The 113,093-nt window shown below is 62.9% G+C and carries 110 protein-coding genes, 1 tRNA gene and 1 other RNA gene (2 of these 112 cut by a window edge); 52 read left to right on the plus strand and 60 right to left on the minus strand.

Translation table 11 applies throughout. The features are described from left to right. Positions 1-733: the 5' portion of a histidine utilization repressor gene (hutC, locus tag IB263_RS18990; protein ID WP_034806500.1), read on the minus strand. 11 nt of this gene lie to the left of the window's left edge; only the first 733 of its 744 coding nucleotides appear in the window; the start codon lies at positions 731-733; the stop codon falls past the left edge of the window. Between the two features lie 136 nt (positions 734-869). Here hutC and hutF point away from each other — a divergent pair, with 136 nt between their 5' ends. The 6 genes from hutF (at position 870) to IB263_RS19020 (ending at position 7,190) form a co-directional block, all read left to right on the plus strand. Next, positions 870-2,246 (plus strand): formimidoylglutamate deiminase, encoded by a 1,377-nt coding sequence (hutF, locus tag IB263_RS18995; RefSeq protein WP_192438859.1) that lies wholly within the window; start codon positions 870-872, stop codon positions 2,244-2,246. Between the two features lie 36 nt (positions 2,247-2,282). Further along, positions 2,283-3,317 carry an ABC transporter substrate-binding protein gene (locus IB263_RS19000; RefSeq protein ID WP_192438860.1) on the plus strand — a complete coding sequence of 345 codons (1,035 nt, stop codon included), beginning with the start codon at positions 2,283-2,285 and terminating at the stop codon, positions 3,315-3,317. Between the two features lie 143 nt (positions 3,318-3,460). Next, a complete protein-coding gene (locus IB263_RS19005; protein WP_034806492.1) occupies positions 3,461-4,318 on the plus strand; it encodes a proline/glycine betaine ABC transporter permease in 858 nt (285 codons plus the stop codon). Beyond that, positions 4,311-5,138 (plus strand): glycine betaine/L-proline ABC transporter ATP-binding protein, encoded by an 828-nt coding sequence (locus IB263_RS19010; protein WP_192438861.1) that lies wholly within the window; start codon positions 4,311-4,313, stop codon positions 5,136-5,138. Before IB263_RS19005 ends, IB263_RS19010 begins: the two co-directional genes overlap by 8 nt. Continuing rightward, positions 5,131-6,612 carry a histidine ammonia-lyase gene (gene hutH / locus IB263_RS19015; protein ID WP_192438862.1) on the plus strand — a complete coding sequence of 494 codons (1,482 nt, stop codon included), beginning with the start codon at positions 5,131-5,133 and terminating at the stop codon, positions 6,610-6,612. The genes IB263_RS19010 and hutH overlap by 8 nt, the downstream gene beginning before the upstream one ends. Next, a complete protein-coding gene (locus IB263_RS19020; protein WP_089044505.1) occupies positions 6,609-7,190 on the plus strand; it encodes a HutD family protein in 582 nt (193 codons plus the stop codon). The genes hutH and IB263_RS19020 overlap by 4 nt, the downstream gene beginning before the upstream one ends. 21 nt (positions 7,191-7,211) lie before the next feature. Here IB263_RS19020 and IB263_RS19025 read toward each other — a convergent pair whose 3' ends face one another. After that, the gene (locus tag IB263_RS19025) at positions 7,212-7,652 is read right to left on the minus strand and encodes an acetyltransferase (protein WP_034806719.1); all 441 of its coding nucleotides are present in this window, start codon (positions 7,650-7,652) and stop codon (positions 7,212-7,214) included. Positions 7,653-7,963: 311 nt separating this feature from the next. Between IB263_RS19025 and IB263_RS19030 the strand changes: the two genes are divergently transcribed. From IB263_RS19030 to IB263_RS19040, 3 genes are all read left to right on the plus strand, one after another. Then, positions 7,964-8,122 carry a hypothetical protein gene (locus IB263_RS19030; protein WP_156133954.1) on the plus strand — a complete coding sequence of 53 codons (159 nt, stop codon included), beginning with the start codon at positions 7,964-7,966 and terminating at the stop codon, positions 8,120-8,122. Between the two features lie 216 nt (positions 8,123-8,338). Then, on the plus strand, positions 8,339-8,704 hold the full coding sequence (locus tag IB263_RS19035; protein ID WP_060605861.1) for a hypothetical protein: 366 nt from the start codon (positions 8,339-8,341) through the stop codon (positions 8,702-8,704). Positions 8,705-8,878: 174 nt separating this feature from the next. Beyond that, entirely contained in the window at positions 8,879-9,607 is a 729-nt protein-coding gene (locus tag IB263_RS19040; protein ID WP_192438863.1) for a hypothetical protein, read from the plus strand. 138 nt (positions 9,608-9,745) lie between these two features. Here the strand turns inward: IB263_RS19040 and IB263_RS19045 are convergent. The 3 genes from IB263_RS19045 to IB263_RS19055 all read right to left on the minus strand — a co-directional run bounded on the left by IB263_RS19045 (position 9,746) and on the right by IB263_RS19055 (position 12,128). Then, positions 9,746-9,822: transfer RNA gene (locus tag IB263_RS19045), tRNA-Met, on the minus strand. A gap of 135 nt (positions 9,823-9,957) precedes the next feature. Beyond that, positions 9,958-11,211 (minus strand): tRNA 2-thiouridine(34) synthase MnmA, encoded by a 1,254-nt coding sequence (mnmA, locus tag IB263_RS19050; RefSeq protein WP_051659745.1) that lies wholly within the window; start codon positions 11,209-11,211, stop codon positions 9,958-9,960. A gap of 167 nt (positions 11,212-11,378) precedes the next feature. Further along, complete coding sequence (locus IB263_RS19055; protein ID WP_034806462.1) at positions 11,379-12,128, minus strand: LuxR C-terminal-related transcriptional regulator; 750 nt, start codon at positions 12,126-12,128, stop codon at positions 11,379-11,381. Positions 12,129-12,606: 478 nt separating this feature from the next. On the opposite strand from IB263_RS19055, the gene IB263_RS19060 reads away from it, so the two are divergent. Together IB263_RS19060 and IB263_RS19065 are read left to right on the plus strand one after the other, a co-directional pair. Continuing rightward, positions 12,607-12,882 (plus strand): DUF1153 domain-containing protein, encoded by a 276-nt coding sequence (locus tag IB263_RS19060; RefSeq protein ID WP_003527546.1) that lies wholly within the window; start codon positions 12,607-12,609, stop codon positions 12,880-12,882. Positions 12,883-13,088: 206 nt separating this feature from the next. Continuing rightward, positions 13,089-13,370: a GNAT family N-acetyltransferase gene (locus IB263_RS19065; RefSeq protein ID WP_060581188.1), complete on the plus strand. Its 282-nt coding sequence runs from the start codon at positions 13,089-13,091 to the stop codon at positions 13,368-13,370. A 326-nt stretch (positions 13,371-13,696) separates the two neighbouring features. Here IB263_RS19065 and IB263_RS19070 read toward each other — a convergent pair whose 3' ends face one another. Continuing rightward, a complete protein-coding gene (locus tag IB263_RS19070) occupies positions 13,697-14,047 on the minus strand; it encodes a flagellar export protein FliJ (protein ID WP_034806460.1) in 351 nt (116 codons plus the stop codon). Between the two features lie 441 nt (positions 14,048-14,488). Between IB263_RS19070 and ctrA the strand changes: the two genes are divergently transcribed. After that, on the plus strand, positions 14,489-15,190 hold the full coding sequence (gene ctrA, locus IB263_RS19075) for a response regulator transcription factor CtrA (protein ID WP_025424706.1): 702 nt from the start codon (positions 14,489-14,491) through the stop codon (positions 15,188-15,190). Positions 15,191-15,464: 274 nt separating this feature from the next. Here ctrA and IB263_RS19080 read toward each other — a convergent pair whose 3' ends face one another. Both IB263_RS19080 and chpT read right to left on the minus strand, forming a co-directional pair. Next, the gene (locus IB263_RS19080; RefSeq protein WP_034806707.1) at positions 15,465-15,827 is read right to left on the minus strand and encodes a PleD family two-component system response regulator; all 363 of its coding nucleotides are present in this window, start codon (positions 15,825-15,827) and stop codon (positions 15,465-15,467) included. A 253-nt stretch (positions 15,828-16,080) separates the two neighbouring features. Beyond that, on the minus strand, positions 16,081-16,731 hold the full coding sequence (gene chpT, locus IB263_RS19085) for a histidine phosphotransferase ChpT (RefSeq protein WP_034806457.1): 651 nt from the start codon (positions 16,729-16,731) through the stop codon (positions 16,081-16,083). A gap of 274 nt (positions 16,732-17,005) precedes the next feature. On the opposite strand from chpT, the gene IB263_RS19090 reads away from it, so the two are divergent. Continuing rightward, positions 17,006-17,599 (plus strand): DUF1134 domain-containing protein, encoded by a 594-nt coding sequence (locus tag IB263_RS19090; RefSeq protein WP_082572792.1) that lies wholly within the window; start codon positions 17,006-17,008, stop codon positions 17,597-17,599. Between the two features lie 161 nt (positions 17,600-17,760). Further along, positions 17,761-18,924, plus strand: coding sequence for a hypothetical protein (locus tag IB263_RS19095; protein ID WP_192438934.1), 1,164 nt, complete (start codon positions 17,761-17,763; stop codon positions 18,922-18,924). 46 nt (positions 18,925-18,970) lie between these two features. Here the strand turns inward: IB263_RS19095 and IB263_RS19100 are convergent, their stop codons facing one another. Both IB263_RS19100 and IB263_RS19105 read right to left on the minus strand, forming a co-directional pair. After that, the gene (locus IB263_RS19100; RefSeq protein WP_034806450.1) at positions 18,971-19,807 is read right to left on the minus strand and encodes an RNA methyltransferase; all 837 of its coding nucleotides are present in this window, start codon (positions 19,805-19,807) and stop codon (positions 18,971-18,973) included. 4 nt (positions 19,808-19,811) lie between these two features. Further along, the gene (locus IB263_RS19105) at positions 19,812-20,195 is read right to left on the minus strand and encodes a hypothetical protein (protein WP_034806447.1); all 384 of its coding nucleotides are present in this window, start codon (positions 20,193-20,195) and stop codon (positions 19,812-19,814) included. A gap of 29 nt (positions 20,196-20,224) precedes the next feature. On the opposite strand from IB263_RS19105, the gene IB263_RS19110 reads away from it, so the two are divergent. After that, a complete protein-coding gene (locus IB263_RS19110) occupies positions 20,225-21,253 on the plus strand; it encodes an RluA family pseudouridine synthase (protein ID WP_113295077.1) in 1,029 nt (342 codons plus the stop codon). A 210-nt stretch (positions 21,254-21,463) separates the two neighbouring features. Beyond that, the gene (rpoH, locus tag IB263_RS19115) at positions 21,464-22,369 is read left to right on the plus strand and encodes an RNA polymerase sigma factor RpoH (protein ID WP_034806441.1); all 906 of its coding nucleotides are present in this window, start codon (positions 21,464-21,466) and stop codon (positions 22,367-22,369) included. Positions 22,370-22,462: 93 nt separating this feature from the next. Here rpoH and IB263_RS19120 read toward each other — a convergent pair whose 3' ends face one another. Together IB263_RS19120 and IB263_RS19125 are read right to left on the minus strand one after the other, a co-directional pair. Continuing rightward, positions 22,463-24,802, minus strand: coding sequence for a hypothetical protein (locus tag IB263_RS19120; RefSeq protein WP_192438864.1), 2,340 nt, complete (start codon positions 24,800-24,802; stop codon positions 22,463-22,465). Positions 24,803-24,865: 63 nt separating this feature from the next. After that, positions 24,866-26,164, minus strand: a complete 1,299-nt coding sequence (locus tag IB263_RS19125; protein ID WP_034806437.1) for an adenylosuccinate synthase — start codon at positions 26,162-26,164, stop codon at positions 24,866-24,868. A 204-nt stretch (positions 26,165-26,368) separates the two neighbouring features. Here IB263_RS19125 and IB263_RS19130 point away from each other — a divergent pair, with 204 nt between their 5' ends. Both IB263_RS19130 and IB263_RS19135 read left to right on the plus strand, forming a co-directional pair. Beyond that, positions 26,369-27,250 (plus strand): DMT family transporter, encoded by an 882-nt coding sequence (locus IB263_RS19130; RefSeq protein WP_034806435.1) that lies wholly within the window; start codon positions 26,369-26,371, stop codon positions 27,248-27,250. Positions 27,251-27,375: 125 nt separating this feature from the next. Then, positions 27,376-29,190: a methyl-accepting chemotaxis protein gene (locus IB263_RS19135; RefSeq protein WP_192438865.1), complete on the plus strand. Its 1,815-nt coding sequence runs from the start codon at positions 27,376-27,378 to the stop codon at positions 29,188-29,190. Positions 29,191-29,233: 43 nt separating this feature from the next. Here the strand turns inward: IB263_RS19135 and IB263_RS19140 are convergent, their stop codons facing one another. The 14 genes from IB263_RS19140 to tolQ all read right to left on the minus strand — a co-directional run bounded on the left by IB263_RS19140 (position 29,234) and on the right by tolQ (position 46,094). Then, the gene (locus IB263_RS19140) at positions 29,234-29,740 is read right to left on the minus strand and encodes an N-acetyltransferase (RefSeq protein WP_060518566.1); all 507 of its coding nucleotides are present in this window, start codon (positions 29,738-29,740) and stop codon (positions 29,234-29,236) included. Positions 29,741-29,860: 120 nt separating this feature from the next. Continuing rightward, positions 29,861-31,456 carry a phosphoglycerate dehydrogenase gene (gene serA, locus IB263_RS19145; protein WP_034806426.1) on the minus strand — a complete coding sequence of 532 codons (1,596 nt, stop codon included), beginning with the start codon at positions 31,454-31,456 and terminating at the stop codon, positions 29,861-29,863. A 132-nt stretch (positions 31,457-31,588) separates the two neighbouring features. After that, positions 31,589-32,767, minus strand: coding sequence for a phosphoserine transaminase (locus IB263_RS19150; RefSeq protein ID WP_192438866.1), 1,179 nt, complete (start codon positions 32,765-32,767; stop codon positions 31,589-31,591). 252 nt (positions 32,768-33,019) lie between these two features. After that, a complete protein-coding gene (locus tag IB263_RS19155) occupies positions 33,020-33,853 on the minus strand; it encodes an outer membrane protein (RefSeq protein ID WP_192438867.1) in 834 nt (277 codons plus the stop codon). Positions 33,854-34,041: 188 nt separating this feature from the next. Then, a complete protein-coding gene (locus IB263_RS19160) occupies positions 34,042-34,866 on the minus strand; it encodes an outer membrane protein (RefSeq protein ID WP_192438868.1) in 825 nt (274 codons plus the stop codon). 380 nt (positions 34,867-35,246) lie between these two features. Next, positions 35,247-36,599, minus strand: coding sequence for a phosphoglucosamine mutase (gene glmM, locus IB263_RS19165; protein ID WP_060518576.1), 1,353 nt, complete (start codon positions 36,597-36,599; stop codon positions 35,247-35,249). A gap of 316 nt (positions 36,600-36,915) precedes the next feature. Then, positions 36,916-38,856: an ATP-dependent zinc metalloprotease FtsH gene (ftsH, locus tag IB263_RS19170; RefSeq protein ID WP_034806263.1), complete on the minus strand. Its 1,941-nt coding sequence runs from the start codon at positions 38,854-38,856 to the stop codon at positions 36,916-36,918. Positions 38,857-38,956: 100 nt separating this feature from the next. Next, a complete protein-coding gene (gene tilS, locus IB263_RS19175) occupies positions 38,957-40,222 on the minus strand; it encodes a tRNA lysidine(34) synthetase TilS (protein WP_192438935.1) in 1,266 nt (421 codons plus the stop codon). A gap of 64 nt (positions 40,223-40,286) precedes the next feature. After that, positions 40,287-41,315, minus strand: a complete 1,029-nt coding sequence (gene ybgF / locus IB263_RS19180) for a tol-pal system protein YbgF (RefSeq protein ID WP_112771807.1) — start codon at positions 41,313-41,315, stop codon at positions 40,287-40,289. Between the two features lie 263 nt (positions 41,316-41,578). Then, positions 41,579-42,112 carry a peptidoglycan-associated lipoprotein Pal gene (pal, locus tag IB263_RS19185; RefSeq protein WP_034806256.1) on the minus strand — a complete coding sequence of 178 codons (534 nt, stop codon included), beginning with the start codon at positions 42,110-42,112 and terminating at the stop codon, positions 41,579-41,581. A 297-nt stretch (positions 42,113-42,409) separates the two neighbouring features. Then, positions 42,410-43,723, minus strand: a complete 1,314-nt coding sequence (gene tolB, locus IB263_RS19190) for a Tol-Pal system beta propeller repeat protein TolB (RefSeq protein ID WP_034806253.1) — start codon at positions 43,721-43,723, stop codon at positions 42,410-42,412. Between the two features lie 79 nt (positions 43,724-43,802). Beyond that, positions 43,803-44,882 (minus strand): hypothetical protein, encoded by a 1,080-nt coding sequence (locus IB263_RS19195; protein ID WP_034806249.1) that lies wholly within the window; start codon positions 44,880-44,882, stop codon positions 43,803-43,805. A 9-nt stretch (positions 44,883-44,891) separates the two neighbouring features. After that, on the minus strand, positions 44,892-45,344 hold the full coding sequence (tolR, locus tag IB263_RS19200) for a protein TolR (protein WP_034806246.1): 453 nt from the start codon (positions 45,342-45,344) through the stop codon (positions 44,892-44,894). A gap of 27 nt (positions 45,345-45,371) precedes the next feature. Further along, positions 45,372-46,094 (minus strand): protein TolQ, encoded by a 723-nt coding sequence (tolQ, locus tag IB263_RS19205; protein WP_034806243.1) that lies wholly within the window; start codon positions 46,092-46,094, stop codon positions 45,372-45,374. A gap of 294 nt (positions 46,095-46,388) precedes the next feature. Here tolQ and IB263_RS19210 point away from each other — a divergent pair, with 294 nt between their 5' ends. Together IB263_RS19210 and ligD are read left to right on the plus strand one after the other, a co-directional pair. Next, positions 46,389-46,700 carry a hypothetical protein gene (locus IB263_RS19210; protein ID WP_089044560.1) on the plus strand — a complete coding sequence of 104 codons (312 nt, stop codon included), beginning with the start codon at positions 46,389-46,391 and terminating at the stop codon, positions 46,698-46,700. Beyond that, on the plus strand, positions 46,700-48,325 hold the full coding sequence (gene ligD, locus IB263_RS19215) for a non-homologous end-joining DNA ligase (protein ID WP_192438869.1): 1,626 nt from the start codon (positions 46,700-46,702) through the stop codon (positions 48,323-48,325). The genes IB263_RS19210 and ligD overlap by 1 nt, the downstream gene beginning before the upstream one ends. Here ligD and IB263_RS19220 read toward each other — a convergent pair. From IB263_RS19220 to ybgC, 3 genes are all read right to left on the minus strand, one after another. After that, a complete protein-coding gene (locus tag IB263_RS19220) occupies positions 48,322-49,215 on the minus strand; it encodes a haloalkane dehalogenase (protein ID WP_192438870.1) in 894 nt (297 codons plus the stop codon). The two genes, ligD and IB263_RS19220, sit on opposite strands and share 4 nt — an antisense overlap. Beyond that, positions 49,208-49,804, minus strand: a complete 597-nt coding sequence (locus IB263_RS19225) for a TetR/AcrR family transcriptional regulator (RefSeq protein WP_192438871.1) — start codon at positions 49,802-49,804, stop codon at positions 49,208-49,210. The genes IB263_RS19220 and IB263_RS19225 overlap by 8 nt, the downstream gene beginning before the upstream one ends. Positions 49,805-49,930: 126 nt before the next feature. Further along, positions 49,931-50,386 (minus strand): tol-pal system-associated acyl-CoA thioesterase, encoded by a 456-nt coding sequence (ybgC, locus tag IB263_RS19230; protein ID WP_034806232.1) that lies wholly within the window; start codon positions 50,384-50,386, stop codon positions 49,931-49,933. Between the two features lie 124 nt (positions 50,387-50,510). Here ybgC and IB263_RS19235 point away from each other — a divergent pair, with 124 nt between their 5' ends. From IB263_RS19235 to IB263_RS19250, 4 genes are all read left to right on the plus strand, one after another. Further along, positions 50,511-51,731 carry an NAD-dependent epimerase/dehydratase family protein gene (locus IB263_RS19235; protein ID WP_034806229.1) on the plus strand — a complete coding sequence of 407 codons (1,221 nt, stop codon included), beginning with the start codon at positions 50,511-50,513 and terminating at the stop codon, positions 51,729-51,731. Further along, a complete protein-coding gene (locus tag IB263_RS19240; RefSeq protein ID WP_192438872.1) occupies positions 51,728-52,588 on the plus strand; it encodes a glycosyltransferase in 861 nt (286 codons plus the stop codon). Before IB263_RS19235 ends, IB263_RS19240 begins: the two co-directional genes overlap by 4 nt. Next, positions 52,585-53,475, plus strand: a complete 891-nt coding sequence (locus IB263_RS19245; RefSeq protein WP_192438873.1) for an NAD(P)-dependent oxidoreductase — start codon at positions 52,585-52,587, stop codon at positions 53,473-53,475. Before IB263_RS19240 ends, IB263_RS19245 begins: the two co-directional genes overlap by 4 nt. A 179-nt stretch (positions 53,476-53,654) precedes the next feature. After that, entirely contained in the window at positions 53,655-54,863 is a 1,209-nt protein-coding gene (locus tag IB263_RS19250; protein ID WP_034806219.1) for a hypothetical protein, read from the plus strand. A gap of 125 nt (positions 54,864-54,988) precedes the next feature. Here IB263_RS19250 and IB263_RS19255 read toward each other — a convergent pair whose 3' ends face one another. From IB263_RS19255 to ruvC, 4 genes are all read right to left on the minus strand, one after another. Further along, positions 54,989-55,891, minus strand: a complete 903-nt coding sequence (locus IB263_RS19255) for a metallophosphoesterase (protein ID WP_034806217.1) — start codon at positions 55,889-55,891, stop codon at positions 54,989-54,991. Beyond that, positions 55,892-56,935 (minus strand): Holliday junction branch migration DNA helicase RuvB, encoded by a 1,044-nt coding sequence (gene ruvB, locus IB263_RS19260; RefSeq protein ID WP_192438874.1) that lies wholly within the window; start codon positions 56,933-56,935, stop codon positions 55,892-55,894. Between the two features lie 96 nt (positions 56,936-57,031). Then, positions 57,032-57,649: a Holliday junction branch migration protein RuvA gene (gene ruvA, locus IB263_RS19265; protein WP_034806211.1), complete on the minus strand. Its 618-nt coding sequence runs from the start codon at positions 57,647-57,649 to the stop codon at positions 57,032-57,034. Between the two features lie 66 nt (positions 57,650-57,715). Then, positions 57,716-58,228, minus strand: coding sequence for a crossover junction endodeoxyribonuclease RuvC (gene ruvC, locus IB263_RS19270; protein ID WP_034806209.1), 513 nt, complete (start codon positions 58,226-58,228; stop codon positions 57,716-57,718). 170 nt (positions 58,229-58,398) lie between these two features. Between ruvC and IB263_RS19275 the strand changes: the two genes are divergently transcribed. Continuing rightward, complete coding sequence (locus tag IB263_RS19275) at positions 58,399-59,400, plus strand: LLM class flavin-dependent oxidoreductase (protein ID WP_060518594.1); 1,002 nt, start codon at positions 58,399-58,401, stop codon at positions 59,398-59,400. A gap of 10 nt (positions 59,401-59,410) precedes the next feature. Here IB263_RS19275 and IB263_RS19280 read toward each other — a convergent pair whose 3' ends face one another. From IB263_RS19280 to IB263_RS19315, 8 genes are all read right to left on the minus strand, one after another. Next, the gene (locus tag IB263_RS19280; RefSeq protein ID WP_034806206.1) at positions 59,411-60,040 is read right to left on the minus strand and encodes an HAD hydrolase-like protein; all 630 of its coding nucleotides are present in this window, start codon (positions 60,038-60,040) and stop codon (positions 59,411-59,413) included. 71 nt (positions 60,041-60,111) lie between these two features. Beyond that, positions 60,112-60,858, minus strand: a complete 747-nt coding sequence (locus IB263_RS19285) for a YebC/PmpR family DNA-binding transcriptional regulator (RefSeq protein WP_043625539.1) — start codon at positions 60,856-60,858, stop codon at positions 60,112-60,114. A gap of 85 nt (positions 60,859-60,943) precedes the next feature. Further along, positions 60,944-61,426: a hypothetical protein gene (locus IB263_RS19290; protein WP_090299744.1), complete on the minus strand. Its 483-nt coding sequence runs from the start codon at positions 61,424-61,426 to the stop codon at positions 60,944-60,946. An 18-nt stretch (positions 61,427-61,444) separates the two neighbouring features. Then, positions 61,445-62,281, minus strand: coding sequence for an MBL fold metallo-hydrolase (locus IB263_RS19295; RefSeq protein WP_192438936.1), 837 nt, complete (start codon positions 62,279-62,281; stop codon positions 61,445-61,447). Between the two features lie 283 nt (positions 62,282-62,564). Further along, positions 62,565-65,741, minus strand: coding sequence for an efflux RND transporter permease subunit (locus IB263_RS19300; protein ID WP_060581110.1), 3,177 nt, complete (start codon positions 65,739-65,741; stop codon positions 62,565-62,567). Next, a complete protein-coding gene (locus tag IB263_RS19305; protein ID WP_034806198.1) occupies positions 65,738-66,892 on the minus strand; it encodes an efflux RND transporter periplasmic adaptor subunit in 1,155 nt (384 codons plus the stop codon). Before IB263_RS19305 ends, IB263_RS19300 begins: the two co-directional genes overlap by 4 nt. 481 nt (positions 66,893-67,373) lie before the next feature. Beyond that, entirely contained in the window at positions 67,374-68,198 is an 825-nt protein-coding gene (locus tag IB263_RS19310; RefSeq protein ID WP_034806196.1) for a YmdB family metallophosphoesterase, read from the minus strand. 212 nt (positions 68,199-68,410) lie between these two features. Then, positions 68,411-68,983 carry a 5-formyltetrahydrofolate cyclo-ligase gene (locus tag IB263_RS19315; RefSeq protein WP_034806194.1) on the minus strand — a complete coding sequence of 191 codons (573 nt, stop codon included), beginning with the start codon at positions 68,981-68,983 and terminating at the stop codon, positions 68,411-68,413. Between the two features lie 350 nt (positions 68,984-69,333). On the opposite strand from IB263_RS19315, the gene IB263_RS19320 reads away from it, so the two are divergent. Then, the gene (locus tag IB263_RS19320) at positions 69,334-69,543 is read left to right on the plus strand and encodes a hypothetical protein (protein WP_034806648.1); all 210 of its coding nucleotides are present in this window, start codon (positions 69,334-69,336) and stop codon (positions 69,541-69,543) included. 19 nt (positions 69,544-69,562) lie between these two features. Here IB263_RS19320 and IB263_RS19325 read toward each other — a convergent pair whose 3' ends face one another. After that, positions 69,563-69,787: a hypothetical protein gene (locus tag IB263_RS19325; RefSeq protein WP_034806191.1), complete on the minus strand. Its 225-nt coding sequence runs from the start codon at positions 69,785-69,787 to the stop codon at positions 69,563-69,565. Positions 69,788-69,887: 100 nt separating this feature from the next. Here IB263_RS19325 and IB263_RS19330 point away from each other — a divergent pair, with 100 nt between their 5' ends. Further along, positions 69,888-70,769 (plus strand): LysR family transcriptional regulator, encoded by an 882-nt coding sequence (locus IB263_RS19330; protein WP_234798711.1) that lies wholly within the window; start codon positions 69,888-69,890, stop codon positions 70,767-70,769. Between the two features lie 23 nt (positions 70,770-70,792). Here the strand turns inward: IB263_RS19330 and ssrS are convergent. The 3 genes from ssrS to IB263_RS19345 form a co-directional block, all read right to left on the minus strand. Next, positions 70,793-70,950, minus strand: a non-coding RNA gene (gene ssrS / locus IB263_RS19335) — 6S RNA. A 56-nt stretch (positions 70,951-71,006) separates the two neighbouring features. Further along, entirely contained in the window at positions 71,007-71,384 is a 378-nt protein-coding gene (locus IB263_RS19340) for a cell division protein ZapA (RefSeq protein ID WP_034806187.1), read from the minus strand. 11 nt (positions 71,385-71,395) lie between these two features. Then, the gene (locus IB263_RS19345; protein ID WP_034806184.1) at positions 71,396-71,665 is read right to left on the minus strand and encodes a DUF4164 domain-containing protein; all 270 of its coding nucleotides are present in this window, start codon (positions 71,663-71,665) and stop codon (positions 71,396-71,398) included. Positions 71,666-72,015: 350 nt separating this feature from the next. Between IB263_RS19345 and tkt the strand changes: the two genes are divergently transcribed. The 6 genes from tkt (at position 72,016) to IB263_RS19375 (ending at position 79,293) form a co-directional block, all read left to right on the plus strand. Next, on the plus strand, positions 72,016-73,998 hold the full coding sequence (gene tkt / locus IB263_RS19350; protein WP_060605920.1) for a transketolase: 1,983 nt from the start codon (positions 72,016-72,018) through the stop codon (positions 73,996-73,998). A gap of 73 nt (positions 73,999-74,071) precedes the next feature. Next, positions 74,072-75,082, plus strand: a complete 1,011-nt coding sequence (gap, locus tag IB263_RS19355; RefSeq protein ID WP_192438875.1) for a type I glyceraldehyde-3-phosphate dehydrogenase — start codon at positions 74,072-74,074, stop codon at positions 75,080-75,082. Between the two features lie 5 nt (positions 75,083-75,087). Then, positions 75,088-75,678, plus strand: a complete 591-nt coding sequence (locus IB263_RS19360; protein WP_060605923.1) for a putative glycolipid-binding domain-containing protein — start codon at positions 75,088-75,090, stop codon at positions 75,676-75,678. Then, positions 75,678-76,874, plus strand: a complete 1,197-nt coding sequence (gene pgk, locus IB263_RS19365; RefSeq protein WP_192438876.1) for a phosphoglycerate kinase — start codon at positions 75,678-75,680, stop codon at positions 76,872-76,874. Before IB263_RS19360 ends, pgk begins: the two co-directional genes overlap by 1 nt. A 246-nt stretch (positions 76,875-77,120) precedes the next feature. Next, positions 77,121-78,146: a class I fructose-bisphosphate aldolase gene (locus tag IB263_RS19370; RefSeq protein ID WP_192438877.1), complete on the plus strand. Its 1,026-nt coding sequence runs from the start codon at positions 77,121-77,123 to the stop codon at positions 78,144-78,146. Positions 78,147-78,357: 211 nt separating this feature from the next. Further along, on the plus strand, positions 78,358-79,293 hold the full coding sequence (locus IB263_RS19375; RefSeq protein WP_192438878.1) for a PhzF family phenazine biosynthesis protein: 936 nt from the start codon (positions 78,358-78,360) through the stop codon (positions 79,291-79,293). 17 nt (positions 79,294-79,310) lie between these two features. On the opposite strand, the gene IB263_RS19380 is transcribed toward IB263_RS19375, so the two are convergent. Then, positions 79,311-79,862, minus strand: a complete 552-nt coding sequence (locus tag IB263_RS19380; RefSeq protein ID WP_192438879.1) for a TetR/AcrR family transcriptional regulator — start codon at positions 79,860-79,862, stop codon at positions 79,311-79,313. Positions 79,863-79,968: 106 nt separating this feature from the next. On the opposite strand from IB263_RS19380, the gene IB263_RS19385 reads away from it, so the two are divergent. After that, positions 79,969-81,483 (plus strand): MFS transporter, encoded by a 1,515-nt coding sequence (locus tag IB263_RS19385; protein ID WP_192438880.1) that lies wholly within the window; start codon positions 79,969-79,971, stop codon positions 81,481-81,483. 42 nt (positions 81,484-81,525) lie between these two features. On the opposite strand, the gene IB263_RS19390 is transcribed toward IB263_RS19385, so the two are convergent. Then, the gene (locus tag IB263_RS19390; RefSeq protein ID WP_034806145.1) at positions 81,526-83,406 is read right to left on the minus strand and encodes a tetratricopeptide repeat protein; all 1,881 of its coding nucleotides are present in this window, start codon (positions 83,404-83,406) and stop codon (positions 81,526-81,528) included. Between the two features lie 168 nt (positions 83,407-83,574). Then, positions 83,575-83,730, minus strand: a complete 156-nt coding sequence (locus IB263_RS19395; protein ID WP_180316428.1) for a hypothetical protein — start codon at positions 83,728-83,730, stop codon at positions 83,575-83,577. A gap of 293 nt (positions 83,731-84,023) precedes the next feature. Here IB263_RS19395 and IB263_RS19400 point away from each other — a divergent pair, with 293 nt between their 5' ends. From IB263_RS19400 to IB263_RS19410, 3 genes are all read left to right on the plus strand, one after another. Next, positions 84,024-85,325 carry an MFS transporter gene (locus IB263_RS19400; protein WP_192438881.1) on the plus strand — a complete coding sequence of 434 codons (1,302 nt, stop codon included), beginning with the start codon at positions 84,024-84,026 and terminating at the stop codon, positions 85,323-85,325. Further along, a complete protein-coding gene (locus tag IB263_RS19405; protein ID WP_034806142.1) occupies positions 85,312-85,500 on the plus strand; it encodes a DUF1192 domain-containing protein in 189 nt (62 codons plus the stop codon). Before IB263_RS19400 ends, IB263_RS19405 begins: the two co-directional genes overlap by 14 nt. 355 nt (positions 85,501-85,855) lie before the next feature. Beyond that, the gene (locus IB263_RS19410) at positions 85,856-86,374 is read left to right on the plus strand and encodes a DUF1465 family protein (RefSeq protein ID WP_034806141.1); all 519 of its coding nucleotides are present in this window, start codon (positions 85,856-85,858) and stop codon (positions 86,372-86,374) included. 420 nt (positions 86,375-86,794) lie between these two features. On the opposite strand, the gene rpmE is transcribed toward IB263_RS19410, so the two are convergent. Then, positions 86,795-87,016: a 50S ribosomal protein L31 gene (rpmE, locus tag IB263_RS19415; protein WP_034806140.1), complete on the minus strand. Its 222-nt coding sequence runs from the start codon at positions 87,014-87,016 to the stop codon at positions 86,795-86,797. A 206-nt stretch (positions 87,017-87,222) separates the two neighbouring features. Here rpmE and IB263_RS19420 point away from each other — a divergent pair, with 206 nt between their 5' ends. Both IB263_RS19420 and IB263_RS19425 read left to right on the plus strand, forming a co-directional pair. After that, positions 87,223-89,025: an ABC transporter transmembrane domain-containing protein gene (locus IB263_RS19420; protein ID WP_060605943.1), complete on the plus strand. Its 1,803-nt coding sequence runs from the start codon at positions 87,223-87,225 to the stop codon at positions 89,023-89,025. Between the two features lie 136 nt (positions 89,026-89,161). Continuing rightward, complete coding sequence (locus IB263_RS19425; RefSeq protein ID WP_034806138.1) at positions 89,162-90,154, plus strand: tripartite tricarboxylate transporter substrate binding protein; 993 nt, start codon at positions 89,162-89,164, stop codon at positions 90,152-90,154. Positions 90,155-90,404: 250 nt separating this feature from the next. Here IB263_RS19425 and IB263_RS19430 read toward each other — a convergent pair whose 3' ends face one another. The 6 genes from IB263_RS19430 to IB263_RS19455 form a co-directional block, all read right to left on the minus strand. Next, positions 90,405-92,051 (minus strand): FAD-binding dehydrogenase, encoded by a 1,647-nt coding sequence (locus IB263_RS19430; protein ID WP_192438882.1) that lies wholly within the window; start codon positions 92,049-92,051, stop codon positions 90,405-90,407. 160 nt (positions 92,052-92,211) lie between these two features. Then, positions 92,212-93,243 carry a peptidoglycan -binding protein gene (locus tag IB263_RS19435; RefSeq protein ID WP_034806136.1) on the minus strand — a complete coding sequence of 344 codons (1,032 nt, stop codon included), beginning with the start codon at positions 93,241-93,243 and terminating at the stop codon, positions 92,212-92,214. Positions 93,244-93,246: 3 nt separating this feature from the next. Then, the gene (locus IB263_RS19440) at positions 93,247-94,344 is read right to left on the minus strand and encodes a MotA/TolQ/ExbB proton channel family protein (RefSeq protein WP_192438883.1); all 1,098 of its coding nucleotides are present in this window, start codon (positions 94,342-94,344) and stop codon (positions 93,247-93,249) included. 253 nt (positions 94,345-94,597) lie between these two features. Further along, positions 94,598-95,398, minus strand: coding sequence for an inositol monophosphatase family protein (locus tag IB263_RS19445; protein ID WP_034806132.1), 801 nt, complete (start codon positions 95,396-95,398; stop codon positions 94,598-94,600). 271 nt (positions 95,399-95,669) lie between these two features. Continuing rightward, on the minus strand, positions 95,670-96,809 hold the full coding sequence (locus IB263_RS19450; protein WP_060518622.1) for a tetratricopeptide repeat protein: 1,140 nt from the start codon (positions 96,807-96,809) through the stop codon (positions 95,670-95,672). Between the two features lie 9 nt (positions 96,810-96,818). Continuing rightward, positions 96,819-97,466, minus strand: coding sequence for a thiamine phosphate synthase (locus tag IB263_RS19455; RefSeq protein ID WP_060518623.1), 648 nt, complete (start codon positions 97,464-97,466; stop codon positions 96,819-96,821). Positions 97,467-97,572: 106 nt separating this feature from the next. Here IB263_RS19455 and IB263_RS19460 point away from each other — a divergent pair, with 106 nt between their 5' ends. After that, entirely contained in the window at positions 97,573-98,352 is a 780-nt protein-coding gene (locus tag IB263_RS19460; RefSeq protein WP_034806126.1) for a sulfite exporter TauE/SafE family protein, read from the plus strand. Positions 98,353-98,452: 100 nt separating this feature from the next. Continuing rightward, positions 98,453-98,713, plus strand: coding sequence for a helix-turn-helix transcriptional regulator (locus IB263_RS19465; protein ID WP_034806124.1), 261 nt, complete (start codon positions 98,453-98,455; stop codon positions 98,711-98,713). A gap of 156 nt (positions 98,714-98,869) precedes the next feature. Here the strand turns inward: IB263_RS19465 and IB263_RS19470 are convergent, their stop codons facing one another. Further along, positions 98,870-99,043, minus strand: coding sequence for a YdcH family protein (locus tag IB263_RS19470; protein WP_034806123.1), 174 nt, complete (start codon positions 99,041-99,043; stop codon positions 98,870-98,872). A 213-nt stretch (positions 99,044-99,256) separates the two neighbouring features. Between IB263_RS19470 and IB263_RS19475 the strand changes: the two genes are divergently transcribed. The 7 genes from IB263_RS19475 (at position 99,257) to IB263_RS19505 (ending at position 103,591) form a co-directional block, all read left to right on the plus strand. After that, the gene (locus IB263_RS19475; protein WP_034806122.1) at positions 99,257-99,460 is read left to right on the plus strand and encodes a YdcH family protein; all 204 of its coding nucleotides are present in this window, start codon (positions 99,257-99,259) and stop codon (positions 99,458-99,460) included. Positions 99,461-99,514: 54 nt separating this feature from the next. Further along, positions 99,515-99,979 carry a 5-(carboxyamino)imidazole ribonucleotide mutase gene (gene purE / locus IB263_RS19480; protein WP_034806641.1) on the plus strand — a complete coding sequence of 155 codons (465 nt, stop codon included), beginning with the start codon at positions 99,515-99,517 and terminating at the stop codon, positions 99,977-99,979. Beyond that, the gene (locus tag IB263_RS19485; protein WP_192438884.1) at positions 99,976-101,031 is read left to right on the plus strand and encodes a 5-(carboxyamino)imidazole ribonucleotide synthase; all 1,056 of its coding nucleotides are present in this window, start codon (positions 99,976-99,978) and stop codon (positions 101,029-101,031) included. The genes purE and IB263_RS19485 overlap by 4 nt, the downstream gene beginning before the upstream one ends. A 171-nt stretch (positions 101,032-101,202) precedes the next feature. Further along, complete coding sequence (gene ykgO, locus IB263_RS19490) at positions 101,203-101,328, plus strand: type B 50S ribosomal protein L36 (RefSeq protein WP_034806120.1); 126 nt, start codon at positions 101,203-101,205, stop codon at positions 101,326-101,328. Positions 101,329-101,406: 78 nt separating this feature from the next. Next, entirely contained in the window at positions 101,407-102,021 is a 615-nt protein-coding gene (locus IB263_RS19495; RefSeq protein ID WP_034806119.1) for a tetratricopeptide repeat protein, read from the plus strand. Continuing rightward, positions 101,990-102,556, plus strand: coding sequence for a lasso peptide biosynthesis protein (locus IB263_RS19500; RefSeq protein WP_192438885.1), 567 nt, complete (start codon positions 101,990-101,992; stop codon positions 102,554-102,556). The genes IB263_RS19495 and IB263_RS19500 overlap by 32 nt, the downstream gene beginning before the upstream one ends. Positions 102,557-102,586: 30 nt before the next feature. Further along, positions 102,587-103,591, plus strand: a complete 1,005-nt coding sequence (locus IB263_RS19505; protein WP_192438886.1) for an alpha/beta fold hydrolase — start codon at positions 102,587-102,589, stop codon at positions 103,589-103,591. Positions 103,592-103,746: 155 nt separating this feature from the next. Here the strand turns inward: IB263_RS19505 and pyk are convergent, their stop codons facing one another. After that, the gene (gene pyk, locus IB263_RS19510) at positions 103,747-105,186 is read right to left on the minus strand and encodes a pyruvate kinase (protein WP_060518631.1); all 1,440 of its coding nucleotides are present in this window, start codon (positions 105,184-105,186) and stop codon (positions 103,747-103,749) included. Further along, a complete protein-coding gene (locus IB263_RS19515) occupies positions 105,186-105,662 on the minus strand; it encodes a DUF1036 domain-containing protein (protein WP_051659725.1) in 477 nt (158 codons plus the stop codon). Before IB263_RS19515 ends, pyk begins: the two co-directional genes overlap by 1 nt. A 192-nt stretch (positions 105,663-105,854) precedes the next feature. Here IB263_RS19515 and IB263_RS19520 point away from each other — a divergent pair, with 192 nt between their 5' ends. From IB263_RS19520 to IB263_RS19530, 3 genes are all read left to right on the plus strand, one after another. Continuing rightward, on the plus strand, positions 105,855-106,664 hold the full coding sequence (locus IB263_RS19520) for an N-formylglutamate amidohydrolase (protein ID WP_112985613.1): 810 nt from the start codon (positions 105,855-105,857) through the stop codon (positions 106,662-106,664). Next, positions 106,661-106,969 (plus strand): DUF1244 domain-containing protein, encoded by a 309-nt coding sequence (locus IB263_RS19525; RefSeq protein WP_034806113.1) that lies wholly within the window; start codon positions 106,661-106,663, stop codon positions 106,967-106,969. The genes IB263_RS19520 and IB263_RS19525 overlap by 4 nt, the downstream gene beginning before the upstream one ends. Before the next feature lie 231 nt (positions 106,970-107,200). Further along, positions 107,201-107,464, plus strand: a complete 264-nt coding sequence (locus IB263_RS19530; protein ID WP_034806111.1) for a DUF2312 domain-containing protein — start codon at positions 107,201-107,203, stop codon at positions 107,462-107,464. 179 nt (positions 107,465-107,643) lie between these two features. Here the strand turns inward: IB263_RS19530 and IB263_RS19535 are convergent, their stop codons facing one another. Together IB263_RS19535 and IB263_RS19540 are read right to left on the minus strand one after the other, a co-directional pair. Continuing rightward, positions 107,644-109,500, minus strand: a complete 1,857-nt coding sequence (locus tag IB263_RS19535; protein ID WP_034806108.1) for a DUF882 domain-containing protein — start codon at positions 109,498-109,500, stop codon at positions 107,644-107,646. Positions 109,501-109,680: 180 nt separating this feature from the next. Continuing rightward, the gene (locus IB263_RS19540; RefSeq protein ID WP_089044545.1) at positions 109,681-111,225 is read right to left on the minus strand and encodes a sigma-54 dependent transcriptional regulator; all 1,545 of its coding nucleotides are present in this window, start codon (positions 111,223-111,225) and stop codon (positions 109,681-109,683) included. A 187-nt stretch (positions 111,226-111,412) separates the two neighbouring features. Between IB263_RS19540 and IB263_RS19545 the strand changes: the two genes are divergently transcribed. Further along, on the plus strand, positions 111,413-113,093 hold the 5' portion of the coding sequence (locus tag IB263_RS19545; RefSeq protein WP_113504313.1) for a M3 family oligoendopeptidase. Its footprint extends 179 nt past the window's final position; 1,681 of the gene's 1,860 nt are visible here — the first part of the coding sequence; its start codon is at positions 111,413-111,415; its stop codon lies beyond the right edge, outside the window.

The raw sequence follows: 113,093 nt of genomic DNA on the forward strand, positions 1-113,093 counted from the left end.
TGCCTTCGAGCCGATAGCGCGTGCCGGGATAAAGCAGCCGCGCTGTCGTCACATTGCCTGCGTCCGACCACGTGCGGCGCCGGATCATCAGGCACGGTTCGTTGCGGTCGATGCCGAGCAACTTGCATTCCCAGAGTTGCGGTGCGACCGCTTCGACGATCTGCTCGGTGCGGGTGATCGGCGCCATCGCCGTCAGATAGGCGTTCGGCGTCATCGCCTGGAAATCCTGTTCCAGATAGCGCGGGCAGATCGCCGGATTGACGAAACGATCCTCGATCTGGATCGGCAGGCCGTTTTCCGAGTGCACCATGATCGAATGGAAGACGCGGGCGCCGGTGGCAAGCCCGAGTGCATAGCCGATGTCAGGCGTCGCGACCTCTTCCTTGAGCAGCGTCATCAACGACGTATGGGCGTGGCCACGTTCATGGATCTCGTCGGCAATGTTGCGGACTTCGAGCAGCGCGGTGCTGCCCTTGTGCGCGGCGACGAAAGAACCGACGCCCTGCACCCGCGTGATCGCGCCTTCGGTTGCCAGTTCCCTCAGCGCCCGGTTGGCGGTCATGCGGCTGACGCCGAGGTCGGCAACGATCTCGTTTTCCGAGGGGATCCGATGATGGGCGGGCCATTCACCGCTCTCGATACGGCTGCGGATGAACTGCTTGACCGCCTCGTAGCGCGGCATCGGGCCGTCTTCGAAAGCGATTGTCTCGTTCCGTTTTCCCAGTGCCGTCATCAACTCAAGCCCCGCCTTTCCGCGCCGCCGAACAAATCATGCGCATTCGCCCTCGAATCTTTTCGTTCATTTCACGCTTGCGCGCCAGCGTAAAATATCTATAGTTCCATATACAACTACGTACAGGAAAATGCACATGGCTAGTTTTCCCGTCAACCGGATCTTCGCAGAACGGGCTCTCCTGCCCGGCGGCTGGGCCGAAAACGTCGCGATTTCGCTCGACGCTTCCGGTCGCATCGCAGCGATCGAAACCGGCACCACCGCCGCTAGCAGCGACGAGCGCACGGCCGGGCCGCTGATCCCGGCGATCGCCAACCTTCACTCCCACGCCTTCCAGCGCGCCATGGCCGGCCTTGCCGAAGTGGCCGGCAGCGGCGACGACAGCTTCTGGACCTGGCGCGAGGAAATGTATCGCACCGTCGGGCTGGTAAACCCTGACGACGTCGAGGCGATCGCCGCCAAGCTCTATATGGAAATGCTGAAGGGCGGTTTCGGCCACGTCGCCGAGTTCCACTATCTGCACCACCAGGCCGACGGCACCCCCTATGCCGACCCGGCCGAGATGTCGCAGCGCATTCTCGCTGCTGCCCGCACGACCGGCATCGGCCTCACGCATTTGCCTGTCTTCTACGCCCACGCCAATTTCGGCGGCGTCGCGCCCAATCCCGGCCAGCGGCCGTTCCTGCACGATCCTGATCGTTTCCTCGCACTGCTTGAGCGGCTCGCGCCGCTCTGCCGCGACGCCGGCCATACGCTCGGCTACGCCATCCATTCGCTGCGCGCCGCAACGCCCGAGGAGATGCGCATCATCCTCGATGCCGCACCTGTTGCCGGTCCGATCCACATCCATGTGGCCGAGCAGACCAAGGAAGTCGACGACAGCCTCGCCTGGAGCGGCCGCCGCCCGGTCGAGTGGCTGCTCGATGAAATGCCGGTCGACGCACGCTGGTGCGCAATCCACGCAACGCATCTGACGGAAAGCGAACGGCAGCGTCTGGCGCGTTCGGGCGCCGTTGCCGGCCTCTGCCCGGCGACCGAGGCCAATCTCGGCGACGGCATTTTCCCGGCGGTCGATTTCATGGCCGAAGGCGGCGTCATCGGCGTCGGCACCGACAGCCACGTGGCGACCAGCGTCGCCGAGGAGTTGCGGCTGCTCGAATACGGCCAGCGCCTGCGCGACCGCCGCCGCAACCGGCTGGCCACCGGGCCGGGCGCCTCGATCGGCCGAACCATCTTCGACGCGGCGCTCAAGGGCGGCGCCCAGGCCGCCGGTCAGAAGGCGGCCGGCATCACCGTCGGCGCGCGCGCCGATTTCGTCGTGCTTGACGGCAGCAATCCCTACATCGCCGCCGCCACCGACAACCAGATCCTCGACCGCTGGCTCTTTGCACTCGGCGGCGAGACTGTCCGCGACGTCATGGTCGCGGGCGCGTGGAAGATCCGGAACGGACGCCACGACCGGGAGGACGATATCGACCGCGCCTTTGCGCGGGTGCTGATGAAACTGAAGTAATCGTCAAAGCCAAAAATCAAATCAGGGAACAGCTTAATGTCGATCAACAAATTGAAACTCACCCTGGCCGCAACCGGCCTCGTGCTCGCGGCCTCCACCGGCAGCGCCAGCGCTTCGTATTGCGGCGACGGCAAGACCGTCATGTTCGCCGGCATCGATTGGGAAAGCGGCGCTTTCATCACCGAAGTGATGAAGACCATTCTTGCCAAGGGCTACGACTGCCAGGTGGATTCGATCCCCGGCAACTCGGTGACGCTGGAACAGGCAACCGCCAATAACGACGTCCAGATCTTCGCCGAGGAATGGCTCGGCCGTTCGGACGTCTGGAACAAGGCGGTCGAGGAAAAGAAGGTCGTCGCCGTCGGCAAGACCTTCGTCGGCGCCAGCGAAGGCTGGTTCGTGCCGGAATACGTCATCAAGGGCGATGCGTCGCGCAGCCTTGAAGCCAAGGCGCCGGACCTGAAGAGCGTGTCGCAGCTCTCCGATCCGAAGATCATCGAGCTCTTTGCCGATCCGGAAGAGCCCAGCAAGGGCCGCTTCCTCAACTGCCCTTCGGGTTGGACCTGCGAGGGCGTCAGCTCCGCCAAGCTCGAAGCCTACAAGCTCGGCGAAACCTATGTGAACTTCCGCCCGGGCACCGGCACGGCGCTCGATTCCGCCATCACGTCCGCTTACCTCCAGGGCGAACCGATCCTCTTCTACTACTGGTCGCCGACGGCGATCATGGGCAAGTTCAAGCTCGTGCAACTCGAAGAGCCGGCCTATAGCGAAGAGTGCTGGAAGGAGCTTTCGAGCGCCAACGGCAAGCGCGAGCAGGGCTGCGCCTTCCCGTCGGTCGACGTCTCCTACGGCGTCAACAGCACCTTCGCGCAGGAAGCCCCTGAAATCATCGCCATCCTCGAAAAGGCGACTTTCCCGCTCGACGCCGTCAACGGCAGCCTCGCCTACATGGCCGACAACAAGGTCGACGCGACGGCAGCGGCCGCCGAGTTCCTGAAAACCAAGGCCGATGTCTGGGGCAAGTGGGTTTCGGACGAAGCCCGCGGCAAGATCGAAGCCAGCCTCAAGTAATCGCGACCAGCCGCTGACTTGGGCTTCATCGCCGCGTCTAGCGCGGCGATGAAGCCTGATCCGGCGGCCGGCCACATACCCGTGGCAAGTGCCGCCGGCGGCCGATCTGTGTCCGCTGGCAGCCCGAGCAAGGAACGCATCCGATGTTTCCGGATTCTCTCAATCTCTCCATTCGCGGGCCGGTGAACGATTTCATCCAGGCGCTGGTCAGCGGTTATGGCTGGGTCTTCAAGGCGATCAGCGCCGTCATTCTGAAAGCGGTTCTATTCATCGAATGGATCCTGCGCGGCCTGCCCTGGTGGGTCGTCATCCTGATCTTCATGGCGCTCGCCTGGCAAAGCTCGAAGCGCTGGACCCTGACGGTCGCCGTCGGCGTGCTGCTGTTCTTCGTCGGCGTGCTCGGCCTCTGGGACCTGACGATGCAGACGCTCGCCCTGATGCTGATGGCAACGATCGTCTCCGTCGTCATCGGTGTGCCGATGGGCATCTTCGTCGCCAAGAGCCGGACAGTGCGCAGCATCACCCTGCCGGTGCTCGACGTCATGCAGACCATGCCGAGCTTCGTCTACCTGATCCCGGCCTTGATGCTCTTCGGCCTCGGCAAGGTCCCGGCGATCCTCGCCACCATCATCTATGCCGTGCCGCCACTCATTCGCCTTACCGATCTTGGCATCCGCCAGGTCGACCATGAGGTGGTGGAAGCAGCGACCGCTTTCGGCGGCAGCCCCAACCAGATCCTCTTCGGTGTCGAGCTGCCACTCGCCACGCCGACAATCATGGCCGGCCTCAACCAGACGATCATGATGGCGCTGTCGATGGTGGTCGTCGCCTCGATGATCGGCGCCCGCGGCCTCGGCGAGCAGGTGCTGAACGGCATCCAGACGCTCGACGTCGGCAAGGGGCTGGAAGCCGGTATCGGCATCGTCATTCTCGCGATCGTTCTCGACCGCATCACGCAAGGCTTCGGCAAGAGCCGGACGGAGGATCCCCGCAATGGCTGATATCGAGATCCGCAACGTCTACAAGATCTTCGGGCAGGACGCGAAAGCCGCGCTCGCCATGGCCAAGGAAGGGCTCAACAAGTCCGAAATCCTCGCCCGCTCCGGTTGCAGCGTCGGCCTCAACAATGTCAGCCTGACGATCGGCGCCGGCAAGATCTTTGTAATCATGGGGCTTTCCGGCTCCGGCAAGTCGACGCTGGTGCGCCACATCAACCGGCTGATCGAGCCGACCAGCGGCGAAGTGGCCTTCGACGGCAGCAACATCCTGGACCTCGACGCCAAGGCGCTGCGCACCTTCCGCATGCACCGCGTCAGCATGGTGTTCCAGAGTTTTGCGCTGATGCCGCATCGCACTGTGCTGCAGAACGTCGTCTACGGCCAGCGCGTGCGCGGCCTGCCCAAGGCCGAGGCCCGCGACATCGGCATGAAATGGATCGAGACCGTCGGCCTTGCCGGCTACGACGCCAAGTACCCTCATCAGCTTTCCGGCGGCATGAAGCAGCGCGTCGGCTTGGCTAGGGCGCTGGCCGCCGATACCGATGTGATCCTGATGGACGAGGCCTTCTCGGCACTCGACCCCTTGATCCGCGCCGACATGCAGGACCAGTTGCTGCAGTTGCAGCAGAACCTTTCAAAGACCATCGTCTTCATCACCCATGATCTCGACGAGGCGCTGCGCATCGGTTCGGAAATCGCCATCCTCAAGGACGGCCAGGTGGTGCAGGTCGGCACGCCGGACGATATTCTGGGACGGCCGGCCAACGATTACGTTGCCCGCTTCGTGCAACGCCGACAGGGACGACCGGAAGCCCATGAGTGAGAATGTAGTCCTCGATGCACCACTGACCTGGAAGCAAATCGCAGCGGTCGCCAATGGCGCACCGCTCGCGCTTTCCGATGCAGCACGCCAGCGCATCGTCCACGCTCGCCGGGTCGTCGACGCTCTGGTCGAGCGCGGCATCCGCGGCTACGGCATCAACACCGGTGTCGGCGCGCTCTGCGACGTCGTCATCGACCGCGAGAACCAGCAGGCGCTATCGCGCAACATCATCCTCAGCCATTCCTGCGGCGTTGGCGAACCTCTCGCCCGGCCCGAAGCCCGGGCGGTGATCGCCGCCCAGATCGCCAACTTCGCCCACGGCTATTCCGGCGTGCGCATCGAGACGGTCGAGGCGCTGCTGGCACTGCTCAACGCCAACCTCATCCCCGACATCCCCTCGCGCGGCTCGGTCGGCTATCTCACCCATGCGGCCGCGATCGGCCTCGTGCTGATCGGCCACGGCACCGTCGATGACGGCAAGGGCAAGATCAGCGGCGTCGAGGCGCTCGCGCGGATCGGCCTCAAGCCGCTCAGGCTCGAAGCCAAGGAGGGCTTGAGCCTTGTCAACGGCACGCCCTGCGCCACCGGCCTTGCGGCATTGGCACTGTCGCGCGCTACGCACCTCTTCGACTGGGCGGATGCCGCCGCCGCGATGACCTATGAAAACCTCGGCAGCCAGGCGAATGCCTTTGCCGCCGGTCCATTGGCGCTTCGCCGCTCCAAGGGGCTGGATGAGGTCGGAGCATCCCTGCGCGATTTTCTTGCCGGCAGCCCGATGCTCGCCGAGACCGCGGGCACCCGCACGCAGGATCCTTTAAGCCTTCGTGCCGTGCCGCATGTCCATGGCGCTGCCCGCGATGCACTGGCCCACGTCGCCGAAGTCGTTGACCGCGAGCTTGCAAGCCTCACCGACAACCCGGCCGTGTCGGGCACGTCTGAGGCGCCGGAGGTGCATTCGCAGGCCCATGCGGTGGGCGCTGCTCTCGGCCTTGCCATGGACAGCCTGGCCGTCGCCGTTGCCGAAGTCGCTGCCATCTCCGAGCGCCGCATCGACCGGCTCGTCAATCCGCTGGTGAGCCGCCTGCCGGCCTTCCTCGCCGGCGATAGCGGTGTTGCCTCCGGCTTGATGATCGCCCAGTACACCGCCGCCTCACTTGCCGCTGAAAACCGACGCCTGGCCGCCCCCGCCAGCCTCGATGGCGGAATCACCTCGGCGCTGCAGGAGGACATCCTGACCCATGCGACGCCGGCCGCCTGGAAGGCACTTGCCATCGCCGACAACCTCGAAACGATCCTTTCGATCGAACTGCTTGCGGCGTCGCAGGCCTATGACCTGCAGCCGCGTGGCCGCGCCGCACGCACCGACGCGCTTTACCGGCGCATTCGCTCGGAAATCCCCACCTATGCCGACGACCGGCCGCTCAACGGCGACTTCGCCCGCATGCGCACACTGATCGAAGGAGGCACGCCATGAAGGTGCTGCGCGCGAAAGACTACAAGCGCATGCCCTGGAAGAACGGCGGCGGTGAGACGGTGGAGATCGCCATTTTCCCCGAGAAGGCGTCGCTTGCCGATTTCGACTGGCGCGTCAGCATGGCGACCGTCGCCACCGATGGCCCCTTCTCCAGCTTCCCCGGTATCGACCGCACGCTGTCGATCCTTCAGGGCAAGGGTATGCGGCTGATGATCGAGGGTCGCAAGCCCGCTTTGATGACCGGCGAGACGGCGCCGCTCCCCTTCCCGGCCGACGTCGCAACATCAGCGACCCTCGTCGACGGTCCGATCGTCGACCTCAACGTCATGACACGGCGCGGCAGGCTCACGCACTCGGTTCAGCGACTGGCACTCGATCATCCGCACAGGGCAGAAAGCCTGGGGGGCACGACCCTCGTGCTTTGCCACGGCGGCGCCGTGCGGTTGACCGCAAGTGACGCCACGGCCGAACTGGCAGCGGGCGACACGGCCGTGCTGACGGGTGCAGCCTCCTTAACCATCGAACCGGCGGCCTCTGCCGTCCTCTTCCTGATCACCATCGACAAGCCGGCCGCCTGATCGGGCGCCGTCTCGCGTCGTTCAGCCGCGCCTCAGATGCAGCAGGGGATAGGGCCGGCCTGCATCGTCGACAGGCGAACGCCCGACCACCTCAAAACCCATTCGCCGATAGAAACCGGCGCCGGACACATTCTGCTCGTTGACGTCAACCGTCAGCACCGGATGCAGGCTCATCGCATGCTCGACAAGCCGCCGACCGACGCCAGCGCCGCGCGCCTCGGCCTGGACGAAGAGCGAGTCGATCTGCGCCCCACTCATGCCCATTAAACCGAGCGCCAGGTCATTTTCATCCGCGGCGATCCAGAACTCGGCGGCCGGCAGATACTGGTCGCGCACCAGCACCTCGATCGCAGCAAAATCCTCCGGCGTCAGGAAATCATGGGTGGCGACAACGGCGCTGCGCCAGATCTCGAAGGTGCGCGGAAAATCGGATGGACGGGAGGGGCGGATGGAGATGGTCATGATGCAATCGCTTCTGAAAATGCGGCAGCGCGAGGCGTGCCGCGCGTCCGGCTGTGGCCAACGCGACTCTGCGAGGGCGTCAGCCTGTGAAGATGTCCGGTCCTGATCCGGTCCCGGACCGCGCACCTTATCCGCAGCCCCGACGATCGCAAGCGATCTCCGCACCTGCGGTTTTCAGGCCACGCCGGTTAAGAATTCAGCAACCATATTCCATGTTCCCCGGGGAACAGCACGATTGACGCCACACGATAGTCTCCATGTCACGGTTCTTAGCCACACATCAACGAACGCAGGGACTGGAGGACAAGGACATGATCAAAACCGCTTTCGGCGTCAACGTCACCGTACTGGTCTTCTCGATCACCGTGATCGCCATCATGCACTTCGCCCTGTCCCAATATCGCGCAGCCGAAATCGCCAACATCGACCTGCCGGACTACACGACGATCACTTCGTCGATTCATCGCTGAAGCGACCTACCCCGCGGCGGCAGCCGGGCAGCATGCCTGACTGGTTTCTACGCACACCCTCTCAAGCCGCATCTGCAGGCGCTGCCATCGACGATGGCGGCGCCTTTTTGCATCGATCATCAGCTCCATGTATGGCCAGAGGGATTATGATAGGGGACGCTGACTGAACGAATCGCCGCTCAAGACAGCGTAGCAACATATCCAGGAAGGCCCGAAATGACGGATCCGCAAAACGAACTGAAACTCAGCGCGTTCAAGTTCCACGAGCAGGCCGTCCGCGCCTCCGTCGGCGGAAAACCGCTCGCACTCGATGCGTTGGAACTCGGCGGCGAAATCCTGGTGGTACTGACCTGGCTCGGCAATTCCGAAAGAGGCCTGCGCAAGCCGGAATACGTCCTGCCCCTGAGCGCCGTGGCGCATCAGGCGCTGAGCAACGATCCCGACGCCAAATACAAATGGGCCATCGGCGCCCCGCTGCCGCAATCGCTCTTTGACGGCAGCGCATCAAGGCAGTTCCGCAGACAGTTCGGGGTCAAGAGCGGACCGGCGCTGACATTGCCCTTGAAGCCGCCGCACCATTGACGGCGATTGTGCGTGCCTCAGACGAGCGCTTTCGCGTCAGATCTACCTCATCAATCATTGCAATCTTAAAATCGTTAGAGATTGATGCCGTAACCGGCCAGCCACGAGCAGTCATCTCCAGATTGCGGAATGGAACCGTCCCCGCTTACCATGCGTAGGATGGGGGATATGCCTATGAACGACAGAGGCTTCTACATTCCGGTTCTAAGCGCGCTGACCTTGGCCGCCTTTGTACTGCTTATTCGCTTCTTTCCAGATGTGACGAACTGGGAGCTCTGCGAAGCGTCGAGATGCACCGTACAGGATTGGCTGGCAGCGACGGCCGGCTGGGTGGGATTTCTCGCAGCCGCAGTCGGCGCATACTTCGTTTATCACCAATTGGCGGAACAAAGGCGACAAACTGCATTCGCGCTCGGAGATGGCGATCCCGTCTTTCAGGTCCACGTCTACGCTTTCGACCACACACGTGCGGTTCTGCGCTTCATCAATTGGAACAGGCGTACCCTCGCCATTCACCGGATCAGGATCCGGTGCGCGGATGTCGCAATTCCCATGCCGATCAAGTTTCGCTGGTCTGAGGACCAATTCACGCCCGGCGGAGTCGTCAACGACTGCGGGATCAATGCGGCAGGATGGCTCTACACAGTGCCTGGCGTAGAAGGCTGGATAGACAGACAAGGTCGTCCAGATATCTTCGACTTCCAACTGCTCTTCCAGGAAGAAGTTGAAGACTTCATCGATCTCATTGGGGGTCTTAGCACTGCAACGATCGCTGAGATCATTGTAAACGCACAATATGAAGACGGTACGGAAAGACCAATTGATTTTAGGCTGAGGGTACCCGTCATCGATTTCCTGCCGAACACCGCAGCACGTGTACATTTGCACACAGCGGATGGCTAAGAGCATTCAAACAGAGTGCCCGCTTGGCGCCTTTTCAGCAACTTATTCAGCGCGCGTAATGAATCGACCACCTCATTCGCCACGAGGTGGTAACGCATGCCGCACAAGCAAACTATTATCGATTCACTCGGGAACAAATGGTAGCGGAGGAGGGATTCGAACCCCCGACACAAGGATTATGATTCCTCTGCTCTAACCTACTGAGCTACTCCGCCGGGTACCGCGTCAGGGCTTTGAAGTGGAAGCCGTCTTGACTGGACGGGCGGCTTATACGGCCCGCTTCCGTCCACTGTCAACCCAAGTCTCCGGGAAAATGTGAAGTTTTCACAACAGCCCGGAAATCAAGGGCTTCAGGCGGCTGCCTGCGCCGAAAGCAGCGCCTTCAGCGCGGCTTCTGCGCCGGCTTCGCGTTCCGATTTACGAATAAATCCACCGCCGTAGACGCGCGCGTCCTCGCCGACGCCGGAATAGAGCGCGCAGGCCTGGCCGGGTGCAATACCGGCTTCGCCTTCCGCAAGCTCCACATAGATGCCCTCTTCGTCCATCGCGAGCACGGCAGGCGCCGGCTGGCGGGTGGAGCGCACCTTGGCGAAACATTCAAAGCCCCGCGCAGCGGCCACTTCGACGTCCTCATCACCCAGCCAGTTGACGTCGCGCAGGTAGACGCGGCGCGTTTCCAGCGCCTCCTTGGGGCCGACGATGACGCGGCGCGAGCGGGCGTCGAGATAGACGACGTAGAGCGGCTCGCCGGTCGCAACGCCGATGCCGCGGCGCTGGCCGATCGTGTAGTGCAGGATGCCCTCATGCGTGCCGAGCACGCGGCCGTCGAGATGCACGATCTCGCCGGAAAGCGCTGCATTCGGCTTCAGCTTCGACACGATGTCACTGTACTTGCCCTGGGGCACGAAACAGATGTCCTGGCTGTCTGCCTTCTGGGCGACGACGAGGCCCATCTCCTCGGCGAGCTTGCGGGTCTCGGCCTTGGAGAGATGCCCCAAGGGGAAGCGCAGATAGTCGATCTGCTCCTGCGTCGTTGCAAAGAGGAAGTAGCTCTGGTCGCGATCGGCATCCGTCGGCCGGTAGAGCGCCCGCTGGCCGGCATAGCGCGGTTTTGGGCTCGGGCGCGAGCGGATGTAGTGGCCGGTCGCCAGCGCATCGGCGCCAAGCTCCTTGGCGGTCAAAAGCAGGTCGGCAAACTTGACCGTCTGGTTGCAGGCAACGCAAGGGATCGGCGTTTCGCCGGCGATATAGCTTTCGGCGAAGGGATTGATCACCGTTTCGCGGAAGCGCGCTTCGTAGTCGAGCACGTAGTGGGGAATGCCGAGGGTTTCGCAAACGCGGCGTGCATCGTCGATGTCCTGGCCGGCACAGCAGGAGCCGGCACGGTGCACGGCGGCGCCGTGATCGTAGAGCTGCAGCGTGATGCCGAGAACGTCGTAGCCCTCGCGTTTGAGCAGGCCGGCAACGACGGAACTATCGACGCCACCGGACATGGCAACGACGACACGCGTATCTTCGGGCTTGCGGTCAAAATCGAGACTGTTCACGGGATCCAATCCGGCCTTCGGGCGGCAACCTTGCGCCTGCCCTGTTTCACGCTTCATGCGATGCTTTGCCGAGGAACTCTCGGCCCACGGCATCTTCGGCTCCGCGGCGGCCGGCATCAATCGGATGCATAGAGCGCGCCGCAGTACTTTCAGTTCCGCGACATATAGAAACTTGTCCGTCCGGCGGCAAGGCCGGCCGCTGCCGCTGCCCGGCCTTAAAGGCGTCAGATCAGCTTCAATCGCATGGCGCGGGCAATCGCCTGCATGCGGTTGACGGCATCGAGCTTGCGGGTCGCGCTCTTGAAGTAGCTGCTGACCGTGTAGGTCGAGATCCCCAGGATGATGCCGATCTCGTCGCTGCTCTTGCCGGCAGCCGCCCAGCGCAGACATTCCAACTCGCGGCTCGAGAGTTTTTCACGTGCCGTATTGCCCGTGTCGAAGGTGCGCTCCAGGCATTCGAAAAGCTGGACCAGCGTGAGATACAGCGTCGCCCGCTCGACGCCGGCAGGTGCCTCGCGACGGCCCGAAAGCATGGCGATGAAGGGATCGCCGCCACTCGTGTGCAGCAGCACCGCGAAATGGCGCGCCATCTCCGGATGGGCCAGCAGGCGGTGCACCATGGCCTCGTCCGCGGGCTTGGCCGCAACATCGAGCAGCTCGGCCCCGCCGGTCACCGGCAGCTTGGTGAACCGCAACTTTTCGACCAGCCCGCTCGACTGGAAAGTCTCGCAGGCGTCGTACTGGCGCACCAGTTCGGACGGCCAGTTGCTGAGCACCAGCCGCTCGGAAAAGCGCTGCTGTTCGGCCAGCGGCATGCGCGCGATCATGAAATGGCCGAAGCCATAGCGCGCGATCAACCGCCGCATGAGATGCAGAAGTTCGTACTCGGTGCGGACGGTGGCCGTATCGATGTCCGAAAACATCTCCACCGTTTCAGCCTCGCGCAGCAAGGCCGGTTCATGCGATTCCTTCATCTGCGATCACCACATCCCCGGCGCCACCGCACCGGTCGAGAGAAATACAAACAACGCCCCACATCTTCAGGAGCATGAAATTCACCCGACAGGCGAAATAAAACTGCCGCTCCCGGCCTGCCCGCGAAAGAAACGCGCCCGGTTGTGAAAACTATGACGATGCACCAAGAATGAATGCGGGAGCGTACATACGACGCTCATCCTTATTTCGGGGCTTCGTTACCAAAAATTTTAGTTAAAGTGAAATGTGGTATTTGCATGGCTCCCATGTCAATTCCGCGAGAATCCGGATTGTTCTCAAGCGTTTCCACAAGTCGGGGAAATATTGCCCCAAGATCTAAGGGGCGCCACACGCGGATAAAAGCCCACCGGAAGTGTCTCAAATTATGAGCAAATTGTTACTTGACGCTTAGGCAAATGTTAAATGTGGCAGGCTAAGGTCACGGTCATATGGTCTTGAGTTTGTGTAGAGAGTCCCATGACCGAAATGATGCGACCACGCGTGAAATATGTCATCGGCCCCGATGGCAGCCCTCTGACGATTGCGGATCTTCCGCCGGCTAATACCCGGCGCTGGGTGATCCGCAGGAAGGCTGAGGTTGTTGCCGCCGTGCGCGGTGGCCTGTTGAGCCTGGAAGAGGCGTGCGAACGCTATACCCTTACCGTCGAGGAGTTCCTGTCCTGGCAGTCCTCGATCAACGATCACGGTCTCGCCGGCCTGCGCACCACTCGCATCCAGCAGTATCGCCACTAGTTCGCCCATCACAGGGCCATAGGTCGCGCGGCGGCTCCGGGTTTCCCGGGGCCGCCGCCGTCGTTTTTCCAGGTCCCGCGCGCACCGGCATTGGTTGCGTTTAACGAACGCTCTGTCCTCCGGCGATGGCGGGGCAGGCGATTCCGATTTGGGGAAAACTGCGCTAGCTTCCACGCAGACGAACCCGTTCATCAAGGAAGGCTGCCATGGAAATTATGCACGAGGAAACCGGATCGCACGGCCGCTATTCGACGTCAGTCGAAGGCCATACCGGTGAAATGACCTATTCGCGCACCTCGCCTCAACTGATCATCGTCGATCATACGCTCGTTCCGGATGCTCTGCGCGGCAAGGGTGTCGGCCAGGCGCTGGCCAAGCATGCGATCGAGGAAGCCCGCAAGGGCGGCTGGAAGATCATTCCGCTCTGCCCTTTCATGAAGGCCCAGGCGATGCGGCATCCCGAATGGCAGGATGTCATCCAGGGTTGAGACACCCGCGGCAGCCACGGCATAATCTTAATCGAATTCGCGACCTTGGCGCGTCTTTCAAGACGCGCGGCGCTGTCGGTCCCGAAATGAGAAGACCCGCCCGGATGCCGAGGCATCGGGCGGGTCTTTTTGTCTTGTCACGATCGTGCCGGATCGGATCATGCCAGCCGCATGATCCGTCAAGGATGGAACCATCTGCTCCGAAACGGGCTATCGGCCCGTCCAACGGACAAATCCCCCTTGCCAGATCGGGCTCGGGGTTCAAATCGCCCTTTGGAACAAGGCGTTACGGCCCGCTGCGCCGGATTATGGCGCAGGAGCCGCAGCTATGCCCGCAGGCGGGTCGACGTGTCCCGCTCTTCGAGGGCCGCCGCCTTCGCGTATTCGGCCTGCACTTCTTCGAGCGCGAGTTCGGCAGCATCCTGCTGCGTCTTCAGTTCGCGAATGGAAACCTGAAGATTGTCGGCTCTTTGACGTGCGGCCTTGGCAAAGGTGGGATAGGCGAAGTGCTGGGGATCGGAGATACCCGACTTCTTCTCCTCGAAAATAATCTGATTTTCCAGATCCTTGGTCATCCGTTCGAACTCAGCCATCATCATCTGAAGCTGGTTCAGCTGACGCTGCTTCTCCCGGACCTGAAATTCCTTCAGGCGGACAAGGCTCTCACGTGCTTTCATACGCAATACTCCCGTGGATAACGAGACCCCGGTTACTGATTTGCCCGCGAGCCGGCCCGAACAGGGCCGGAAACGAAAAATCTTCAGCGATATTAACAAAAGCCTACCGCTGGTAACCTTTCGTTTACGGGCATCGTTAATCATAGGCGTGATGATTTAAGGCTCCGTAAATGCTGAGGCACGAAATGTGACCGCCCCGGCATTAACGAGTCAGAAGAGTCAGATAACGGCATTTCCTCATGTTTCACATGAGATTAGCCGTTCTGGATTCACGTTTGAAATCAGGAGACTGCTAAAAATATTTAACAAACTCGATACACCTTGCCAGAGGGAATCAGAATTTGTTAACCATTTGGTGGCAGCCTCCAAATCAGGCAACGACTGGATCCGTATCGCGTAAGGGTGCCACGACAACCTTGGGCGGCGGAAAAGGGGAAGAATATGCGGGTTCTATTAATTGAAGACGACAGTGCAACGGCTCAGAGCATTGAGCTGATGCTCAAGTCCGAGAGTTTCAACGTCTACACCACCGATCTCGGTGAAGAAGGCGTCGATCTCGGCAAACTTTATGACTATGACATCATCCTTCTCGACCTCAATCTGCCGGACATGTCCGGCTACGAAGTCTTGAGAACGCTGCGTCTTTCCAAGGTGAAGACACCCATCCTGATTCTTTCGGGTATGGCCGGCATCGAAGACAAGGTTCGCGGCCTGGGCTTCGGCGCAGACGACTACATGACCAAGCCGTTCCACAAGGACGAACTGGTCGCTCGCATTCATGCGATCGTCCGCCGCTCCAAGGGCCACGCCCAGTCGGTCATCTCCACCGGCGAGCTCATCGTCAACCTGGATGCCAAGACGGTTGAAGTCGGCGGACAGCGCGTCCACCTGACCGGCAAGGAATACCAGATGCTCGAGCTGCTCTCGCTGCGCAAGGGCACGACGCTCACCAAGGAAATGTTCCTGAACCACCTCTACGGCGGCATGGACGAGCCGGAACTGAAGATCATCGACGTCTTCATCTGCAAGCTGCGCAAGAAGCTTGCAAACGCCGCCGGCGGCGCCAACTACATCGAAACCGTCTGGGGCCGCGGCTATGTGCTGCGCGAGCCGGATGGTGCCGAATACGCCGAAACTGCCTGATTCCCCGCCAGGGCTTGCACCGATCCCCGCATGATGCGGGCCCGACATTCAAGAGTTTCGCAAAACCCGCCTATGAGGCGGGTTTTGTTTTGCGCGCAAACGACCACGCTTGCCGGTCCTGCAATGCCCGGCGGATGCCAGGGTTGCGCGCGCCTGCACCCTCCCCTTCCCCGACGCTCGAAAATCTGATCCGCTCGCCCGCTCCGCACACAACAAAAAGCCGCGGCAAACGCCACGGCTTGATTTTGCTGCAAACAGATCAGGATAAGGCGGCTCAGGCCGCCATCGACTGGCTCGCGAAAACGCTGGTCAGGATCTTGCGGTCGAAAGGCTTCAGCAGGAAGTCGTCCGCGCCAGCGCGCTTGCCGGCCATCATCTTCTTCAGGTCTGCCTCGACGACGCAGTAATAGATCCGCACCGAAGGGCCGTTCGGCAACCGGCGAATATTGCCGATGAGCTCGAGCGCGCCTTCGAGGCCCGCGTCGATGATCAGGATGTTCGGGAGTTCCGCTTCGCAGCGCACAAGCGCCTCGAGGCTGTTCGACGCCTCGTAAACCATGAAGCCCATGCCGGAGAGGATACGTTTTCCAACTTTCCGCACGACATCCGAGCCGTCGGCAATCATCAAACGTCGCATGTCCAACTCCCTTCGCCACTTACCTATACGCGTATCGGCATTCCGGAAACAACTCTATACAAATTTGGGAAAGATTTCGTTACGGAGTTTGCTTAACGAAGCTTTTTCATGCGGGATCAACACTCTGAAAACATTAAATTTTCCAGAATGCGAGCGAGATCGAAACGCATATGGCAGATACGTTTCCGCCGGATGCGATGGCACCCGGCGGCTGTCGAGAAGTCAAGAAATCGGAATACCTGGCGCAGCCTAATTAAACCTCAGGCTGCATTTTGGCCGTAAAGATGATTTCCTCGCCGGTCGAGGTAACGGCGATTTCCATGCGCGCCTCCTCGCCGAGAAGCACGGTGTAATAGGGCTGGATCGAATGGGCATCGACCGCCTCTTCCGGCGTGCCGGACAGGAGTTCCACCAGCCTCGGCGGTACCCGCATCATCCGGCCCTTCGCAACGAGCGTGAACGCGGCGTCGAATTCCGGATTCTCGAGCGTCACGTCGATCGAGCCGCCGCGCGGAATGGCGCCGTAGGCAATCAGGAAGAGGTTCAGAAGCAGCTTGACCCGGTTCTTGGCGATGATCGCCCGCGGGCCGTGCCAATTGACCTCGGTCTTCTTCTCGGCAGCGGCAAAATCCTTGGCGGCCTTTTCCGCTTCGCCGGTGTCGATCGACGCGCCGACCGAACCCGAGGCACCGAAGGCAAGGCGCGCAAACTTCAGCCGGACAGAGGCGTTGAGCGCGCTCGTGCGGATGAGGTCCATCGCATCGGCATCGGCGCCGCCCTCGTCGAGCAGTTCCAGGCCGTTGTTGATGGCGCCGACCGGGGAAATGATGTCGTGGCAAACCCGGCTGCACAGAAGCGCGGCCAGATCGGGTCCCGTCAATGTCAGGTTCGGATTCGTTGCCATCTTAGTTCCTTGTTTGGTGCCATCGGCCGTCGCCTGGAGCACGCGCCGTGGTCACGCCGGTAAACCCTCACGCGTGAAGACGCAAGTCATGAGCTGCCCGGCGCAGCCGTTCATCAGTGGAACATAATGACACCACATTTGGTAAACCGATTGTTAAGACCATCAGTTCAAATTGCATGGCATTGGTCCAGACCCCAACTGGCCGAGCAGTGATCTGACTGTCGGCCACTGCAAACCCGCAAGCGAGCAATTTTCGCGCCTGACGGAGGATATGATGCATCAGATCATGAAGGCAGCCACATCGGCTGGCCGTGTTGTCCTGGCCACGATGTTTCTGGTCGCCGGCGCCCTGTCCGCTGCGCACGCCCAGTCGGCGAACAACAACAGCCAATACACAATGCAGGAAATCGTCGATGCCGGTCACGGCTTCTTCGGCGAAACCTCGGGCGGCCTTGCCAAGGTCGTCGAACGTGCCTTTGAACGCTACGGCCTGCCGAACGGCTACATTCTCGGGCAGGAAGGCTCAGGCGCGTTCATCGCCGGCCTCACCTATGGCGAAGGCGAGCTCAACACCAAGAATGCCGGACAGCACAGCGTCTTCTGGCAGGGTCCGTCGCTCGGCATCGACTGGGGTGGCCAGGGCAGCCGCGCGATGATGCTCGTCTACAATCTGCCGAGCGTGCCGGCGCTCTACAAGCGCTTCGGCGGCGTCTCCGGCTCGGCCTATGTGGTTGCCGGCGTCGGCATGACGGTGCTGACCGACGAGAACATCGTCGTGGTGCCGATCCGCACCGGCATCGGCGCGCGCCTCGGCGTCAATGTCGGCTACCTCAAGATGACCCAGACCCCCACCTGGAATCCCTTCTAAGACCGTTGCCGGACCTGCCTGTCGCAAAATCCGGCACCATAGACTTGCAGCGCACGAAACGTCATGTTTAGTGCAAGGAAGCGGAAGATGGAGCGCCTGCCGTGCCCTTTGTGGCCGGGCAGGCGGTTCGGTTTCCGGTCCAGTTTCGAAACGGCCAGCTCGTGATCCAATTCTCGCTTCTCTTTGCCCTGGGCTTTCTGACGGCGATCATCATCGGTCTCCTGGTCGCACCGGCGATCCACCGCCGGATCGTGCGTTTCGCCGAGGACCGGCTGAAAGCGACGATGCCGCTCAGCCCTCAGGAGGTGCGCGCGCAAAAGGATGCTGCCCGCGCCGCCTTTGCCGCCGAGAATGCCCGCACGCTTCAGGCCCTGAAGCGCGAACGGGACAAGGGCGTGTCACTGATGCTCACAAATGAGAAGAGCTTGCAGGAAGCCCGTCGCCTCAGTGGCGAAAACGCCGATCTGCACGCCCAGCTGGCCGACATGAACGTTGAGGCGGCAGACATGCGCTCGGCCATCCGCCAGTTCGAACAGCGGCTGGAACGCATGAAGGCGACCCTCGACAGCGTCGAGCGGGACAACGCCGGCAAGGCTGACGAGGTCAGAAAGCGCGACGCCCAGCTCGCCCAGGATGCGGCCCAGACCGACAATCTGCGGATCGATCTGGCTGCGCGCGAGACCGAGGTCGAGCATCTGAAGAGCCGGATTGCCACGCTGCGCGACGAACGCGAAGCCCTGCGCAGCGACTTGAAGACCGAGACCGCCCATGCAAAGGAAATGGAGCTCCGGCTGTCGCGCGACGGGACCCGCCTGCACCGGTTGGAAGACAAGCTTGCGCGCGAAATGGCGACCAGCGCTGATCGCGAGAGCGCGCTCGAAAGGCGCGCCGGGGAAATCGAGAGATTGAAAGCCAAGGTCAAGGACACCAACCAGGAAATGCGTGACGCCGCCAAGGCTCTCCGCGCCGCGGGCGTCGCCTTTCCCCTGCGCCGCGACCGCAAGCCGGCATCCGAACCGGCCGCCAACGGCGCCGCGGAACCGGCCCAATCCGCAGGAGGGGAGCCCGGCTCCATCGTCGCCGCCGACGACCTGCGCAATCGCGCCACCGCCCTTTCGGAGCGCCTGACCAACTCCAAGTCCGCAGCCCATGACGAGGCGCTTCGTGATGAAGTCGCAGCAATCGCCGCGGGCATGGTCGCACTGACGGCGACGAACGAAGGCGCCGCCTCCCCCATCCTCGGCCTGCTCTCGGGCGAGGATGAAGGCACCGGTAACAGGAAGAGCCTGGCAAAGCGCGTCAAGGACATCCTGCCGCGCGAGTAGTGCACGCAGCCGTCGGAATCATCTGCCCTTCCACCAGTGCGAACCGTCAGATCCGGCCGTTGATCAATGCCACCTGGTGCAATGCGATGCCCGCCGCGGTCGACACATTGAGGCTGTCGAGCCCAGGACGCTGGCGGATGCGCGCCGTCTGGATCGCCGTCATCACCGATTGCGGCAGCCCCTCGCCCTCGGTCCCCATCAGAAGCGCCGTGCGCTGCGCCGCCGGGATCGCCCCGATGTCGATCGTTCCCGCCGGCGACAGGCCCCAGATTGCAAAGCCCGCATCCTGCAGCTGCTGCAGCATGACGGCAACGGACCCTTCGCGGGCAAAAGGCACCGTCAGCACGGAACCGACGGAAACGCGGATCGCCTTGCGGTACATCGGATCGCAGCTCGTCTCGTCCATCAGCACCGCATCGACCCCGAAGGCCGCGGCGTTTCGGAAAAGCGCACCCATATTGTCGTGGTTGGAGATGCCGCAGGCCGCCAGCACCAGGCTCGACGCGGGTAGCGACGCGATCAGCGCGTCGCGATCCGGCTCGCCTTCGCGGCGCCCCAGTGCCAGCACGCCGCGATGCATGTTGAAGCCGGCGATCGCGTCGAACACCTGCGCATTCGCCACATAGACCGGCACGTCAGGCGGGAAACGCCGAAGAATGTCGCCAACGCCCTCCAGACGGTTTTCCAGAAGCAGGAGGGCCTCGGCCGCAAAGCCACGGCCGGTCTCGTGCGCGGCAGCCAGCATGCGCAGCACCACGGTGCCTTCGGCGATGAAGCGACCCTGCCGCCCCGTCAGATCGCGCTCCTTGATCGAGACGAAACCGGCGATCCGGGGATCGGCGGGATCGTCGATGCGCAAGACGGGCGGGAGGGCGCCTGGCATGCCGTCAGTTCGTCCGAACGGTAATATCCGCAACGATGCGGCCGGTGCCGATGTCGAAGACGATGGCGCGCGGCTCGGCGCCGGGCAGGTTGCCGTAGAACAGCACCTGCGAGCCCGAAAGCGCGACATTTGTCACGGTGAAGCCTGCGGGCAGCGCGGCAACGGCGTTGAGCGGTGCCTCGCTCGGGACGACGGCAGCGGACGTCTGGGCCGGCGCTTTCTCATCCGTGCGTGTCAGCTTGTAGACAATCGTTCCAAGGACAGCCATAAGCATGACCAACATGACGCCGGCCGAGACGAGCTGCAGCTTCACCATCTTGCGGCGGACATTTTCCATCGCCGGATCTAGCGGCTTGTCTTCCTGGTCGTCGGGCTCGATTGCGGTCATGGCTGGCCTTTTTTCGGATTTTTAGCGGAATGAACGACCCCTTTAAACAAGCAACGGCCAATAGGAAAGTCCTGACGGCGGGCGAGGATGCCGCAGGGCGGCTCGATTCCTTCCTGACGGACGCACTTTCGGGTGAATTCTCCCGCAACCGCATCAAGGCCCTGATCGAACAGGGTGCGGTGTCGGTCAACGGCAGGCCGGTGAGCGAACCGAAAAAGAAGGTACAACCGGGCGACGTTTTCGAGATCGACCTGCCCGAGCCGGAAGATCCCGAGCCGAAGGGCGAGAACATCCCCCTCGACGTGCTCTATGAGGACAGCGACCTGATCGTGCTGTGCAAGCCGGCCGGCCTTGTCGTGCATCCGGGCGCCGGCAACTGGACCGGCACGCTGGTCAACGCCCTGATCCACCATTGCGGCAGCAGCCTGTCGGGCATCGGCGGCGTCAAGCGCCCCGGCATCGTCCATCGCCTCGACAAGGAGACGAGCGGCGTCATGGTCGTCGCCAAGAACGATGCGGCCCATCGCCATCTCTCGGACCAGTTTGCCGACCACGGCCGCACCGGCCCGCTCGAGCGCGCCTACCGGGCGGTCGTCTGGGGGCGGCCACGGCAACTGAAGGGTACGATCGACGCGCCGCTCGGCCGCGCCGGCGACCGGACGAAGCGCGCGGTCAAGCGCGAGGACAGCGACGACGCCCGCGAGGCGATTACCCATTACGAGGTGGTCGAGCGCTATCTCGAAAAGCCCGACGGCACCTCGCTCGCCTCGACCATCGAATGCCACCTGGAAACGGGCCGGACCCACCAGATCCGCGTGCACATGGCTCATATCGGCCACCCGCTGATCGGCGATCCCGAATACGGCGCCGCCTTCAGAACCAAGGCGAACCTTCTGCCGGAGGCCGCCAAAACCGTCGTCAACCAGTTTCACCGCCAGGCGCTGCATGCCTTCATGCTGCAGTTCGAACACCCTTCGACCGGCGAGACCATGCATTTCGAAGCACCGATGCCGGCCGACATGGCAGCGCTGATCGACGCGCTGCGCAGCGGGGAGTGACCGCCCCTTGAAATCCGGCGAAAGAACTCCGATCTAAGGCGAGCCTCTATTCGTGACATTTCCGTCGCTCCGGCGTCACATGCTTGTGAACCGGACTCCTTGAATCATGCTTTCGCCGTACTTATTTTCTACGTTCGTGGGGTCTTGACGAAGACCCACATGCCCGGCTTGCCGACCGGAGGCCGGAGACTAAAAAGGGGGGTGCTTCATATGGCCCGAAACAATTTGCCGTCCATTGCCGCTGGAGAAGGCGGCCTCAATCGTTACCTCGACGAAATTCGCAAGTTCCCGATGCTGGAGCCGCAGGAAGAGTACATGCTCGCCAAGCGGTACCAGGAACATGACGACCGCAAAGCGGCACACAAGCTCGTCACAAGCCACCTTCGCCTCGTCGCCAAGATCGCGATGGGTTATCGCGGCTACGGCCTGCCGATCGGCGAAGTCGTGTCGGAGGGCAACGTCGGCCTGATGCAGGCCGTGAAGAAGTTCGAACCCGATCGCGGCTTCCGTCTCGCCACCTACGCAATGTGGTGGATCAAGGCGGCGATCCAGGAGTACATCCTGCGCTCGTGGTCGCTGGTCAAGATGGGCACGACCGCCAACCAGAAGCGGCTGTTCTTCAACCTGCGCCGCCTCAAGGGCAAGATCCAGGCACTCGATGAGGGTGACCTGAAGCCGGAGCAGGTCAAGGAAATCGCCACCACGCTCAAGGTGAGCGAGGACGAGGTCGTGTCGATGAACCGCCGCCTGTCCGGCGACGCCTCGCTCAATGCGCCGATCAAGGCGAGCGAGGGCGATTCCGGCCAATGGCAGGACTGGCTCGTCGACGATCACGACAACCAGGAAGAAATCCTGATCGAGCAGGACGAGCTCGAAAGCCGCAGGGCGCTGCTGGCAAACGCGATGAAGGTGCTCAACGACCGTGAGCGTCGCATCTTCGAAGCACGCCGTCTGACCGAAGATCCGCTGACGCTTGAGGATCTTTCGGCCGAGTTCGACATCAGCCGCGAGCGCGTCCGACAGATCGAAGTTCGCGCCTTCGAAAAGGTTCAGGATGCCGTGCGCAAGGCAGCGCTGGAGCGCGCCAATTCCTTGCGCGTCGTCGAAGGCGCCTGAGGCGACTGCAGCACTTCAACAGAGCGCGAAAACCAACAAAAAACCCGGCGGTTGCTTCCGCCGGGTTTTCTGTATCTACCGCTCTTATCGAGCTTACTGGCTGTTGCTTTCGGCAGCCGTTCCCGTCGTCGACCAGGCGCGCATCGCCTGGTTGAAGGCATCCGTACCGCTCTGCCCCTTTTCAAGCGTCAGCAGCGCGCGGCGGCCGTTGCGATAGGTGAGCGGAATATCGATCCAGCTGCGGCTGCGCAGCAGTTCGGTGTTGTTGCCGATGGCGTCCGTCGCATCGTTCAGCGCGATCATGTGGAAATCGTCGGTGATCTTGGCCGGAACCGCGATCAAGGCGTCTCCCCGGTCCTGCTCGGTCCGCTTCATCGATACGCGCTGGACGCTGTCGATAGCGCCGCCTTCGAAGTTCGACGGCAGCGAGAACACGAATTCGATGACGTGACTTGCCGGCAGCGACGGATCCGCATTCCGCTTGATCGTCATCAGCGCGGTGAGGCCACGGTCGGGAACGGTGATCTGGGCCTGGATTGCCGGTTCGGGCTTGGCATCGCCGCCAGGCGACTCCTCCTTCACCGTCCATGCCACGGTTCCCGGAACGGCCGTGGGCGAAGACTGGCCAAGGCGCTCCTCGTAGAGGAACATCTTCTCGCCGGTCGCAAGCGCGACTTCAGGCTGGTTCGGCTGGCCCGACGGCTGTCCTGTCGCCGGCGCTCCGGCCTGGCCGGCCGTGCCGCCCTGCCCGGCGGCCGCTTCGACAGGCTTGCCTGCCTCCGTCTGCGGCGCCACGGACTTGCCTTCCTGCGCCGCGCTCTCGCCGGTTGGGTTCGCCGGGCCGTCGTCGGTCTCCGATCCGTCCGCCATCAGGCGCTGCGTGAACTTGGTCGAGCTGTTGTCCGGAGCGACGGTATCGTCGTGCGCAGCCGGTTCCTGCGTGGCGGTTTCGCCAGCGGGCTGCGGCGGCGTGCTTTGTTCTGCCGGCGCTCCGCCGATGTTTGACACCACCGAGGTTATCGACGCCACCATGCCGGAGATCCAGGCATTGCCGGCCTCGCGGTTCTGCCAGTAGGCAAACCCGCCGCCGCCAAGCGCCAGCAGGGCGACACCCGCAATCGCGAGACGCTTAATGCTGAAGCGCGACGGCTTCGGCGTGGCCCGGTAAGATGTCGGCCTCGGCGCCACCGGGGTTGCTTCGCCAGCCCGTTCCGGCTCGCGTGCTGCGGCCGCAGCTCCGGCTCCCGCCGCAGCAGTATTGGCCGCGTCCTCGAAACCGAGCAGGTCATCGATATGATCCCAGGCGGTACCAGCGCGTTCCTGCTGGTTCTGTGCCGCCGGTGCGGCAGTAGCCTGAACTGGCTTTTCGACCGGCCATGACCAGTCGCTGATCTCCGGTTCGGAAGTCTTCTCGGCCCGCCGCTCTTCGATCGCCGCGAAGGGGTCATTGTCGTCAAACGACCAGCCGCGCACCGGGTCCGCCTTCGGCGTCGCCTCAGGCGCATGTTGGTCCGGCTCGGTAACCGGGTGCATCCCCAGGAGCTCGGGCGCGTTATCCGGTTCGTGGGCCTCGGCGGCACGTTCGTCGCTGAGGTGTTCGGCAACCGGGGCGACGGTCGAAGTCGGACCAACGGTCTCCCACTCGGGCAGGTCCCACTCCGAGAGTGCCGGCTTCTGCTCGGCGCTTGCCGCCGGCGCTTCCTCCCAGGCCGGCTCATGCGCGGCATGGTGCAGCGCCTCGACCGACGGGGAAGGCTCCGATGTGTCCTGCGTTTCTGCCACCGGCTCCGAATACTCGGGCGCTTCGTAGGCTGGCGCGTCTTCTTGCGGCTGAGCCACGACGGGACTTTCGTCCAGCGGCGCCGCAACGGCTTCGGCAGGCTCAACGACCGGTTCGTATTCTACCGGCTCGACCGGAGTTTCCTCGGCCAGTTCAGCATGAGGCTCGACGACATGCGTCGGTTCCTCATAAGCCTCGACATGGTGGTAGGGCTCGGCGGCGCTTTCCGGTTCCGCGGCCGGCTGTTCGACCTGTTCGGCAACGGCCACAGGTTCGCTTTCGGCAACCGGCGCAGACTGAGCTTCAGGTTCCGGTTCCGGTTCCGGTTCCGGTTCCGGTTCCGGTTCCGGTTCCGGAACGGGCTCGTCTACTGCAGCGTCCGAGGCAACCGGTTCGACGGTCTCCGCCTCGGCTACCTCCGGCTCGTCGAGCGCCGGCAGGGCCTCGGCATGTTCGCTGTCGACCTCGGCGATCGCATTTTCGAGCTTCGCCAGCTGGCGATTGATCATGTCGTCCGACGGACGCGGGTTCATGTTTTCGAGTTGGCGGCGCACGGCTGCGCGCGCCTTCTCGTATACCCTGTCCCGCATTTCAGGTGTGTTTTCCGACAGGCCGTCAACGGTCCTGCGAATAACTGCAACAAAGTCCGCCATTAGTACTTTCTCATACGCCCAGGTATGTCTTTGCGATCACGACGCAATGTCAGTTCGCCGACACTAGTCCTCAAAGGGGTCCGTCACAAGTATTGTGTCGTCCCGCTCCGGGCTGGTCGAAAGAAGAGCAACCGGTGCACCGATCAGTTCTTCCACCTGGCGGACATACTTGATCGCTTGCGCCGGAAGATCTGCCCAGCTGCGCGCGCCAACCGTCGATTCTTTCCATCCTTCAAGCGTAACATACACTGGCTTTGCCGAAGCTTGCTGCGCCTGGCTTGCCGGCAGATGGTCGATCTGCTGCCCATCCAGAGTATAGCCGATGCAGATCTTCAGTTCGTCGAGACCATCGAGAACGTCGAGCTTGGTAAGCGCGATGCCGGTGATGCCGTTGGCGGCGACCGACTGGCGCACCAGAGCCGCATCGAACCAGCCGCAGCGACGCTTGCGACCCGTGACCGTGCCGAACTCATGGCCCTTCTCGCCGAGGAACTGGCCGATTTCATCGGTAAGCTCGGTCGGGAACGGACCTTCGCCGACACGCGTCGTATAGGCCTTGGTGATGCCGAGGATATAGCCGAGCGAACCGGGACCCATGCCCGAGCCGGCGGCAGCCTGGCCGGCGACCGTGTTCGACGAGGTGACGAACGGATAGGTGCCGTGGTCGATGTCGAGCAGCGTGCCCTGCGCGCCTTCGAACAGGATGCGGGCGCCCTTGCGGCGAGCCTTGTCGAGCAGCACCCAGACGGTGTCCATGAACGGCAGCACCTTGGCGGCGACCGACGAAAGCTCCTGCATGATCGCGTCATGGCTGATCTCGGCTTCGCCGAGGCCGCGGCGCAGCGCGTTGTGGTGCGTCAGCAGGCGATCGACCTTGGCCGGCAGCGTGTCAAGGTCAGCAAGATCCATGACGCGGATGGCGCGACGGCCGACCTTGTCTTCGTAAGCCGGACCGATGCCGCGGCGCGTGGTGCCGATCTTCGTACCGCTGTTGGAGGCGGCGTCCTCGCGGATGCCGTCGAGCTCGCGGTGCAGCGACAGGATCAGGGTGGCATTGTCGGCGATGCGCAGATTGTCCGGCGTGATCGCAATGCCCTGCTTGCCGAGCTTGTCGATTTCGGCGATCAGCGCGTGCGGATCGATCACGACGCCGTTGCCGATGACGGCAAGCTTGCCGGGACGCACGACGCCGGAGGGCAGGAGCGACAGCTTGTAGCTGACGCCGTCGATCACCAGGGTATGGCCGGCATTGTGACCGCCCTGAAAGCGCACGACGATATCCGCGCGCTCGGAGAGCCAATCCACAATCTTGCCTTTGCCTTCGTCACCCCATTGGGAGCCGACCACTACGACATTCGTCATAATTCTCTTCCTGTTCAGGCGCGCAACCGAGGCTGCGCTGTTCTCAAACCCGCGCATCTATACTGTGTTGTCATCTGGAAAGCGACCCCGTTATGTCGGGCGTTCCGCCCTTTTTGCATGACAAGGCCGGGATATAGAGCCTATATCTTCCACTCTCCCGCCATCGCGACAACCGGTCGCCATCCCCATGCAGGTCTGACCATCGTGAATTCCAGGGCCTACTTCTATCTGTGCATCACCGCTCTCTTCTGGGGCGGCAACTCCGTCGCCGGAAAGATGGCCGTTGGCCATGTGAGCCCAATGATGCTGACGACCCTGCGCTGGGTCTTCGCGCTCATCGTCATCCTGGTGCTGATGACGCCGCAGATCCGCCGCGACTGGGACAAGATCCGCAAGCACTGGCTGCAACTTCTTGCCTATGGCGCGATCGGCTTCACCACCTTCAATGCCCTGCTCTACTCTGCGCTCAAATATACGAGCGCCATCAATGCCGTCATTCTGCAGGCCGGCATCCCGATGCTGATCTTTCTCTTCAACTTCGTGCTCTTCCGCACCAAGGCGTCGATCGCCCAAGTGATCGGCTTTACCGTCACCCTCGTCGGCGTGCTGGTGACGGCGGCCCATGGCGACGTCACCAGTCTGCTGTCGCTCGAATTCAACTTCGGCGATGCGCTGATGATCGCGGCCTGCATCGTTTATGCCGGCTACACCGTGGCGCTGCGCTACAAGCCGACCATGCACTGGCAGAGCTTCATCGCCGCCCCCGCCTTCGGCGCGCTGTTGAGCGCCATCCCGCTGTTGTTCTGGGAGATCGGCACAGGCACGGCGATAGTCCCAGATACCACGGGCTGGGTCATCGTTCTCTATGCCGCGATCTTCCCGTCGCTGATGTCGCAGGTGCTTTATGTGCGCGGTGTCGAGATGATCGGCGCCAACCGCGCCGGCCTGTTCATCAACGCCATTCCCGTTTTCGGCACGCTGCTGTCGGTGATGCTGATCGGCGAGACCTTCCACCTCTTCCACCTCGTCGCCCTGCTCTTGGTGCTCGGCGGGATCGCGATCGCCGAAAAAGGTCGCCCGCGCTAGAGAAGTCTCGCGCCTGCCGGGCAAGTTTCGGGCGATGCAATCGCTAGAACTCGGGAGGCGACTTAAGGCTTGATTAGCAGATGGGTGTTTCTGTCGCCGCCAGGATTTTCCTTGGGGCTAAGGCAGTGAAAAATATTAGAATTTCGACACGTATCTACTTATTGACGGCGATGGCGCTGGTCTTCATGGCAGCCGCCATGGCCTACAAGACTCAAGTCGCCAACTCGGAAGTCAGCGACGAGCGCCGGCAGATGCTGCGCAACGTCACCGAAGCGGCGATCTCGACGATCGCAAGCTTCGAGGAGCAGGAGCGCAATGGCACGCTCTCGCATGAGGAAGCCCAGAGCCGCGCTATTTCTGCCGTTATGGCCATGCGCTTCGGCCAGGACGGCTACTTCTTCATCAACGGCTTCGACGGCATGATGATCGCCCACCCGCTCGCCAAGAAGCTCGTCGGCACCGACGTGCGCGCCCTCAAGGATACCAACGGCAAAGCCTTTAACGTCGAGCTCATCGCGTTGGCGCAGAACCCCGGCAGCGGCATCGTCAACTACTATTGGGACAAGCCCGGCCATGAGCAGCCGGTCGAGAAGTACTCCTACATTCAGGGCTTCAAGCCCTGGGGTTGGGGCGTCGGCACCGGTGTCTATGCCGACGATCTCGCCGCCAAGTACAATGCGTCTCTGCTGATGACGATCATCACCACGGCGACCGCCGCGATCGCGACGCTTGCTGCCGCCATGGCGATCGGCCGCTCGATCAGCCGGCCGATCAACCGGCTGAAAGACGTGATGCTCGAAGTATCGAACAACGACACCCGTTCGGAAGTTCCGGATACCGACCGCCGCGACGAGATCGGCCACATGGCCGATGCCCTCGTCGTGTTGCGCGCCTCGGTGATCGAACGCAACGCGCTTGAAGTTCGCCAGCGCGAACAGCAGGTGGCGCTCGACGGCGAGCGCAGCGCCAACGAGGAAATGCAGCAGGCGACCGCCCGCGTGCAGGCCCATGTCGTCAGCACAATCGGCGGTGCGCTCGAGCGGCTGGCGAGCGGCGACCTGACGACCCATGTGCCGGATCTCGGCGCAGACTACGAAAAGCTGCGCCAGGACTTCAACACCGCCGTCGCCGCACTTCGCTCGACGGTGAGCGCGATCGCCGATTCCACCTCAGTTGTCACCGGCAATGCCAATGAGATCAGCAGGGCAGCCAACGACCTGTCGCAGCGCACCGAGCAGCAGGCAGCGTCGCTCGAAGAAACCGCAGCCGCCCTCGACGAGATCACGTCAGCGGTTCAGAACTCCACCAACCGCGCCGAGGAGGCGACCCGCATGGTCGCCGAGGCCCGCAAGGGTGCGGCCACCTCGAGCGAGGTCGTTCGCGACGCGATCACCGCCATGGGCCGCATCGAAAACTCGTCTTCGAAGATTGGCGAGATCATCGGCGTCATCGACGACATCGCCTTCCAGACGAACCTCCTGGCGCTGAACGCCGGCGTCGAGGCGGCACGCGCCGGTGATGCCGGCAAGGGCTTTGCCGTCGTCGCGCAGGAGGTGCGGGAACTGGCGCAGCGTTCGGCAACGGCGGCCAAGGAGATCAAGGGGCTCATTACCGCGTCGGGTGTCGAGGTTTCGGCCGGCGTGCGTCTGGTCGAGGCGACCGGCTCGGCGCTCGGCGACATAGAGCGGCGGGTCAACGAGATCAACGACCGCATCGTCGCCATTGCGACAGCCGCCCGCGAACAGTCGGTCGGGCTGCGGGAGATCAACACCGCCGTCAACCAGATGGACCAGATGACCCAGCAGAACGCCGCCATGGTCGAGCAGACCTCCGCCGCAAGCCAGGCGCTCGCCGGCGAAAGCAACGTGCTATCCGGTCGGCTCGCCCAGTTTACCGTCGAGGAGAAGGTGTGGCGGTCCGCTGCGCAGCGCGCAGCTTGATCCATCCCGAGACGAAAATGGCGCCAATCGGCGCCATTTTCATTCAGACGAGATGCCGCTCCATATAGAGCGCATCATCGCCATAACTTGAAAGCTTCTGCACCAGCCGTTCGTCCATGCGAACCTCGAAGCCCTGTCGCTCCCAGAAGCGGCGGGATCCGTTGACGGAAACGAGCGACATCGACCGGAACCCTTCCGTCCGTGCAACATCGGCAAGCATCGGCAACACGCCGCCCCCTGCCCCGGAGCCACGCATTTCGGGCAGAAGGGCGAGGTCATGGATGTACCAGGTATCGGCGGCCTCAGGGATTTCGCCAAGCATGCTGTTCAGCGACGGCGGCGCACCGCGAAGCCAGGGGTGGCTCAACACATAGCCGCGCGACAGGCCCTTTGAGTCCAGCATGAAACAACCGGCAGGGCTGAGCGCGATGCGGTCGGCGAGCACGGCGTCATCCTCGGGAAAGGCCTGGTGAACCACGAGCTGGATCTCCGATACGGATGCGAGGTCGGGCAGGCTTGCCTCACGCCAGCGGAATGTCATTTCGGTCATTTCTCGTCACATGCGTTCGAAACAGGAAAACGCACCGGCGGTCGGCCGGTGCGTCCTCGATATGTCCCGTGAGTGGGTCGGCAAAGTGGCAGACCGTGCTGCCCCTTGCTGTGGCTGGCATCAATCGATGTTGAAGACCAGCGGCTTTGCCTGGCGAATTGCCGGATTGGCACGCAGCTTGTCAAGCACGGCCTCGGAAACAGCGCCATCGACGTAGAGCAGCGCGATCGCGTCGCCGGCTTCCTTCTCGCGGCCGAGCTGGAAGTTGGCGATGTTGACGCCCGCATCGCCGAGCGTCATGCCGATGAAGCCGATCATGCCGGGAACGTCGGTGTTGGTGATGTAGACCATGTGGTTGCCGACATCCGCATCGAGGTTGATGCCCTTGATCTGGATGAAACGCGGCTTGCCGTCCGAGAACACCGTGCCGGCGACCGAACGTGTCTGGTTCGCCGTCTTCACCGTCAGCTTTATGTAGCCGTCGAAGACGCCGGTCTTGTCACGCTTGACCTCGGACAGGATGATGCCCTTTTCCTTGATCATGACCGGCGCCGAAACCATGTTGACGTCGGCGACCTGCGGCCGGATCAGACCGGCAAGCACGGCACTCGTCAGCGCCTTGGTGTTCATGCCGGCGGTCGAGCCGTCATAGAGGATCTCGATTTCCTTGATCGCGCTTTCGGTCACCTGACCGACGAAGGCGCCGAGAACATCGGCAAGCCGGATGAACGGCTTCAGGATCGGTGCTTCCTCAGCGGTGATCGACGGCATGTTGATGGCGTTGGAGACCGCACCCTTGACCAGATAGTCCGACATCTGTTCGGCCACCTGCAGCGCGACGTTCTCCTGGGCTTCCGTGGTCGAAGCGCCGAGATGCGGCGTGCAGACGACGTTCGGCAGGCCGAAAAGCGGGCTTTCCGTTGCGGGTTCGACCTCGAAAACATCGAAACCGGCGCCGGCGACATGGCCCGACTTGATCGCTTCGGCAAGCGCCTTCTCGTCGACCAGACCACCACGGGCGCAGTTGACGATGCGCACGCCCGGCTTGGCCTTGGCAAGCGCTTCGGCGCTCAGGATGTTGCGGGTCTTGTCGGTCAGCGGCACGTGCAGGGTGATGAAGTCAGCCTGGGCGAGCAGTTCGTCGAGTTCGACCTTGGTGACGCCCATTTCTTCGGCACGCTCCTTGGAGAGGAACGGGTCGTAGGCAAGCACATGCATCTTCAGACCGATGGCGCGCGAGCAGACGATCGAGCCGATGTTGCCGGCGCCGATGACGCCGAGCGTCTTGCCGGTGATTTCGACACCCATGAAGCGGGACTTCTCCCACTTGCCGGCCTGCGTCGAGGTGTCGGCGGCCGGAAGCTGGCGGGCAACGGCAAAGAGCAGCGCAATCGCATGTTCGGCGGTCGTGATCGAGTTGCCGAAGGGCGTGTTCATCACGATGATACCGCGGCGCGAAGCGGCCGGGATGTCGACATTGTCGACGCCGATGCCGGCGCGGCCGATGACCTTGAGGTTGGTCGCAGCGGCGATCAGCTTTTCCGTCGCCTTGGTGGCGGAACGGATGGCAAGACCGTCATAGTTACCGATGATTTCGGCGAGCTTGTCCTTGTCCTTGCCGAGCTTCGGCTGGAAATCGACTTCGACGCCGCGGTCGCGGAAGATCTGGACGGCGGTTTCCGACAGTTCGTCGGATACGAGAACACGAGGTGCCATGGGAGGCCTCCTTAAAGATCAGGTCTGAATGGGAATGCGGGTAGCCAGGCCTCGCTCCCATGGGGAGCGAAGCGGATCACTCAAATCAGTGTGAGATGCGGGCGAAGTTCATTGTCCTCACCCTTTGTCCGATCAGGCCGCGGCCTGTGCCAGCGTTGCCTTCTGGGTCCCGAAAGCCCAGGTCAGCCACGGCATCAGCGCCTTCATGTCGGCGGCCTCGATCGTGGCGCCGGCCCAGATGCGAAGACCGGACGGGGCATCGCGGTAATGGCCGATGTCGAAGGCGACGCCTTCCTTTTCGAGGAGCGCAACCACGCCCTTGGCAAAGGCCGCCTGTCCGTCGGCGTCGAGCGCGAGCACGTCCTTGTCGACGATCTTCAAGCAGACCGAGGTGTTGGAGCGGGTCTCGTCCTTGACCGCCAGGTTTGCGATCCAATCGTTGGCGGCGACGAAATCGAAGATTGCCTGCGCATTGGCATCAGCCCGGGCCATCAGGCCCTTGAGCCCGCCGACCTGCTGCGCCCAAAGCAGCGCATCGATGTAATCTTCGACGCAAAGCATCGACGGCGTGTTGATGGTTTCGCCGGTAAAGATGCCTTCAATCAGCTTTCCGCCCGAGGTCATGCGGAAGATCTTCGGCAGCGGCCAGGCCGGCACGTAGGTCAGCAGCCGTTCGACGGCGCGCGGCGACAAGATGATGACGCCATGGGCGCCCTCGCCGCCAAGAACCTTCTGCCAGGAGAAAGTGACGACGTCGAGCTTGGCGAAATCGAGGTTCTGCGCGAAGGCGGCCGAGGTCGCATCGCAGATCGTCAGGCCCTTGCGGTCAGCCGGGATGAAGTCGCCGTTGGGCACACGCACGCCCGAGGTCGTGCCGTTCCAGGTGAAGACCACGTCGCGGTCGAAATCGACCTTGGAAAGATCGGGAAGTTCGCCGTAACCGGCTTCGAACTTGCGTACGTCGGCGAGCTTCAGCTGCTTGACCACGTCGGTCACCCAGCCGGCGCCAAAGCTTTCCCAGGCGACCATGTCGACGCCGCGCGGACCGAGCAGCGACCAGAGCGCCATTTCGACGGCGCCGGTGTCGGAAGCGGGCACGATACCGATACGGTAGTCGGCCGGCACTTCAAGAATGTCACGGGTAAGATCGATGGCCTGCTTCAGCTTCGTCTTGCCGATCTTGGCGCGGTGCGAACGACCGAGCGGAGCATCGGAGAGAGCGTCGAGCGTCCAACCGGGGCGCTTCGAGCAAGGGCCAGAAGAGAAATGGGTATTGTTCGGACGGAGGTCCGGCTGTGCAGGCTTTGCCATGTGCTATCCTTCCAGATAGATAGCCCTTCGTTGGGGAAGGGTGTCCCGCCGTCGTCGATATTGGCGGCGGGATCGGAAGTCAAGCGCTTTGTCGCAATCGACAAAATTAATGGCGTAGCGGGCAACATATGAAAAGACAGGCGGCCACCGCCGAACGATTGTTGCCAGACAACGCCTTCATGTGGGCAACAGGTTGAATCACTTGGGGAAAGAACGCAGCGAACCTGCTCGACTTTCCCGCGGCCGATGGCGCTAGAACGAGAAGCGCAGGCCCGCTCGGATTTCGTGACGGGAAAGACCATCGTCAAAGTCCTTGCCGCCACGTGCGCCCGCAAGCGCCTCAGTGCCGAAGCCGAACATCTCGCCGTCGGCGATATGGGAGTAGCGGTAGCCGACATCGAGCTTCAGCTGATCGCTGAGGTCGTAGGAAACGCCGGCCATCAGCGCATAGGTGAACCGCCAACTGTCGCGCCCCTCGTAAGAGATGGAGCCGGCCGCTCCGGCGCACGCGCCGCCACCGGCAACGCAGGTCGCCTTTTCAACCGCCGTATCCCAGTTGAGACGCGTCGCGCCGAGACCAGCGCCGACATAAGGCGTGAAGCCGGCAAGCGTGCCGAAATCGACATAGGCATTCGCCATCAGGCCGAAAGCGGAATAGTCGGCCCCGGTCGAAAACGCGCAGGATGTTCCCGCCCCTTGCCCCGCGCACGGGCTTGCCGATGAGGATGAACCGTTGAACCGGCCCTCGAAATACTCCGCCGTCAGGTCAGCGCGGAACGTGTCGGTAAACTGGTAGCCGACGCCAAGCGACCCGGAAAACGGCTTGTCGAAACGGGCGTTGTCGAAGGTGGTGCTGTCGTAGGTCGACGTGCCCGCATCGAAGGTCCGGTAATAGGGATCGCCTTCGCTACGCCAAGGCGCATAGCCGATATCGCCGCGCAGATAGATCGCACTCGCGCCAGCCGATTCTTTTTCGATGGTGATCTCCGGCGCATTCAGGAGATCCTCATCGGCAGCGAATGCCGCGCCGGAAAGGAGCAGGCCGGCACCAAAAGCGGCCCCGCAGAACCCGTTTCGCCAATCCATGCCCATGCCCTTTCACCACTGCTATCGGTGCGGGATGGCGCGCTGCCGTCACCGCTTCGTTCAGCGTTAACTATTGGCAGCGACTGGTTAACCCCCGGTTAACCATGCCTGTTAGGAAACAAGCAAAGAATGGCGGCAACGAAAAAGGCCACCCGAAGGTGGCCTTTTGTATCATCTGGTCTGGCCGATCACTTGTAGACGATCGGCTCCGGCTCGTAGGGCACTTCGCAGACACTGCCGAACGAGTAGCGCAGACCAGCGCGCGCCTCGTGGATGTAGAAGCCTTCGTCGGAGCCCGGACCGCCACCGTTGGCGTAGCCGAACATGTCGCCATCGTCGACCTGGCGGAAGCGGTAGCCGACGTCGGCTTTGAGATTGCAGGTGAGGTCGATGGCTGTACCGGCCATCAGCGCGTAGGTAAAGCGCCACTTGCTCTCGCCGTCATGACCGGTCGTCGGGTCGCATTGACTGGGATCGGCGATGCTGCAGCTGGTGTTGCGCAGCTTGTCCCACTTGACGTGGGTGGCACCGATACCGGCACCGACGTAAGGCGTGAAGGCGCCGTAGGTGCCGATGTCGACATAGGCATTGGCCATCAGGCTCCAGGCGGAAACCGATGTGACGTCGCGCGACCGGCAAGGACCGACCACGCTGCCGCAGTTGCCCAAAGTCGAGCCAGTGAAGTCGCCGCCGCCCCAGTAGTCGGCCGTGATGTCGGCGCGCAGATAGTTGTTGAACTGGTAACCGACACCAACGCCCGCGACCCAGGAATCATCGATATCGGCCGTTTCGAAACTGGTGATGGAGCCGCCAGGCCCCCCTTGGTAGTAGTTCGCGCCGCGCAGATTGTTCCAGGCGTAACCGACATCGCCGCGCAGGTACCAGCCGCTGGTCTGGATGACTTCGACCGGCTGTTCCGGCACCGGCTCGATAGGCGGTTGATAGACATCCGCAGCAAAAGCTGCCGTGCCGCTGAGTAAGATCGCAACAACGCCACTCAAAATTCTCTTCATGGCCCACTCCAATAGATTCCGTTGCTTGGATCACCGTGAAAGCGGTGCCCAAATCCCGTTGTTGTTGTGGATAATGAGGAGCAAAGGTTAAGTTCCGATTAACTACAAACGTTTACCGCGTTTGTTAAGGAATCGGCATATTCTTGTAGTTGTCGTGCAGTTTACTGCCTGCTGCCCGAGATCACATAAGGTAGAGCTAAATAGAACGGCAGAACAACACTCTCTTTTGTCGTGATGGTTGCAGGTTCTGTTCCCCAGCGGAGTTCTAACGGGAAAATGGCCCGGGCCGCGGCGACACTACCGGGCAAAAGCAACAGGCAACGGGAAAAAAGAGGCCGGCGCTTCGCACCGGCCCTGGAGGGAAGTCGATTGGTACCGGCTTAGGCGGCGTTGCGCACGCTGCCGATGACATTGACCAGTTCGTCGACGATGCGCTCGACCTGGCCGCGATCGTCGCCTTCCGCCATCACGCGGATAAGCGGCTCCGTGCCGGACGGGCGGATCAGCAGACGACCGGATTTCGCAAGCTCCGCTTCCGCATCCGCAATCGCCTGGCGCACGGTCGCGTCTTCAAGCGGCTTGCCGGCCGAAATGCGCACGTTCTTCAGCACCTGCGGCACTGGCTCGAAGCGGTGGCAGACCTCGCTCACCGTCTTGCCCTGACGCTTGATCACCGCGAGGATCTGCAAGGCCGCAACAAGACCGTCGCCGGTGGTGCCGAAATCGGAAAGCACGATATGCCCCGACTGTTCGCCGCCGACGTTCAGTCCGTCCTGGCGCATCTGCTCGACGACATAGCGGTCGCCGACCTTGGTGCGGCGCAGGTCGATGCCGCGCCCTTTAAGGTAACGCTCGAGACCGAGATTGGACATCACGGTCGCCGCAACGGCACCGCCGCGCAGCATGCCGTCCTCGGCCCAGCTGTCGGCAATGACGGCCATCAGTTGATCGCCATCGATGACGGTACCGTTCTCGTCGACGATCAGCACGCGGTCGGCGTCGCCGTCGAGCGCGATGCCGATATCGGCGCGCACTTCATGGACCTTCTTGGAAAGAGCAGCCGGATGCGTCGAGCCGCAGTCGAGGTTGATGTTGAGGCCGTTCGGCTCCGTACCGATGGTAACGACTTCGGCACCCAGTTCCCAAAGGGCGGTCGGCGCCACCTTGTAGGCCGCGCCATTGGCGCAATCGACGGCGATCCTCAGGCCCTGCAGCGTGACATCGCGCGGCAGCGTGCGCTTGGCATGTTCGAGATAGCGATAGATGTCGCCATCGACGCGCTTCGCGCGGCCGATGTCTTCCGACTTCGCCAGCTGGCCCGAGAGATCCTGGTCGAGCAACGCCTCGATCTTCTGTTCGATGTCGTCGGAGAGCTTGTAGCCATCGGGGCCGAACAGCTTGATACCGTTGTCCTGGAAGGGATTGTGGGACGCCGAAATCATCACGCCGATATCGGCGCGCAGCGAGCGGGTGAGCATGGCCACACCCGGCGTCGGGATTGGCCCGAGCAGGAAGACGTCGAGACCGGCCGCGGTGAAGCCCGCCACCATCGCGTTTTCGAGCATGTAGCCGGAAAGACGCGTGTCCTTGCCAATCACCACCCGGTGGCGATGGGCGCCATTGCGAAAGATCGTACCGACGGCGATACCGACCCGCATCGCCAGATCCGGTGTCATCGGAAACATATTGGACTGGCCGCGAATACCGTCGGTGCCGAAATACTTGCGCTTCATAAGAGCTCCATCGTTCTGCCGGGTCAGCGCTGGCTTTGCCAGTTTCGCCTGTCTGCGGGGTGCGCGACTGGGTTTCATTGACCGGACCTCATTTCATATCGGCGGTTGCCGTACGCCTCGGATCGTCGTGCCCGCCAATGGCCATGCGATCGCAACACATGAGTCTTCTTTGACACAAAAGCGCAGCAAACGGCAGCGAGCCTAGCATCAGAAATCATTACATCCCGTTACCAAATGCCAGGTGCAAAATCGCCAACGAAAAACCGCCGCTCCACTCAAGGAACGGCGGCTTCAATACATGGCCGACAGCTGTCGGTTATTGCGGCTGCGGCTCGAACCCGCCTTCGGACTCTTCGCCCTTGCCCGCCGAGCCTTCCTTCTTGGCACCGGCCGAGGGAACGGCCGAGCCACGATGCGGCGGCGTGTCGTCGCCGAGATCACGTGCCGGCTTCTCCCCGCGGATCAGCGCCTTGATTTCTTCGCCAGTCAGCGTTTCGTATTCGAGCAACCCTTCGGCAAGCGCCACGAACTCGTGGTTCTTCTCCGTCAGGATTTTGCGCGCGGTCTCGTAGGCCTCATCGATCAGACGACGAATTTCGTTGTCGATCTTCTGGGCGGTCGCCTCCGACACGTTCTTCTGCTGAGCAACGGAGTGGCCGAGGAAGACTTCCTGCTGGTTCTCGCCATAGGAAACCTGGCCGAGCTGGTCGGAGAAGCCCCATTGCGTCACCATCGCACGGGCAAGCTTGGTGGCCTGCTCGATATCCGAGGATGCGCCCGAAGTGATGTTCTCCTTGCCGAAGGTCAGTTCTTCGGCGACGCGTCCACCCATCATGATGGCAAGACGCGAGACCATCCACTTGTAGCTCATCGAGTAGCGGTCGCCTTCCGGCAGCTGCATGACCATGCCGAGCGCGCGACCGCGCGGGATGATCGTCGCCTTGTGCAGCGGATCGGCCGAGGGAACGTTGAGCGCGAGGATCGCGTGACCGGCTTCGTGATAGGCGGTCAGCTTCTTCTCGGCCTCGGTCATCGCCGACGAACGACGCTCCGCGCCCATCATGATCTTGTCCTTGGCATCCTCGAACTCGAGCATGGTGACAAGACGCTTGTTGCGACGGGCGGCCATCAGGGCGGCCTCGTTGACGAGGTTCATGAGGTCGGCACCGGAGAAGCCGGGCGTACCACGGGCGAGCACCTTGAGATCGACGTTCGGCGCCAGCGGCACGTTGCGCACATGCACCTTGAGGATGCGTTCGCGGCCGTTGATATCCGGGTTCGGCACGACGACCTGGCGGTCGAAGCGGCCCGGACGCAGAAGGGCCGGGTCGAGAACGTCAGGACGGTTGGTCGCGGCGATCAGGATGATGCCTTCGTTGGCTTCAAAGCCGTCCATCTCGACCAGCAGCTGGTTGAGCGTCTGTTCGCGCTCGTCGTTGCCGCCGCCGAGACCGGCGCCGCGATGACGACCGACAGCGTCGATTTCGTCGATGAAGATGATGCAGGGCGCATTCTTCTTGGCCTGTTCGAACATGTCGCGCACACGGCTGGCGCCGACGCCGACGAACATTTCCACGAAGTCCGAACCGGAGATCGTGAAGAACGGCACGTTGGCTTCGCCGGCAACCGAGCGGGCCAGCAGCGTCTTACCGGTACCGGGAGGACCGACGAGCAGCACGCCGCGCGGAATGCGACCGCCGAGGCGCTGGAACTTCTGCGGGTCGCGCAGGAATTCGACGATTTCTTCCAGGTCCTGCTTGGCTTCGTCGACGCCGGCGACGTCGTCAAAGGTAACACGGCCATGCGCTTCGGTCAGAAGCTTGGCCTTGGACTTGCCAAAACCCATCGCCCCACGCGAGCCGCCCTGCATCTGGCGCATGAAGAACAGCCAGACGCCGAGGATCAGAAGCATCGGAAGCAGGGTACCGATATAGCTGAGGAACCCGGACGAACCGTCGGTTTCCGGGCGAACCGTGACCGTCACGTCCTTGGCTTCGAGGCGCTCAGTCAGCGCCGTATCGACTGATGGCGCGTAGGTCTGGAAGGTTGCGCCGCTTTCGGAATAGCTGCCGATCACTTTCGAGCCGGTGATCACGACTTCCTTGACGCGGCTCGCATCCACGTCCTTGAGGAATTGCGAGAACGGAATCTCGCGCGAGCCGGTGCGCTCCGTCGGCTGTTGGAACATGCTGAACAGCGCGATCAGCAGAAGCGCTATGATTGCCCAAAGGGCAAGATTACGAAAATTAGGGTTCATCGAACTCCCCGGAACCTGTCACGACCCGCGCATTTCGCGAGCCGCTGTCTTGCTCCCTAACATAGGGTTCTGGTGACGTATTGCCAAGGCAAACCGCCGGCTACCGTTCCATTTCTGTCAATAGATCGTGAACCGGCGGCGGAGGATAAGGCTCTCGTCCGAACAATCCGGCGATCCGATCGGCCATGATCCGGTCGAAACCCGGCAAAAAGGTGTCGTAGAGCCCGATCCGCGGCTCGATTGTGATGGATGCGACACTTTCGCCGTTCTCAGACAGGACCCTCGGCACCGTAAGCGATGCACGACCGGCAACGCCCGGTGGCAAGCCTGCGGCAATAAGTCTCTGCTGTTGTGGCCCGCCTCGGCCCTCTGCCGCGACGGAGATGGGCGCGCTTCCGCCATTTCGCACATGGAAGCGGCCATCCCATGTTGCGGTCTCGCCGCCTGCAAGCGTCAAAGTCGTCAGGCCCCGCGCCTCGCGATAGAGGTAGAGCCCGCTTGCGCGGCGGTCGAACACGCATCTTCCGGCCGTCATCCTACCGAGCGTTGTCTCTCGCAGAAACGCCGCCACCCGCTTCACCGTATCTGCGGCGGGGATATGCGCGCGGCCGCCGACCACGGCCACCAGCGCGAGCAGCGCCCGCTGCCAATCGACGTTGTCGCGATGGTCGTCGAGAGCAAGCGGGATCTCCACCACCAGGCCTGCATGCACGCGCACATGGCGGGTGATGAAGGCGGCAGCCCTTGCCGACGACTGGGCCCTGGCTCCAGCATCCCATACACCCCCTTCCGCCCGCGGTGATTGCGCCAGTTCGGCCCGGACGCGGACCCGCTCGAAGGTCGGGTTGGCGTTGCTCGGATCATCGAACCAGGTCACGTCGCGCGTCGCGAGATAGGCGCGGATCGACGCTCGGTCTAGGTCGAGGAACGGCCGCACCACCCAGATCCGGCGGTCATAAAGGGTGGCACTCGCCATGCCGGAAGCGCCCGGCCCCTGCGCCCTTTGCATCCGCATCAGGATCGTTTCGCGCTGGTCGTCGCTGGTGTGGCCGGTGACGATACAGCCGGCCTCAAGCCGCTCGGCGGCATCCGCCAGTAGCCGATAGCGCGCCTCGCGCGCCGCCGCCTGAATGCCGGTCAGCGGTTTGGGGCCATTCCAACGCTTGATGAGGTGCGGAACGCCGATGCTTGCGCAGAAGGCGGCAACGCCTTTCGCTTCCGCAGCCGATTCCGGCCGCAGGGCGTGATCGACCGTACATGCGGCCAGGGAAAATCTGTTGGGGTCGCTTGCCTCGATCGCCTCGTTCAGGGCGAGAAGCAAACCCTTGGAATCGCTCCCGCCGGAGACGGCAACGAGGATACGCATCGGGCGAAGACAGGAGGCGAGAAATCGTTTTGCCGTTTCGACAACGGCTGTCGGCGCTGGAGCCTCAGCAGCCAAAGCGGCTCTGCTCGCTCGTCACCTTCGCCTTCACCGCAGGCGAGGCCTTGGGATAGCGCTTGTTGACCTCGCCCAGCGTCGCGCAGGCGGTTTCCTTGTTGTCGAGCGCACCGAGCGACATGCCGAGCTTCAAGAGCATTTCGGGCGCCTTCGGCGATTTGCCGTGGGCCTGATGCGCGTTCAGGAAGGTCTTGGCGGCGTCGCTGTATTTGCCTTGCGAATATTGGGCTTCACCCAGCCAGAAGCTGGCATCGGCTGCCTTGTCGCCCTTCGGAAACGCGGCCAGGTAGTCGCCGAATTCCTGCTCGGCAGTGCTGTAGTCGCCCGAAAGGACATGACCGTAGGCCGACTGGTAGAGGTCGCCGGGATTGTCGAGCGATGCAGTCTGCTGGCTGCCGGGATTGCTGTTCAAGCCGCCGTCGGCCGGTGCGCCGGAATCGACGCCGGGAAGCGTGGCGTTTGCGCCCGGCCGCCCATCCGTCGTCGCTGCGACCGGATTGCCGTTCTCGTCGAACACGATCTGTCCGAGTGTCGACGGCGGGGCCGCGCCGTTGCCGCCCAGGCTTCCTCCGGGCGAAACGCCCGAAGACGCCATGTCGTTGCCGCCGGCTGCGGGCGCCATGGTCTGGCTATCCGTCACCCCCGGGGTGACGGACGCCTGATCGCTGGTTTTCGGCGTCTGCAGAGCGCCGCTCTTCTTGGGGGAGGCCTTACCGCTTTCCAGATCCTGGAAGCGGAACTCGTTGTCCTCCTGGAACTTCCGGATCTGCTCCTGCATCTGCAAGAGCTGGAAGCTCATTTCCTCGATACGCCCGTTAAGCGAGCGGATCTGTTCTTCGAGCTGGCCAATCCGTGCGGTTTCGGCCGACTGCACCTTTACGACGGGCAGGTTCTGCGCGCCGCTGTTGGTCTCAGTCGTTCGGGCCAGCAGCCCTGAAAGAGGCATGGCGTTCGCCGTCTGGCCGAGACCCGCAAGGGTCGCAAGACCGATCAGGCCCGCCACGACAAATTTCTTCATTTCATTTGTCCTGTTCGAATACCGGTTGTCCCACCCTTGACCAGGGGCCCGCAATACATCTCGCCGAGTCATCTGGGTGATTGCCGCACAGTTTTCCAATTGCCCTGAAAAAGCAACGGAGTTCGGCCAAAGTGTGGTAAAAAAGCAAAGGGCGGCCAAGGGCCGCCCTTTTAATTTAGCGATCTGTGATCTCCGGAACACGCAACGCCTCCTGGGATCAAGTCGTGATTGCGGGCCACACAATGCGCGCGGCCGCGGCATCATTACATGCCGGCGCCACCGAGAACGGTAACGGCGCGGCGGTTCTGCGACCAGCAGGAAATGTCGTCGCAAACGGCGACCGGCTTTTCCTTGCCGTAGGAGATCGTCTTCATGCGGTTCGACGGAACGCCCTGGCTGATCAGGTAGTCGCGGGTCGAGGCCGCACGGCGGGCGCCGAGCGCCAGGTTGTACTCGCGCGTGCCGCGTTCGTCGGCATGGCCTTCGATGGTGATCGCGTAGTTCGGGTACTTGGCAAGCCACTGGGCCTGACGAGCGAGCGTCTGCTGCGCGTCGGCGCGGATAGAGGTGGAGTCGGTGTCAAAGAAGATGCGGTCGCCGACATTGACGGTGAAGTCCTGCTGCGAGCCCGGCGTTGCCGAACCGGCGCCACCGAGACCGAGTTCGCCAGCGCTGCCCGGCAGGTTCTTCTTCGATGCACAGCCAGCCAGGGCAAGCGTCATGACCAGGGCGATCATGACCGGGTTGCGAGCGATGGTCTGCATGCGGCCTGCGGCCGGGGTGTCAATTCGGCTCATACGCCGGTCTCCTTGAGAAGTGTCTGAATTCACGGTTGCCAGACTGTAACCGGAAGCGGTTAATCGCTATTCAACAGTTATGGTTAACAAATCGATAATTTCGGCTCGGGCCCTGCTAGACCAGCACTTTGCGGCGAGAAAGCGGCATCATTGCCACATTTTCCCGCCGCAAATCGGATCAGCCTGCAGCGGGATCAGGAAAAAAGGAGGCGGCTTTCCGCCGGCCTCCCGCCCTTAAGCGGACGAGAGGGCGATCACGTTACTGGCTTTGGATCGGGCGACCCAAAGCCACGTGAACTACTCGAGCAGCGGCGACCAGGCCGGGTCCGATGCGAAGCCCTGCGTCTGGATCAGTTGCTCGTTGTAACCCGACAGATCGATCGAATAGAGCTGCGGTCCGCCGGAACCGGCGCCCTGGCGGAAGAACATCAGGACACGGCCGTTCGGCGCCCAGGTCGGGCCTTCGTTGTGGAAGCCGGTGGTCAGGATACGTTCGCCCGAACCGTCGGTCTTCATCACGCCGATCGAGAACTTGCCGCCCGACTGCTTGGTGAAGGCGATGAGGTCGCCACGCGGAGACCAGACCGGCGTCGAATAGGAGCCGTCGCCGAAGGAGATGCGGCGCTGGCCGGAGCCGTCGGCACCCATGACGTAGATTTGCTGGCGGCCACCGCGGTCGCTTTCAAAGGCGATCTGGCTGCCATCCGGCGAATAGGACGGGGCGGTATCGATCGCGGCGGTGTTGGTCAGGCGCGTCGTGGTCCGCGAGCGCAGGTCCATTGTGTAGATGTTGGCGTTGCCGTCCTGCTGCAGGCTCATGATGACCCGCTGGCCATCCGGCGAGAAGCGCGGCGAGAAGGTCATGCCGGGGAAATTGCCGACGACCTCGCGCTGTCCGGTTTCCAGCTGCAGCAGGTAAACGCGCGGCTGCTGGTTTTCGAACGACATGTAGGTGACTTCCTGGCGGTTCGGCGAGAAGCGCGGCGTCAGAACGATGTCGTTGGAATTGGTGAGCGCACGGGCGTTGAAGCCGTCCTGGTCCATGATGGCGAGCTGACGCTTGCGTGCCGTCTTCGGGCCGCTCTCGGCGACATAGACGATGCGGGTGTCGAAGTAGCCCTTTTCACCGGTGACGCTCTGATAGATGGCGTCGGCGATGATGTGGGCCACGCGGCGCCAGTTTTCCGGCTGGGTGAAGAACTGCTGGCCGGTCATCTGCTTGTTACCGAACGTATCCCACAGGCGGAACTCGGCCTTCAGCCTGCCGTCGCCTTCCTGCGTCACGCGGCCGGTGACGAGCGCCTGCGCGTTGATGACCTTCCAGTCCTCGAAACGCGGCGTCGCATCCGGATTGCTGATCTTCTCGATGAACGCTCCCTTGTTGATCGGCGCGAACAGGCCCGAACGCTTCAGGTCCGCCGCAACCACGTCCGAAATCTTCTGGCCGAGTTCGCCCTGGAGAAAGTCCGTGACAGCGATCGGCAGCGGTTCGACGTTGCCCTTGTTGATGTTGATTTCAACTTCAGCATTTGCCGGTGTCACCGCCGCCACGACGGCGGCTAACATGCCCGCGGCCACCATCAGGGCGCGGAAAAGAGAGACCTTGATCATAGGGACAAGCCTTTCAGCTTCGTACGAAGGGTTTGCAGGGGTGGTTTGCTATCCGGCATGGGTTCCAATCCCGGCAGCTCTAGAGTGCGAATTCCGAGGGGTCGAAATTCAGCACGAGGGTATTCCATCCTTTTTCGCCCTCATATTTTTCAGGCGGGAGGTTCTGTAGCGGGGCCGAACGGCGGATCGCGCGCAAGGTGCTGCTTTCAACGGCACGGCGCGTACCTTCCGGACCGCCGGTTGCGGTAACCTCGGGTGTGCCGACGATATTGCCGGCGGGATCCAGCTGCACGCGCACCGTGACACGCACTTCCTCGACGCCGGTCAGGCCTGGCGTCAGCGACCAGTTGCCCTGGATCTGGCCCTTGACGCCATCGATCTCGTTGGCGCTCAAGCCCACACCAATGGTTTTCTTGCCGCCGAGCGCCGCTTCCTGTGTCGAGCGCTTGGCACCACCGGCGGAGGGATCCTGCCGGTTGAGAAGGGCGGCGATCTCGTCGGCGTTGAACTTGCTTTCCTCGGTGGAGGCAGCTTTCTTCTGTTCCTTCGGCGTCGCCTCGTTCTTGCGGTCTGGCGTCTTGGCGCTCTGGGCGGGCTTTTCGACCTTCGGCTTTGCCGCCGGCGTCGGCACCTTCTCAGGCAGCGCTTCGGCTTCCGGGTTCTCGGCCGGCTTTTCCTCGGCGGGTGCCGGCTCCGGCTTCGTCTCCGGCTTCACTTCCTGCTTCGGTTCGGGCAGGGCGGCAACTTCGGTCGCAGGTTCGGAGGCGGGCTTGGATTCCTCGACTTTCTTGATCTCTTGCTCGACCGGATCGGGCGTCGGCTCGGGCTTCTCGTTCTTTTCCGGAGAGGCCGTGGCTTCGCTCTTCGACGGCTTGGCGTTCGGCGTCGGCGGCGTCTTCAGGTCGGTATCGTTGTCGCCGATGTTTTCGGCAGGCTGGTTGGTCTCCGGCCGCTTGGTCGGAACCGGCGACGAGGTCTCCTTCTTCGGCGCCTTCTTGTCGCCCTGCTGAACCTGCGTCATCTCCGAATAGGGAACGATGTCGACAGGCAAAGCCTCGACGTCGGCGACCTGGAAGTCAGCCGGGCTGCCAAGCGACACCAGCGCCCAGGTCAAGACCATGGCGTGGAGGACAGCAGATGTAGCGAGACTGCCCTTCATCGTGGACGATCACTTTTCCTGTTCTTGCAGCGTGACGAGGCCGAGGTTCTTGAAACCGGCGGCCGAGATGCGGGCCATGACCTTCATGACCGTGCCGTAGTCGGCATTGGTGTCACCGCGCACATAGATGCGCTCGTTGTAGCCGGTGGTGGCGATCGCCTCGAGCTTCGGCACCACTTCGTCGATGGCGATCGCGGTTTCCTGCAGGTAGATCTCGCCTGCCGGGTTGACCGAGACAGTGATCGGCTGCGTATCGGAATTGAGCGCCTTTGCCTGCGTTTCCGGCAGATCGATCGGCACGCCGACCGTCATCATCGGTGCTGCCACCATGAAGATGATCAGGAGCACGAGCATGACGTCGACGAACGGCGTCACGTTGATCTCGCTCATCATGGCTTTCTTGCCGCCGCGGCGACGACGTCCGCCACCCGAACCCTTGGCTCCGCCAACCGACATACCCATCAGCGTGGTCTCCGTACTCTCTGGCGATTACTGCGCGGCCTGGCGCGGGTTCTGCAGCTTCTCGTCGATCTGCCGCGACAGGATGGCGGAGAATTCGTCGGCGAAAGCTTCCATGCGTGCCGACAGCTTGCCGGCGTCGGCCGAGAACTTGTTGTAGGCGATAACCGCGGGGATAGCGGCGAGCAGGCCGATCGCGGTGGCGAGCAGTGCTTCGGCGATACCGGGCGCCACGACCGCAAGGTTGGTCGACTTCGAACCGGCGATCGCCTGGAACGAGGTCATGATACCGACGACCGTACCGAAAAGGCCGATGAACGGGGCGGCCGAACCGATGGTCGCGAGCGAGCCGAGACGGGCTTCCAGCGATTCCGATTCCCGGGCGAGCGTCACGTCCATGGCGCGGTCGATACGCATCTGCAGGCCGATCGGCGAACGGGCGCCGCGCTCGAAGCTCTTCTTCCATTCGCGCATGGCGGACACGAAGATCGCACCCATGCCGGCCGTCTGGCGGTCGGCGAGCGTGCGGTAGAGTTCTTCCAGCGACTGGCCGGACCAGAACACCTGCTCGAAGCTGTCGAGCTGGCGGCGGACGCGGCCGTAGTTCAGCGTCTTGTCGACGACGATCGCCCAGGTCCAGACGGAGGCTGCGACCAGCCCCAGCATGACCAGCTTCACGACGAAGCCCGCTTGCATGAATAGCGACCAAAGGCTCACATCGTGTGTTGCCGCGGCCAATCCAACCTGTTCCATCGTCTTCAGTCCCCGAATCCAAACACCCGGCAAGAGCGGTTCATGCTCGTGACCGGGTAGCCCAAACGTCCTGTTTGCAAGAGTGCCCGGCACCGCCGCAGATCGCACCATCGCGACCTTAATTAGCTTTAGGTTGCCTTCTTGCCGTCAATTTTGGTCAAAGGATGACGTGCACTGCACAAATCCTGATGCGATGATTAAGACACCATTATGGTTAAGAGACCGTTACCGTCGTGTGTCTTTGCAGTATCACCCGGCGGTCGGAACTTAGCGTTGCCGAGTACGTTCCTAGGGATGGCCCAGCGAACGACAGGACAACGAAGCGAAGGAAAGTCCTCACCGGACTTTGATCCCCGGGACCGATTGATCCTCGCCCTTTACGCCGAGCTCAAGGCCGAGCGGGAAACCCGCGCCGCCCTGGAGGACGCACTCGCCCACGGCGTCGTGTCGCTGGAAATCCTCCAGGCCATCATCTCCGATCCAGTTCCCGTGGTGACCGAGGAGGACATTGTTCGCATCGAACGGGTCCTCGCCCTCGATGCGGCCAGGTCCGCTATTCTGGCTAAGGACGCGCCGACCGTCCGGGGTCTCCGTGGAGGCGGGTGATGGCGTCCCTTCGCAGCCCGCTTGCCGAATACAACAAACGCCGCAACTTCGGCGAGACGCGCGAACCAAAGGGCAAGCTTGGTCGCGGCCGGTCCGGCCGCATGCGCTTTCTCGTGCAGAAGCATGACGCCACCCGGCTCCACTACGACTTGCGGCTGGAATGGGACGGTGTCTTGAAGAGCTGGGCGGTCACCCGCGGACCAAGCCTCAATCCGGAAGACAAACGACTTGCCGTGAGAACCGAGGATCATCCGCTGGCCTATGGCGATTTCGAAGGCACAATCCCCGAAAAGCAATATGGCGGCGGCACCGTCATGTTGTGGGACAGCGGCTGGTGGGAGCCGGAAAACGATCCGGACGAGGGCTTGCGCGAGGGCAAGCTGACATTCCATCTTCACGGTCAGCGGATGCAAGGCGGGTGGGCATTGGTGCGGATGCGGTCACGCCCCGGTGAAAAGCGCGAGAACTGGCTGCTGATCAAGGAGGGTGACGAAATTGCCGCCGAGGATGGCGACGTTCTGCTGGAGGACCATCTGACGAGCGTCAGCACCGGCCGCACCATGGCCGAGATTGCCGATGGGAAGGGCGAACGCAAGAAGCATGTCTGGACCTCCAAGGGGGAGGACAAGGAGGCGAAGGCCGTGACAGTCAAAACATCCAAAACCGCAACGAAGCCCAAGGACAGAGCAGCAAAGCCGGCAAAGGCGAAGCAAGCCATGTCGGACGAAACCGTGCTTGGGGTGCGCATCACCCATCCGGATCGCGTCCTGTTTGCCGACCAGGGCATCAGCAAGCTCGATCTCGCCCGCTACTACGCCGTCGTCGCCGATCGCATATTGCCCCATGCGGCCGAGCGTCTCCTGTCGCTCGTGCGTGCGCCGCAGGGCGTGAAGGGTCCGCGCTTCTACCAGAAACATGCGAGCGACGGTTTTCCCGACGAGATCAAGGAAGTCCCCGTCGAGGAAAGCTCCGGCGAAACGGAAAGCTACATGTATGTGCGCGACGCCAAGGGGCTGGTCGCTGCGGTCCAGATGGGCACGCTGGAGTTCCATATCTGGGGATCGCATGTCGACAAGCTGGAGATCCCCGATCGACTGGTCTTCGACCTTGATCCTGACGAGGGTCTCGACTTCGAGATGGTCAAAGGTGCGGCCGTGGCCTTGCGCGATGCGCTCGACGAGATCGGGCTGAAATCGGCTCCGATGGTCACGGGCGGCAAGGGCGTCCATGTCATCGTGCCGCTGACGGCCCGCGCCAGCTGGCCGGAAGCCAAGGCCTTCGCCAAGACCTTTGCGCAAGGTTTCGCCGATCGCGAACCGGACCGGTTCATCGCCACTATGTCGAAGGAAAAGCGCAAAGGACGCATCTTCATCGACTGGATGAGGAATGAGCGCGGCGCAACCGCCATTGCCCCCTACTCGACCCGGGCGCGCGCTGACGGACCGGTGGCGACGCCCATCAACTGGGATGAACTTGCCGATCTCAAGTCGGCCAACAGCTTCCACATCCCGGACATCCTCGAGCGGATCGAAAATGGCGCAGACCCCTGGCAGGATGTGTCCAAGATCAGGCAATCCCTGACCAAGACGATCCTGGGCAAAATCGGCGTGAACGAGGCGGACTAGGCCGCCGACGCCCCGCGCAATCCCTCGATCCACGAACGTAATGCCGTCCCGATCGCGTGCGGATGATCCTCCTGCAGGTAGTGCGCGCCCGCGCCGAGTTTCACCAGGCGGCAATTCGCAAGCTCGTCGGCATAAGCTTCCGCCTCCGCCGGCGAGATGAGCGCACCAGGGTCGCCCGAGAACAATAGCTTGGGATATCCTGAGGCGCGAAGCGTGGCGTGATCTGCCGTACTGATAGCGTAGAACTCAGAAGGCGCGCCCTCGATCGGCAGTTCACGCGGCAGGCGCAGCACGGGGCGGCGGGAAGATGGATTCGGAAACGGTGCCCGATAAGCAGCCATTTCCTCGTCGTTCAGTTGACGCAGGATCGCGTTCGGTACGACCCGTTCGATGAAGACGTTTTCCTCCAGGATCAGCCGCTCGCCGACGCCTTTAGTTCGGAACGCCCTGAACAGTTCGCGGGCCTGAGGCTTTTGATGAAACGCCTCATAAGTTTCAGCCGGCCGGATATATTCCATGAAGGCGAGGCCGAGCACCTTCTCCGGATTGAGTGCGGCAAAGTGGAAGGCAAGCGCTGTTCCCCAATCCTGCGCGACCAGGAAAAGTGGACCGGGGGCGACCTTTTCGATGAAGGCTTCGAGATAGCGGAACTGGTCGAGGAAGGTGTAGTCGATGTCGGGCTTGTCGGATTGGCCATAGCCGATCAGATCCGGTGCAACGCAGCGCCCGACCGGTGTCACATGCGGCAAGATGTTCCGCCAGATATAGGACGACGTCGGGTTGCCGTGGAGAAACAGGACCGTCGGTCCCGTGCCTTTTTCGATATAGGCCATCGACGATCCGAAAATGTCGACGAATGACTTGCCCGCTGCAAATGCCTCTTCACGCATGCTTCCCTCCATCAAACACGGTTGAAAAAACGATCGTCCTGAACGTTGCAAGCGGCGCCGGGCTGCGATCGACCTTCATGCGCAGCATGGCCCCCTGCCAGGCGCTGAGCAGGAAGTCGGCAAGCTCGGCCGCCGAGCCGAGCGGAGCGATTTCGCCCTTCTCCAGCCCTTCGGCGATGCAGGCCTCGAAGGGACCGCGCCAGATCGCAAAGAGTTTCGACAGATGTGCCCTGAGCCGTTCATTGTCGAAGGAGGCTTCGAGGCTGAGATTGCCGATCATGCAGCCGCGGCTGTAGTCGGCGTCAGCCAGCTTGCCGGTGATGAGGTCGATGTAGCGACGCAACCGGTCGACGGAGCGCACGCTTCTGTCGCCAAGCGCCTCTTCCACGAGGCCCGAGACATAGGCGAAGTAGCGATCGAGCACCTCGATGACGAAGTCTTCCTTGGACGTGAAGTGATTGGTGAAGGACCCAGGACGGGCGCCCGCAGCCTCGACGATGTCGCGTACGCCGGTCCCGGCGTAGCCTGTGTTCCATACGAGCTGATCGCCCGCCTTCAGAAGATTTTCGCGTATCGATTTTCTGGACATGGCGAAATAATACGTACGTACGTATTATTGTCAATGCACTGAATCGAATGCAGTGAAAACGCGCGTCCACCAACGAAAAACGCCCCTGGAAGGGGCGCCGTGTCTCCGTGCGACTGAAGGAGAGCTCTAGCCCGCGCTCTCCTTCGCATGATGGAATTTGTAGGCGAGCGCCTCGGGCAGCCGCCGTGGCCGACCCTGGCCGTTGATCACGGCGATGATCACCTTGGCGGCGATCAGCAACTGCTCGCCGCGGCGGATCTCCTGCTGCAGCACCATCTTGGCGCCGCCGGCCTTCTCGGTGACGGTGGTAATCGTCAGGATGTCATCCATGCGCGCCGGCAGCTTGAAATCGATCTCCATGCGATGAACGACGAAGACGAGGCCTTCGCTGTCGCCCTCGATCGCCAGCGTTGCCTGCTCGACGCCGAGCAGCCGCAGGAAATCGGTACGGGCGCGCTCCATGAAATGCAGGTAGCGGGCGTGATAGACGACGCCGGAAAAGTCGGTGTCTTCGTAATAGACGCGCTGGATCAGCTGATGGCCGTTTTCGGTCAGTTCGCCTGCGAGCGAAATCAGGGACATACTTTTCTCCGAAAGAATTTCCCGTTTCCTGTGCAGGAACAAAAAGCCGTTTGCAAGCATTGCAGCCTTGTCACAATCCTATCCTATCACGTGACGGACTTCCTTTGCGATCAGGAGAACGTGCATGAAGATTGCGATTCTCGGCGGCGACGGTTTCGTCGGTTGGCCCACGGCCCTTCATTTGTCCGATGCCGGTCACGACGTTCATATCCTCGACAATCTCTCCCGCCGCTGGATCGATACGGAACTGGGCGTACAATCGCTGACGCCGATGGATTCGATCCAGGAACGCACGCGTATCTGGCATGCCGAAACCGGCCGGCGCATCCATTTCAACCTGATCGATCTCGCCCGCGACTACGAACTCCTGAAGAACTGGCTCGCCGACCATCGCCCTGACGCCATCGTGCATTTTGCCGAACAGCGTGCCGCGCCCTATTCGATGAAGAGCGACCGCCACAAGAACTACACGGTCAACAACAACGTCAACGCCACGCACAATCTTCTGAACGCGCTGGTCGAACTCAGCCTCGACGCCCACCTCGTGCATCTCGGCACCATGGGCGTCTACGGCTACTCCACCATCGGCGCGGCGATCCCCGAGGGCTATCTGCCTGTCGGCATCGAAACGATGGGCGGCGAGACCGTCAGCCAAGAGATCCTCTACCCCTCCAATCCCGGCTCGATCTACCACATGACCAAGTGCCTGGATCAGTTGCTCTTCCAGTTCTATGCCAAGAACGACGGGCTTCGGATCACCGACCTGCACCAGGGCATCGTCTGGGGTACGCATACCGAGCAGACGCGCCGCCACGCCCAGCTCATCAACCGCTTCGACTATGACGGCGACTATGGCACCGTGCTCAATCGTTTCCTCATCCAGGCGGCAATCGGTTATCCGCTGACCGTGCACGGCACCGGCGGCCAGACCCGCGCCTTCATTCACATCCAGGATTCGGTGCGATGCATCGAGCTGGCACTCACGAACCCACCGGCGCGCGGCAGCCGTGTCGAGATCTTCAACCAGATGACCGAGACCCACCGGGTGCGCGATCTCGCCGAAATGATCGCCTCGATATCGGGGGCTGAGATCGCCCGGTTGCCGAATCCGCGCAAGGAAGCTGCCGAGAACGAACTCGTCGTGCACAACGAGAAATTCCTGAGCCTCGGTCTCAACCCGACGCGGCTGCAGGACGGATTGCTTTCGGAAATCGTCGATGTCGCCAAGAAATTCGCCTATCGTGTCGACAGAACGCGCGTGCCCGCCGTCTCCGCCTGGACCAAGGACATCGCGCCGCTGATCAACCACGACCCAGAAGGCAAGCGGCTGAAATCCGTTTCATGACATCGAACGATCCTTCGGAGGGGCTCCGCCCCTCCTCGCCTCCCCAAGCCGACCATGCCTATGTGACGCTCGTCACCAATGCCGATTATGCGCTTGGCGCCCGCGCACTGGCGCGCTCCATAACACGCACGGGCACGAAGGCCGATATCGTCGTGCTGCACACGGGCGGCGTTTCTGTCGATGTACTGGCGCCGCTTGCCGAATTCGGCTGCCGGCTGGTGGAGACCGACCTTCTGCCGCTTTCCGACGCCTTCAACGCGCGCCACCAGCGCCGGAACGTGCATGATAAGGCGCCCTTCACGAAAGGCCGAAAGCCCGACTTCCACTCGCCGCTCGACAACTTCTGCAAGCTCCGGCTCTGGCAGCTTACCGAATATCGGCGCTGCGTCTTCATCGACGCCGATGCGGTCGTGCTCCGGAACATCGACCGGCTGTTTGCCTATCCGGAATTCTCCGCTGCCCCCAATGTCTACGAAAGCCTTGCGGACTTTCATCGGCTGAATTCCGGCGTCTTCGTCGCCGAACCGTCAATGGCGACCTTCGACAGGATGATCACCCAGCTTGATGCGCCGGACGCCTTCTGGCCGCGCACCGACCAGACCTTCCTGCAAGCCTTCTTCCCGGACTGGCACGGTCTGCCAGTGACGATGAACATGCTGCAATATGTCTGGTTCAACCTGCCCGAACTCTGGGACTGGGGCTCAATCGGCGTGCTGCATTACCAGTATGAAAAGCCCTGGGAGACGGATCATCCGCGCCGGGAGGCCCTGCAGCCGCTTATCGATCTCTGGCATGGCTACCTGACAGGAGACGATATTCCGGACATCGCATCGCTCACCAACCCGGTCCGCCGATGACCCGCGTGCTTGTCTCCGGCGGCACGGGCTTCGTCGGCCGCTTCATCGTCGAGCATCTGCTGCAGGCGGGGTACGAGGTTGTGATCGGCGGTCGCACGCGGGCCCCAAACACCTTCTTCAGCGGGCCTGTTGGTTTCGTGCCCCTGTCGCTCGATCCGACGAGCGATCACAGCGCGGCCTTTGGCAATGTCCAGTGTTTCGTCCATGCCGCCTTCCAGCACATCCCTGGCCGATATCGAGGCGGCGAAGGCGATGATCCCGAGAGCTTCCGCCGCGCCAATCTCGATGGTTCGGTCCGGCTTTTCGAAACGGCACGCGAACAGGGCGTAGGGCGCTGCATCTTCCTGTCGAGCCGCGCGGTCTACGGAACGCACCCAGCAGGCGCCGTGCTGTCGGAGGGATCGACCTGCCATCCCGAGAGCCTCTATGGCGCGCTCAAGCTTGCGGCGGAGCGGCAACTAGAACTGCTGGGCACCGACAACTTCAGGACAGCAAGCCTACGCGTCACCGGCGTCTACGGAGCACCGGGCAACGGGGCGTCGCACAAATGGCAGGCTCTGTTCGACGACTATCTGCAGGGCCGCCCGGTTACACCGCGGGCCGGCACGGAAGTGCATGGCGACGATGTCGCAGCCGCCGTGCGCCTCGTGCTCGAAGCGGAAACGCGCCGCTCACCGGTTTCGGTCTTCAACGTCTCCGATATCCTCGTCGACAACAGCATCATTCTGGAAATTGTTCGCCAAATCACCGGTTGTACGAACGACCTGCCCGAACCGGCCGCATTGACCGAATTCAACGCGATGGACTGTGGCCGTCTGCGCGCGCTCGGCTGGACGCCGGGCGGGCTCCCGCGGCTGCACGAGACGATCGAAAAGCTGCTCGGCTGAGACGCTGCGTAGAGCCGTTCTGTGTCGATCAAAGACTCCTTTAAGGAGTATTAATTTACAATTTAATACCCCAGGTTGCTACCGAAAATCCGAGCTATGTTGGCTGCGCGGAACGGTTCCGGTCCGTGCAAAAAGCTCAACCCTCCCGTCGATCGACGGCGCTTCGAAGGAAATCAATCATGCCTATCGAGACGTTGAATCCTGAAGTCTGGAAGCTTGTCGGCACTTTGAACGGTGAATGGAAAACGAATGGCGGCAAGGATTTCGGCTGGGGCACGGTCAAGACCTCATCGCAAACCTTGACTGCAAACGCCTTGCTTTCGGTCTACAAGCTGATGCGCGGCAACCAGAATCTGACGCGCGACTACTACCTCGTCGTCGGGGATGTCTATCACGGCATCCAGGGTTCGCCATCCACTCCGTCGTCCAACTGGGTATCGGTCGGCTTTTACGCCAATCACATGAAGCTGCGCCTCGAGACGAACTCGCAGCAGGCGCGGCTCGTAACGTTCGGGCCGAACAGCACCGTCGAGCAAGCGACGATCAGTTTCTCGATCGGCGGCGAGCTCAGCGCCGAATACAGCAAGGAAGGCCCGAAGGGCGGCGCCTCGCTCAGCGCCAATGTCGGTGTCAGCTTCACGGCCTCCGAGGTTTCGTTTGCGGCACGCCCCGCAACGCAATCGATCGAGTGGCAGGCGAGATTGCCCCATGTCGGCTGGGTTTCGGCGGGAGTGCCGGCAAATCCCGGTCGCCCGTCCTATGCCGGTTACATCTGGAATGCGGCCGCGATCATCGAGGTTCCGCAAGGCGCGACGCCCAACTTCAAAGGGCGCTTCGAAGTGGACTTCGAGTTCAATTGGACGCGCGGCATTCGCAAGCGGTCGTTCACGCCCGAGATCGATCTCGTCTACCAGTCCCTTACCAGGACGGGCACCAGCGACATCGAGGTTATTCCGCCGCTGCCGACGATACTGGAGACATTGCGCTCTCTCGCCTCTTCGACCGGTCGGGACGGCAAGACCGACACCTTCCTGGCAGCGCTGGAAAACTCTCGTGTGATCGATGCGCTCGGCGACAGCAATCTTGACCAGATCGTCATCGCGCCAACCAACCTGGCCGTCCAGACCTACTTCGACCAGCACCCGCAAATCGCGCTCGAGGCCGTTTCGCCGGCAAACCAGGCCTGGCTCGATAGCTGGGTCGCCGAACGGATCATCAGCACACCGCCCGGCTCTGTTGAACTGGCAACACTCAGTGCGTCGGTAAAGAGCATGAGCGAGGGAGAATGGTACCAGTGCGCGGACGGCCTGCTGCTGGTCACCGACACCTATGAGGTGGCGTCCGGCCTGCGGGGCGCAGTGCGAAGCGGAGCCATCAGGGCCGCCTGACGCACCGTGACAAACGGGCGCCCTGCTCGGCTCAACAGAGCGGGCGGGCGGAAGCAAACAGACCTGGCGTCGTCTTGATGCCAGGCTCTTTCAGCGCAAGACCGGACGAACCCGGAATTTGTCGCTCAGCCGAGATCGATCACCACGATCTCCGGCGGCATGCCGAAGCGAACCGGCGCAAGCGAGCAGCCGAGACCGCCGGAAACGATCAGATTGCAATCGTTCTCGGTCACATGGCCGTAGGCGTAACGCTCGCCGAAACGCGAGGGCACGACCGGCGCATAGCCGAGAAACCGCACCTGGCCGCCATGGGTATGGCCCGACAGTGTCAGCGCGACACGCGACGGAACACGCGGGAACACATCCGGCTCATGCGCCATGAGGATGACCGGATCAGTATCGCTCACCTGGGCGAGCGTACCGTCGAGATCGTCGAGACCGCTCATGCGCTTGCGTTGCCACTTCTTGCCGGGCACCAAGGCAAGCTGATCTTCGAGGCCAGCGATCCAGAAGCCCTGCCCCTCCTTCTCCAGTCTCACCGCCCGGTTGCTATAGACGTTGATGCCGACGTCCTGCAGCGCCTTGTGCCCGAAGGTCGGCCCGCCGCCGTTCTTCTGCGCGGTCCGGTCTTCCCACCAGTCATGATTGCCCATGACTGCGTGGACGCCGAGCGGCGCCTCGAGTGTGGCCAGCGCCTTCGACCATTCGCTGGAATGCACATAGCTGGTGACGAGGTTCATCCCGGCCACATAGTCGCCGAGCAGCAGCGTGATATCGCCGCCAAGGCTGTTGGCCTGCCGGCAGATCGAAGCGATACGGCTTGCCGGCATCCAGGGCTCGCACGCGTGGATGTCGGTGAGCACGACGGCGCGCAGCTTGAGGCCCGGTGTCCAATTGGGTGGCGTCAATTTGTATCGGGTGACGTTCAGCCGGGCCAGAGGTTCGACGGCAAAGGCGTAGCCGCCCAGTGCCGCCATGCTGACGATACCGCCGCCGATCAGTTTCAACAATCCGCGGCGGCTGATCATCTAGTCGTCGTCCTCTAATGTCAGGCGAAACTGGGTCGCCTCCATCTCCTTGGGGGGATTAAGGCCGATATGTTTCCAGGCATTGGCGGTCAAAATACGGCCGCGCGGCGTGCGTTGGATGAAGCCCTGCTGGATCAGATAGGGCTCGATGATGTCTTCGATCGCATCACGCGGCTCCGAAAGGCCCGCCGCTATGGTCTCGATGCCGACGGGACCGCCGCCGAAGTTCTGCGCGATCATGAAGAGGTAGCGCCGGTCGAGCTGGTCGAGGCCCATATTGTCGACGAGCAGCCGCGTCAGCGCCTCGTCCGCGAGCTCCTTGGTCACGGCTTCGGCACGCGCCACTTCGGCGAAGTCGCGCACGCGGCGCAACAGCCGGCCGGCGATGCGCGGCGTACCGCGGGCGCGGCGGGCGATCTCGCGGGCGCCGTCGTCGGTCATGCCGAGGCCCATCAGCCGGGCGCCACGCCGGACGATCGATTCCAGCTCTTCGACCGTGTAGAAATTGAGCCGCACCGGAATGCCGAAACGGTCGCGAAGCGGCGTCGTCAGAAGCCCGAGGCGGGTGGTTGCCGCCACCAGCGTGAACTTCGAAAGGTCGATCTTCACCGACCGCGCCGCCGGGCCTTCGCCGATGATGAGGTCGAGCTGGAAGTCCTCCATCGCAGGATAGAGGATTTCCTCGACGGCCGGATTGAGCCGGTGGATTTCGTCGATGAAGAGCACGTCGCGCTCTTCGAGATTGGTGAGCAGGGCCGCGAGATCGCCGGCCTTGGCGATCACAGGGCCGGAAGTCGAGCGGAAATTGACGCCGAGCTCCTTGGCCATGATCTGCGCCAGCGTCGTCTTGCCGAGACCGGGAGGGCCGACGAAGAGCACGTGGTCCAGCGCCTCGCCGCGGTTTTTCGCCGCCTCGATGAAGATCTTCAGGTTGGCGCGCGCTTCCGCCTGGCCGGTGAAGTCATCCAGCGTCTGCGGGCGCATGGTCGCATCGAGGTCTTCACCGCGCTTTTCCGGCGTTATCAGGCGTGCGGAGTCAGTCATGCGTTCGTTCCATTCGGTCGGGCAGCTCAGCGCTGCAACCCGTCATCATGCCGGGCACGATGCGTTCTGCCTTCTGTGCCCAGCCAAGGCAAGCGTTCATCGCGCCAGTTCTTTCAGGCCAAGGCGAATGAGCTTGGCGCTGTCGCCGCCTTCGCCGCCGTTCTTCAAGGCCGCCGCAACGGCATTGGCCGCCTGGTCGCGCGAGTAGCCGAGATTGGTGAGCGCCGAAACCGCATCGGAAACCGGCGCGGAGGCGACGCCTTCGCCAAGCTCCTGCTTGAGGCCGATCGAGGCCGACATCTCGCCGGCGAAGGACGGCGCCTTGTTCTTCAGTTCCGTGACGATGCGCACCGCCACCTTGGGCCCGACACCGGGCGCACGGGAGACGGAGGTCTTGTCCTGCAGCGCGATCGCATTGGCCAATTCCCCCGGCGTCAGGGTGGAAAGCACGGCCAGCGCCACTTTCGAGCCGACCCCCTGCACGCTCTGCAACAGCCGGAACCATTCCCGCTCCAGCGCCGTCAGGAAGCCGAACAGCTTCAACTGGTCTTCGCGCACATACGTCTCGATGAAGAGCACCGCCGCCTCGCCCGCCGATCCGAGCCTGGACAGCGTGCGCGCCGAACAAAAGGCAACGTAGCCGACGCCATGCACATCGAGCACGACGTGATCCTCGGCGATCTCGTCGATGGTACCCTTCAATTTGCCGATCATGTGGCGTCTCTCGCGGTGGGTTCTGGATGGTCATCGGACCATCGGAAATTATCGTGTCGGGCGCAACTACGCCATCAATGCGGCAAGCCGGCTCGTCACCGATTGCCGGTTGTGGGCATGGCAGATAGCGATCGCCAGTGCGTCCGCCGCATCGTTGCCCTTGAACTCGGCCTTCGGCATCAGAACCTTCAGCATCATGTGGATCTGCTGCTTCTCGCCATGGCCGACACCGATCACCGCCTTCTTGACCGCGTTCGGCGCATATTCGGCGACCCTGAGGCCTGCGCGTGCCGGCACCAGCATGGCGATGCCGCGCGCCTGGCCGAGTTTCAGCGTCGCTGTCGCGTCCTTGTTGACGAAGGTCTGCTCCACCGCCGCCTCGTGTGGCTGATAGCTGTGCACCACCTCGGCAAGGCCGTCATGCAGCTGGCAAAGTCTGGAGGCGAGGTCCATGTCACCATCCGACGTCACCGTGCCCGAGGCGACGAAACGCAACGAATTGCCGAGCGTCTCGATGATGCCCCAGCCGGTACGACGGAGCCCCGGATCGATGCCGATGATGCGAATCGTGGTCTGCATGAATTTCACCCTATGATGTCAGTCCGGACGCTGCCAGCAAAAAGTGAACAAAACAAAAACATACGCACAGTTGAGGCGCGGCCTCAGGTTTTCTTCGGCACCGGCCTTGGATTGAGGAAAATTGAGCTTACATAGCCTTGCATCAATTTCTCTCAATAAAGGCCTTTGCCATGGCGACTTTCTCCGTCCTCGATCTTTCCCCGATCACTGAAGGCGGCAGCGTCGCCCAATCGCTGGAGAATTCGCGTCGTCTGGCCCAGGCGGCCGAGGAGAACGGCTACACCCGCTTCTGGCTGGCCGAACATCACGGCATGAAGGGCATCGCCAGTGCGGCGACCTCGATCGTGATCTCGCACGTGGCGGCAGCGACGAAGACGATCCGTGTCGGCTCCGGCGGCATCATGCTGCCGAACCACTCGCCGCTTGTCATCGCCGAACAGTTCGGAACGCTCGCCGCCCTCTACCCCGGCCGCATCGACCTCGGCCTCGGCCGTGCGCCCGGAACCGACATGCGCACCGCCCAGGCCCTCCGACGCAACATGGAGGCGAGCGGCAACAACTTCCCGAACGACGTCGTCGAACTGCAGGCACTGCTCGGCCCCGTCGCCGAGGACCAGAAGATCATCGCCGTGCCCGGCGCCGACACCAATGTGCCGATCTGGCTGCTCGGCTCAAGCCATTTCAGCGCCCATCTCGCCGGCATGCTCGGCCTGCCCTTCGCCTTCGCCTCGCATTTCGCGCCGGACATGCTGCTCTCGGCGCTGGAGATCTACCGCGAGCGCTTTACCCCCTCCGAGACCCTTGCCAAGCCGCAGGTGATGGTCGGCGTCATGGGGGTTGCCGCCGATACGGACGAGGAGGCGAACTACCTCTTCACCTCCATGCAGCAATCCTTCGTGGCCCTGCGCCGCAACGCGCGCGGGCAGTTTCCGCCGCCGGTCCAGTCGATGGATGGGCTCTGGAGCTATGACGAGAAGATCTTCGTCGACCATTCGATGATGTATGCGGTGGTCGGAGGGCCAGAGACGATCCGGCGCAAGATCGGGGCGTTCCTCGAGCAGACAAAGGCCGACGAACTGATCATCTCCATGCCGATCTTCGACATGCAGGCGCGGCTGAATTCGCTTCGCCTCTTCGCCGACGCCCAGCGCGATCTCGCCAAGGCGGCGTAAAGCCGGCCGATCAGATTGCCCCGAAAGCGGGTGCGATCTCTTCCAGATTGGCAAAGAACCGATCCGGCCCGAGCCCTTGCAGGAAGACCGGGTCGGCATAGCCCCAGGCAACCGCACCGGCCGCCACGCCCGCCTTTCGCGCCGCATCGATATCGCGCGCCTCGTCGCCGATCGCCAGGATGCGAGCCGCATCGAGGCCGGAGTGCCGGATCGCACGCTTGAAGTGCTGTGCCTTGCCGAAAAGCGCGGCACCGCATTCGAAGAGATCAATCGTCGCTGCCGCCTCGCCGAGTGCGGCGCGAATACCCTGCTCCGCGTTCGAACTCACGATCGCAATGCCGATGCCCGCCGCCTTCAATTTCCAGAGAAGCTCAGCGGCGCCCGGAAACAGCCGGACGCTTGCCGCTTCAGTCGCCATAGCACGGCGCATGAAGGTGGCGATCTGCGGCAGTTTCCAAACGGGCACGCCGAGATGCGCGATGATCTCGCGGCTGCCCATGGTGCGCAACGACTGGAACTCCTCGACCGAGAGTTCGCGGAAGCCGTAGCGCCGTGCAGCCGCGTTGCACGCCGTCATGAAACTCGCCGCCGTATCGGCAAGCGTGCCGTCGAAATCGAAGATCGCGAATTCATAGGTCATCGGGCCATCCAAAGAAAAACCCGCGGCCTTTCGGACGCGGGTGAAAATTCTGCGAGCGACGGTCGTCCCAATCAGGCCGACAGCTTCGCCAGGATCTCGTCCGAGACTTCGAAGTTCGAATAGACGTTCTGGACGTCGTCGTCGTCTTCAAGGATGTCGATGAGCTTCATCAGCGACTGCGCCTTTTCTTCATCGACCGGAACGGTGTTCTGTGCCTTCCAGATCGCCTTGACCGTCTCGGCTTCGCCGAGCGTGTCTTCGAGCGCCTTGGACACTTCGCCGATCGCCTCGAAACCGCAGATGATCGTGTGGCCGTCCTCGTCAGTGGTGACGTCGTCGGCACCCGCTTCGATCGCCGCATCCATCACCTTGTCGGCGTCACCGACGGAGAGCTTGTAGGTGATCTCGCCGACGCGATCGAAGGAGAAGGAAACCGAGCCGGTTTCGCCGAGCGCGCCGCCGGCCTTGGTGAAGGTCGAGCGCACGTTCGAGGCGGTGCGGTTGCGGTTGTCGGTCAAGGCTTCGACGATGACGGCAACGCCGCCCGGGCCATACCCCTCGTAGCGGACTTCTTCGTAGTTCTCCGCGTCGCCGCCGGAGGCCTTCTTGATCGCCCGTTCGATGTTGTCCTTCGGCATCGACTGCGCCTTGGCGTTCTGGATCGCCAGGCGCAGGCGCGCGTTCATCGCGGGATCGGGCATGCCCGACTTGGCGGCAACCGTGATTTCGCGCGCGAGCTTGGAAAACATTTTCGAGCGCACCGCATCCTGACGGCCCTTGCGGTGCATGATGTTCTTGAACTGTGAATGGCCAGCCATGGCACCCTCTGCATGCATTAATTTGAATGGAATGGGGCGCCTTATAGTTTTATTGCCGCTTTCCGTCCAGCCGGGGGGCGGTTTTTCAGTTGGCCGAGACCTGCGCGCGGCTCAAGAGGAAGCTGTGTCCGTCGTCACGGCGGCAGGAAAGGCCAGTGCGTTCCGACACGCAGGAGAACGGCCCTCGCGACCAGCTTTGCCCATAGTCGAGCACAGTCCCAGTCGAACAGCAGCTGGGATCGCCGACGGCGTGATTGAGCGTGGCGGCTCCCGCCCGGCCAAGGGTCGCCCTGACATAACGCGGCGCGACGATATCGCAGGCCAGCTCCGGACCGCCATCGGCGGGCTGATAGACGGACGTGCCGCCAGCCGGCGTGTAGATACAGCCGATATTGCCCGAGGGCATCGCGAAGATCTCCGGCTCACCCGCCGGTCGGACCGTGGTCTCCGGCTGGCTTTGCGGCTGTTGCCCCTCGGGAGACGGCATGCGCGGCGGCGGCGCGCCACCGGCCTCGGCAAGAGTCGAGAAGGAGAGAAAGAACGATACGCCAACCACGAGCAACTTCATCGGGCGATCCCAGGATGTTCAAACGCCCTTGAGGATATAAATCAGTGGTTTGCTTGGCAAGGAACGCAGGGATACTTTGATACTGGCGCTGTCGGCGTAACGCTTGTCGTAGTCGTCCCCGAACATGTCCAGAAAGGCGTCGATCGGCGGGCCACGGCGGTGCATCGGCAGGATCAGCGAGGCGCGCAGCCGGCTGACCACCCGGCTCATGCTCTCGGCACCCATGGTCAGGCCGCCATCGACAGGCACCATGAGCACGTCCAGCCGGCCGATCTGGCTGTAGTGGCTGTCATCGAGTTCATGGTGCAGATGGCCGAGATGGCCGATGCAGAGATCCGCCACCTCAAAGATGAAGATCGAGTTCCCGTCGTGCTCCATGGCGCCGCCGCCGGCGCGGATGTCGGTCGTCACGTTGCGGATGTAGGCGTCGCCGACCACGAGATCGTGGCGCGCCGGTTGGCCGCTATCGCTCCAGCCGTGCAGCACGGTCTTGATCGCCGGATCCGGCGTCAGCGTGTAGTGGCTCGAATGCGCCTTGTTCATGGTCGCGACCGTCGGCGGCATCGACGGTGCATACCAGCCGCTATAGTCGGTTGCGATCGAGACGCCGCCGGGCGTCTCGATCAGGAAGGTGGAATGGCCGAGATAGCTGATCGTCACCTCGCCGGCCGTCGTCTGCCCCTTGGTGGCAGCCGCGGGCGTGAAACTGGCAAAGGTTGCCTGGGGGAGCGCTTCGGCGATCGCCTGGCATTGGCTGACAGGGCGCGGCTGTTGCTGCGCATGGGCGACCGATGGCCAGAACGCGTGGATGAACCATATGGCGGCAAATGTGTAGACAAAGTACCGGAGCATCAGCCTTCACCTCTCTCACTTGCCGCCTGACCTCGGGCCTTGGGGGCACGCGGCGGGCAGGTATTGAACAGCGAATGGAAGCCTTTGCCTTCGCTCGACCGAACGGTGGCGTCACGGGGCGCGGAAAGAATTGTTCAAGGGCCCGGCCACGTCCAGTTACAAACGGCAGGCGGTGCTCACGTTTACGTCACCGGCCCTGAGACCGATAAGGCAATGATAGCCTCTTCAAAGCCAAATGCCCCGGCATTGCTGCCGGGGCATTCGTCAGATTGTCGTCGGGCCTTCCCTATTCGGCCGGGTGCGGCGCCGGCTCGCTCACCGCCGCCTTGCGTCGCCGGAACGACCGGAGCGCGACGTAGAACACCGGCGTCAGGAACAGGCCGAGGAACGTTACCCCGAGCATGCCCGAAAACACCGCCGTGCCGAGCGACTGGCGCATTTCGGCACCCGGGCCGGTCGCGATCATCAGCGGCACCACGCCGAGGATGAAGGCAAAGGCGGTCATCAGGATCGGACGCAGGCGAAGCTGGCTCGCCTCCACCGCCGCCTCGATCGGCGTCTTGCCCTCGTCTTCGCCCTGCCGCGCGAACTCGACGATCAGGATCGCGTTCTTGGCTGCAAGACCGATCAGAACGATGAGCCCGATCTGGGTCAGCACGTTGTTGTCGAGCCCACGGATGAACACGCCGACCAATGCGGCCAGCACGCCGAGCGGCACGATCAGGATGATCGCCAGCGGCAGAACCCAGCTTTCGTACTGGGCCGACAGCGCCAGGAACACGAAGACGACCGACAGTGCGAAGATGAACACCGCGGTGTTGCCTGTCTGGCGCTCCTGGTAGGCGAGTTCCGTCCACTCGAAGGTCGTGCCTTGCGGCAGGATCTGGGCGGCGAGCGCCTCCATCTTGTCGAGAGCCGTACCGGTCGAGACACCGACCGCAGGGTTACCCTGGATCGGCACCGAGACGTACATGTTGTAGCGCTGCACCAGCGTCGGACCGGCCGTATCCTGGATCTCGACGAGCGTACCCATCGGCACCAGCGCACCGGTCGCCGAGCGCACCTTCAGCGCCAGGATGTTGTCGCGCTCGACGCGGTACTGCTGGTCGGCCTGCGCCCGCACCTGGTAGACGCGGCCGAAGGCGTTGAAGTCGTTGACGTAGGACGTACCGAGGTTGATCGACAGCGCCTCGAAGATGTTGGGGATCGGCACGTTGAGTGTGCGCGCCTTGTCGCGGTCGATCGCCAGGAAGTATTGCGGACTGGAGGCCGAGAAGGTGGTGAAGACCCCGGTCAACCCTTCCGTCTGGTTGGCAGCGCCCATCATCTGGTAGGCAAGCCCGAGCGCGCGGCGCATGTCGGAGCTCTGTCGGTCCATGATTTGCATCTTGAAGCCGCCGGAGTTGCCGATGCCGCGCACGGAGGGCGGCGGCACGGCGATGATGAAGGCTTCCTGGATGCTCTGCAGGCTGCCATAGAGCTGGCCGATGATCTGGTTGGCCCCCTGCCCGTTCTTCAGCCGCTCTTCGAAGCTTTCGAAGGAGGCGAAGACCACGCCCGAATTGGACGCGTTGGTAAAGGTCGCACCGTTGAAGCCGGCAAAGGCAACAGCACTTTTCACGCCCGGCACGTCCTGGATGATCTTCGAGGCCCGCTTGACGACGGCGTCCGTCCGGTCGAGCGAAGCGCCGTCCGGCAGCTGGATGACGACGATCGCATAGCCCTGGTCCATGGTCGGCACGAAGCCGCGCGGCACGATCTGCGCCATGTACCAGGTGGCCCCCAGCAGCCCGACGAAGACGAGAAGGGCCGCGGCCAGCGCCACCTTCGTCGAGACGAGCTTGCGCACGACCCATGCATAGCCCGACGCCATCCGGTCGAAACCATTGTTGAAGCCGTTCGCCAAGGCCTTGCCGAAGCGCGTCAGCGGATTGCGGCTTTCATGATGGCCGTTCTCGTGCGGCTTCAACAGGATAGCCGCCAGCGCCGGTGACAGTGTCAGCGAGTTGAAGGCGGAAATCACCGTTGCGACCGAGATCGTCACGGCGAACTGCAGGTAGAACTGGCCGGCGATGCCGGGGATGAAAGCCGTCGGCACGAACACCGCGGTCAACACCAGCGAGATCGCGATGACGGCCGCCCCCACCTCGTCCATGGTCACATGCGACGCCTCGCGCGGGGTCATCCCTCGCGCGAGATTTCGCTCGACATTCTCGACCACCACGATCGCATCGTCGACGACGATACCGATCGCCAGCACCAGGCCGAACAGCGTCAGCATGTTCAGCGAGAAACCGAAGGCATAGAGGAAGGCGAAGGTGCCGACGAGTGACACGGGGATGGCGACGATCGGGATGATCGCTGTGCGCCACGATTGCAGGAAGACGAGAACGACGATGGCAACGAGAATGGCCGCCTCGGCGATCGTCTTGTAGACCTCGTTGATCGATTCCGAGATGAACTCTGTCGGGTTGTAGACGATGCGGTATTCGAGCCCGTCGGGGAAGTCCTTGGAAACGTCGGTCATCACCTTCTGGATCTGCTCGGCGGCGTCGAGCGCATTGGTGCCCGGCCGCGAGAAGATGCCGAGCGCCACCGCCGGGCTGCCGTCGAGATAGCTGTTGTTGACGTATTCGCGAGCACCGAGTTCGACACGCGCGACGTCCTGCAGCTGCACGAGGCGACCGCTTTCCGTCGCCTTGACGATGACATAGCGGAACTGCCGCGCGTCGCTGAAGCGGCCGTCCGTCGTGACCGTGTATTGGAACGCGCTGTCGCCCGGCGCCGGCGGACCACCGATCGAACCGCCGGAGACCTGCACGTTCTGCTCGCGCAAAGCCTGCACCACGTCACCGGCCGTCATACCATAGGCCGACAGCTTCTCCGGATCGAGCCAGACACGCAGCGCATATTCGCGCTCGCCGAACAGGATGACGTCGCCGACGCCATCGAGCCGGACGAGCAGGTCGCGAATGCGGGTGCGCGCATAGTTCGAGACGTAGAGCTGGTCATAGCGTTCGGTCGGCGACAGGAGATGCACGACCATCATCAGGTCGGGCGAACTCTTGGCCGTGGTGATGCCGATCCGCCGGACTTCTTCCGGCAGCCGGGGCTCCGCGATCGACACGCGGTTCTGTACCAGCACTTGTGCCTGGTCGAGGTCGGTGCCGAGCTTGAAGGTGATCGTCAGCGCCATCGAGCCGTCGGCGGTCGAATAGGAGGACATATAGAGCATGTTCTCGACGCCGTTGATTTCCTGTTCGAGCGGCGTCGCGACGGTGTTGGCAACGGTATCGGCGTCAGCACCCGGATAGGCGGCGCGAACGACGATGGTCGGCGGGGCGATTTCCGGGTACTGCGCCACGGGAAGCTGAAAATAGGCGATACTGCCGACGATCAGCAGCACGATCGACAGCACCGACGCGAAGATCGGCCGGTCGACGAAGAAGTGAGCAAACCTCATTGCGCCGCCCCCGCTGCTTGCGCTTCGGGGGGAAGCTGCACCGTCTCGGGCTTCACCTTGGTGCCGGGCCGCGCCCGCATCAGACCGTTGACGACAATGGTCTCGTCGCCGGTCATGCCGGAGCGGATGACGCGGTAGCCATGCAGCTTCGGGCCGAGACGCACGGGCTTGGTCACCACCGTTCCATCCCCGGTCACCTCATAGACGATGCGCTCGTTCTGGTCGGCGCCGATCGCTTCGTCCGGAATGAGGACGGCCTTGTAGGTGTTCGAGCCTTCGATCTGCACACGGCCGAAGAGACCGGGCTGCAGCACGAGGCTCGGGTTATCGAGACGGGCGCGCACGCGCATTGTGCCGCTCTGCGGATCCACGCGGTTTTCGGCGAAGTCGAGCTTGCCCTTGAACGGCTCCTCTTGCGAGTCGGCGATGGTGACCAGCACTTCGAGCGAGCCGCCGCCTTCCTGCAGCGCGCTGCCGCGCTCGCGCGCGACCCGTGCATAGGAAAGCAGCCGCCGTTCGTCGACGTCGAAGTAGAAATCGATCGGGTCGAGCGACACGATCGTCGTCAGCACCGTCTGGTCAGCCTGGACGAGGTTGCCCGTCGACAGCAGGCGCCGGTCGACGCGGCCGCTGAGCGGCGCGGTGATGGTGGTGTAGTCGAGGTCGAGCTTGGCACGCTCGACCGCCGCTTCCGCGCCGCGCACCAGCGCCTGCGCCGACAGGAGTTCGCGGCGGTGATCGTCGAGCGTCGAGACCGAAAGCGTGCCGGTGCCCGTCAGCGATTGCGTCCGCTTGAACTGGGCCTCGGCGAATTCCAGAGACGAGCGCGCCGATTCCAGCGTCGATTCGGCCTGGGAGAGAGCCGTACGATAGGGCCGCTGGTCGATGACGAAGAGCTTGTCGCCCTTCTTCACCAGGGCGCCATCGGTGAAATTGACCTCGTCGAGATAGCCGCCGATGCGGGCGCGAACCTGCACCTCGTCGACGGGCTCGAAACGGCCGATGAACTCGTCGCTGTCGATGACGTCCCGCACGACCGGCTTGGCGACGGTCACCACGGGCAGTTGCGCGTCCTGCGCCTGGGCACCGATTGCGGATAGAAGGGAAAGAGAAGCGCCGACGATCATCGGCAAATGCCACTGAGACAACATGCATGCCCTCCGAATGCACTTGGATCACGAGGGGCAGCCAATCGACCAGACCACCGCGATCGCTTTGAATATTTCAGAGCGGGGCCTGTGCGCAAAACAGCCGCATTACCCGTCCCGCTCCGCACAAATCCTCGGATCGGCAGCGATCCGAGAGGCAAAGTCACACAAGCAATCAAATGATACAGCGGCCTTGCGCCCTTCGGCCCGCGAACGCTGTCAGGTCAAATTCGCTGGGCAGCGAGCAATTGCCCGTGGCGCAGCGACAACAGCACATGCCCGCAATCCAGGACTGCGCACACCATTCATTCTGCAAAAACCCACGAATACATCACGCCCCGGCCCGGCGTGATTTCGCGATAACCTGCCATCATTTGATGGGGTTGTCACCTTGAAAAAAATCAATTCCAATAAGGCGATACGGGACAACCAAAGGTGCCCGCGCGCAGCTTCGCGCTGCGTTCAGAATGCCGCCTGACCGGCCTTAAGACCAGAAATCCGGGATCGTTTCCGCCAGTCTCGGCCCCAGTCGCAGCGGCGCGATCTTCTCGGCAAGCCCGGTGCGATCGGAGATCTCGACCCCGAGACCGCAGATGGTGGCCGGACCCGAGGCCGCCTCGAAGCGCCCCTTCGGCATCTTCGAGATGAAGCGGTTGAGCGGCTCCTCCTTGTCCATGCCGAGCGAGGAATCGTAGTCGCCGCACATGCCGGCATCGCTCATATAGGCGGTGCCGCCGTTGAGGATCTGGTGGTCGGCGGTCGGCACGTGCGTATGCGTTCCGACGACGAGGCTGGCGCGACCGTCGACGAAATGGCCGAAGCACTGCTTCTCGCTGGTCGCCTCCGCATGGAAGTCGAACACGATCGCATCCGCCTGCTCGCCGAGCGGGCAGGCATCGAGGATGGCCTCGGCCGACTTGAAGGGGTCGTCGAGTTCGGGATGCATGAAGACGCGGCCCATGACGTTGGCGACCAGCACGCGCGCGCCATTGCGGGCAAAGAACAGGTTGGATCCGCGGCCGGGCGTGCCGGCCGGATAGTTGGCCGGGCGCAGGAACTGGTCGTGCCGCTCGCAGAAGACCACCGCTTCCTTCTGGTCCCAGACGTGGTTGCCGGTGGTCACCACGTCGGCGCCGGCGTTGATCGTCTCGAGGAAGATGTCTTCGGTAATACCGAAGCCGCCCGCGGCGTTCTCGCCGTTGACGATGACGAAATCGAGCTTAAGGTCGCCGATCAGTCCCGGAAGCCGCTCCCAGACCGCCGTGCGGCCCGTCTTGCCCACCATATCTCCCAGAAACAGAAGCCTCATGCTCGCTCAAATCCCACCAGGGCAGTTCCGGCGGAAGCGCGTCAGCGGTTGTGGCGGCCGGACCTGCGTAAAACAAAGAGGTAGAGCGTCTACACGATCCTGGGCCGACAGGAAACGCCCAAGATCGATTCCGCGTGGGATCGCGAACCAATCTTCCGCCTCGGCCCGCGCGATTTCAAAGCGCCGGGCCGTCGCTCAGCTTCGTCAATGACCTAGAAATGCCGGAATCCGCTCTCGGTGAGAACGGCATCCAGCGCCACATCGTGCGGTTCGGCCGGCACGGCAGCCACCTCCTGGCAGTCGAACGCGATGCCGATCAGTTTCGGCAGATGCCCCTTGTTGCGCAACCGGTCGATGGCCCGGTCGTAATAACCGGCACCGTAGCCGATCCGGTGACCGGTCGCGTCAAAGGCAGAAAGCGGCACGAGCATGATATCCGGGTCGAGCACCGGAGCATCCGGGCCAGGCCCCGTCGTGCCGAAGCCGGTTGAGATGATGTCGACGCCATCGAGAAGTTCGCGAAAGACGATCGTCTTCTTGTCCATGATCACAGGCAGGCAGAGCCGGGCGCCGCGACTCTTCAGCCGCGCCATCAGCGGCCGGATATCGACCTCGGAGCGGATGGGCCAGAAGCCGGAAACGATGTGGCCCGGATCGAGCGCAATGACGTCGCCGGCATGGTCGGCCATGGTCAGGCTCGCCTCGATCCGTATCTCCGCGGGCATCGCATCGCGCAATGCCAGCCGCTCGTTGCGCAGCGCCGCCTTCAGGTCTTTCGGTGACATCGTGCCCTCTCCTGCCTCATGCCATCGTCGCGGACGAATTCTCCTCCCGAAATGGCACAACCCGTCACTTTCTCGCCGATTCCCGGCTCAATCACCAGCCTATGTACCCGATGTCGCCCGTGCACATTCACCCGCATCGCCGCTTTTGCCGCGGTTTGCGACAGCACTGCCAGCGCCTTCCCGGTTCGGCACAGCATTAGCGTTCCGTTCATCATGGACGACGGTTCCGCTTTCGCGCATTGGCGAGCGCATGCAAATAAAGACGCGATTTCAAATAATTAGCAGGAACTAATGCCCGTGTTCGATGTATGGACGCGCTCCTGCAGGCAGCAGTGGAAAAGCCGACGTCCATGAAGGACCAGATGAAAGAACTCGAACCGTTGGAACTGCGTTGCCTGACGCTTGCAGCCCGCGGCCGCACGCGCCAGGACATGATGCGCGAAACCGACATTCCGCTCGACCGGATCGACCGCGCGCTGGAAGACGCCATGCGCAAGTTGCAGGCCGGCAATCTGGCCGAAGCCGTCTTTCGTGCCGCAAGGCTCGATCTCATCTCGTAAGGATTGGCGCGGGGACGGCCTAGAGCATCCAGTGCGACCGATAGACCGCCTGCCCCAAGATCCGCTCCCGCTGCCGAAGGTCAGGGTCGCCTGCCGAGATCCCGACGTCGCGCAGCAGCAACGGCTTGTCTGCCGGCACCTCGACGGGCGCCTCGACAAACAGCAAATCGACAGTCCATTGCCTTGCCCTGCGTCGGGCGGTAACGAACGTTTCGGAAAAGGCGAGAACGGCAAGCACGCTCATGGCAAGGACTCGGGCGCAAGATGATCTGACGGGACGATCTTCGTCCTCGCATTGACATCTGACAAACGAATTGCAAGCATAACTGTCATCAGAAAATCTGATGGTTGAAGCCATGCCCCTTCCCCTCGATAGCGATCTGCTCAGAACCTTTCTCGCGGTTGTCGATACCAGCAGCGTCACGCGCGCCGCAGACATCGTCGGGCGCACCCAGTCGGCCGTCAGCATGCAGATCAGGAAGCTCGAGGATGTGCTCGGCGACGCCCTGTTCGAGCGCCATTCGCGCGGTGTGGTGCTGACGCCGCAGGGACTGCGGCTCGTCGACAATGCCAGGCGCATCGTTACCCTGCTTGACGACACGGCCGCCGCGCTCCGCCAACCCGCGCTCGACGGCGCGGTCCGGATCGGATTGCCGGAGGAATACATCAACTCGACCTTGCCGAAGGCGCTCGGCAGTTTCGCCGCCATCCACCCGGGCGTCGAAGTGACCGTGCAGCAGGGCGCGTCGATGACCAATGTCGCAGCGCTGGAAGCTGGCGAGATCGACCTTGCCGTCGTCTTCGAGCCCGGCGGAAAGACGAGGAACGAGGTGCTAATGATGGATCCGACCGTCTGGGTGACGTCGGAGCAGCACCGGACCGACGAGCGCCGCCCGGTACCGATCGCGACCTATACCTATCTCGAAGGCGGTTGGTGCGACGACCTCGCCCAGCGCAACTTGAGGAAATGCCGCATCGACAACCGCGTCGCCTATGTCAGCCGCACCAGCGGCGGCCTGATGGCGGCGGTGGTATCCGGCCTCGCCATCGCGCCGCTTGCCCGCAGCAGCATTCCGGCCGGCTGCCGCGAACTGACCGCCGATGACGGCTACACCGTCATCGATCACTCGAATGTCGTGCTGCGGATTTCAAAGGCCGGAAACGGCAAGGACCGGATCGTCGAGGCCATGGCCGACGCCATCCGCCGGGCCTTTGCCGGGGAGTGAATGAGCAACGGAAAGAGGGAGAAGTGCGATCCACACAACCGATGGATATTTTACGATCCCGGGTGCCTACAAAGTAGGTGGGCGCCATGTGTCCGAACCCACGGGTCCGGACAGGGACAGCTCCCTTAGGATCGAGTATGGCCCCGGGGATTGTGGTTCCTGTCGGGGAGCGCAGACCGCATTCGATATATAAAGTGTCTCGGTGCTTCGCGCCAGTGGCTCGCCGACGAAACCTTGTCAGCTCGACGGCGTCGTGGGGCGGCCGTTCAGCTTGGCGGCGATACCGTGGATCTGCTGGGTCACTTCGCTGAGCGCCGAGGCCAGCGCCTCCTCGTTCTTCAGCTGATCCGAAAGCGCGGCGTCGCGCCCGTTGGTCAGGTTGCCGACCTCGGCTTCGAGGTTCTTCAGCCGGCGATTGACCTCGCTGAGCTCGTCCATGACCATGATGCCGGCCATGACGGTCAGGCGCAGATCGCCGATCTCGCCAAACTGGGTCTTGAGGTGTCCGACATACTGATCGAAATTGGTGGCAAGCTCGATCAGATGATCTTCCTGCCCTTCCTCGCAGGCCATGCGATAGGCCTTGCCATCGATCGAAACTGTCACCTGCGCCATGTCGCTTGTTCCTAGCGGTCGAGCACCGCCCGAATGGTTTCCATCGCCGTCACGAGGCGACGGGAAACCTCACGGTTGACCTCCTCGAGCCGGTTTGCCCGGAACTGCGACTGATCGAGTTCCTGCGCCAGCCGCGACCGGTCGGTGTTGACGCGTCGCACCTCGCCCTCGAACTCGCTGAAGTCCCGCTCCCTGTCAAACCGACCGTCGATCGCATTCTCCAGGGATTGCACTGCGTTTCGCAGTTCGTCGATCGCCGCTTTGACAGTCTTTGCCGGCATGTGTTCCGAATACCTCGCCCATGAGGCCGAATCGCCCGAATCCCGTCCGCCGCTTCGGCTCGATCTTTTTTAAACCTATTACGTAAGTCTCAACAATGCCAAGTACAGCAAACAACAGCGGAAGCTGTGGATGGATTGCGTAGCCGGCTTTCTTCAACGGCAGTGCAGCAGGCTTATTGCATTGCGGAACAAGCACTCGGGCAGGGACCGAAGCAAGCTGCCGTCAAATGGCCGCGGAAGCCCCGTATTTATTGACTCGCACGGCGCACCTGCTATGTGTCAGCCGCTTCTTGCGCGGTCTTTGGAGGATAGAGACCGTTCCCTGACCACCGAACGCAAACGGAACAGTCATGATCTCTCGCGAAAAACACGACCGGATGGCAAATGCGATCCGTTTCCTCTCCATGGATGCCGTCGAGAAGGCAAATTCCGGCCACCCTGGCCTGCCCATGGGTGCAGCCGACATAGCGACAGTCCTCTTCACGCGCTATCTGAGCTTTGACCCCAAGAACCCCTCCTGGCCGAACCGCGACCGCTTCGTGCTGTCGGCCGGCCACGGCTCGATGCTGCTCTATTCGCTGCTCTATTTGACGGGCTACGAAGACATCTCCATCGACGAGATCAAGAACTTCCGCCAGCTTGGCGCCCGCACCGCCGGCCACCCGGAATACGGCCACGCCGCCGGCATCGAGACGACCACCGGTCCGCTCGGCCAGGGCATTGCCAATGCCGTCGGCATGGCGATCGCCGAGCGCAAGCTGCGCGACGAATTCGGCTCCGACCTGATGGAGCACTATACCTACGTGCTCGCCGGTGACGGCTGCCTCATGGAAGGCATCAGCCAGGAAGCGATTTCGCTCGCCGGCCACCTGAAGCTCAACAAGCTGATCGTCTTCTGGGACGACAACAACATCTCGATCGACGGCCCGATCTCGATCGCCGACTCGACCGACCAGCACGCCCGCTTCCGCGCCAGCAACTGGAACACCATTGCCGTCGACGGCCATGATCCGGAAGCGATCGCCGCTGCGATCGACCAGGCTCAGAAGTCCGACAAGCCGACGATGATCGCCTGCAAGACGACGATCGGTTTCGGCGCACCGAACAAGGCCGGCACCCACAAGGTTCACGGCTCGCCGCTCGGCGCCGAGGAAATCGCCGCCACCCGCAAGGCACTCGGCTGGGAAGCCGAAGCTTTCGTCGTTCCTTCGGACGTTCTCGACGCCTGGCGTCTGGCCGGCCTGCGCTCGACCAAGGCGCGCAAGGAGTGGGAAGACCGTCTTGAAAAGAGCGAGGCCGAGAAGAAGGCCCAGTTCGTTCGCCGCTTCTCCGGCGAGCTCGAAGGCCGTCTGTCCTCCGCCATCGACGACTACAAGAAGAAGCTCGCCGAAACCAAGCCGTCGCCGGCAACCCGCAAGGCTTCCGAAGACGCGCTCGAGGTCATCAACGGCGTTCTGGCCGAAACCATCGGCGGCTCGGCCGACCTGACCGGCTCGAACAACACCAAGACGAGCCAGACCAAGTCGATCACCCCTGACGACTTCTCCGGCCGCTACATCCATTGGGGTGTTCGCGAGCACGGCATGGCCGCTGCCATGAACGGCATGGCGCTGCATGGCGGCGTCATCCCCTATTCCGGCGGCTTCCTGATCTTCTCGGACTATTGCCGTCCGTCGATCCGCCTTGCCGCTCTGATGGGCATCCGCGTCATCCACGTGCTGACGCACGATTCCATCGGCCTTGGCGAAGACGGCCCGACGCACCAGCCTGTCGAGCATATGGCAGCGCTGCGCGCCATCCCGAACCTCCTGATGTTCCGTCCGGCCGACGCCACGGAAACGGCCGAGTGCTGGCAGCTGGCGCTCGAAAGCCACAACCGTCCGTCCGGCATCGCGCTGACGCGCCAGAACCTGATGGCCGTTCGCACCGAGTATGAGGAAGAAAACCTCTGCGCCCGCGGCGCCTATGACCTGATCTCGGCCGCCGACGCCAAGGTCACGATCTTCGCCACTGGCTCGGAAGTCGAAATCGCCGTCAAGGCCTGCCAGACGCTGACCGCCAAGGGCATCTCGACCCGTGTCGTCTCCGTTCCCTGCTTCGAGCTTTTCGCCGAGCAGAGCGAAGACTACCAGCAGGCGATCATCGGCAACTCGCCGGTCAAGATCGCCGTCGAAGCCGGCATCCGTCAGGGCTGGGATCACTTCATCGGCAGCGATGGCACCTTCATCGGCATGTCGAGCTTCGGCGCTTCCGGCCCCTACAAGGAGCTTTACAAGCACTTCGGCATCACGCCCGAGGCGGTGGTCGCCGCCGCGGAAACGAAGCTCGCCTGATCAATCTGCGGGGCGCGCCGAAAGGTGCGCCCCGCTTTTTTTCGTACCACGTCAGTCAGACAGGGAGAGACCCATGACAGTGAAAGTCGCCATCAACGGTTTTGGCCGCATCGGCCGCAACGTGCTCCGCGCGATCGTCGAATCCGGCCGCACCGACATCGAAGTCGTTGCGATCAACGACCTTGGCCCCGTTGAGACCAACGCTCACCTGCTGCGCTATGACTCGATCCACGGTCGCTTCCCGGCCGAGGTCAAGGTCGAAGGCGACACGATCACCATCAACGGCGGCAAGCCGATCAAGGTGACCGCGATCAAGGATCCGGCAACGCTGCCGCACAAGGAACTCGGCATCGACATCGCGATGGAGTGCACCGGCATCTTCACCGCCCGCGACAAGGCTGCAGCCCACCTCACCGCCGGCGCCAACCGCGTCATCGTCTCGGCTCCGGCCGACGGCGCCGACCTGACGGTCGTCTACGGCGTCAACCACGACCAGCTGACCAAGGACCACCTGGTCATCTCCAACGCATCCTGCACGACGAACTGCCTGGTTCCGGTCGTCAAGGTCCTGAACGATACCATCGGCATCAACCACGGCTTCATGACCACGATCCACTCCTACACCAACGACCAGCCGTCGCTCGACCAGATGCACAAGGATCTGTACCGCGCCCGCGCTGCCGCTCTGTCGATGATCCCGACCTCGACCGGTGCCGCCAAGGCCGTTGGCCTGGTTCTGCCGGAACTGAAGGGCAAGCTCGACGGCACGTCGATCCGCGTCCCGACCCCGAACGTCTCCGTCGTCGACTTCAAGTTCGTCGCCAAGCGCAACACCTCGGTCGAGGAAATCACCAACGCCATCAAGGCCGCCTCCAATGGCGCGCTCAAGGGCGTTCTGGGCTACACGGAAGAGCCGCTCGTTTCGCGCGACTTCAACCATGACAGCCACTCCTCGATCTTCGCGATCGACCAGACCAAGGTCGTCGAAGGCAACTTCGTGCGTATCCTCACCTGGTACGACAACGAGTGGGGCTTCTCGAACCGCATGGCCGACACGGCGGTCGCGTTCGCCAAGCTCATCTAAGACAGATGTTTCGCGCCCTCTCCTCAACGACGGTCCGCTGGCGTCCGCTGGAAGGGGAAGGGCTCGAACACCTGACGCTGACAAAAATCGACACCACCGACGGCGCGGTCATCCGCGCCGTCGGCGTTCTGATCGGCAGCCGCGGCGGCACGCCCTATGGCGCGCGCTACCGGATCGACTGCGACGACAGCTGGCACGTTCGCAAATTGATGGTCGACACCACCGATGGCCGCAGCCTGCATCTGCGCTCGGACGTTCCGGGCGAATGGGCGACGGCACGCGGCACGCCCCTCCCCGAATTCGACGGCTGTATCGATATCGACCTCGCGGGAACGCCCTTCACCAACACGCTGCCGATCCGCCGCCTCGGCCTTGTGAGCCAGTCCGGCACCGCCAGACTGAAGATGCTCTACGTGCCGTTCGACACGTTTCAGCCTGTTGTGGACGGCCAGCACTACACCTGCCTCGATGATTTCAGGCTCTATCGCTACGAGGCCGAGGACCGCAGTTTTGCCGCGGAACTGCCCGTAGACGAGGACGGCCTCGTCATCGACTACCCCACCCTTTTCCAAAGACTATCACCGGAGACTATCTGATGACTTTCAAGACCCTCGACGATCTGACCGACATCGCCGGCAAGCGCGTTCTGGTGCGCGTCGATCTCAACGTGCCGGTCAAGGACGGCGTGGTCACCGACGCGACCCGCATCGAGCGCGTCGCGCCGACCATCCGCGAATTGTCCGAGAAGGGCGCCAAGGTCATCCTGCTCGCCCATTTCGGCCGTCCGAAGGGTGAGCCGGTCGCCGACATGTCGCTGAAGACGATCGCTCCTGCCGTCGAGGACGTGCTCGACCAGCGCGTTCATTTCGGCGCCGACTGCATCGGCGACAAGGCCAAGAACGCGATCGCCGAAATGAGCGACGGCGACGTGCTGCTCTTGGAAAACACCCGCTTCCACAAGGGCGAGGAAAAGAACGAGGCCGAATTCGTCAAGGCGCTCGCCGCCAATGGCGACATCTACGTCAACGACGCCTTCTCGGCCGCCCACCGCGCCCATGCTTCGACGGAAGGTCTTGCCCATCACCTGCCGGCCTATGCCGGCCGCACCATGCAGGCCGAACTCGAAGCGCTCGAAAAGGGTCTCGGCCAGCCGAAGCGCCCGGTCGTCGCCATCGTCGGCGGCGCCAAGGTCTCGACCAAGATCGACCTGTTGCAGAACCTCGTGACCAAGGTCAATGCGCTCGTCATCGGCGGCGGCATGGCCAACACCTTCATCGCTGCCAAGGGCATCAATGTCGGCAAGTCGCTGTGCGAGCATGACCTCGCCGACACCGCCAAGGCGATCATCGCCGCTGCCGACAAGGCCGGCTGCGCCATCGTGCTGCCGGAAGACGGCGTGATCGCCCGTGAGTTCAAGGCCGGCGCCGACAACGAAGTCGTCGACATCAACGCCATTCCCGCCGATGCCATGGTTCTCGACGTCGGCCCGAAGTCGATCGCGGCCGTCAATGACTGGATCTCCAAGGCCGAAACGCTGGTCTGGAACGGTCCGCTCGGCGCCTTCGAAATCGCGCCTTTCGACAAGGCCACCGTTGCCGTTGCCAAGCATGCGGCTGCCCGCACCCGTCAGGGTTCGCTGGTCTCGGTTGCCGGCGGTGGTGATACCGTCGCGGCGCTGAACCATGCCGAAGTCGCCGACGATTTCAGCTACGTCTCGACCGCCGGCGGCGCATTCCTGGAGTGGATGGAAGGCAAGCCGCTTCCGGGCGTCGACATCCTGAAGCAGAAGTAAGTCATACAACCGGCGCGTGGGAAGCACTCTCACGCGCCGGCCATCAAGAAAAAACCTCATTTATTCAAACGATTAAAAAATTTTAAATCGTTTCAGTCGATTTTCCCGCCATTTTCCTGGACAATTTCACCTGTTACTCGCGCTCCTGTTGGGAGCGTGGCGGTTGCCCCGTGCACCGTCGGCCCTGCAACTGTTTCAGTGTTCGCCTGATCCTGATGATCGGCGCTGTCTAGGGAGAGAAAAAGCATGACGGAAAAACTGGAAGACATCGCCGTCGCCATGGTCGCCAATGGCCGCGGACTGCTTGCCGCTGACGAGTCCACGGCAACGATCAAGAAGCGCTTCGATACGATCGGTCTCGAATCCACCGAAACCTCCAGGCGCGATTACCGCGAGATGCTGCTGCGCGCCGAAAAGGCGATGCGCAAATACATCTCCGGCGTCATCCTCTACGAGGAAACCCTGTTCCAGCATGCGGTCGACGGCACCCAGCTCGTCGACATCATCCGGGCGGCCGGCTCGATCCCCGGCATCAAGGTCGATGCGGGCGCCAAGCCGATGACGAACTTCCCGGCCGAGACAATCACCGAAGGCCTCGACGGCCTTGCCCAGCGGTTGGCGAGATATCACGAGGCCGGCGCACGCTTTGCCAAGTGGCGCGGCGTGATCTCCATCTCCGATACGCTGCCCACCGCCGGTGCGGTTCGCGCCAATGCCCATGCGCTCGCCCGCTACGCCGCCCTGTGCCAGGACGCCGGCATCGTCCCGATCGTCGAGCCGGAAGTGCTGATGGACGGCGCGCCGGGCGATCACTCGATCGATCGCTCCGAACAGGTGACCGAGTGGACGCTGCGGACAACCTTCGAAGAATTGGCGGCCATGCGCGTCAAGCTCGAAGGCATGATCCTGAAACCGAGCATGGTGATCGACGGCAAGAAGGCCCGCAATGCCTCCGTCGCCGAAGTGGCCGAGCGCACCATCCGGGTGCTGAAGCGCACGGTGCCTTCGGCGGTACCGGGCATCGCCTTCCTCTCGGGCGGCCAGTCGACCGAGGAAGCGACCGCCCACCTCTCGGCAATGAATGCCAGCCACGACCTGCCCTGGAAGCTCACCTTCTCCTATGGCCGCGCGCTGCAGCAGGAGGCGCTCAATGCTTGGCACGGCAAGGCCGACAACATCGGCGCCGGCCAGCGCGCCTTCTCGCATCGCGCCGAGATGTGCAGCCTTGCCGCCAGGGGTACGTGGAAGAAGGAACTCGAGAAGGCTGCCTAAGCCAGGTCTACCGGATGAGAAGGGGCCGTCCGCCGGCCCTTTTTTTTGCCAAAGGGTTGGCGCGCCTGCGAGGTGACGGCTTCGTCGGCGTCGGGGAACTTGTCACCCGGACAAGTTCGCGTCTTTGTGCGGTGTGTCGGCTGCCTTAAGCCTTGGCTTCAGAGCCGACACGATGAGCGCCAACGGCGCCCAACCAGCGAAAGCCAGGACCATGACCTCTGACACCGCGCCGAAATCCGTTGCCTATGTCACCGTCGACGTCTTCACCGACGAGCGCTTCGCCGGCAACCAGTTGGCTGTCATGTCCGACGCCCGCGGCTTGAGCGATCGTCAGATGCAGGCGATCGCGACCGAATTCGGCTATTCCGAAGTCACCTTCGTTTTGCCGCCGCGCGACCCCGCCAACACGGCGGAAGTCCGGATCTTCACGCCGACGACGGAGATCCCCTTTGCCGGTCATCCCAATGTCGGCACGGCCTTCGTGCTCGGCGGGCAAAAGGAAATCTTCGGCCGCGCGCCCGGTGAAATCCTGCGGTTCGAGGAAAAGGCCGGCCTTGTCGAGGCCACATTGCTGCGGGAAGGCGGTGTAGTGGTGGGCGCCACCATCGTCGTACCGCGCAGCCTGACCGTCGGCCCCGAAATCGACGCCGACACCATCGCCGCCTGCGCGTCGCTCGCGCCTGAAGCCGTCAGCAGACGCGTGCATGCGCCGACCCGGCTTTCCGTCGGGCTGCCCTTCGCCGTCGCCGAAATCAAGGATGTCGCGACGCTGTCGTCCGCCCAACCCAATGTCACCGCCTTCCAGGCGGCCAACGCGCGCTACAAACCCGAGGAAGACAGTTTCAGCCTGTTCCTCTACGCTCGCTCGGCAGAGGCGCCATGGCAGATCCGGGCACGCATGTTCGCGCCGCTCGACAATGTCAACGAGGACCCGGCAACCGGCAGCGCCTCGGCAGCACTTTCCGCCCATCTCGTCTCGCTCATCCAGGAGCAGGATATCGATGTCGAGATCATCATCGAGCAGGGTGTGGAGATGGGGCGCCGCAGCCTCATCGGCGCGCATGTCCGAAAGCAGGGTGGTGTCGTTCGCAAGGTCAGCCTTTCCGGCCAGTGCGTCAGCGCCATGCGCGGGCTGATCGACCTCTAGAGCGTCCTTCCTCGCCCTCAGGCGCGGTCGCGCTCCGGCAGAAGCTTCAAGATATCGGCAAACATATCCTGCCATTCGGCGTTGTCCATCTCGAGGAAGCCGAAGCCGCGCAGCAGGAAGACGCCTTCGGTCGCGAGAAACACCATTCGCGCCCTGCGCCCCTCCTCCGTCGAGAGGTCGAGACCATCGAGGCGGGCGCGGTACCAGGCGCGGTTCTTCGCCATGTGCTCTTCCCGCTGCAGCAGCGCCGCCATCATGCCGGATGTGCGGGCATTGTCGGCCGTGTTCATCCGGGCGGTCACCGATGCATGGGCACGCATCGCCTTGATCGGATCAGGATCGTCGCCACCCTCCGCCGCTACCGCGGTATCGAACTCGTCGAACCAACGCTGCATCATCGCGTCGATCAGGCCGTCCTTGTTGCCGAAGCAATATTGCACGCCGCCCTTGGTGATGCCGGAAGCCTTGGCGACGGCATCGATCGTCAGGCCGGCCGCGCCGACGGAATTCACCACCGCCTCCGCCGCGTCCAGAACCTTGTCCCGATCGATTGTTCGTCGCCGTCCCATCTTGACTTCCTATTTCAAATCCATACGTACGTATTCAAATAACCAACGCCCCTGATTTAAACAAGGCCCAGCCCCCATTTCCCAGTGGCGGCCACCGAGGTGTACCATGCTTCCGCAAAATCGCTGGCTCATTCTGGCCATAGTATCGAGCGCGCTCTTTCTGATCGTCGTCGACATGACGGTGCTCTATACCGCCCTGCCCCGCCTGACCCACGATCTCGGCGCCACCGCGTCGGAGAAGCTCTGGATCGTCAACGCCTATGCTCTCGTCGTCGCTGGTCTTCTACCCGGCCTCGGCACGCTCGGCGACCGGCTCGGCCACAAGAAGCCCTTCATCGTCGGCCTTGCCGTCTTCGGCATCGCCTCGCTGATCGCCGCCTATGCGCCGACACCGGCGATCCTGATCGGTGGTCGCGTCCTGCTCGCCGTCGGCGCTGCCCTCATGATGCCGGCGACGCTGTCGATCATCCGGCTCACTTTCACCGACGAACGCGAACGCGCGCTGGCGATCGGCGTTTGGGCAGCGATCGCTTCGGGCGGTGCCGCGATCGGCCCGGTGCTCGGCGGTTTCCTGCTCGAATACTTCTGGTGGGGCTCGGTCTTCCTCATCAACGTGCCGGTCGTCGCGATGGCCCTCGTGCTCGGCCTCGTCGTGCTGCCGAACAACGCCGGCAATCCGAAACACCCCTGGGACGCGATCGGTTCGCTGCAGATCATGGTCGGCCTCATCGGCCTTGCCTATGCCGTCAAGGAAACGAGCAAGCGCGAGCCGTCGCTGGAAGCGGGTCTCGCTGCCGCCGTGATCGGCGCTATCGCGCTCTTTCTCTTCGTGCGCCGCCAGCGCCGCAGCCCGCATCCGCTGATCGACTTCAGCCTCTTCCGCAATGCGGTGTTTTCCTCCGGCGTTGCCGCAGCGCTCGTGGCATCCGCCTCGATCGTCGGCATCGAACTGGTGCTGAGCCAGCAGCTGCAGCTCGTCGAGGGCTTTTCGCCGCTCGAGGCGGGTGTCTTCATTCTGCCGATCCCGCTTGCGGCTTTCGTCGCCGGCCCGCTGACCGGCACCCTGCTGCCGCGCCTGGGCGCCGAAGTGGTGCTGCGCTCGGGCCTCATCCTGGCGGCTCTCGGTCTTGGCGGCTATCTGCTCGTCCATGAAACCGGCGCGCTCGCCCAGATCGTCACCCTCGTCGTCCTCGGCCTCGGCATCGGTGCCTCCATGACCGCCGCCTCCAGCGCCATCATGTTCAACGCCCCGCCGGAACGGGCCGGCATGGCAGCATCGATCGAGGAGGTCTCGTTCGAGCTTGGCGGTGCGATCGGCATTGCCGTGCTTGGCACAGTCATGTCGGTCGTCTACACCGCCTTCCTCGTCCTGCCGGAGGGGGCTGCAATCCCGCCGATGGCGCGCGACAGCCTCGATGAAGCCCTGCTCCTCGCCGAGAAGCTGCCGGCGGATGTGGCGAGCGAACTGGTGAGCCGTGCCCGCCTCGCCTTCGAAGGAGCGTTTACCGCGGTCGTGATGGTGGCAACAGCAATGCTGTTCGTGACCGGGGCGGCCATTTGGTGGCTGACGGCCGGGCGCGTCAGCACCCCTCAGGGATCCCGCCAGGCGGGCCACCACTAACAGCAAGCTTCGAGCCGCCGGATGGAAACGACTGTCCGGCGGTCAGCGCAATCCGGCTTCGCATTTCGCGATCGCCTCGACCATCGCCTGGAAGCGAACATGGTGGCGCACCGCGTCGAGGTCGGAATCCTGCTTGAACCAGAGCAGTTGGTAGCAGGAGCTCTGCGGCAGCAAGGTTTCGAGAAGATCGAGGGCCGCGTCGATATCGCCAAGGATGCAGAAGACGCAGGCCGTGTTGTAGCGGGCGACCACGTCATCGGGATCGATTGCCAGCGCCCGCGCTGCCCATTCGCGCGCACGGTCGGCCTCGCCCATATGGGCAAGCGCCAGCGCGCCGCGGTGGGCCGGGCCCGAGTTTTCCGGGTTGAGCTCCAGCGCCCGCTCCGCCCGAGCGATGCCGATGCGCGCCCACTGCTTGCGTTCAGTATCCCGGCCGAGCGTGCGATAGGCGCTCATCAGGTGGATCGGTGACAGGTAGTCGTCCGGCCGGATATCGGCGGCACGCTTGAAGAACTGAATCGCCATTTCGAACGCGCCCTGCATGAACAGGAAGCGGCCATAGTGGAAATTCGCCTCGTAGAGCCCGGCATCCAGCGCCAGCGCCTGCTCGAAGGCGGCGACGGCTTCGTCGCATTGGCCGTCCTGGTGCAGCACGAGACCGCGAGACGCATGGGCCTCCGCGAGGTCTGGGTCGAGCGCCAGCGCCTTGTCGGTCATGGACAGGATGCCTTGCAGCGGAAATTCATCCTCGTGCCAGTCGCGAAGCGCCGACTCGCAGTCGGCAATGCCGGCATAGGCGCGGGCAAAATCCGGATCGAGCTCCACCGCCTTCATGAACATGCGCCGCGCGAGCAGGAGATAGGAGCGCGTCCAGGCGTGGGAAAACTGCCGGCCACGCAGATAGTAGGTATAGGCCTCGACGCTTGTCGTCGGGTCGCTTTCGATCGCCCGCCTCTCCGCCGGCAGCAGCTTGATCTTCAACTGGTCGACGATCGCATGGGTGATTTCGTCCTGGATCGCGAAGATATCAGTCAGGTCCCGGTCGTAGCGGTCGGCCCAGAGATGCGTGCCGGTCAGCGCATCGATCAACTGGCCGGTGATGCGCACCCGCGCGCCCGCCTTGCGCACGCTCCCCTCGAGGATGTAGCGGACGCCCAATTCCTGGGCCACCTGCTTCACCTTCACCGACCGACCCTTGTAGGTGAACACGGTGTTGCGGGCGACGACGTGCAGCTTCGAGATCTTCGAAAGATCGGTGATGATGTCTTCGGTGATGCCGTCGGAGAAGTATTCCTGCTCCGGATCGTGGCTCATATTGGTGAAGGGAAGCACGCCGACCGAGAGCCCGTAGCCATCGTCGAGCACCACCGGGCACGATCCGTTCGGTGCCGACGCGACCTTCGTCGGGGCGCCGAGCGCCACCGAATAGACGTGAACGCCGGCGGCGATGTTCTTCAGCGTGTGTTCGCCCTTGTCGACGAAGCCGACATCCAGGCGCGACCCTACATGATCGCGCACGGAAGCCGAGACGGCGATGCCCGACGGCTCTGCGAGGCCTTCGAGACGCGCCGCGACATTGACGCCGTCCCCGAAGATGTCGCCATCCTCGACGATGATGTCGCCGAGGTGCACGCCGATCCTGAGCTCGATGCGCTTCAGCGGCGACACGCTTTCGTTGCGCAGCAGCATGCCGCGCTGGATATCGACGGCGCAGGCGACCGCGTGCACGACGCTTGCGAACTCGACCAGGATGCCGTCGCCGGTGAGCTTGACGATGCGTCCCTTGTGACGGGTGATCTTCGGATCGACGAGTTCGCTCTTGTGCCGTTTCATGGCGGCCAGCGTGCCGGTTTCGTCAGCGCCGATCAGGCGACTGTACCCCACGACATCGGCAGCGAGAATGGCAGCAAGCCGGCGTTCCAAGAAACCCTCGAAGTCATCTCCCGAATGAGGTTCGCACTTTAGCGCTTTCTTTCCCATCTGTCCTGCGCCCTTTTCTGGTTGAAACGACAGGTTTCGCAACCAAGGTAGCGGCGAGCCGGAGGCGATGGAGTTCCAAAGGTAACGGGGAGTTGCGGCGGGGCGGCCGGGTCAGGGACGGATCAACACCGTCACCATCATCATCACGATGGCGAAGACCGCGACCTTCCAGAAATCGCGACGGCGGCGCAGCCCCGGAATGCCGATCGGCCAGAGGAGCTGAATGGCCATGATCAGAAGCAGAAAAAGGGCGATCGCCTTCTGCATGTTGCCCTCGTCTACCGGGAGGCTGCCTCAACCGGTGAAGCGTTCGTAACACCGGCACTCTTCGTCGCACGCAGCACCGCCTCCCCCGAGGACTAGCGATACGTTGCGCTTGGCAAAAAGGGCTAGTGTTTCCGCGGGCGATTTGCAATGACCGGCCGCCGCATGTTGCGTCATTCGTCTCCCATCGAAGGACAAAACCTGCGGCAATGCCAGACGCTGCAATCAGAAACCGGCTGGCAATTCACCAGGCACCGCCCTAACTTGCTGACGGCAGAACGAATTTCGGATGAATGATGAGAAAGAACCTGCTCCCGGTCGCCGCCCTCCTGCTCGGCACGCTGTTTCTCTTTCTGGGCAATGGTCTGCAGGGGCTTCTTCTTCCCGTGCGCGGCACCGCTGAAGGTTATCCCACCACCATCCTCGGGCTGATCGGCACATCCTGGGCTGCTGGCTTCGTTCTCGGCTGCTTCTTTGCGCCCACGGTCGTCAAGCGCATCGGCCACGTGCGCGCCTTCAGCGTCTTTGCCTCGCTCATCGCCATCGTCGCGCTAATGACCGGCATCCTGATCGATCCGACCTGGTGGCTGATCCTCAGGGCGCTGACAGGCTTCTCCACTGCCGGCACCTCGATGATCATCGAAAGCTGGCTGAACGAGCGCGCCACCAACGAGAGCCGCGGCGTCATCTTCTCGCTCTATATTGCCATCACGCTCTTCGGCGTCGTCGGCGGCCAGATGATGATCCCCTTCGGCGATACCTCCACCACCATCTTATTCATGATCTGCGGCATCCTCTACTGCGTCGCCATGCTGCCGACGCTTCTGTCCACGGCTGCCTCGCCGCAACCGCTGAAGAAGGTGAGCCTCGACCTGCGCGGCCTTTACCGCAACTCGCCGGTTTCCTTCCTCGGCATCCTGCTCGTCGGTATTGCCAACGGCGCGTTCGGCACGCTCGGCGCCGTCTTTGGCCGCCAGGCGGGACTTTCCGACAGCACCGTCGCCGCCATGATGAGCGTGGCGATCTTTGCCGGCGCCGTCATGCAGTTGCCGGCCGGGCGGCTGTCCGACCGCATCGACCGGCGCTACGTCCTGGCAGCACTTGCCGGGGTCGGCGCTCTCGCAGGCTTGCTGATCTTCCTGGTCGAGCCGACCCAGGTCTGGATCGTGCTGACGCTGATTGCGATCTACGGTGCGGCGGCCAACGCGCTCTATCCGATCGCCGTGTCGCACGCCAACGACTTCGCGACGGCCGAGGACTTCGTCAAGGTCTCCGGCGGCCTGCTGCTGCTCTACGGCATCGGCACCATCATCGGGCCGACGATCGGCGGCCCGGTCATGACGGCGGCGGGCCCCTACGGCCTGTTCATGATCACCGCCTGCGCCCATATCCTGATCACCGCCTACGCCATCATCCGCAGCCGGATGCGCGCACCCGTGCCGGTATCCGACCGCGACGCCTTCTCGCCGGTCAACGCCGGCACGCCGACGACGCCGGAAAGCCTGCAGCTTTCGCCGCGCGCGGCCCCGTTTGACGAAACACGCAACGAGCCAGACAAAGGTCCGGAATGGGAGGATCAGTCCGATGAGCCTGTTTGACGACGATCGGCCGCAAAAGAAGGTGGCCCATGAAATTGGCAGCGATCTCGCGCTGCTGTCGGTTGACGAGTTGACGCAACGCATCACCCTTCTGACCGAGGAGATTGCACGGCTGGAGGCGGAGCGGACACGCAAGTCCGCCAGCCGCTCGGCCGCCGAGAACCTGTTTCGCTGATCCGGCGGCGTAAGGTCGCACCGCAGCAAAACGAAGCGCGTTTAACGCGGCATTAAGCATTATCTGCGATTGTCAGGGCATCCGGAGCTTTCCGGTTTCAGACAATTTCACCGACTGGCGAATGGGTCTGATTTTTCTCCCTGTTTTACCTTGAGAGCCGCTTTCCGCGGCTCTTTTTTTGTTTTGGCATAGGTTTATCCAAAGAACTGTGGAGATTAACCCTTTCTTAAGAATGCTCTTGCGCGAAATGCGCTATCGGATCATTCTTCAAGCATAGAGACGGGCAAGGATTTATTTCCCAAAACCGTACCCTACCTGACTGTCGTGATGCGTTTGAACCAGGGAAAAACAGGTCATGTCCGAGAGAGGATTGAATACGGTCAGTTTCGCAGGACACGCGGCGTCCTCGGCACAATTCAAGACCCTCTATTCGGAAGGCATGGGACTGGTCGAGGAAACGGCCACCTATCTCGACGGACCCGGCCGCGCCGCTTCCAAGGTCCTGCCGCGCATGGCATCGGTTCTCTATGCAGCCGAATCCATGCGGCTCACCACCCGCCTGATGCAGATGGCTTCCTGGCTGCTCCTGCAGCGCGCCGTCAACAACGGCGAGATGAGCCGCGATCAGGTGATGTCGGAAAAGAGCAAGGTTCGCCTCGACAGCTTCAACGTCGACAAGGCGGCGCCCGGCTGGGCCGAACTGCCGGAATCCTTCCGCGACCTGATCGAGCGCTCGTTGCGCCTGCAGAACCGCGTCGCCCTGCTCGACCGCGAGATCTATCGCCCGAACGAAGCGGCCGCGATCGTCCCGGACAACCAGAACGGCGTCAAGGCGCAGATCAAGCTGCTGCAGACGGCCTTCGGAACCAACTGACGCCGCGCAGAAAATAGACCTGAGAAATCAAACCCGCCGCAACAGCATTTGCCGGCGGGTTTTTCGTTGCGACCGGCAGCACATGGCGGCGCTGGCGCGCCCTGGCCTCGACTGCGAAAACTCCTGGAGAAACCTCACCGAGGGCGCCTATCCGATCGACGCCACACAAGGGCATCTCGATCTCCTGACGGAAGAGGCGTTACCGCTTGCGAAAAGCGCCGGCTGGTCGGGTCAGGAACCGCGACATAACGCCGTCATCCTGCTCCCTGCCTGGCACAGCGACGGAGCGCCAGTGGCCACAGCGCGTCCATGGCACGGCGCCATGTCACCGCCTCGCCCGGCCTATCCCCCAGAACCAAGACAGAAAAAAGCCCGGGCCAAATGACCCGGGCTTTTTGAATCTGCCGAAGAGGCGCTCGATTAGAGGCCGAGGCCTTCGAAGCGCTTCTTGAACTTGGAGACGCGGCCGCCGCGGTCCATGAGCTGCTGGTTACCGCCGGTCCAGGCCGGGTGCGACTTGGGGTCGATTTCCAGGTTCATGGTGGCGCCTTCAGAACCCCAGGTCGAGCGGGTTTCGTATTCGGTGCCGTCGGTCATGACTACCTTGATGACGTGGTAATCGGGATGGATGTCTGCCTTCATAACGATCTTCCTAGAGTTCCAGGGTCCAATTGTCGCAAGGCATTGCGACTTCGAGACCGAACACGTAAATGAAGCCGCGCACCGGCTGAACGGCCACGGCTTCCCAATTCGATGCCGTGCCTATACATCAAGGTCTGCGCGATAACAAGTGCCGCACGGAAGACTCATGGGCAATCCCTTCCTCCGTGTCTGGCGAAAGGGGTCAAGTGTCGTCAAGAGAAAACCAGGCGCCTGCGCGCAAGTCCATCCGCCCGCTCGCCACGCTCCTCCCCTATCTCGCCCGCTACCGCCATCTGGTCGTCGGCGCCGGCATTTCGCTGATCCTCGCTGCCGTGACCACGCTGGCGCTGCCGCTCGCTGTTAGGCGGATGGTCGACAACGGTTTCTCCAGTCCCGACAGCGGCTTCATCAACACCTACTTCTCGATGCTGATGATGCTCGCCATCGTGCTCGCGCTGGCGAGTGCGGCGCGCTACTACTTCGTCATCACGCTCGGCGAGCGCATCGTTGCCGACTTGAGGCGCAATGTCTTCGATCGCGTCACCCGCCTTTCCGCCTCCTTCTTCGACGTCAACCAGTCCGGCGAGATCGTCTCGCGGCTGACCGCCGACACCACGCAGGTAAAATCCGCGGTCGGCGCCACCGCCTCGGTCGCGCTGCGCAACCTGATCCTGTGTCTCGGCGCCATCGGCATGATGGTCTATACCAGCCCCAAGCTGTCGAGCTTGGTACTGATCGCCATTCCGATCATCGTCTTCCCGCTCGTCGGCTTCGGCCGTTCCGTCCGCCGCCGCTCGCGCCAGGCGCAGGACACGCTCGCTGCCGCCTCGGCCTATGCCGGCGAGGCGATTGCCGCATCGCGCACAGTCCAGGCCTTTAACGGCGAAGGGCTTGCCAACAGCCACTTCGGAGCCGCCGTCGAGGATGCCTATGGCGCCGCGCGCGCCGCGATCAAGGCGCGCTCGGTGCTGACCGCTTTCGCCATCACCATGGTGTTCGGCAGCGTCGTCGCCGTGCTCTGGTTCGGCGCGCACGACGTGCTGTCAGGCAATCTCTCCGCCGGCACGCTCAGCCAGTTCCTGCTCTACTCGGTCTTTGCCGCGGGCAGCCTCGGTTCGCTCTCGGAAGTCTGGGGCGAGCTTTCGCAGGCAGCGGGTGCTGCCGAGCGGCTGAACGAGCTTCTTACCGAAATCCCCGAGATCCAGGCGCCGGAAAATCCGGTCGCCATGCCGATCCCGGCGACCGGCGCCATCGCCTTCGACGACGTTCATTTCGCCTACCCGTCGCGACCCGACTACAAGAGCCTCAACGGCCTCAGCTTCAACATCGCGCCCGGCGAGACCGTTGCGATCGTCGGACCGTCCGGCGCCGGCAAGAGCACTGTGTTCTCCATGCTGCTTCGCTTCTACGACCCTGCCAAGGGCGCAGTGCGCGTTGATGGCGTCGACATTCGCACCGTCGATCCGAAGGATCTGCGCGACCGCATTGCGATCGTGCCGCAGGATGTGACGATGTTCGCCTCGTCCGTGCATGACAACATCGCCTTCGGCATGCCGAATGCCAGCCGCGAGGCGGTGCGTGCCGCCGCCGTCGCCGCGCAGGCGGACGAGTTCATCAACAGGCTCGACAAGGGTTACGACACCTATGTCGGCGAACGTGGCGTTACACTTTCCGGCGGCCAGCGCCAGCGCATCGCCATCGCCCGCGCCATCCTCAAGAACGCGCCGGTGCTGCTTCTCGACGAAGCAACCTCGGCCCTCGACGCCGAGAGCGAGACGCTGGTCCAGAAGGCGCTCGACGGCCTGCTGCACGAGCGCTCGACCATCATCATCGCCCATCGGCTGGCGACCGTGCTGAAGGCCGATCGTATCCTGGTGCTGGACCATGGCCGCATCGTCGAGGAAGGAACCCACGCCTCCCTCATCCGTCAAGGCGGACTCTACGCCAAGCTTGCGCGGCTGCAGTTCAACCATGGCGCAGAGGCCCTGTTCGTCAACGTGCAGAGCTAAACGCACCGCACGGCGCGAAAAGCGTCCTCCGATTTGCCGTAAAGCGGTTGCCGACGGGAGGCCGAGCCCTATTGTTAGGGGGCCGGCCGAGGAGGCCGGTATCGCTTTCTGCTGAATTGATCGGGAGGACTACCGCATGGCATTTTCGCACCTGACCCGGCGTGCCACTCTGGCGCTGGGCCTGATGGCGCTGACGGCGCTGCCCCTTGGCTCGACGGCACTGGCCCAGGACTTCCCCGACCGGCCGATAACGCTCGTCGTTCCCTTTGCCGCCGGCGGTTCCACCGACGTGGTTGCCCGCATCGTCGCGCAGAAAATGTCGGAGGACCTCGGCCAACAGGTGATCGTCCAGAACGTTGCCGGCGCCGGTGGCAATCTCGGCGCAGACAATGTCGCCCGCGCCGATCCGGACGGCTATACGATCCTGATGGGCACGGTCGCCACCCACGCGCTCAATCCGCTGATCCTGAAGACCAAGCCCTACGATCCCGAAAAGGATTTCGCGCCGATCTCCCTGCTCGTCGTCGTGCCCAACGTGCTCGTCGTCAATCCGGAACTCCCGGCCAAGGACGTTGCGGAACTGCTGGCACTCCTGAAGGCCAAGCCCGACGAGTACAGCTATGCGTCTTCCGGCAACGGCACGCCGCTGCACCTCTCCGGCGAACTCTTCAAGAAGATGGCCGGCGTCAGCATGCAGCACATCCCCTACAAGGGCGCAGGCCCGGCGCTGAACGATGTCATCGGCAACCAGGTGCCGATCATGTTCGACAACCTCCCCTCCTCCTCCAGCCACATCAAGGCGGGAACGCTGAGGGCGCTTGCGGTGACCACGGCGGAACGGGCACCGTCCTTCCCGGATGTGCCGACAGTCGCCGAGGCCGGCATTCCGGGCTACGAGACCTACACTTGGAATGCGCTCTTTGCCCCGGCCAACACGCCTCAGCCGGTCGTCGCCCGCCTCAACGAGGCGGCCAACAAGGCGCTGAAGGATCCCGCTGTCGTCGAGCGCATGAAGGAATTCAGCGCCACGATCGTCGGCTCGACGCCGGAAGAGCTGGAAGCCCATGTGAAAGCCGAACTGGCGAAGTGGACGCCGGTCGTTCGTGATGCCAATGTGCAGATGGATTGACGATCAGAACGAGCGAGGCCCCTCATTCGGCTGCCGCCACCTTCTCCCCGCAGGCGGGGAGAAGGTACTTGTGGCGCGCTCCGTGCGTATGCGCCAAGCACATACGATGTTACTCGGTTGCCTGAACCTCGATGTACCGCGCCGCCTCGGCGGCGATTACACGTGAGGGTATCGTTGCACAATCGACCGTCACCTCCCCGCTTGACGAGAAGAGGGCTAGGATGAGGGGCAAATACGCGGCAAGGAGCCATCACGCCCCGGCAGCACCCCGCCCCGCGGCCCGGCCGGAAAAGATGCAGCCGCCGAGGAACGTGCCTTCGAGCGCGTTGTAGCCATGCATGCCGCCCCCGCCGAAGCCGGCGACTTCGCCGGCAGCGTAGAGACCGGGCACCGGCTCGCCCGATTGCTCCAACACCTGGCCTGACAGGTTGGTTTGAAGCCCGCCCAGCGTCTTGCGCGTCAGGATATGCAGCCGAACGGCAATCAGTGGGCCGGCTTTGGGATCGAGCAGCCGATGCGGTTTGGCCGTGCGTAGCAGCCGGTCGCCGCGATAGGCGCGCGCACCGCGGATCGCGGTCACCTGCGCGTCCTTGGAGAATGCGTTGGTAATTTCCCGGTCGCGCGCCACGATCTGCTGCCGCAAGTGCTCCAGTGACAGCCGGTTCTCACCGGTCAGCGCATTCATCGCCGGCACCAGGTCTTCGAGACGATCGCGGACGATGAAATCCTCGCCCTTGTCCATGAACGCCTGGACCGGCCCCGGCGGGTTCTTGCCGAGCCGCTTTAACAGAAGGGTGATGCTCTTGCCGGTGAGATCGGGATTCTGCTCCGAACCGGAAAGCGCGAACTCCTTTTTGATGATCGCCCGCGTCAGCACGAACCAGCTGTAATCATGACCGCTGTCGCGAATCGCCTTCAACGTGCCGAGCGTATCGAAGCCGGGCATGGCCGGCGCCGGAAAACGGTTGCCGTCGGCGTCGCACCAGAAGGACGAAGGCCCCGGCAGGATGCGGATGCCATGGTCCGGCCAGATCGGATCGAAGTTCTTCAACCCCTCCGTATAGTGCCACATGCGATCCGCATTGATGACCGCGCCGCGCGCCTGGCTGGCGATCTCCAGCATGCGCCCGTCGACATGGTGGGGCACACCCGCAACCATCGTCGCCGGCGGCTGGCCGAGCCGCTTGCGCGGCCAGTTGCGGCGCACCAGATCATGGTTTCCGCCGATACCGCCTGACGTGACGACGACCGCGCCCGCCGAAATCTCGAAATCGCCGACGATGTCGCGGGAGCTGCGTTCACCGCGCCCGACCGGATCGTCCTTGAGCAGCGCACCGCGCGCACCCGTCACGCGGCCTTCGGTGGTCACAAGTTCATCCACCCGATGGCGGAAGCGGAAGCGTACGAGACCACGACTTTCCGCCTCCCGCGTCAACCGGATGAACGGTTCGAGCACCGCCGGGCCGGTACCCCAGGTGACGTGAAAGCGCGGCACCGAATTGCCGTGCCCGTGGGCGAGCCCACCGCCGCGCTCCGCCCAGCCGACCACGGGAAACCAGCGCATGCCGAGCGAGTGCAGCCAGGAGCGCTTCTCGCCCGCGGCAAAGTCGAGATAGGCTTCGGCCCAGAGCCGTGGCCAGTGATCCTCCGGACGGTCGAACTGCGAGGAGCCCACCCAGTCCTGCCCGGCAAGCTCGCGGGTGTCGCGGATGCCTATGCGGCGCTGTTCAGGGCTGTCGACAAAGAACAGGCCGCCAAGCGACCAGAAGGCCTGTCCACCAAGGTTCTGTTCCCCTTCCTGGTCGAGCACGATGACCCTGCGGCCGAGTGCCGCCGCCTCCGCTGTGGCGACAAGGCCGGCAAGCCCCGCGCCGATAACCAAAACGTCGCAATCCATGAAATGCTCTCTCCCTCGCATCCCATCCGGCCCCCCACGCACTGACACGCAAAGGCCGCCGCAGCCATCTGAATGGCTGCAGAAATTGTTACGCGTACGTCAAGGTCAATTCAAGCGTCAGGCTGCGTCGCCCGACGACGGGATACGCGGAGAGCGAAGTCTATTTCTCGGTCAGCTTGAGCTCGATGCGGCGGTTCTGCGCGCGCGCCTCAGGGGTTTCACCCGGTGCAATCGGCTGGTACTCGCCAAAGCCCGCAGCCACCAGCCGATCTGCTGGCACGCCCTTCGAGATCAGGAACTTGACCACGGAGGTCGCACGCGCCGACGAAAGCTCCCAGTTGTCGGCGAAGCGCCCGGCGCCTGAAAGCTGCACATTGTCCGTGTGGCCGTCGACGCGCAGCACCCAGTTGATTTCGGCGGGGATTTCCTTGGCGAGGTCGAGCAGCGCGGTGGCGAGCTTGGCCATTTCCGCCTGCCCTTCCGGATTGAGGTCGTTGCCACCAGAGGGAAACAGCACCTCCGACTGGAAGACGAAGCGGTCGCCGACGATGCGGATGTTTTCACGGTCGGAAAGAATTTCCCGGAGGCGTCCGAAGAAGTCCGAGCGGTAGCGGTTGAGTTCCTGCACCCGCTGGGCAAGCGCCACGTTCAGCCGGCGTCCGAGATCGGCGATCTTGGTCTGCGACTGCTGGTCCTTGGCTTCCGACGCCTGAAGCGCGACTTCGATGGCGGCGATCTGGCTGCGGAGCGCGGCGATCTGCTGGTTCAGCAGCTCGATCTGGCTCATGGCTCGGGCGCTGACTTCACGCTCGGTCTCAAGCTCAGAGCCGAGACGGCCGATCTTCTGGTTGGCGGCGTCCGTGCTCCCGGCGCCCTGGTCGAGCAGGGCCTGCAGCCGTGAACGTTCGCCTTCGGACGTGGCGAGCGACGCCTGCAGATTGGCAAGCGAATCCTCGAGATCCTGCTTGCCGCTCTTTTCGAGCGCCAGAAGCTGGGTGAGTTCGTTGATCTGGCTGTTCAGCCGCGTCAGCACCTCGTCCTTGCCGCTGATTTCGCGACTGAGCAGAAACTGTGCAAGGACGAAGACGGTCAGCAGGAACATGATCGACAGCAGCAGCGTCGACAGTGCGTCGACGAAGCCCGGCCAATAGTCGATCGTGCGCTGAGAGCGGCCTTTTCGGGCAAGCGCCATGGATTACTCTCCTCCGGCCTCTTCCACGCGCGCCTTGGCCGACACGGCCGGCTTGTCATGCGCAGGCGACCGGTCGGAGATGCCGACCCGCGATGCCAGCTTGTCGAGCGTCTTGCGCATCGCCTTGGCTTCGTCCTGCTGAGCCTCGATCCAATCCCGCAGCATCTGCTGTTCGCCGCGCATGTTCTTGACCAGCCCCTGAATGCCTTCGGCGAGGCTCGCCATGGCCGCGGTCGTGCGCTGGTTCGCGCCGCCCTCATGGTTGAGGCGGACGAGCTGGTCGGTGAGCCTCTTCAGCTCCTCGACCGGCGCGCCGGCGGGCAGATCGAGCGCCGGCGAAAGTTCCGAGCCGACGTCCGTCACGGAGGAGAGCCAGTTTTCAAGCTCGGTGTAGAAGCGGTTCTGCGCGCGCCCGGCCTGCAGATCGAGAAAGCCGAGGATCAGCGAACCGGAAAGGCCGAAAAGCGACGTCGAAAACGCCGTGCCCATGCCGGTGAGCGGTGCCGACAGGCCATTCTTCAGCGCCGAGAGGATGTCTTCCGTCGTTCCCGATCCGGCATCCAGAGACTGGATGACCGTGTTGATCGAGCCGATCGTTCCAAGAAGGCCCCAGAAGGTGCCGAGCAGGCCGAGAAACACCAGAAGCCCGGTCAGGTAACGCGAAATGTCGCGCGATTCGTCGAGGCGGGTGGCGATGGAATCGAGGATCGACCGCAGCGCCGTGGTCGAGATCGCCGTCTGGCGACCGCCGATCAGCGCCCGCATCGGCGCAAGCAGCACCGGATCGCGCCCGACCTTGTCCGCGTTGCCGGCGGCACGAAACGAGTTGAACCAGCGCACCTCGGGGCGCAAGCCCAGCACGTGGTTGAAGACGAGCAGGATGCCGATCAGAAGGACACCGAGGATCAGGCCGTTGAGGCCCGGATTGGCGAGAAAGGCGTTTTGGGCCTGACGGAAGAGGATTGCACCCACGAAGCCGACGATGATCAGAAAGACCACCATCGTCCAGAAATAGTGCATGGGGCTCGAGAGCTTGTGCGGGTTGTAGCCGTCTTCCATACCTTCCCGACCGTTCCACCCGGACAGATGCAGTTTCGTCATGGGTATGAGTATCTCCCGCTTCACTTGACGGAACGGCGCCGCGCCGGCCCGGAGCCTATCGCATAATTCCTGAAACCGAAATCGATTCAAGGGCCAATTTGTGTATGCAGCCGGGATCACGCCACGGCCTGCAGGTCGCCAGTTAGGCACAGGCCTGTGGCGGTGTCGTGTTGCACCGCCCAGCTTCGCGCCAAAAACAAAGCCTCCGATGCGGGATGCGCATCGGAGGCTTCGGAACAAACGGGATTGCGACTTACTTCGTCGGCACCGGGCGGTGAACGACTTCCGTCAGCGCCTTGACGATGTATTCGTTGCCGCAGATGACCGAACCGTCATCGACCGGGCGGGCGCCGCCGTTGATATCGTGCGTCCAACCACCGGCTTCGCGAATGAGAAGCACACCGGCGGCAATATCCCAAGCGGCAAGGTCGCGCTCCCAGTAGCCGTCGAAACGGCCGGCAGCGACATAGGCAAGATCGAGCGCAGCCGAACCCATGCGGCGGATACCTGCAACTTCGCCCATCACATGGCGCAGTTCGATCAGGTACTTGCCGTGGTTGCCGCGGCCAAGATGCGGCGTGCCGGTGGCGATGACGGCATCGGAAAGATGCTTGCGCGCAGCGACGCGCAGACGACGGTCGTTGAGGAAGGCGCCACCGCCGCGCTCGGCCGTGTAGAGTTCATCGGTTGCCGGGTTGAAGACGACAGCGCCGACGATCTCGCCCTGGCGCTCCAGTGCGATCGAAACTGCGAAATGCGGAATGCCGTGCAGGAAGTTGGTGGTGCCGTCGAGCGGATCGACGATCCAGCGGTGCGCACCGTCGGTGCCGATGATCTCTTCGCCTTCCTCGCCGAGGAAGCCATAGGTCGGGCGAGCCTTCAGGAGTTCTTCGCGAATGAGCTTTTCGGCCTTACGATCGGCCTGCGAAACATAGTCGCCCGGTCCCTTGAGCGAGACCTGCAGGTTCTGGACTTCGCCGAAATCGCGGGACAACGACTTGCCCGCCTTGAAGGCGGCCTGAACCATGACATTGAGAAGTGCTGAACGGGCCATCTGGCGATCCCTTGAAAAACGAAGGCCGATCGAACGCGTTCGATCGGACGTTGAACCTGCTTGACGAAACATAGGCGCATTGCCGGCCCCAAGAGCAAGCTGCAAACCGTGTTCCGTCGTCAAAAAACCGAGTGAAGTCTCACTCCGCTCGCGCATTGCTGCCACTGTCATGGCGCCACGAGCAAAACCGCGGCCTCAGAACCACAAAAGCCCCGCGAGTTCAAGCGAAATAGCATTTTTGCCGGCCGGCGGCGACGGGATTCCGCCTCGCTCAGCTCCGGCGATACCTGTTGGCCGCACTCAGCGCCTGCTTCTGCTGCTCTTCATTGAGACCGAGGTAGAAGTCCTCGAGCGCATCGTCCTTGAGACCGGCACGGCGTGACAGCACATACCATTTCGCCGCCTCGACCGGGTTGGGCCTCGTGCCGATGGCATTGACATAGAGATGCGAGAGACGGTTCTGCGCCACCACGTTGCCGCCCTCGGCCGCCCGGCGCATCCAGCCGAAGCCGTCCTCCAGGTTCCGATCACCGGCAATGCCTTCGATCATCCAGATCGCGATGTCCAACTGGGCGGTATCGAAGCCCGCCCGCGCCGCACGGATCAGCCATTCGCGGGCACGCGCCCGCTTGCTTTCCTCGATGCCGTCGACATTGACCAGGATCTGCGACAACGCATATTGCGCGTCGGCAATGCCCTGTTCGGCCGACTTCTCGTAATAGGGCATCGCCAGCTTCAATCCCTTCGGCCCGGGATTGTCGGCAACGAGCGTCTGGCCGTAATTGAACTGTGCCGAGCCATTGCCGAGATCGGCCGCCTTCTTCATCAGCTCTTCGGACTTTTTCCGGTCACGCTTGGCGTAGCGCCCCTCCATCAGGATCAGGGCATATTTGAACATCGCCGCCGGGTCGCCTTTTTCCGCCGCCTGGCCATACCAGAAGGCAGCCTGCTGCGGGTTGCGCACGACGCCAAGCCCCTGCTGCAAGATTTCGGCAATGAGCGTCTGTGCCGCAGGATCGCCGAGCTGCGCCCGTGGCAGCGCCAGATCCATCGCGGTCAGGTAATAGCCGCGCTGAAACGCGCCGTAGGCGTCGTCGACCTTGCCGGCGAAGGGTTTTTCGGCCGGCAGCGCCGGCAATTCGGCGCCCATGCGATCAAAGACACCCACGCCTCCAGATGGCGCCGTGCCGTCCGCCGGCTTCTTGTCCGGAGCCGAGTTCGACTTGTCGCCAGTCTCGGCTCCTTCGGGCATCGCCGCGCCGTTGAAGGGCGTGATGCGGCCACGCTTTTCGACGCCGGCATCGTCGCTTGCGGACGGCTTCTCCTGCGCATGCGCCGGCAGCGCCAGGGCAACGGCCAGGGCGACAAGGGAAAGACCTCGACTCAATCTGGAAGACGGACGGTTCAACATCGAAACGTCTTAATCTTCAAACCGTGGCGCTTTTTCGTCAAGCAACGCGTTGACCGCGGCAACGACGGAGGGCGCCTGTTCCGGCTCACCGAAGACGGCCAGACGAAGCGCCACAAACTCGGCGCCGGTCTCCGCCACTGCAAGCGCCGATTGCGGATCGGTGCCGCCCATGACGATGCACGGGATCTCGATCATCGACGCCCACCATTCGGCAAGCGCGAGGTTCTTCGAATGCGCCTCCGGCTTGATGTCGCCGTCGGTCCTGCCGAAGAACACGTAGTCCGGGCGCACTTCGCCGATCTCCAGCGCATGGTGGCGGTCGGCCGCGTTGCCGCCGCCGACGATCAGCTTCGGCGTGTGCTTCTCGACCGCCTCACCGAGCACTTCGGCATTGCCGGCAACATGCAGGCCATCCGCCTTGGCGCGACCGGCAACGCGCGAGTCACCCGCGATCAGTGCTGCGGCGCCCGCCTCCTGGATGACCGGCACCAGGCGCTCGGCATGCTTCTGGAACTCGCTATCGTCGAGCCCGTATTGCGGCACGATCACCGAGGCGACGTCGCCACCCTTGAGCGCGTCGGCTAGTACCTTGGCACGTTCCGCCGCATCGGGCATGTCGGGCGCGATCAGCACCAGGCGGCAGCGTTCTGTTGTCATGCTCAGATATCCATTTCCGGCTGTGCCGCGTAAGCCGCGAAACCAGCGCTCGATTTCATTTCCGAAAACCGATAGACGGAGACTGCAAAAGGATCAACAGCCACCCATGCTTCCGGATCTCGACTTCTACCTTATCGCCATCCCGGCCGTTCTGCTTGTCGGCCTCAGCAAGGGCGGCATGGGGGAAGCACTTTCGCTCATGGGTGTACCGATCTTGTCGATGGCGGTGTCGCCCGTCCAGGCCGCCGCCCTTCTCCTGCCGATCCTGATCGCGATGGATCTTGTATCGCTCTGGATGTGGCGCAAGCATGGCGACCGCAAGACCCTTTTCATGCTTTTGCCCGGCGCCATTGCCGGCATCGTCATCGGCTGGGCAACCTCCGCCTATGTCTCGCGTGACCTGCTCCGCCTGATCATCGGCCTGATCACCGTGCTCTTCGTGCTTCGCTACGTCTACAACATCTGGCGCATGCGCCTCGGCATCACCATCGCGCCGAAGACGCAGCGGGCCGGGCCGGCAGCGCTTTGGGGCTCGTTCGCCGGCTATGGCAGCTTCGTTGCGCATGCCGGCGGCCCGCCGTTCCAGATCTACGCGCTGCCACTGCAGCTCGACCCGCGCGAATATACCGGCACGATCGTGCGCTTCTTCGCGATCCTGAACGCGGTGAAGCTCATTCCCTATTTCGCGCTCGGGCAACTCGACCTCAGCAACCTGAAAATCTCGGCGACGCTCTTTCCGCTGGCGATCGTCGCGACCGTGTGCGGCGCCTTTATCGTTCGCCGCATGAAGCCGCAGATCTTCTACCCCTTCATGTATAGCATGGCCTTCATCGCGGGCTCGAAGCTGCTCTGGGACGGTATCGTCGGCCTCGCTGCGGGCGGCTGAGCCGCCACCCAAGTATTACGGAAATATTGCAATGCAAAATTAGCGTTTCGCACCGCACAAAATTCTTGCTGCCTTGCAAAAATTCGCCTAACGTCCGCCCATGACGATCGCGGACCCTTTCGATGCCATTGCGGACCCGAACCGGCGCCACCTGCTGGAGGAATTGCGGCGCGCGCCGAAAACCGTGAACGAACTGGCCGAAGGCTTGCCGATCAGCCGTCCGGCCGTATCGCAGCACCTGAAAGCCTTGCTGGACTGCAATTTGGTCTCGGTCTCGGCGAGCGGCACGCGGCGGATCTATGCGATCAACCGGCCGGGGTTTGACCGCCTCAACCTCTGGCTCGACCAGTTCTGGTCTTGAGCTTGGAAGCGACGACCCGGAAAACAAGAGGACCGGGCGTCAAGCCCGGCCCGAAATTCCGTATATTCCACTGTGGGGGATTGGTTCTAAACCTTGTTGCGCCTACTCAGAGGGGAGATGGCGCTTCCCGATGGTTCTGGGAAATACCGTTGATAATCAGTGAGTCGAGGAGCGAAGCCTTTCGATTTCGTCCTTGATGCGCAGCTTCCTTCGCTTGATATCGGTAATCAGTTCGTCTTCCACGGACGGCTGATTCATCGCTACGTGGAGCTCCTGCTCCAGGGCGCCATGTTTTTTCTCAAGCGTTGCAAGATGAGCCTCAACAGTCATTTGGCAGTCCCTTCCTTTTGCTTGCATCCGGCACGCAAATGCCGGATGTTTCATGGTTGTAACCTTACTACTGTGCCATGCCATTTTTCATTTGTCGAAGGCGAAATGATGACGAGGGATAACTTCCCGTTACCGCCCAAGATGTGATAGAGCGGCGCATGAAATTCCGGTTCGAGGAGGACTTCGCAACCGGGCTGATGGGGATCGCTTTGCATGCCGGACCAGGACCAGGCCGAACTCAGACTGACCGCCGCGCGGCTGAGGCAGGAACATGAAGACTATGATGCTGCCATCAACGCCATGATCGAGACCGGCTGCGACGCGCTCAGAGTGCAGCGCATGAAGAAGAAGAAGCTGGCGATCAAGGACAAGATCAGCAAGATCGAAGACCAGATCATTCCCGATATCATCGCCTGAACGCGGAACAGGACAGACGTGATCGACACCACGACCCCACCCGTCGCCATCATCATGGGAAGCCAGTCGGACTGGGAGACGATGAAAAACGCCGCCGATACGCTCGACGCGCTCGACATTCCCTATGAGGCACGCATCGTTTCGGCCCATCGCACGCCCGATCGGCTGGTCAGCTTCGCCAAGGGCGCCCGCGACGAGGGCTTCAAGGTCATCATCGCCGGTGCCGGAGGTGCTGCGCACCTGCCCGGCATGTGTGCCTCGATGACGCCGCTGCCGGTCTTCGGCGTCCCCGTGCAGTCGAAGGCACTGTCCGGCCAGGACAGCCTGCTGTCGATCGTCCAGATGCCGGCCGGCATCCCGGTCGGAACGCTGGCGATCGGCCGCGCCGGTGCCGTCAACGCAGCCCTCCTTGCCGCAGCCGTCCTTGCGCTTGGCGACGAGGACCTCGCCGACCGGCTCGACGACTGGCGCGAACAGCAGACCATTGCCGTTGCCGAGTATCCGGTGGACGAGGCATGACCACCATCGGCATTATCGGCGGCGGCCAGCTCGGCCGCATGCTGGCGATGGCAGCCGCCCGACTGAACTTCCGCACGGTCATCCTCGAGCCGCAGGTCGACTGTCCGGCTGCCCAGGTCGCAAACGACCAGATCGTCGCTGCCTATGACGACGAAGCCGCGCTCGGAAAGCTTGCTGAAGTCAGCGACATCATAACCTATGAATTCGAGAACGTTCCGGTCGCGGCTGCCGAGCGACTGGCGGCAAAACGCCCCGTCTTCCCGCCACCGAAAGCGCTGGAAGTCGCGCAGGACCGCCTCACCGAGAAGCGCTTCATCAACGGCTGCGGCATTGCCACGGCGCGCTTCCATGCCGTCGACAGCCAGGCCGACCTTGAAGCGGCCCTTGCGGATTTCGGCGGGACTGGCGTGCTGAAAACCCGTCGCCTCGGCTATGACGGCAAGGGACAGCGCGTCTTCCGCTCGACGGCAGACAGCCCGGCGGGCGCTTTCGCAGCACTCGGCGGCGTACCGCTGATCCTCGAAAGCTTCGTGCCCTTCGAGCGCGAAATCTCGATCATCGCCGCCCGCGCGCCCGATGGCGCCGTTGCCTGTTTCGATCCGGCGGAAAACGTGCATCGCAACGGCATCCTCCATACCTCGACGGTCCCGGCAGAGATCGGTGCTGCGGCCGGCGAAGCGGCACGGGTTGCCGCCAAGGCGATCCTCGATGCGCTCGGCTATGTCGGCGTCATCGGCGTCGAGTTCTTCGTGCTCGCCGACGGCAGCCTGATCGTCAACGAGATGGCGCCCCGCGTGCACAATTCCGGCCACTGGACGGAAGCTGCCTGCGTCGTCTCGCAGTTCGAGCAGCATATCCGTGCCGTCGCCGGACTGCCGCTTGGCAATCCGCGTCGCCATTCGGACTGCGTCATGCAGAACCTGATCGGCGACGACCTCGACACGGTCCCCGCATGGCTTGCCGAGGATGACGTGCTGGTGCACCTCTACGGCAAGACCGAGGCCCGCGCCGGTCGCAAAATGGGCCACGTCACGCGGCTCGTCCGCGGCTGAGGACCATAGAAATGCGGGGCAAGACACCAAAATGGGGCGTCTTGTGGTTGACACACCAGGGGTGACACGGTATTTGCCATCCCACCTTAAAGGAGCGCGCTCACGGGCGCGCTTTTGATTGTTAGAGATACCGGGCGAATTTTCATTCCCCGAAACCTGCGGATCAGGAAAATGAAGATCAAGAATTCGCTCAAGTCGCTCAAGACCCGCCACCGCGAAAACCGTCTGGTTCGTCGCAAGGGCCGCATCTACATCATCAACAAGTCCAACCCGCGCTTCAAGGCTCGTCAGGGCTGAGACCCGACAGGGGACTTGGGGACAGCGCTCAAGCGATGTCCCAGAATTGATTTTGAAGTTATTCCGTGGCGAGCTAACATGCTCGCCATGCGAGTTTTTATACCCTTGATTCTGGCGTGTTCCGCCCTGCTCGCCACCTCCACGGGAGCTGGCAATGTTTCCTTCGCGGCGGAAGCCTCGACCCAACCGGAAGCAACCAGCCTCACCACCCCGAAGCAGCGCCTCGACACCCTGTTCGCCGACCTGAAAAAGGAACGCGACCCCGACAAGGCACGCGAGCTCTCCAACCAGATCCGCATCGAGTGGCAGGATTCCGGCAGCGCCACCGTCAACCTGCTGATGCAATGGGCCGACAAGGCGATCACCGACAACAAGCAGCCGGCCGCTCTCGATATCCTCGACCAGGTTATCGCCCTTGCACCCAATTATGTCGAAGGCTGGAACCGCCGCGCGACACTGCATTACGCGATGGGCAACTACCGGAAATCCATGTCGGACATCAATCGCGTGCTGTCGATCGAGCCCCGCCACTTTGGCGCGCTTGCCGGCATGGCGGCGATCCTCGGCGCCTCCGGCAAGGATGAGCTTGCCATGCGGGCCTGGGAACAGTTCCTGGACATTTATCCCGCCGATCGCAAGGCGCAGGAACAACTGGGCGAACTTGCCGAAAAACTCGCCGGCAGCAAGACCTGACAACGCGTGTTCCAGTCGATTGCCAAGCCCGCCAACGCCCATCCCCTCCGACAGGACGTCGCTTCTGAAGATCGCGACAGCCGCGCGCCGTTTCATCGCACCGATCTGGATGGAATGGCATCGTCACGCCGGCGTGGACCGCCCTACGATCGCCTCGCAAGGCACCTGCGGCCGCACGAGCCTGTTCCTGCAGCGCGTCTTGAAGACCCAAGGCTTCAGCGCCGACTGGGTCTGCGGAACGCCGCGCAGCGGGCCGTTGGAGCCTGAAATCGGACCGTTCGGCTTCAACTGCGGGAAGAGCTGGCAAAGCCATGCCTGGGTCGAATGCGGCGATTTCATCGTCGACATCACAGCCGATCAATTCGGCGCGCCTCCAGTCCTCGTTGTCGATCGCACGGACAACCGCTACAACAAAGGCAACCGGGATGGGGCGCTGCCAGAGTTCGTACTGGCCCGCCGGCGCGCCGTGGACGACATCTGGCCGCAATGGCAAAGGATAAGTGCCAGTGGCCCCAAGGGTTCGCTTACGCCTTGAAAGCCGGGCGCCGGAAGACAAATAGAGACGATGTTCCCAGTTGCGCTCCTGTTCCTTGCACTGATACTCGCCGGCGTCGCCTACAGCCTCTGGCACGCGCGTAGCTTCGCCCGGCGCTTTCCCAATGTCGGCGAACTGATCGACATCGGCGGCTACCGCATGAACAGCGTACACCTGCCCGCCGGCGGACAAGCCGACCTCTTGCCCGTCGTCTTCATCCATGGCGCCAGCGGCAACCTGCTCGACCAGCTGCATGCCTTCGCACCGGCCCTTGACGGCCGCGCCGAGATGCTGTTCGTCGATCGCCCGGGCCACGGCTACTCGGAGCGCGGCGGGCCGGAAAACGACTTGCCGGACGGTCAGGCGGATGCGACCGCAAAGCTGATGGACAAGCGCGGCATCCGTCGCGCCGTGATCGTCGGCCACTCCTTCGGCGGCGCGATTGCAGCGAGCTTCGCCCTCAACCACCCGGACAAGACCGCCGGCCTCGTCCTGCTGGCGCCGGCGACCCATCCCTGGCCCGGCGGCATCGACTGGTATTACCGCCTGACGGCCCTGCCCTTCGTCGGCTGGCTCTTCGCCCACACGCTGGTGACGCCGCTTGGGCAGCGGCGCATCGAGGGCGGCACGCACTCGATCTTTTCGCCCAATCCACGGCCGGCCGACTACATCGACAAGACCGGCCCGCATCTCGTGCTGCGTCCCTCGACCTTCCTCAGCAATGCCCGCGACATCGCCAACCTGCACGCCTATCTGACCGCGACCGCGCCGCGCTACCGGGAGATCGCCGCACCGACGGTGATCATCACCGGCGACAGCGATGGCATCGTGCTGGCCGATGTCCACTCACGCGGGCTGGCGCGCGATATCCCCGGCGCCGAGTTGCTCTGGATCGGCAATCTCGGCCATAAGCCCGACTATGTGGTCACTGATGTCATCGTCGCCGCGGTGGAGAAGCTGGCCGGCAAGCCCGGGGATCTGGATGCGGCAGTAAAGCGCGCCGAAGAAAGGCTTGCCGCCGCCAAGACACCCTGATCGTGCCAGGCCATCCGTTGGGGCCGCACCTCATCTGGCAGCCTTTCTCGGCGCGCCCGTTATCCCGCTAGCTGCCATCATCAACAAAACACGAAACCCCAGGAGCGGATCAGCGCTCCGGGGGTTTCGTTGCAGTCCGAAAAAGAGAGCGGGCGTCAGACGCCGCTCATGCCGTCCGAGCCGATATAGGCGATACGCAGCATGTTGGTCGCGCCGGGGGTACCGAGCGGCACGCCGGCCGAAATGATGATGCGTTCGCCCGGCTTGCCGAAGCCTTCCGAGGCAACGATGCGGCATGCGCGGTTGACCATGTCGTCGAGGTCTGTCGCATCCTCGGTGACGACGCAATGCAGGCCCCAGACGACCGAAAGGCGGCGCGCCGTCTGCACGATCGGCGACAGCGCGATGATCGGCACCTGCGGCCGCTCGCGGGCGGCGCGCAGACCCGTCGTACCCGACGAGGTGTAGCAGACGATGGCAGAGAGCCGCAGCGTCTCGGCGATCTGGTGGGCCGCAAGCGAAATCGCGTCGGCACCGGTGGCTTCCGGCGGCGTGCGCTGCGCGTAGATGATGCTGGAATAATGCGGGTCGCGCTCGACGTTGCTGGCGATCGACGCCATGGTCGAAACGGCTTCCACCGGATATTCGCCCGAGGCCGATTCTGCCGAAAGCATGACGGCGTCCGCACCTTCGAACACGGCTGTCGCGACGTCGGAGACTTCGGCACGCGTCGGGACCGGAGCCGAAATCATCGATTCCAGCATCTGGGTGGCGACCACCACCGGCTTGCCGGCGCGGCGACATGCGCGCGTCAGCTGCTTCTGCAGGCCCGGCACCGATTCCAGCGGCATCTCGACGCCGAGGTCACCGCGGGCAACCATCAGCGCGTCCGAGAGTTCGATGATCTCGTCGATCCGGTCCAATGCCTGTGGCTTCTCGATCTTCGACATGAGGCCGACGCGGCCGCGGGCGATCTTGCGAACTTCGGCTAGGTCTTCCGGGCGCTGCACGAAGGAGAGCGCCACCCAGTCGAATTCACCGGTCGCCAGAACGGCGTCGAGGTCGGCACGGTCCTTGTCGGTCAGCACACCGACGGCAAGCAGCGTGTCGGGCAGGCTGACGCCCTTGCGGTCGGAGATCTTGGTGCCGGCGACAACGGTCGTGACGATGCTCTTGCCGTCGGTCTTCTCGGCCTTGAGGTGCAGCTTGCCGTCGTCGATCAGCAGGCGATGGCCGGGCTTGACCGCTTCGAGGATCTCCGGATGGGGCAGATAGACACGGGTGTTGTCGCCAGGCTCGTCCTTGTTGTCGAGCGTGAAGGTCTGGCCGACCTTGAGATCGACCTTGCCTTCGGCGAACTTGCCGACACGCAGCTTCGGTCCCTGCAGGTCGCCGAGAATGCCGATCGGCCGGCCGCAGCGCGCCTCGACCGCGCGGATGCGCTGCACCAGCGTGCGCATCACGTCGTGGCTCGCGTGGCTCATGTTGATGCGGAACAGATCGGCCCCGGCCTCGTGCAGCTTCTGGATCATCTGCTCGTCCGAAGACGCCGGTCCGAGCGTTGCGAGGATTTTGACTTTTCTGTTCCGCTTCATCAATTCTGGCTTTCCTGCGTGCCGGACGGATCCGAAAGCTGAACCATCCAGCTTCCCTGCCGTCCCGTGTCGTACTCTTTGAATCCCATGCGCTGGAAGCCGCGGGCGAAGCAGTCCTGCACGCCCGTGATTTTGAATTCGTTCTCGGCAACGCACATGTTGACGTCACCGGTCCAGCGGCCGCCACGGGCCGCATCTTCCGCGTAAAGATAATAATATCGTGACTGAAGCTCGCCCTCGATCAGGGTCGCGCAGGTGTTGGCAGGCACCTGCCACCAGCCTTCCGTCATCCAGCCGTCCTTGGCCCGGTAGCCGATGGCTACGCCGACCAGTGTCTGGGTGCCGTTGCACACACGGAAGTCGGCGCGTGCGTCGCTGGCGAAAAGAAATGAGCTTGATGTTGCCAGGAGAAACAGGAGGATGCCTCCCAGTGTCGTCAGCCCCGGCTTCGCTTTGGAAAAAGGATATCTGGACACGGTTTCCGATGGAACTCCGTTTTGATTTGCGTGGCACTTTCTTGCGACGGGTGGGCCCGAAAGTCAACGCAACTCTAATCGATTACAATCGGTAAATTGCTTTCGGATTTCGATAAACAGTTGCGTTTTTCTTGCGATTGACGCCCTCGCGTGCGATCAGCGAGACGGGGCGCTGAAACGGACTGGAACGGCATGCAACACTATTCTCCCTATGAGATTATCGAAGCCAAGCCCACAACCGGGCTCGTGCTCCTTGCCGATCACGCGATGAACCGGCTGCCTGCCGAGTATGGCAGTCTCGGCCTTCCCGCTGCGGCCTTCGAGCGGCACATCGCCTACGATATCGGTGTCGAAGCGCTCGTGCGGCGCCTGTCGGCGATGCTCGATGCGCCGGCCGTTCTCGGCTGCTTCTCGCGCTTGCTGATCGATCCCAATCGCGGCGAGGACGACCCGACGCTGATCATGCGGATTTCCGACGGAGCGATCATTCCGGGAAACCATCCCATCACCGAGAAGGAGTGGGAGAACCGGCTGAACCGGTTCCATCGTCCCTATCACCGCGCCGTCTCCGAGACCATCGGCCGAAGCGCCGAGGCGCATGGCGCAGCACCGCTGGTCATCTCCATCCATTCCTACACGCCGGCCTGGAAGGGCGTCGCCCGTCCCTGGCACGCCGCCGTCCTCTGGGACAGCGACGGCCGCGCCGTTCGGCCACTGATCGACAGGCTCGAGGCACCGGGCGATATCGTCGTCGGCAACAATGAACCCTATGACGGCGCGTTGCGCGGCGATACCATGTTCCGGCACTGCATGGTGCCGGGCATTGCGCATGCCCTGATCGAGGTGCGGCAGGATCTGATCGCCGACGCCGAAGGCGTTGCCGCCTGGGCCGAGCGGCTGGCGCCGATCCTGGCAAGCCTCAACGCCATGCCCGAACTGCATCGGTACGAGCGGCACATCTCGCGCACCGGCGCCTATGATGAAGAGGACGAGCGACCATGACCGAACTGACCCCGGAGCAACAGATCGCCTTCGAGGCCGCAGCCTTTCGCCGGCTGGTCAACCATCTGCGCGAGCGCAGCGACGTCCAGAACATCGACCTGATGAACCTCGCCGGCTTCTGCCGCAACTGCCTGTCCAATTGGTATCGCGAAGCCGCCGAACAGGCGGGCGTTCCGCTTGCCAAGGAGGAATCGCGCGAGATCATCTATGGCATGCCCTACGAGGAATGGCGCGAGCGCAACCAGAGGGAAGCATCCGCAGAACAAAAGGCGGCGTTCGAGCTCAACCGGCCCAAAGCTGAGTGAGGAAAGGCGTATGCGGTTTTCCGCGGCATTCCGCTCTAACTCGTAAGCCGCTTCAAAATGATGGCTGGATCGAGCCGACGCAAACCGTCGTGATCAAAGGAATAGGGTCGTTTCGCCCGCCTCTGCCACGGAAATGACCGCGTTGTTGCGCAATCACCCTTGACCTTGGCGGCCGTTCGCGGCACGTCACGGCACCCAAGAAATTCCATTCCCCCTATCAAGGAGAAGACCATGTCGGATGCTCACGGCGTCGCACGCGATCAGCTTCGTGCTTTCATCGAACGGATCGAACGCCTGGAAGAAGAAAAGAAGACCATCGCCGACGACATCAAGGACGTCTATGGCGAAGCCAAGTCCACAGGTTTCGACGCCAAGATCCTGCGCAAGGTCATTTCGATCCGCAAGCAGGACCACGACGAGCGCATGGAACAGGAAGCGATCCTCGACACCTACCTCCAGGCGCTCGGCATGGTGCCGGCAGCCGACGAGGAATAAGCGAGCCTTTTTGAAGGCCGCCTGTCGGCGGCCTTCGCCTTCCGCGCGTGAACGCTGGCAGCAGAGGCTCTCAATGCAGCCGGGAGCCGAGATGCCGGGAGCCGACATAAGGCAGAATATAGACACGAAAAAGCCCGCCAGGTCGGCGGGCTTTTTCGTGTCTATGGTTTGGTGGAAGCTCAGTTGGTGCTGAACTTCTTCACTTCCATGAAGTTGACGGCATTGCCGCTGAACCGGGCCGTGTCGACGTTTGGTCCGGCGCTGCTGGAGAAGCCGGCGGCATAGACTGTCGTCGGAGCAGTACGCAGAGACTTGCTGACGAAGCGCGGCGCCTTCACCGGCTTGGAAAGCGTTGCGACGCGGCCGGTCGAAAGCGCCCATTCGGAAATGATCTTCTGGGTCAACTTCGGCTCGGCGCGCACCGATGAGCGGGTCGCGGCATCGGCGTCGTTCTTCTTCGGTCGGCCGCCCTTGGCCGGAGCTTCCGCCTGCGTGTCGAAGGCGCTGTCGAAGATCGCGGCGCGCGCATTCGTGCCCGACTGCGGCGCATAGGCTGCCATCTCGATCGGCTGCGGCTGGGCAACCGGCTGACGTTCAGCTGGCGTCGGCTGGGCAAGCGCGACACGGGTCTTGGCTTCAGCCGCCACGTCGCGCGGCGGTTCGGCGGATGCCACGACCGGGCGCTCCGCGAAGGAGGGGATCACGACCTGTGCATCGGCAACGGCGGCAAGCGCCGCGTCACCCGCGGGCCGCACGGCCGGAACCGGCACGAAACCGAGCGCCTGCATGTCCGGCTCGGCATCGGCGGATGCGACGAGCGTGTTCATGTCGCGGCGGTCAAGCATTTGCGGCACAGGAACCTTCATCGAGCCGAGGTCGGCAAACTCGCTCGGCATTTCCGAGGTTGGCGGCAGGGCGGCAGCAAGGGCTTCCTGCGCCGGGTTCTTCTCCGGCGCCACCAGGGCGACGGCTACGCCACCATCGGCAGGCGCTTGCTTGAAGGCAGGCCGCACCGCCGGGACCGGCGCATTGATGTTCTGTTCGGCAGCAACCGTCGGCTCGGCGGCGACAGAACCGGCGACGCCGGGCAGCGCTTCCTGAGCGGCGGGCGCGGCAGCCGTCTGCACCTTGGCAGCAGGAGCTGCGCCACCTTCATCGTCGGCACCGGGGCCGGCTGCGATTGCCGAAGGTTCTTCATCCTCGTCACCGCCGCCGCCAAAGAGCATGGCGAACAGGTTGCCGCGGCGCTTGCCGCTCGCCGTATCGCCCGGGCCCGTATCGCCGCCACCAGCGACCTGGATCGCCGACGCGCCGACGCGACGCTTGTAGTCGGCAACCGCCTGGTCATAACCCGGAAGCGGCTTGCCGTCGGACGGCAGATGCATGGTCTTGCCGTCGGGGAAGAGGCGCGCCAACTCGGCACGGCTCATGCGCGGCCAGGCGCGAACGCCACCGACATCCATATGGACGAAAGGCGAGCCGGAAGTCGGGTAGTAACCGACGCCGCCCACCTGGAATTTCACGCCGATTTCACGCAGCGTCTTCAGCTTCACATCCGGCAGATAGAAGTCCATCGCCTTGCCGAGCATGTGCTGGCTCTTCTTGGCGACGCCCTTCGAACGCGAACGCAGCATGCCGTTGGTCGCCGGCGAACGATAGGCCGAAACGACGTGGATGTAATCGCGCGATCCGCTCTTCTGGTAGACTTCCCAGACGAGATCGAGCAGGCGCGGGTCCATCTTCGTCGGCTCGTTGCGACGCCAGTCGCGCAGGAAACGGTTGATTTCCTGCAGACCCTTGGCGTCGTAGCGGCCATTGCGCTTGAAGGTGATCTGCGCCTTTTCCTGAGTATGAATGAAATAGAGCTTCAGTGTCCGGGTCTGGCCTGCGGCCTCCACGGGAGGAGCAAAACCAGGCGTAACGAGGGCAGCCGCAAGAGCAACGGATGTCAGAACCTGCGGCACCCGGCGGGTGACCGCCGCGCAGACTCTCGCTAAGGAGCCGAGCGGCTTCTTAAAACCGAACAAATTTGGCATTCAATCCCCGTCCGACGGACAACCGTGCTTCGCTGTCTCAGATGACTGTCAAATAAGGTGACAGCATGGCAAATTTGCCACAGTCGTCACCGCCCCTTATAATATAGTGAATACTTCACTAACAAGGTCTAAACGGCGGTGACTGAATAGCACGGCTAATGAATCGTGAATGCGTCGATTTTATGCCGCCTCTCTCAAAGGGTTATCGGGATCGATGCCATAATCCTTCAGCTTGCGGTAGAGGGTAGACCGGCCGATACCGAGCTTTCGGGCCACCTGACTCATCTGGCCGCGGTAGAATTTCAGCGCAAAACGAATCAATTCCTCCTCGACTTCGGCAAGCTTGCGCACGTCTCCGCCCTCGTCGACGCTGGCGATCGCATTCTCCATGCGCGGGTCGCTGGAGGTTTCCGCCTCCATGGATTTCGCCGCACTCGCGAAGTCTGGATAGACGCTTGATGCCGTCTCGCCGCCAGCCGGCGCCCGCTCCGGTCCGCCCTCGCCCCAGGAGAAGCCCGAACGATCGGAAACCACGTAGCCGGGTATCTGAGTGGCGATCTGCGGGAAATCCTTCACCGTCAGTTCGTTGCCCTCGGCAAGCACGACGGCGCGGAAGATCGCGTTCTCGAGCTGGCGAATGTTGCCCGGCCAATCATAGGCGGTCAGAAGCGCGAGCGCACCGCTCGATACCGTCAGCGGCTGGTTCAGCCGCTGCTCGGCGGCGAAGCGCTCGACGAAGGAGCGCACCAGCACCGGGATATCTTCCTTGCGTCGGCGAAGCGCCGGAATGGTGATCGGGAAAACATTGAGGCGGTAGTAGAGATCCTCGCGGAACCGCCCTTCGCGCACTTCGTTGATCAGGTCCTTGTTGGTGGCCGAGATCAGCCGCACGTTCACCTTCTGCGGATGGCGCGCGCCGATCGTCTCGACCTCGCCCTGCTGAACCGCGCGCAGCAGCTTCACCTGAACCTCGAGCGGCAAGTCGCCAATCTCGTCGAGGAACAGGGTTCCTCCGTCCGCATCGACAAATTTGCCGGTGTGCTTTTCGGTCGCGCCGGTAAAGGCACCCTTTTCGTGACCGAAGAGAATGCTCTCGACCAGATTGTGCGGGATGGCGCCACAGTTGACGGTGATGAACGGCTTGCCGACCCTGTCGCTTGCCGACTGGATGGCGCGCGCCACCATTTCCTTGCCGACGCCGGATTCGCCCTCGAGCACGATCGGGATGTTGGACTGCGCGGCACGGCGTGCAAGGTCGATCACCCGGATCATCGCCGGGCTTGCCGAGACGATATCATCGAAGCCGACGGCGCCACCGCGCGGACGGCGCGAGGTTTTGACCTTGCCGTCACGGCTTGCCATTTTCAGCGCATTGCTGATGGCCACGGACAGCCGTTCCGGAGAGACCGGCTTGACCAGGAAGTCGAAGGCGCCGGCCTGCATCGCGTGCACCACGGTCTCGATGCCGCCCTGTCCGGTCTGGACGATGACCGGCGTGTCAACGCCGCGCTCGGCCAGCGCTTCGAGGAAGCCGTGGCCGTTCATTTCCGGCATCAGGAGATCGAGAAGGATGACATTGATCATGCCGCCCTTGCGCTCCAGCAGTTCCAGACCGCTGCGGCCGTTATCGGCGAGATGCGCCACATGACCGAGACGCTCGATCATGTTCGTCAGCAACCGGCGCTGCACCGGATCGTCATCAATGACCAGAATGTGTGATGTCACGGAAGCCTCCTGCTCTGGACACGCGGTACTCTTTGGCCAACCTCATGTGCCAAATCACGTCAGGCATCTGTGCCATAAAGGGCTGAACATCATGTTTTGAGAAATGCTTGCATTTTATCCATTGCCGGCGATAGCAATGGGGCCCATATCGCTGCCTCTTCCTGTCACGAACGAGAGAAATCCGACGATGACCTTCCGCCCCTTCGCCCCCGAGCAATTTGTTGTCCGCGCCGCCGCCGGCCAGAGCCATGGCGCCGCTGCCGACCTCGGTGACCTGCCCTCCTGGCGGCTGGAGGATCTTTATGCCTCCGCTTCCTCGGATGCGTTTCGCAACGATATGACGAAGGCCGATGCCGACGCGATCGCCTTCGAGACCAAGTGGAAGGGCAAGCTGGCCGAAGCGGCGACGAAGAGCGGCGAAGCCGGCATCGGCGCTGCCGTGCGGGAATTCGAAGCGCTCGAAGACATCATGGGCCGCATCGCCTCGTTTGCCGGCCTCACCTATTTTTCGGACACGTCCAAGCCGGAGAATGGCAAGCTTTACGGCGATGTGCAGTCGAAGCTCACCGACATGTCGGCGCATCTCCTGTTCTTCTCCCTAGAGCTGAACCGGATCGACGACGCGATCCTCGACAAGGCACTCGAAACAGACGCGATCGCCGCCCATTACAAGCCCTGGCTGACCGACCTGCGCATGGACAAGCCCTATCAGCTCGACGACAAGCTGGAGCAGCTTTTCCTGGAAAAATCGATGACCGGTGCCGCCGCCTTCAACCGGCTGTTCGACGAGACTATGGCAAGCCTCACCTTCACTGTCGACGGTGAAGCGCTGCCGCTCGAGGTCACCCTGAACCTGCTGCAGGACCCGTCGAGCGACGTTCGCAAGAAGGCGGCGATGGCGCTGGCGGAAACCTTCAAGGCCAATATCCGCACCTTCACGCTGATCACCAACACGCTCGCCAAGGACAAGGAAATCTCCGACCGCTGGCGCGGCTTCAAGGATATTGCCGACAGCCGGCATCTGGCCAACCGCGTCGAGCGCGAGGTCGTCGATGCACTCGCCGAAGCGGTCAAGTCCGCCTATCCGCGCCTGTCGCACCGCTACTATTCGCTGAAGGCAAAGTGGCTCGGCATGGAGCAGATGGATTTCTGGGACCGCAACGCGCCGCTGCCGGAAACGCCGAACGCGCTGATCTCCTGGGACGAGGCCAAGGACACGGTGCTCTCCGCCTATAATGCCTTCGCGCCGGAAATGGCTGATATCGCCCGCCGTTTCTTCGACGAGCGCTGGATCGACGCGCCGGTCCGGCCCGGCAAGGCGCCGGGCGCCTTCGCCCACCCGACGGTGCCGTCGGCTCACCCCTATGTGCTCGTCAACTACATGGGCAAGCCGCGCGACGTGATGACGCTCGCCCACGAGCTCGGCCACGGCGTGCACCAGGTGCTTGCCGGCGGACAGGGCGCGTTGATGGCCTCGACGCCGCTGACGCTCGCCGAAACCGCGTCTGTCTTCGGCGAGATGCTGACCTTCCGCGCGCTTCTCGACCAGACGAAGGACAAGCGCGAGCGCAAGGCCATGCTCTCCCAGAAGGTCGAGGACATGATCAACACGGTCGTGCGCCAGATCGCCTTCTACGAGTTCGAGCGCAAGGTGCACACCGCGCGGAAGGAAGGCGAGCTGACGGCCGACGATATCGGTAAGCTGTGGCTGTCGGTGCAGAACGAGAGCCTTGGCCCGGCCATCCGGATTTCCGAAGGCTACGAGACCTACTGGGCCTATATCCCGCACTTCATCCATTCGCCCTTCTACGTCTATGCCTATGCCTTCGGCGACTGCCTGGTGAACTCGCTCTACGCGGTCTACCAGA

This window comes from Ensifer sp. ENS03, assembly GCF_014852035.1.
Lineage (GTDB): Bacteria > Pseudomonadota > Alphaproteobacteria > Rhizobiales > Rhizobiaceae > Ensifer > Ensifer adhaerens.

Coding starts and splice junctions, on each gene's coding strand:
- ftsH (WP_034806263.1), bottom strand. CDS start 38,856: ATGAACCCTAATTTTCGTAATCTTGCCCTTTGGGCAATCATAGCGCTT.
- IB263_RS19080 (WP_034806707.1), bottom strand. CDS start 15,827: ATGCGACGTTTGATGATTGCCGACGGCTCGGATGTCGTGCGGAAAGTT.
- IB263_RS19400 (WP_192438881.1), top strand. CDS start 84,024: ATGAGAAAGAACCTGCTCCCGGTCGCCGCCCTCCTGCTCGGCACGCTG.
- IB263_RS19440 (WP_192438883.1), bottom strand. CDS start 94,344: ATGACGAAACTGCATCTGTCCGGGTGGAACGGTCGGGAAGGTATGGAA.
- IB263_RS19535 (WP_034806108.1), bottom strand. CDS start 109,500: ATGCCAAATTTGTTCGGTTTTAAGAAGCCGCTCGGCTCCTTAGCGAGA.
- IB263_RS19520 (WP_112985613.1), top strand. CDS start 105,855: ATGCAACACTATTCTCCCTATGAGATTATCGAAGCCAAGCCCACAACC.
- rpoH (WP_034806441.1), top strand. CDS start 21,464: ATGGCCCGAAACAATTTGCCGTCCATTGCCGCTGGAGAAGGCGGCCTC.
- tolR (WP_034806246.1), bottom strand. CDS start 45,344: ATGGGTATGTCGGTTGGCGGAGCCAAGGGTTCGGGTGGCGGACGTCGT.
- IB263_RS19505 (WP_192438886.1), top strand. CDS start 102,587: ATGTTCCCAGTTGCGCTCCTGTTCCTTGCACTGATACTCGCCGGCGTC.
- IB263_RS19005 (WP_034806492.1), top strand. CDS start 3,461: ATGTTTCCGGATTCTCTCAATCTCTCCATTCGCGGGCCGGTGAACGAT.
- pal (WP_034806256.1), bottom strand. CDS start 42,112: ATGAGCCGAATTGACACCCCGGCCGCAGGCCGCATGCAGACCATCGCT.
- IB263_RS19020 (WP_089044505.1), top strand. CDS start 6,609: ATGAAGGTGCTGCGCGCGAAAGACTACAAGCGCATGCCCTGGAAGAAC.
- IB263_RS19450 (WP_060518622.1), bottom strand. CDS start 96,809: ATGTTGAACCGTCCGTCTTCCAGATTGAGTCGAGGTCTTTCCCTTGTC.
- IB263_RS19275 (WP_060518594.1), top strand. CDS start 58,399: ATGGCGACTTTCTCCGTCCTCGATCTTTCCCCGATCACTGAAGGCGGC.
- IB263_RS19250 (WP_034806219.1), top strand. CDS start 53,655: ATGCCTATCGAGACGTTGAATCCTGAAGTCTGGAAGCTTGTCGGCACT.
- IB263_RS19155 (WP_192438867.1), bottom strand. CDS start 33,853: ATGGATTGGCGAAACGGGTTCTGCGGGGCCGCTTTTGGTGCCGGCCTG.
- mnmA (WP_051659745.1), bottom strand. CDS start 11,211: ATGAAGCGTGAAACAGGGCAGGCGCAAGGTTGCCGCCCGAAGGCCGGA.
- IB263_RS19030 (WP_156133954.1), top strand. CDS start 7,964: ATGATCAAAACCGCTTTCGGCGTCAACGTCACCGTACTGGTCTTCTCG.
- ctrA (WP_025424706.1), top strand. CDS start 14,489: ATGCGGGTTCTATTAATTGAAGACGACAGTGCAACGGCTCAGAGCATT.
- IB263_RS19465 (WP_034806124.1), top strand. CDS start 98,453: ATGACGATCGCGGACCCTTTCGATGCCATTGCGGACCCGAACCGGCGC.
- IB263_RS19470 (WP_034806123.1), bottom strand. CDS start 99,043: ATGACTGTTGAGGCTCATCTTGCAACGCTTGAGAAAAAACATGGCGCC.
- IB263_RS19255 (WP_034806217.1), bottom strand. CDS start 55,891: ATGATCAGCCGCCGCGGATTGTTGAAACTGATCGGCGGCGGTATCGTC.
- IB263_RS19285 (WP_043625539.1), bottom strand. CDS start 60,858: ATGGCTGGCCATTCACAGTTCAAGAACATCATGCACCGCAAGGGCCGT.
- IB263_RS19340 (WP_034806187.1), bottom strand. CDS start 71,384: ATGGCGCAGGTGACAGTTTCGATCGATGGCAAGGCCTATCGCATGGCC.
- IB263_RS19065 (WP_060581188.1), top strand. CDS start 13,089: ATGGAAATTATGCACGAGGAAACCGGATCGCACGGCCGCTATTCGACG.
- tolB (WP_034806253.1), bottom strand. CDS start 43,723: ATGATCAAGGTCTCTCTTTTCCGCGCCCTGATGGTGGCCGCGGGCATG.
- IB263_RS19430 (WP_192438882.1), bottom strand. CDS start 92,051: ATGGATTGCGACGTTTTGGTTATCGGCGCGGGGCTTGCCGGCCTTGTC.
- IB263_RS19220 (WP_192438870.1), bottom strand. CDS start 49,215: ATGCGTGAAGAGGCATTTGCAGCGGGCAAGTCATTCGTCGACATTTTC.
- IB263_RS19320 (WP_034806648.1), top strand. CDS start 69,334: ATGAAGGACCAGATGAAAGAACTCGAACCGTTGGAACTGCGTTGCCTG.
- IB263_RS19160 (WP_192438868.1), bottom strand. CDS start 34,866: ATGAAGAGAATTTTGAGTGGCGTTGTTGCGATCTTACTCAGCGGCACG.
- IB263_RS19105 (WP_034806447.1), bottom strand. CDS start 20,195: ATGACCGCAATCGAGCCCGACGACCAGGAAGACAAGCCGCTAGATCCG.
- IB263_RS19460 (WP_034806126.1), top strand. CDS start 97,573: ATGCTTCCGGATCTCGACTTCTACCTTATCGCCATCCCGGCCGTTCTG.
- IB263_RS19360 (WP_060605923.1), top strand. CDS start 75,088: ATGTTTCGCGCCCTCTCCTCAACGACGGTCCGCTGGCGTCCGCTGGAA.
- tilS (WP_192438935.1), bottom strand. CDS start 40,222: ATGCGTATCCTCGTTGCCGTCTCCGGCGGGAGCGATTCCAAGGGTTTG.
- ybgC (WP_034806232.1), bottom strand. CDS start 50,386: ATGTCCCTGATTTCGCTCGCAGGCGAACTGACCGAAAACGGCCATCAG.
- IB263_RS19125 (WP_034806437.1), bottom strand. CDS start 26,164: ATGACGAATGTCGTAGTGGTCGGCTCCCAATGGGGTGACGAAGGCAAA.
- ruvA (WP_034806211.1), bottom strand. CDS start 57,649: ATGATCGGCAAATTGAAGGGTACCATCGACGAGATCGCCGAGGATCAC.
- IB263_RS19195 (WP_034806249.1), bottom strand. CDS start 44,882: ATGAAGGGCAGTCTCGCTACATCTGCTGTCCTCCACGCCATGGTCTTG.
- IB263_RS19380 (WP_192438879.1), bottom strand. CDS start 79,862: ATGGGACGGCGACGAACAATCGATCGGGACAAGGTTCTGGACGCGGCG.
- IB263_RS19530 (WP_034806111.1), top strand. CDS start 107,201: ATGTCGGATGCTCACGGCGTCGCACGCGATCAGCTTCGTGCTTTCATC.
- IB263_RS19225 (WP_192438871.1), bottom strand. CDS start 49,804: ATGTCCAGAAAATCGATACGCGAAAATCTTCTGAAGGCGGGCGATCAG.
- IB263_RS19210 (WP_089044560.1), top strand. CDS start 46,389: ATGGCCCAGCGAACGACAGGACAACGAAGCGAAGGAAAGTCCTCACCG.
- IB263_RS19310 (WP_034806196.1), bottom strand. CDS start 68,198: ATGAGGCTTCTGTTTCTGGGAGATATGGTGGGCAAGACGGGCCGCACG.
- IB263_RS19525 (WP_034806113.1), top strand. CDS start 106,661: ATGACCGAACTGACCCCGGAGCAACAGATCGCCTTCGAGGCCGCAGCC.
- ybgF (WP_112771807.1), bottom strand. CDS start 41,315: ATGAAGAAATTTGTCGTGGCGGGCCTGATCGGTCTTGCGACCCTTGCG.
- IB263_RS19300 (WP_060581110.1), bottom strand. CDS start 65,741: ATGAGGTTTGCTCACTTCTTCGTCGACCGGCCGATCTTCGCGTCGGTG.
- ruvB (WP_192438874.1), bottom strand. CDS start 56,935: ATGACTGACTCCGCACGCCTGATAACGCCGGAAAAGCGCGGTGAAGAC.
- glmM (WP_060518576.1), bottom strand. CDS start 36,599: ATGAAGCGCAAGTATTTCGGCACCGACGGTATTCGCGGCCAGTCCAAT.
- IB263_RS19110 (WP_113295077.1), top strand. CDS start 20,225: ATGAACGACCCCTTTAAACAAGCAACGGCCAATAGGAAAGTCCTGACG.
- pyk (WP_060518631.1), bottom strand. CDS start 105,186: ATGAAGCGGAACAGAAAAGTCAAAATCCTCGCAACGCTCGGACCGGCG.
- IB263_RS19445 (WP_034806132.1), bottom strand. CDS start 95,398: ATGGCCCGTTCAGCACTTCTCAATGTCATGGTTCAGGCCGCCTTCAAG.
- rpmE (WP_034806140.1), bottom strand. CDS start 87,016: ATGAAGGCAGACATCCATCCCGATTACCACGTCATCAAGGTAGTCATG.
- IB263_RS19140 (WP_060518566.1), bottom strand. CDS start 29,740: ATGACCGAAATGACATTCCGCTGGCGTGAGGCAAGCCTGCCCGACCTC.
- gap (WP_192438875.1), top strand. CDS start 74,072: ATGACAGTGAAAGTCGCCATCAACGGTTTTGGCCGCATCGGCCGCAAC.
- IB263_RS19325 (WP_034806191.1), bottom strand. CDS start 69,787: ATGAGCGTGCTTGCCGTTCTCGCCTTTTCCGAAACGTTCGTTACCGCC.
- IB263_RS19435 (WP_034806136.1), bottom strand. CDS start 93,243: ATGGCGCTTGCCCGAAAAGGCCGCTCTCAGCGCACGATCGACTATTGG.
- purE (WP_034806641.1), top strand. CDS start 99,515: ATGGGAAGCCAGTCGGACTGGGAGACGATGAAAAACGCCGCCGATACG.
- IB263_RS19305 (WP_034806198.1), bottom strand. CDS start 66,892: ATGTTGTCTCAGTGGCATTTGCCGATGATCGTCGGCGCTTCTCTTTCC.
- IB263_RS19485 (WP_192438884.1), top strand. CDS start 99,976: ATGACCACCATCGGCATTATCGGCGGCGGCCAGCTCGGCCGCATGCTG.
- IB263_RS19060 (WP_003527546.1), top strand. CDS start 12,607: ATGACCGAAATGATGCGACCACGCGTGAAATATGTCATCGGCCCCGAT.
- IB263_RS19055 (WP_034806462.1), bottom strand. CDS start 12,128: ATGAAGGAATCGCATGAACCGGCCTTGCTGCGCGAGGCTGAAACGGTG.
- IB263_RS19370 (WP_192438877.1), top strand. CDS start 77,121: ATGACGGAAAAACTGGAAGACATCGCCGTCGCCATGGTCGCCAATGGC.
- tolQ (WP_034806243.1), bottom strand. CDS start 46,094: ATGGAACAGGTTGGATTGGCCGCGGCAACACACGATGTGAGCCTTTGG.
- hutF (WP_192438859.1), top strand. CDS start 870: ATGGCTAGTTTTCCCGTCAACCGGATCTTCGCAGAACGGGCTCTCCTG.
- IB263_RS19150 (WP_192438866.1), bottom strand. CDS start 32,767: ATGGCAAAGCCTGCACAGCCGGACCTCCGTCCGAACAATACCCATTTC.
- IB263_RS19385 (WP_192438880.1), top strand. CDS start 79,969: ATGCTTCCGCAAAATCGCTGGCTCATTCTGGCCATAGTATCGAGCGCG.
- IB263_RS19375 (WP_192438878.1), top strand. CDS start 78,358: ATGACCTCTGACACCGCGCCGAAATCCGTTGCCTATGTCACCGTCGAC.
- tkt (WP_060605920.1), top strand. CDS start 72,016: ATGATCTCTCGCGAAAAACACGACCGGATGGCAAATGCGATCCGTTTC.
- chpT (WP_034806457.1), bottom strand. CDS start 16,731: ATGGCAACGAATCCGAACCTGACATTGACGGGACCCGATCTGGCCGCG.
- IB263_RS19010 (WP_192438861.1), top strand. CDS start 4,311: ATGGCTGATATCGAGATCCGCAACGTCTACAAGATCTTCGGGCAGGAC.
- IB263_RS19120 (WP_192438864.1), bottom strand. CDS start 24,802: ATGGCGGACTTTGTTGCAGTTATTCGCAGGACCGTTGACGGCCTGTCG.
- IB263_RS19235 (WP_034806229.1), top strand. CDS start 50,511: ATGAAGATTGCGATTCTCGGCGGCGACGGTTTCGTCGGTTGGCCCACG.
- ruvC (WP_034806209.1), bottom strand. CDS start 58,228: ATGCAGACCACGATTCGCATCATCGGCATCGATCCGGGGCTCCGTCGT.
- IB263_RS19455 (WP_060518623.1), bottom strand. CDS start 97,466: ATGACAACAGAACGCTGCCGCCTGGTGCTGATCGCGCCCGACATGCCC.
- IB263_RS19040 (WP_192438863.1), top strand. CDS start 8,879: ATGAACGACAGAGGCTTCTACATTCCGGTTCTAAGCGCGCTGACCTTG.
- IB263_RS19330 (WP_234798711.1), top strand. CDS start 69,888: ATGGTTGAAGCCATGCCCCTTCCCCTCGATAGCGATCTGCTCAGAACC.
- IB263_RS19100 (WP_034806450.1), bottom strand. CDS start 19,807: ATGCCAGGCGCCCTCCCGCCCGTCTTGCGCATCGACGATCCCGCCGAT.
- IB263_RS19280 (WP_034806206.1), bottom strand. CDS start 60,040: ATGACCTATGAATTCGCGATCTTCGATTTCGACGGCACGCTTGCCGAT.
- IB263_RS19315 (WP_034806194.1), bottom strand. CDS start 68,983: ATGTCACCGAAAGACCTGAAGGCGGCGCTGCGCAACGAGCGGCTGGCA.
- IB263_RS19035 (WP_060605861.1), top strand. CDS start 8,339: ATGACGGATCCGCAAAACGAACTGAAACTCAGCGCGTTCAAGTTCCAC.
- IB263_RS19405 (WP_034806142.1), top strand. CDS start 85,312: ATGAGCCTGTTTGACGACGATCGGCCGCAAAAGAAGGTGGCCCATGAA.
- pgk (WP_192438876.1), top strand. CDS start 75,678: ATGACTTTCAAGACCCTCGACGATCTGACCGACATCGCCGGCAAGCGC.
- IB263_RS19425 (WP_034806138.1), top strand. CDS start 89,162: ATGGCATTTTCGCACCTGACCCGGCGTGCCACTCTGGCGCTGGGCCTG.
- serA (WP_034806426.1), bottom strand. CDS start 31,456: ATGGCACCTCGTGTTCTCGTATCCGACGAACTGTCGGAAACCGCCGTC.
- IB263_RS19475 (WP_034806122.1), top strand. CDS start 99,257: ATGCCGGACCAGGACCAGGCCGAACTCAGACTGACCGCCGCGCGGCTG.
- IB263_RS19240 (WP_192438872.1), top strand. CDS start 51,728: ATGACATCGAACGATCCTTCGGAGGGGCTCCGCCCCTCCTCGCCTCCC.
- IB263_RS19410 (WP_034806141.1), top strand. CDS start 85,856: ATGTCCGAGAGAGGATTGAATACGGTCAGTTTCGCAGGACACGCGGCG.
- IB263_RS19395 (WP_180316428.1), bottom strand. CDS start 83,730: ATGCAGAAGGCGATCGCCCTTTTTCTGCTTCTGATCATGGCCATTCAG.
- IB263_RS19245 (WP_192438873.1), top strand. CDS start 52,585: ATGACCCGCGTGCTTGTCTCCGGCGGCACGGGCTTCGTCGGCCGCTTC.
- IB263_RS19495 (WP_034806119.1), top strand. CDS start 101,407: ATGCTCGCCATGCGAGTTTTTATACCCTTGATTCTGGCGTGTTCCGCC.
- IB263_RS19070 (WP_034806460.1), bottom strand. CDS start 14,047: ATGAAAGCACGTGAGAGCCTTGTCCGCCTGAAGGAATTTCAGGTCCGG.
- hutH (WP_192438862.1), top strand. CDS start 5,131: ATGAGTGAGAATGTAGTCCTCGATGCACCACTGACCTGGAAGCAAATC.
- IB263_RS19025 (WP_034806719.1), bottom strand. CDS start 7,652: ATGACCATCTCCATCCGCCCCTCCCGTCCATCCGATTTTCCGCGCACC.
- IB263_RS19000 (WP_192438860.1), top strand. CDS start 2,283: ATGTCGATCAACAAATTGAAACTCACCCTGGCCGCAACCGGCCTCGTG.
- IB263_RS19090 (WP_082572792.1), top strand. CDS start 17,006: ATGCATCAGATCATGAAGGCAGCCACATCGGCTGGCCGTGTTGTCCTG.
- IB263_RS19345 (WP_034806184.1), bottom strand. CDS start 71,665: ATGCCGGCAAAGACTGTCAAAGCGGCGATCGACGAACTGCGAAACGCA.
- IB263_RS19290 (WP_090299744.1), bottom strand. CDS start 61,426: ATGAAGTTGCTCGTGGTTGGCGTATCGTTCTTTCTCTCCTTCTCGACT.
- ykgO (WP_034806120.1), top strand. CDS start 101,203: ATGAAGATCAAGAATTCGCTCAAGTCGCTCAAGACCCGCCACCGCGAA.
- ligD (WP_192438869.1), top strand. CDS start 46,700: ATGGCGTCCCTTCGCAGCCCGCTTGCCGAATACAACAAACGCCGCAAC.